The sequence below is a fragment of the Mesorhizobium sp. M0698 genome, assembly GCF_040320455.1.
Lineage (GTDB): Bacteria > Pseudomonadota > Alphaproteobacteria > Rhizobiales > Rhizobiaceae > Mesorhizobium.
In genome coordinates, this window is the sequence record NZ_JAMYPQ010000003.1 from 337,369 (window position 1) to 452,711 (window position 115,343).

Consider the following 115,343-nt stretch of genomic DNA (forward strand, 5'->3'; position numbering starts at 1 on the left):
AGGCCCGACGCCTTCATGCCGGAACGCTTCCATCCGGGAAACCGCGAGAAGATCGACCGTTTCCAGTATTTGCCGTTCGGCGCCGGGCCTCGCGTCTGCATCGGCGCCAGCTTTGCCATGCAGGAGGCAATCATCGCGTTGGCGATCATGCTGTCGCGCTATCGTTTCGATACCACCGCGCAAACCCGCCCCTGGCCGGTGCAGAAGCTGACGACGCAGCCGCAAGGCGGGCTGCCTATGCAGGTTACCAGGCGCGCGGCGTAGGCAACCCGACGTCCGTTCGTGTTATGCGGCGGACTTGCGTTGGAACTGGCCGGCGGCGCGGTAGCGCCAGAGATAGCTGGGCAGGATGGTTCCGATCGACCGCGGCTGGATACCGAGGCCGGCGAGCGTCCTGTTGTCCTTGACGGCGGCATCCGACACCACATTGTGCTGGCGCAACAGCAGGACCTGGTCCTTGGTCAACAACGGATTGGGCAGCAGCCCGAGAATTGATGCCTGGAAGTTCGCCAGCCACCATGGCACGGGCAGCAAAAACCGCTTGCGTTCGATGATGACAAGCAGCTCTTGCATGCATTCCTTGAAGCTAAGCACCTGCGGCCCGCCGAGTTCATAGATCCGGCCGCCCTGGACCTTGCCGTCGACCGAGTGTGCCACCGCTTCGGCGACGTCGCCGACATAGACCGGCTGGAATTTCGTCTGCCCGCCGCCGATCAGCGGCAGCACTGGGGAAAAGCGAGCCATGTTTGCAAAGCGGTTGAAGAAACCGTCCTCCGGCCCGAAATTGATCGATGGCCGAAAGATCACGGCGTCCTGGACCGTCTCAAGAACGGCCTTTTCGCCGAGCGCCTTGGTACGCGCGTAGTCCGATTGCGCGTGGAGATCCGCACCCAGAGCCGAGATATGGGTGAGGCCGGCGCCGACGGCGCGCGCCGCTTCAGCGACAGCCCGCGCGCCGAACTCGTGGACGGCAGTGAATTTCTGCCGGCCGGCCTCATGCGCGATCGCCACCAGATTGACGACATGGTCCGCGCCTTGCACGGCGCGGTCGACCGACCAGCGCACCCGGACATTGGCTTGCACCGGCTGGATCTGCCCGACATTGCCGAGCGGCTGCAGGTGGCCGGCGAGATCGGGCCGGCGGCAGGCGACCCGGATGCGGTAGCCGCGCTTGGCCAGCGCCCGCACGACATGACGACCGACAAAGCCGGAGCCGCCGAACACGACCACGAGCTTTGGGGTCTGCAGGATTTCGGTCATGGCTGGCTCCGGCGGCTATCCAGATGGCTTGGTTGAAGCCGTTTCATAGTCGGTTTCGCGCCAAAGGCAAAGGGCGACCATCGGTCGCCCGGCATTGTTGAAGCATGATTTCCAGTATCCGTTGGAAACGGCAGAAAACCCGCCGACGCCGGGCTTTAGGGTAACTCCATTCGGGACAGGAACCTTTGTTCCGGCCGGCGATTTTAGGATGTATGGTTTGATTCCGAATGGAGGATATTGCCGATGACGACAAAACGCGTTGCGATCTTCGCTCTGGCTTTCGCAACAGGCTGCAGCATTGGTGCCTCGGCATTCGCGGCAAACCGGCATCACCACCAAGCTCAACCCGAACGCTACGTTCCGGCCAACGGCAACATCATCGACATTCTGTTCGGTGGCCCGCGCTACTATGACAACCACCTGTTCACGACGGCCGCCGAACCCTGCTCCTACAACAGGGTAGGGCCGGACGCGAATGCGGCGAACGTCATCAACGATCATTATTGCGGGAAGTAGGCTCGCGCTGCCGGATCGGCAGGCGTTCTCAGCCGCTCATCGGACAAACGAATTTCTTCAGGACGAATAGCGGGCGGCGAATTCGGAAATGCGCTGCACCACGGCTTTCGGCGCGCTTATGCCGCGCGCCGCCGCCTTCTCCGCGGCCTCGGCCCGGGCACGCCCCGGCACATGCACGCCATAGCGCCGCCGCAGCCGGTTGAGTTGATCCTTCATCCGCTTTTCGAAGTCCGGATCGAGCAGCTTGGGCTCGACGGCAAGCACGAACAGGCCGGTCCCCGGACTGTCCGGCCCGCCGCTGAACCATGGCGCATCGAGCGACCAGTTGGCGCCCGACAGGCCCGCAGCCAGCACCTCGACCATCAGCGCGATGTTGGCGCCGCGCTGGCCGCCGAAGGCAAGCATGGCGCCCTTCATTGCAGCTGCCGGGTCCGTGGTCGGATTGCCGCTCGCATCCAGTGCCCAGCCTTCGGGTATCTTCTTGCCGTCCTCGGCCGCCTTGCGGATGTTGACGAAGGCGGTGGCGCTCGACGATTGGTCGATGACCAGCGCCGCCCCGTCCGCGGCGGGTGCCGCAAAGGACATCGGGTTGGTGCAGTAGACCGGCTTGACCGAGCCCGAGCCGGCAAGCACGGCCGGGCCGTTGGTGGCGGCGAACGACACCAATCCCTGCGCGGCCAGCCGTCCGGTGAAATAGCCGAGCGCGCCGCACGTATAAGCATTCTTCTGCGAAAAGATGGCGACGCCGAACAGCCGCGCCGCCTTGGCGAGGTCATCGATCGTGCGGTCGAAACCGGTATGCGCTAAGCCGCCGCGCGCATCGGAAAGATAGACCGCGAGCGCCGGCCTGGTGATCACCGGATCGGCGTTGCCGTCGATACGGCCGGCCTCCAGTGCTTCAAGATAATCGATAAAGTGCGAAAGCCCGACGATCGACAGTCCTTCCGCCTCGGCCGCGACGATCGAGGCAGCCAGCGACTGCGCCGCCTCTTCGTTGGCGCCAGCGCCAAGTGCGGCCATCCGGCACAGCCCTGTCGCCTGGTCGAGACTGAGTTGCATTGTGATTGCCATGGATATCTGAGGGAATGGGTGAATGGTAAATGGTGAGTGGGACTTAGCCGGTAACACTACGGGCTACTCACTACTGACTATTCACCATTCACCATTCACCTAACCAATCTTGTTCGGAATCCGCGCCTCGATCTTGCCCAGGGTGAAGACGAGGATGCCGGTGATCGCCATATAGATCAACGCCAGGAGCAGCAAGGGTTCATAGGTGAGGTAGGTATCCTGACGCACCTTTGAAGTGACGGCGAATATGTCGATCACGCTGATGGTCGCCACCAGCGGCGTCGATTTCAGCTGCAGCACGATTTCGCCCGTCAGTGTCGGAAGCGCGCGGTAGAAGGCCTGCGGCAGCCAGATTCGCCGGAAAATCCTCCAGCGGCTCATGCCGAAGGCGCGGGCGGCTTCCAATTGGCCTTTCGGTACGCCGGCAAAAGCGCCTCGCATCACCTCACCCTCATAGCCGGCGAAGGACAGCGTCAGCCCGAGCACGCCATAGGGCCATGCCTGCCTCAGATAGGGCCACATCCAGGACTCGCGAATCCATGGATATTGTGGAAACAGCGAGCCCAGCCCGTAATAGAGCAACCAGAGCTGCAGCAGCAGCGGCGTTCCCCTGATGACGGTGCAGAAGGCCTTGGCGGGCGCCGCGAACCAGAAAGAGCCTGCGGCTTGTGCCAGTCCGAGCGGCATGGCGAGCAGGAAGCCCAGCGTGCAGGTGACGGCAAGAATCCACAGCGCGCGCCAGATGCCGAGCAATCCCATCCCGTAATATTTCGGCAGCCAGTCCCAGCGCATGAAGACGGCCGCCGCCAAAACCAGCCCCAGCGCGATCAGGATCAGCGCGATACGATGCGGCTTCAGCCACAGCGAAGCGCGTGCGGCTATCTCGACGGCCGCTTCGCCAGTCATCACCGGGCCGGCCATCAACGGGCCTCCTTGAGCGACGGCATGCCGCGGCGGGCCCAGCTCTCGATGCGGCCGATGATCAGGTTGGAGACCAGCGTCAACAGAAGGTAGATCGCGCCGGCGGCGACAAAGAATGTCAGATAGGCTTTGGTGACGCCGGCCGCCTGCCGTGTCGCCAATGTCAGCTCGAAAAAGCCGACGACCGCCAGCAGGGCGGTGTCCTTGGTGGCGATCAGCCAAAGATTGGCAAGGCCGGGTATGGCGAACGGCAGCATCGCCGGCAGCGTGATGCGCCGCAGCAGCAGGCCGGGAGACATGCCATAGGCGCGCGCGGCTTCGATCTGGCCCTGCGGAATGGCGAGGATCGCCCCGCGGATCACCTCGGTCGAATAGGCGCCCTGGACGAAGCCGAGCACGGCAATGCCGGCCGCCAGCCCACTAATGTCCATGCGCTGATAGCCCATTGCCGTCAGCATCTGATTGATCAGATCGGTGCCGGCGTAATAGAGCAGAAGGATCAGCACCAGCTCCGGCACGGCGCGCACGACTGTCGTATAGACTGCCAGGAGATCTCGCACCACCGGACCACCATACAGCTTGCCGGAGGCGCCGCCGATGCCGATCAAAAGGCCGAGACAGGTGGCGCCGACCGCGATCTCGATCGTATGGAGCAGCCCGACGATGAGCGTTCCACCCCAGCCCGGCGGCGTGGGCGAGAGAAGCGCGATGGCGGAGGCGGCCCAAGCCGGAACAAATGCGTCGATCAGCGTCGCCCTCGAATTGCTGGCGCTAAAACCGCCGGCGATCTCCGCCCGCGGAAGCACGCGTCGATGGATTTCGACTAACCACGCGGCTCTATCGGGGCCGTGTGGTTAATCGCTCATGGATGAGGCCGTCAGTTCGACTGCGTGTCGGCACCGTAAATGTCGAAGTCGAAGTACTTCTTCGAAATCTCGTCATATTTGCCGTTGGCGCGGATGGCCTTGATGCCGGCGTTGATCTTTTCCTTCAACTCGGAGTCTTCCTTGCGGACGCCGGCGCCGACGCCGGGCCCGAGAATGGCCAGATCCGGCGCGACCATGCCCTTCAGATCGCAGCATTGCTTGCCCTGGTCCGATTTTAGGAAGGCGTCGAGGGCAATGGAATCGGCCTGCACCGCGTCGACCCGGCCGGCGGCAAGATCCTGGTTGGCCTCGTCCTGGGTCTGGTATTCCTTGATTTCCGCCGCGTCGGCGAAGTGCTTCTTGGCGTAGTCGGCGTGTACGGTCGAGACTTGGACGCCGATGATCTTGCCCTTGAGGTCCTCCGGTGTTGAGCCGAACTTCTGGTCCTTCGGCCCGATGATCGCAGTCGGGGTGTTGTAATATTTGTCCGAGAAGGCGATCGTCTTCTCGCGCTCGGCGGTGATCGACATCGAGGCGGCGATAAGATCGATCTTCTTGGTCGTCAGCGCCGGAATGATGCCGTCCCAGGCGACGGGGGTGATGACGCAGTCGAGCTTCTCCTCGGCGCAGACGGCATCGATGAATTCGATCTCCCAGCCGACCCATTTGCCGGAAGCGTCCGGCGAGGCGAAGGGCGGATAGGGTTCGGCGGCGACGCCGATCTTGACCGGATCGGCCTTGGCCACGCCCATCGCGGCAACGCCGAGCAGCAGCGCTGCGGCAAAGGTCTTGAGAATAATCTTCATCGTCATGACTCCCAGTTTTGTTGTTGTTCCCGGTTTTCGTCCGCCCACAGTTTAACTGATGTTGCGGATGAACTGCTTCAGCCTTTCGGATTTTGGTGCGCCGAAGATCTGTTCCGGCGGCCCTTCTTCCTCGACCAGCCCGTTGTGGAGGTAGACGACATGCGTCGCGACCTCGCGGGCAAACTTCATCTCATGGGTAACCAGCACCATAGTGCGGCCTTCGCGCGCCAGGTCGCCGATCACCTTCAGCACCTCGCCGACCAGCTCCGGGTCGAGCGCCGAAGTCGGCTCATCGAACAGCATGACGCGCGGGTTGATGGCCAGCGCCCTGGCGATCGCGGCACGCTGCTGTTGGCCGCCCGACAGATAAGCGGGATAGACGTCGCGTTTTTCGGCCAGGCCGACGCGGGCGAGCAATTTTTCCGCCTCGCCGATCGCCACATCGCGCTTGACGCCGAGCACATGCACGGGAACCTCGATGACGTTCTCGATCAACGTCATGTGGCTCCACAGATTGAAGTTCTGGAAGACCATGCCGAGCTTGGAGCGGATGCGTTCGATCTGCTTGCGGTCGGCGGGCACGGTGTGGCCGTAGCTGTCGGCCTTCAGCTTTATCTCTTCGCCATTGACCCGGATGATGCCGCTGGTCGGGTTCTCCAGGCAGTTGATGCAGCGCAGCAGCGTCGATTTGCCCGAGCCGCTGCCGCCGATGATGGCGATCACCTCGCCATCGCGCGCCGACAGCGAAACGCCCTTCAATACATGCAGCTTGCCGAAATTCTTGTGCAGGTTCTCGACGTGGATGGCTTCGGCAGCGCCGTTCTGCGCCGTATGCTTCAGGGCGGTGGCCGGCGCTGTCATCGTCGCGGCGCCCCGCGGAGCAGCCGAGGCAGTCCTTGCTGGAATTTTTTACCCATTACCCGTCACTGGACAGCGTTCCGATTCTCAAGATGGACCGTTCCGCTTGCCTCCGTCAACCGCAGTTTTTGGACCATTGATCACGGCCTGCCGAGTGGCTATTGGCAGGAGGGGCGCGTTTCAGGAGAACTTAGTGGGCAAAGCATACGGGTCGCAGTCGATGGCCGGGCCGCTGCAGCGCGTGCTGATGCGCTCCGCCGCCAGCGCCATGCGTCGGGCCGAAGCGCTGGAGTGGCACTATGGCCCCGGCTTCGATCCACAAAAAGCGGCAACCCAGCATGATGCACTGGCCAGGCTGATTTCTGTCTCAGGTGCCGAAATCGAATGGCTGAGCGACGCCGATGACGGGCTTGCCGATTCGGTCTTTACCCACGATCCGTCGCTGATGACCGACCATGGCGCGGTCATCCTTGCCATGGGCAAGGCGCTGCGCCGGCGAGAGCCCGGCCTGCACGAGGCAGCCTACGGGCGCATGGGCATCCCCACCCTCGGCCGTATCGAGGCTCCCGGCCAGGTCGAGGGCGGCGACTGCGTGTGGGTGGATGCAAACACGCTGGCCGTCGGCCGCGGCGTGCGCACCAATCAGCACGGCATCCAGCAGCTCTCCAACCTGCTTTCACCCAAGGGCATCCAGGTCTATGGCTTCGACCTCCCGCTCTGGCAGGGCGAGGAGGCCTGCCTGCATCTGATGTCGGTGATCAGCCCGCTCGCAGACGATCTGGCGCTGGTCTATGCGCCCCTCCTGCCGGTCGCCTTCCACCAGATGCTGCGCGAACGCGGCATTCGGCTGGTCGAGGGCGACGCCGACGAATTCTTCGCCTCGAATGGGCTCAGCCTGAACGTGCTGCCGACCGCGCCGCGCCAGGTTATCGCCGTTGCCGGTTTTCCGAAGACGGCGGCTGCCATGCAAGCCGCCGGCTGTACGGTCTCGACATTCGAGGCCGATGCGCTGTGCATTGCCTGCGAGGGCGGCCCTACCTGCCTCACGCGCCCGGTGCTAAGACAATGACGACCATCGGCGAAGCGCTCATCACCTTGCTGGAAGCGCACGGCGTCGACATCGTGTTCGGCATTCCCGGCGTGCACACGGTCGAGCTCTACCGCGGACTGGCGCGGTCGAATATCCGTCACGTCACGCCGCGCCACGAGCAGGGCGCCGGCTTCATGGCCGACGGCTATGCGCGCGCCAGCGGCAAGCCGGGCGTCGCCTTCGTCATCACCGGGCCAGGACTGACCAACACCATCACCGCCATGGGCCAGGCGCGCGCCGATTCGGTGCCGATGCTGGTAATCTCCGGCGTCAACGCAACACCGACGCTGGGCAAAGGCCTTGGCCATCTGCATGAATTGCCGGACCAGCGCGGCATGATGGAGAAGGTGGCGCTGTTTTCGCACCGTGTCACGGAGGCCGGCGAACTGCCCGGCGTGCTCGCCGGCGCCTTTGCGCTGTTCTCATCCTCGCGTCCGGGTCCGGTGCATATCGAGATCCCGACCGATGTCATGACCATGCCCGCCAACGGCATCGTGCCGCTGCTGCGGAATTCAGCGCCGCCCGAGCCGGATGTGGCGGCGATTGCAGAGGCGGCAAGGCTATGCGCGTCTGCCCGCCGGCCGCTTATCCTGGCCGGTGGCGGCGCCAAAGCTGCCGAAGCGCCGTTGCAGCGCCTGGCCGAGAGGTTGGGAGCGCCGGTCGTCCAGACCGCCAATGCGCGCGGCCTGCTCCATCGTCATCCGCTTGGCGTGCCGGCCAGTCCCAGCCTGAAGGCGGTGCGTGCGCTGATGGCCGACGCCGATCTGGTCATTGCGGCCGGCACCGAATTCGGTCCGACCGACTATGACGGCTATGGCGACGGCGGTTTTGTCCTTCCCGCCAATCTGATCCGCATCGACATCGGCGCCGACCAGCTTGCCCGCCGGCCTGCGCGGATTTCGATCCAGGCCGATTCTGGCGCAGCGCTCGAGGCGCTGCATGCCGAACTCGGCACGGGCCAGGCGCAATCGGGCGGCGGCGCAGCTCGCGCCGCCGCGACGCGGCAGGCGGCCTTTGCCGAGATTGGCCCGGCTATGCAGGCGCAACTGGGCGCCGTCGAGACGATCCGTGATACGCTGCCTGGCGCGATCATCGTCGGCGATTCGACCCAGCCGGTCTACGCCGCCAACCTCTACTACGATCACGACCGGCCGGGCGGCTGGTTCAACGCCGCCACCGGCTTCGGCGCGCTCGGCTATGGCCCGCCAGCGGCGATCGGTGCCGCCCTTGCCAGGCCTGAGGCGCCGGTCGTTTGCCTCACCGGCGACGGCGGCTTCCAGTTCACCCTGCCGGAACTGGGCGCCGCGCTCGACGCTGCGGCGCCGGTGATCTTCACAGTCTGGAACAATCGCGGCTACCGCGAGATCGAGACCTCGATGCTCGACGTCGGCGTCGAGCCGGTCGGCGTCTCCCCGGCACCGCCGGATTTCTGCAAATTGGCCGAAGCCTACGGCATTGCCGCCGAGCGGATTTCCGGCACCGGCGGCTTGGCGGACGCGCTTGGGCGCGCGCGGGCGACTGGACGACCTTACGTCATCGAGATTTCGGTTGAGTGATCGCGCGAAAGGCGCGACCTTCCGCATCGGCGGCGCGCAATGACGGAGCGGTCGAATATGACGGAAACACTGGACGGCAGACATATCGTGGTGACCGGCGGCACCGGTGCCCTTGGCGGCGCGGTCGTAGGAAAACTGCTGGAGCAGGGCGCGATCTGCCATGTGCCCAATGCCCACGCTGCCGCGCCTGCGCATTTTCCCTTTCCGGCGCATGACCGCGTCAGGCTGGCGCACAATGTCGACCTTGCCGACCCTGCCAAGGTCGACGCCTTCTATGCCAGCGTTCCAGATTTATGGGCATCGGTGCATCTTGCCGGCGGCTTCACCGCGGCGCCGGTCGAGAAGATCGAACCCGCCTCCTTCGCCGAGATGATGGACACCAATGCCCGCACCACCTTTCTGTGCTGCCGCGCGGCGATACGCTCGATGCTGGGATCTTCCGTGCCGGGCCGCATCGTCAATGTCACCGCGCGAGCCGGGCTCGATCCGCGGCGCGGCTCCGGCAAGGTGGCCTACGCCGCCGCCAAGGCGGCAGTCGCCGCGATGACTGTGGCGATGGCCGAAGAGCTGAAGGGCAACGGCATCCTGGTCAACGCCGTGGCGCCCTCGACGCTTGACACGCCGGCCAACCGGGCTGACATGCCGAACGCAGATTTCAGCAGATGGGTCAGCCTTGAAGCGGCCGCCGAGGCCATTGCCTATCTCGCCTCGCCGGCCAACATGGCGATCAGCGGCACGCTGGTGCCACTCTACGGCCGGGCCTGAGCCTGCGGCTCGTCACAAGCAAAAGGTCACAAGCAAAAGCCCCGCCGGATCGTTCCGGCGGGGCTTTTTTTGTTTCGTTTATAACCCGCGCGAGGCGCGGTGTTGGCTTAGCTGCCCTGCTTCTTCAGCGCGGCGCCAAGGATGTCGCCCAGCGAAGCGCCGGAGTCGGTCGAACCGTATTGGGCGACCGCTTCCTTCTCTTCGGCGATTTCCAGCGCCTTGATCGAGACCTGCAGCTTGCGGGTCTTCTTGTCGAAGGCGATGACGCGGGCGTCGACCTTCTGGCCGACGGTGAAGCGCTCGGGGCGCTGCTCGTCGCGGTCACGGCTGAGATCGGAGCGCTTGATGAAGGTCTCGATGCCGCTGTCGACCAGCCGCACTTCCAGACCGCCATCCTTCACGCCGATAACCTCGCAGGTGACGACTGCGTTCTTGCGCAGTTCGCCTGACGTCGCTGCTTCGCCGACCGTGTCCTTGGCCAGCTGCTTGATGCCGAGCGAGATGCGCTCCTTGTCTATGTCGACGTCGAGCACCTGCGCCTTGACCATGTCACCGCGATTGTACTCTTCGATCACCTGCTCGCCCGGACGGGTCCAGTCGAGGTCGGAAAGGTGGACCATGCCGTCGACGTCGCCTTCGAGGCCGATGAACAGGCCGAACTCGGTCTTGTTCTTGACCTCGCCCTCGACCTGGCTGCCGACCGGATGGCTGCGCGCGAAGGCCTCCCACGGGTTCTCCAGCGTCTGCTTGAGGCCGAGCGAGATACGGCGCTTGGCCGGATCGACTTCGAGCACCACCACGTCGACTTCCTGCGTCGTCGACAGGATCTTGCCGGGATGCACGTTCTTCTTGGTCCACGACATTTCCGAAACGTGGATGAGGCCTTCGATGCCCGGCTCCAGCTCGACGAACGCGCCGTAGTCGGTGATGTTGGTGACGGTACCCTTGATCTTCTTGCCGATCGGGAACTTGGTGCCGATCTCGGACCACGGGTCGCTCTCGAGCTGCTTCATGCCGAGCGAGATGCGGTGGGTTTCCTGGTTGATGCGGATGATCTGCACCTTGACCGTCTGGCCGATGTTGAGGATTTCGGTCGGATGGTTGACACGGCGCCAGGCCATGTCGGTGACGTGCAGCAGGCCGTCGATGCCGCCGAGGTCGACGAACGCACCATAGTCGGTGATGTTCTTGACGACGCCTTCGACCACCTGGCCTTCTTCGAGATTCTGCACGATTTCCGAACGCTGTTCGGCGCGGCTTTCCTCAAGCACGGTGCGGCGCGACACCACGATGTTGCCGCGGCGGCGATCCATCTTTAGGATCTCGAAGGGCTGCGGGTTGTGCATCAGCGGCGAGACGTCGCGGATCGGGCGGATATCGACCTGGCTCCGCGGCAGGAAAGCCACGGCGCCGTCGAGGTCGACGGTGAAGCCGCCCTTGACCTGGTTGAAGATGACGCCTTCGACGCGTTCGCCCTTGGTGAACTTCTCTTCGAGACGGACCCAGCTCTCTTCGCGGCGGGCCTTTTCGCGCGACAGCATGGCTTCGCCAAGCGCGTTCTCGATACGCTCGACATAGACCTCGACCGTGTCGCCGACCTTGAGCGTCGTGTCCTTGCCCTTGACGCCGAATTCCTTCAGCGGCACGCGGCCTTCGACCTTGAGGCCGACGTCGATGATGGCCATGTCCTTTTCAATGGCAGTGATGATGCCCTTGACGACCTGGCCTTCGCCGGAATGGCCGGCGGAAAATGATTCTTCGAGCAGGCTCGCGAAATCATCGCGAGTGGGATTTGCAACTGACATAGTTTCTCCTGGAATGCCCCGCAATCTGTCGCGGGGCGGGCGCCGTGGGTTAGCGTTGCGTTGGCCTGCCGGCGTTCCGGGCAAAAAGCCCTTGGCCGCCCTTGAGCGGCAATTCCGGCGCATGAAGAATGCTGGCAGGCTGGTTCATACCCGATATGGGAATTCTTGTTGTCGCCGGCAATCGGCGGCGGCAGGAAAACCCGGCTCAGGCTTCGTTTCTCTTGGCCAGGACGTTGTCGATGATCACCTGAGCTGCCAGAAACGCGGCCTCTATAGCCATTTCCGACGTGTCGAGCAAGTGCGCATCGGCCGCCGGCTTCAAGGGCGAGTCCATGCGGCCCATGTCGCGCTCGTCGCGGCGCACGATATCGGCAAGGATTTCATCGAAATTGGCAGTGCCGCCGATGCTCTCGATTTCGTCCAGCCGCCGCTTTGCCCGCACCTCGGCGCTGGCCGTGACATAGAGTTTTACGTCGGCATCGGGACAGACGACGGTGCCGATGTCGCGGCCGTCGAGCACCGCACCCGGCGGGGTTTTTGCAAAGTCGCGCTGCTTGTCGACCAGTATGCGCCGGACCGACGGGATGACAGCCACTTTCGAAGCCGCCTCGCCGACCGCGTGTGCCGAAAGCACGGCGCGGTCGAGCTTTGCCAGATCGACCTGACGAGCCGCGGTTTCAGCGGCCGAGACATTGTCGAGCGGCAGGCCGAGCCGGAGCAGCGCATGCGCCACCGCGCGATAGGTAAGGCCGGTGTCGAGCAGGTTCAGCCGATAGTGATCGGCCAGCCGCCGGGCAAGGGTGCCTTTGCCGGCACCGGCAGGTCCGTCGATGGCGATGGTGAAGGACGCCGTCATATGCCGTCGCGAGGCAAGCGCCTGCTGCCAACGCTTTTCAAACTCTGCCGCCGTGACTTCCACCGCCTCAAATACAGGATCAGCGTTGATCTCGTCGAGGTCCGGAAAAGGTTGGTCTGAGTTCGTTGTCCCGCCAACTTCGAGGTCCTCTGATCCATCTGGCGCGACGCCACGTGACGCAAAACCGACTGAACCGTCCCGATAGAACTCTATTGTTCTCGACTGATAGTTGTCGTCGGCAATCTCATACCAGAGATGAGATGGTTGCTCCGGCCGCTCGTGCTTCCAATGTACGCAGACATATTTCATTCAATCTCCGCACCGAGCCCCTTCATCAGGCCCATGAACTCCGGAAAACTCGTCGCGATCATCGCCTGGTCGTCGATGGTCACGGGCTTTTCCGTCGCCAGCCCCATCACCAGAAAACTCATGGCGATGCGGTGATCGAGATGGGTCTGGACGATGGTGCCCTGTCCGTTGGGATGCTGGCCGAGGCCCTTGCCGCCGGGTTTTCCGCGCACGACAAGCGAGGCCTCGCCTTCGCTGCAGTCCACGCCGTTGAGCTTCAGCCCTTCGGCCACTGCCGACAGCCGGTCGGATTCCTTCACGCGCAGCTCTTCCAGCCCGAGCATCAGCGTCTCGCCCTCGGCGAAGCTCGCCGCCACGGCAAGCACCGGATACTCGTCGATCATGGTCGGCGCCCGTTCGGGCGGCACGGTGACGCCTTTCAGCTCGGAGTAACGCACGCGCAGGTCGGCGACGTCTTCGCCGCCTTCATTGCGGCGCTCGAGAATGTCGATCCGGGCGCCCATTTCCTGCAGCGTCAGCAGAAGGCCTGTGCGGGTCGGGTTCATCAGCACGTTTTCGATGGTAATGTCCGAACCCGGCACGATCAGCGCCGCCACCAGCGGAAAGCCGGCCGAGGAGGGGTCGCCAGGCACCGCGATCGTCTGGCCGGTGAGCTTGCCCTGGCCTTCGATGAAAATGTGGCGCACGCCGCGCTCGTCGGTCTCGACCGACAGATTGGCGCCGAACCCCTTGAGCATCTTTTCGGTGTGGTCGCGCGTCATAACCGGCTCGATGACGGTGGTGATGCCCGGCGTGTTCAGCCCAGCCAGCAGCACCGCCGACTTGACTTGCGCCGATGCCATCGGCACGCGGTAGGTGATCGGCGCGGCGTGCTTGGGCCCGTGCATCGTGATCGGCATGCGGTCGCCGGGCGTCGCCTTCAGCACCTGCACGCCCATCTGGCGAAGCGGTTCGAGCACGCGGCCCATCGGCCGGCCCGACAGCGAGGCGTCGCCGATGAAGGTGGTTTCCATGTCATAGGTGCCGACCAGGCCCATGGTGAGGCGTGAGCCGGTGCCGGCATTGCCGAAGTCGAGCGCGCCTTCCGGCTGCAGCAGCGCGCCGTTGCCGGTACCGCGGATCACCCACTCAGCGCCATGCTTCTCGATATGAGCGCCCATCGCCTTCATGGCAGCGCCCGTACGCATCACGTCCTCGCCTTCCAGCAGCCCGGTGATGCGGGTTTCGCCGGAGGCCAGGCCACCGAACATGAACGAGCGGTGCGAGATCGACTTGTCGCCCGGCACCCGTGCCGCGCCTGAAAGGCCAGATGATTTGCGGGCGGTGGCCTGCTTCGGGGCGGCAGTGTGCGACATGGTTCTTTCCTGGAAACGCCGGCGGCCGGCCATTTTCTGCTGGTTTGCGGGGGTCTCCTATCATGGCGTACCGAAATGGTCATCCCCTTGGTATGAAGGCCTTCGAATTCAAGCTTTTTGGGACGCCGGCTTTTCGCTTTGACAGCGCCGTAAACTCTGGTTAAGGGGACCAAACTTTCATCGACGAGGCTTGCTGTGGCAAAACCCGAACTTGGCACCAAACGCATCGACCCGGAGACAGGTCGAAAATTCTATGACTTGAACAAGGACCCGATCGTCTCGCCTTACACGGGCAAGAGCTATCCGCGCTCCTATTTCGAGGAAGGCAAGATCGCCGCCCTCGAGGAGGAAGAGGAAGTTGCCGAGAAGGAAGTGGACGCCGAGGAGGAAGAGGGCGTCGAGGTCGTCTCGCTCGAAGAGGCGGACGAGGACGCGAAGGCCGACGAGCTTCCCGATCTCGGCGATGACGAAGACGACGTTGACCTTGGCGATGACGAGGATGACACGTTCCTCGCCGACGAGGAGGAAGAAGACGACGACGTTGCCGACATGATCGGCGTCGGCGAAGACGACGACGAAGTCTGAGCGAACCGCATTCGCCGGCTTTCGCGGCGCTGCCTAGAAAAAGCGGTTCTTGAAGGCTTGATATTGACTGAGGGCGGGGTTAGAAGCCGCCATCACTAACGGCGCGGTCTAGAACCCGCGCCGGATCTCTTCGCCGGAAACGGCGCCGGTGAACTGCCGGAGTGGGGCCATAGCTCAGTTGGGAGAGCGCTTGAATGGCATTCAAGAGGTCGTCGGTTCGATTCCGATTGGCTCCACCAGTTCTCTCCGCGAAAATCAGCAGAACGGCCGCCCGCCCGTCCGGGCTGGCCGTCGCAGAACCTAGCTGAGACTAGTGTAATCGGCCGCCCTACTTGGGCTCGCCGATCCATTCAGAAGTAGTGAGCCCGTGCCCGGTCTGTGCATTTTTCTGGCTGTGGTTTGAACCGCGAGCACCGGGACTCGACCAGGCAGCGGGCTGAAATGATCGCTGCGCAAAACTCCGTTACTTGTTGCAGTTCTGCATATCCGACGTCATAGCGCCGCTGGGGGTGTTGTTGTCGGTATCGATGCCCGCCGTATCCTTGCAGCGGTCCTCCATACCGTTTGTCTGCGGCGTGGTAGAGTTCGTTGCGTTCGGATCGATCGTGTTCGGGGTAGCTGCGCTGCCGGTCCCGGTGTTGCCGCCGGAAGTGCCTGTGTTGACGCCGGTATTGCCATCGGCGCTACCGGTCCCGGAGTCCATGGATTGTGCCATGGCAGATGTGGCCAGGCCGATAGCAAGTAGGGATGCAGAGAGAATTTTCATCATCTTAGTGTCTCCATCGAGTTGCATCGCTCTATCGCGATCTATACCAACGAGAGTTTTTTCGAGATGTTCCGTTGGGCAGAAATATTGATCGATACATCATTATGGATCTTTGTTGCTCGTCGTTTCGTGAATGCGGCTGCGAAATTCCTGCCGCATAGCGGCAATTTCGTCTGGAACCAAATCGAGCATGCCGCGTTCTTGCGCTTGCGGGGAGTTGTGTCGGCCGCAGGGGACAGTTTCACCAGGACATTCAAGAAATCCGTGAGCTGGGAGGGGCGCTGTGAGCGTGCTTGCATCCACAAGGCAATTGGACCACCGTCAAATACTGAACGCGCTGAAGGCTTTTCGGAGCGGTGATTTCTCCGTTCGTATCGACAATGTCTACGCCGGCCTTGATTCCGAGATCGCCGACACCTTCAACGAAATCGTAGAACTCAACGATCAGGTCACGCGCGAGTTCGAACGCCTCAGCAAGGTCGTCGGCAAGGATGGCCGGATCGGCGAACGCGGCCGTGTCCGCAACGCCACCGGCAGCTGGGAATCGAGCGTCCGTTCCGTCAACGATCTGATCGAGGACATGGTTCAGCCGACGGCCGAAGTGGCGCGCGTCATCGGCGCGGTGGCCAAGGGTGACCTGTCGCAGACGATGATGGTCGAAATCGACGGCCGGCAGCTGCGCGGCGAGTTTCTGCGAATCGGCAAGATCGTCAACACCATGGTCGGGCAACTGGCCTCCTTCGCCTCGGAAGTGACGCGCGTGGCGCGCGAGGTCGGCACCGAAGGCAAGCTCGGCGGCCAGGCCCGCGTGAAAGGTGTGGCCGGGACCTGGAAGGACCTGACCGACAACGTCAACGCGATGGCGACGAACCTGACCGGGCAGGTGCGCAACATCGCCGAGGTGACGACCGCCGTCGCTTCCGGCGACCTGTCGAAGAAGATTACCGTCGACGTGAAGGGCGAAATCCTCGAACTCAAGAACACCATCAACACGATGGTCGACCAGCTCAATTCCTTCGCCTCGGAAGTGACGCGCGTCGCGCGCGAAGTCGGTACAGAAGGCAAGCTCGGCGGCCAGGCGCGCGTCGAAGGTGTCGGCGGCACCTGGAAGGACCTGACCGACAACGTCAACCTGATGGCCGAGAACCTGACCGGCCAGGTGCGCAATATAGCCGAGGTGACGACGGCTGTGGCGCTGGGCGACCTGTCGAAGAAGATCACCGTCGACGTCAAGGGCGAGATCCTCGAGCTGAAATCGACTATCAACACCATGGTCGACCAGCTGAATTCATTTGCCGGCGAGGTGACGCGCGTCGCCCGCGAGGTCGGCACCGAGGGCAAGCTCGGCGGCCAGGCTCAGGTGCGCGGCGTTGCCGGCACCTGGAAGGACCTGACCGACAACGTCAATTCGATGGCCGAGAACCTGACCGGCCAGGTGCGCAACATCGCCGAGGTGACGACTGCGGTCGCTTCGGGCGACCTGTCGAAGAAGATCACTGTCGCCGTGCAAGGCGAAATCCTCGAGCTCAAGGACACCATCAACACGATGGTCGACCAGCTCAATTCCTTCGCTTCGGAAGTGACGCGTGTGGCGCGCGAGGTCGGAACCGAAGGCAAGCTCGGCGGCCAGGCCGAGGTGAAAGGGGTCGGCGGCACCTGGAAAGACCTGACCGATAACGTCAACCTGATGGCCGCCAATCTGACCGGCCAGGTCCGCAACATCGCCGAGGTGACGACCGCCGTTGCCCGCGGCGACCTGTCGAAGAAGATCACCGTCGACGTCAAGGGCGAAATCCTGGAGCTCAAGGATACCGTCAACACGATGGTCGACCAGCTTAATTCCTTCGCCTCGGAAGTGACGCGTGTGGCGCGCGAAGTGGGGTCGGAAGGCAAGCTCGGCGGCCAGGCGCATGTCGAGGGTGTCGGCGGCACCTGGAAGGATCTGACCGACAACGTCAACGCCATGGCCGGCAATCTGACCGTGCAGTTGCGCGACGTCTCCAAGGTGGCGACGGCAATTGCGACCGGCGATTTGACCCAGAAGATCACCGTCGATGCGCTGGGCGAGATCCTGCAGATCAAGGACGTCATCAACACGATGGTCGACCAGCTGAATTCCTTCGCCTCCGAGGTGACGCGCGTGGCGCGCGAGGTCGGTTCGGACGGCAAGCTCGGCGGCCAGGCGCAGGTGCGCGGCGTTGCCGGCACCTGGAAAGACTTGACCGACAATGTCAATGCGATGGCTGCCAACCTGACCGGCCAGGTGCGCAACATCGCCGAGGTGACGACGGCAGTGGCGCTGGGCGACCTGTCGAAGAAGATCACGGTCGATGTGCGCGGCGAGATCCTCGAGCTCAAGGACACCATCAATACGATGGTCGACCAGCTGAATTCCTTTGCCTCGGAGGTGACGCGCGTTGCGCGCGAGGTCGGCACCGAAGGCAAGCTCGGCGGCCAGGCGCAGGTGCGCGGCGTTGCCGGCACCTGGAAGGATCTGACCGACAATGTGAATTCGATGGCCGAGAACCTGACCGGCCAGGTCCGCAACATCGCCGAGGTGACCACCGCTGTGGCGCGCGGCGACCTGTCGAAGAAGATCACCGTCGACGTCAAGGGCGAGATCCTGGAGCTGAAATCGACGATCAACACCATGGTCGACCAGCTGAACTCCTTTGCCGGCGAAGTGACGCGTGTCGCCCGCGAGGTCGGCACCGAGGGCAAGCTCGGCGGCCAGGCGCGGGTCGAGGGCGTTGCCGGCACCTGGAAGGACCTGACCGACAACGTCAATCTAATGGCGACGAACCTGACCAACCAGGTGCGCGGCATCGCCGATGTCGTGACCGCGGTCGCGCAAGGCAATCTCAAGCGCAAGCTGACGGTCGACGCCAAGGGCGAGATCGCTTCGCTCGCCGACACCATCAACGGCATGATCGAGACGCTGGCGACCTTCGCCGACCAGGTGACCAACGTCGCCCGCGAGGTGGGCATCGAAGGCAAGCTCGGCGGCCAGGCCCGGGTGCCCGGCGCTGCCGGCCTTTGGCGTGACCTGACCGACAACGTCAATCAGCTGGCGGCCAACCTGACCACCCAGGTGCGCGCCATCGCCGAGGTGTCGACGGCGGTGACCAAGGGCGATCTGACCCGCTCGATCAGCGTCCAGGCCTCCGGCGAGGTGGCGGCGCTGAAAGACAACATCAACGAGATGATCCGCAATTTGAAGGACCAGACGCTGAAGAATGCCGAGCAGGACTGGCTGAAGACCAATCTCGCCCGCTTCTCGCGCATGCTGCAGGGCGAGCGCGACCTGGCCACGATCTCGCGCCTCATCATGTCCGAACTCGCCCCGCTGGTGAATGCGCAATATGGCGTGTTCTACGTGACCAACCGCGACGAGGATGAATTCTATCTGGAGCTCGCCGCCTCCTATGGCGCCGAAAGCAAGGCGGAGATCAAGCAACGCCTCGATCTGCGCGAAGGCCTTGTCGGGCAGAGTGCCGCCGACAAGCGCGCCATCATGCTGGACAATGTGCCGCCGAATTTCCTGCGCGTTACCTCCGGCCTTGGCAATGCCGCGCCGGCGAACGTGATCATTCTTCCGGCTCTGTTCGAAGACGAGGTGAAGGCCGTCATCGAACTCGCCTCGTTCAGCGAATTCCGCGACACGCACCAGTCGTTCCTCAACCAGCTGATGGAATCCGTCGGCATCGTTCTCAACACCATCGCCGCCACCATGCGCACCGAAGGCCTGCTCAAGCAGTCGCAGCTGCTGACCTCGGAATTGCAGGCGCGTCAGACCGAACTGACCAAGAAGCAGGAGGAGCTGCACGCCACCAATGAGGAGCTGCAGGAAAAGGCGCAGCTGCTCGAGAACGAAAAGAAGCAGGTGGAGAACAAGAACCTGGAAATCGAGATGGCGCGGCGGGCGCTGGAGGAGAAGGCCGAGCAGCTGGCGCTTACCTCGAAATACAAGTCGGAATTCCTCGCCAATATGAGCCACGAACTGCGCACGCCGCTGAACTCGCTGCTCATCCTTTCAAACCTGCTCGCAACCAACCAGCAGGGCAATCTCAACGACAAGCAGGTCGAGTTCGCGCGCACCATCAATTCGGCCGGCACCGACCTCTTGAGCCTCATCAACGACATCCTCGACCTGTCGAAGATCGAATCGGGCACCGTCTCGATCGATATCAACGATATGCCCGTGGTGCATCTTCGCCAGCATATGGAGCGAACCTTCCGGCAGCTGGCGACCGACAAGGGACTTGGCTTCACCATCAATGTCGACCCCGAGCTGCCGGAGACCGTCCGCACCGACGAGAAGCGGTTGCAGCAAATCGTGCTCAACCTTTTGTCGAACGCGTTCAAGTTCACCTCGCAAGGCGAGGTCCGCTTGAATTTCCGGGCCGAAACGACGGGCCGTCACAACGGCTCGGCGCAACCGATGGAGGCGCTCGCGATCGTGGTCAGCGATACCGGCATCGGTATTCCGCAAGACAAGCAGAAGCTGATTTTCGAGGCCTTCCAGCAGGCCGACGGCACCACCAGCCGCAAATATGGCGGCACCGGGCTTGGGCTCTCGATCAGCCGGGAGATTGCCCGGCTGCTCGGCGGCGAATTGCGGGTCGAGAGCACGCCGGGCAAGGGTTCGACGTTCACTCTGGTCATTCCATTCGACGGACCCCGGATGGCCTTGGCCCCGCAAGCGGCGTTGCTGCCGGCGATGGAGGTGGCCGCGACGACAGCGCAGCCGAGCCCGCCGTCCTCCGAATTGCTCGATGACCGCGACATGATCTCGTCTGAAGATCGGGTCGTGCTGATCGTCGAGGACGACCCGACCTTCGGCGGTTTGCTGCTCGGCCTTGCACGTTCGGCCGGGCTGAAAGGCGTCCTGTCGACCGCGGGCTCCGGCACGCTGGCTTTGGCACGCAAGCTGGTTCCCGACGCGATTACGCTCGATCTCGGACTATCGGATATCGACGGCTGGGTGTTGTTCGATCTGCTTCGCCATGACCCGAAAACCAAGGACATTCCCGTTCATGTCATCTCGGGCGCCGAAGACATCGAGGTGCTTGCCCGCAAGGGTGCATCCAGCATTTCAACCAAGCCCGTATCGTCGGACGAACTGATGAAGGTCTTCCAGGATATTCATTCCAGAAAGCTCCGCGTCCAGAGCCGCGTCCTGATTGCCGATCCCGATCCCGAGCGCCGCCTTTCGCTGATCGAGGCGATCCGCGACGGCGTCACCTCGGTTACGGCGATCGGCCGCGTCGCGGCGAATGCGGACGAAATCGGCATCGCCAACTATGATGCCGTTGTGCTCGGCTTTGGCCGCTCGGCCAAGGACAACGCCCAGATGCTGGATGAGATTGCCGTCCTGTTCGGGCAGTCGGTGTCGCGACTGCTGTTCTTTGCGCCTCATCCGGAAGCGCTGCAACAGTCGCTCGCCTTGCATCCGGCATTGGCGGATGTTCCGCGGGCGGAGAATTTCGCGCAGCTGGCTCTCCTGATGTCGGCAACACTCCCCGGGCGAGGCCACGAAAACGATGGTGCGGCAGCCGAACAGCCGGACAAATTCGACCTCGCCGGCGCAAAGGTCCTCATCGTCGACGACGACATCCGCAACATCTATTCGCTTACTAGCGTTCTCGAGACCTATGACATCCAGGTGCTGCATGCGGAGCGCGGCCGGGAAGGTATCGCGCTTCTGGAGCAGAGCCCGGACATCGATGCGGCACTGATCGATATCATGATGCCGGAAATGGATGGCTACGAGACGATGCGGCAGATCCGCAGCATGCCGGCGATCGCCCATATCCCATTGATCTCGGTCACAGCCAAGGCAATGAAGGGCGACCGGCAGAAGTGCCTCGACGCCGGCGCCTCCGACTACATCGCCAAGCCTGTCGACCTCGATCTGCTGTTGGCATTGCTGCGTGTCTGGATCGGCCGTTCGCGATCCCGTGTCCATGGTCCGGAAAAGACGCTCATGGCAGTGAACTGACGGCCGCTCGATGCAGAAGCTGTCGAGAAACGGAGCAAGGAAGCTGGAGGTCATGGCGCCGGCAGCGGGGCCGGCAAAGGCGCGCATCCTGGCCGTGGATGACGACGAGCGCAATCTGCTGGCGATCGGCGAGGTTCTGGCCCCTATCGGTGAAGTCGTCTGCGTGCAGTCGGGCGAAGAGGCGTTGCGCGCACTGCTGAAGGAGGATTTCGCAGTCATCCTGCTGGACGTGCTGATGCCCCGGCTGGATGGCTACGAGACCGCGGGATTGATCCGCCAGCGCGAGCAATCCAGGCGAACGCCGATAATTTTTCTCACCGCCATCAACAAGGAAGACGCGCACATGCTGCGCGGCTACGACGCCGGCGCGGTGGATTACGTGTTCAAGCCTTTCGACCCGGCCATGCTGCGTTCCAAGGTTGCCGTGTTCGTCGAACTTCATGAGAAGACGCTCGAAATCCAGCAAAAGGCGGCTGCCGAGCAACGGCTGCTGGCCCAGGCACTGCAGGCGCAGAAGGAAAAGCTCGAGGCCGAGCGGGCGCTGCGCAGCGCACAGGAGCGGCAGCATGCCATTTTGAGCTCTCTTCCGGTCTGCTTCCACGCAAGGGCGGCGGAGCCGCCGTTCGGCGCCAGCTTTGTCACCGAAGGGGTCGAACGCCTGACCGGCTTTCCTGCGGAACGGCTGACCGCCGATCCAGGCTTCGGCCTGAGCCGCGTTCATCCCGACGATCTGCCGAGAGTGAGGGAGGTCCTGCTCGCAGCCAAGGCCACCGGCTCCTACACCTGCGAATTCCGCTGGCAATGCGCCGACGGCAATTACCGGATTTTTCTCGACCAGGGCGTCCTGTCGAATGGCTCCGACGGCCGGAACCCCGAGATCCTCGGCACATTGCTGGACGTTACCGAGCGGCGCGAGCTTGAGGACCAGCTGCTGCAGTCGCAGCGCCTCGACGCGATCGGCAAGCTTACCGGCGGCCTGGCGCATGATTTCAACAATCTGCTTGCCGCAATTCTCAGCGGATTGGGATTGCTCGAGCGCCATGCCGAGTTCGACGGACAGACCAGGCAGGTTCTGGAACTGACACGCCGGTCGGCAAAACAAGGCGCCGAGCTCGTCAACCGCATGCTTGCCTTCTCGCGCCGCCAGACGCTGCGGCCGCAGGCCGTGCGCCTCGCCGCGCTCGGCGATACAATGAACGGGTTGGTGGCCCCGGTCCTGGGCGGCCTGATCCGTTTCGATTGGCTTGTCGACGACACTGTGTGGCCGGCGCATGTCGATGCCAGCCAGCTGGAGCTCGCGCTGATGAACCTGGTCTTCAACGCGCGCGATGCCATGCCGTCCGGCGGCACGATAATCGTGGAGGCGCAAAATCGAACGCTAGGCAGTGCAGCCGAGGATATTTCGGCGGGCGACTATGTCGTGGTCACGGTCAAGGACACGGGGTCGGGCATACCGGCTGACATTCTCGCCAAGGTCGTAGAACCGTTCTTCACCACAAAACCGGTCGGCAAAGGCACTGGCCTCGGTCTGAGCACGGTGCATGGTTTCGTCAAGCAATCGGGCGGCACGCTTCGCATTGAAAGCACCGTCGGCAGTGGAACATCCGTCCAGCTCTGGCTGCCGCGTTCAATCGAGCGCCCGGTGGAAATCGCCGAGAAGTCCGATGCCGACGACAGCGTCGGGAATGCCGGCGAGGACTATCCATCGGTCCTGCTGATCGACGACAGCAATGTACTACGGGAACTGACGGCGCAATCGCTTCGCCAACACGGCTTTGCGGTTACCTGTGCCGGGGGCGGTGCCGAAGCGCTGGCGATGATCGAGCGGGCGCCGTACGATTTCGATGTCATCGTCACCGATTTTGCCATGCCGCTCGTCTCGGGCCTGGAGGTCATTCGGTTCGCCCGGAATCTGCGGTCCGATTGGCCGGCGGTGATGATAACGGGATATGCCGATGCCGACGCGATCGCCGACCGGCCCCCCGACGTGCCGCTGCTCGGCAAACCGCTGCGCGAAAAGGACCTGATGGAGAGCATTCTTGCGGCGGCCGCGCGCGCCGGCTCGCAGAAAGCCAGGCAGGCCCAGCCGGTGAAAGGCGGGTACCGGTTTTCGACCTGAAGAGACAAGCCTTATCGAATCGAAACGGTACGTTCCGTATCCTCGATCGTCCGCGACATCCAGCCTGTGCGCAACACGGAGCGCCGGCCATGGCGCGCTCGACGGGCTGTGATGCGGTTGATAAGCCCTCTCCGCAAGGAGAGTCGAGACATGACCGTTGCGATCGAGATGGGCCAGACGAGCGCAGGCGCCCCGGCGGCGCTGGATCTTGAGGAACTGCTGGCGACGCGGCTTCTGGTGCAGGGCAATTCGGGCTCCGGCAAGTCCCACCTGCTGCGCCGGCTCTTGGAGCAGAGCGCGCCCTGGGTGCAGCAGACCATCATCGACCCCGAAGGCGACTTCGTGACGCTGGGCGACCGTTTTGGCCATCTGGTGATCGACGCCGAGGAGCATACCGAGCGCGGCCTGCAGAGCGCCGGCGAGCGGGCGCGCATCCACCGCGTCTCCACGGTGCTCAATCTCGAGGGGCTCGACGCCGAGAACCAGATGCGGCGCGCCGCCGCCTTCCTCGGCGGGCTTTTCGAGGTCGCCCGCGACCACTGGTACCCGATGCTGGTGGTGGTGGACGAGGCGCAGCTGTTCGCGCCGGCCGTCGCCGGCGAGGTTTCGGACGAGGCGCGCAAGCTCTCGCTCGGCGCCATGACCAATCTGATGTGCCGTGGCCGCAAACGCGGGCTGGCCGGGATCATCGCCACCCAGCGGCTGGCCAAGCTTGCCAAGAACGTCGCCGCCGAGGCTTCCAATTTCCTCATGGGCCGGACTTTTCTCGATATCGACATGGCGCGCGCCGCCGACCTTCTCGGCATGGAGCGGCGCCAGGCCGAGGCCTTTCGCGACCTCGAGCGCGGGCAATTCATGGCGCTCGGCCCGGCGCTGTCGCGCCGTCCGCTCGGCTTGCGCATCGGCCCGACAGATACAAGCCCGCGCAACGCGACCCCGCGCCTGATGCCGCTGCCGGAATCGGCGTTGGAGGATGCCCGTGCGATCATCCTGGCGGCCCCGCCGCCGGAAACCGTCCGGCCGCAGCGCCGCTCGTCGCCGGATCTACTCGATCAGCTGATGGCGGCGAAGTCGGCGGCGCTGGAAATCCGCCCGGAAGCAGCGGAGGCGCAAATCAGCGCCGAGGATTTGGCGGAGCGGCGCGAGCGCGTCGACCGGGTGCTGCGCGCCGTGCTGGCGCAACCCGATGCCGGCTTCCGGGTCATCGGCGTGCTTTATCAGGAGTTCGTGGTCCGCTGCCGCATCGAGGGCCTCGCCTCGGTCGTGCCGGACCTGCCCGAGTTCCGCCGCATGCTGACCCGCGCCCGCGCCGGCCTCGGCTCCGACATGGCGGGCGACGACGCCTGGCAGGACGTCTCGGCGCGCGCCTCGCTGCTGCCCGAGGACATGCAAGGCGTGTTCATGATGATCGCTCGCGCCGCCAAGGAGGGCTGGCCCTGCCCGAGCGACGCGGCAATCGCCCGCGCCTACGGCTCGCACTCGCTGCGCCGCGCCCGGCGCCTGCTGACCTATATCGAGGAGCAGGGGCTGATCGTATGCCAGCTCGACGGAGCCGGCCGGCGGACGGTGACGCTGGTGGAGCTCGCCTGGGCAACGGCACCGGGGGATCCCAATGCGGAGGAGGCGGAGCAGGGGAGTTTGGTGTGATGGGGGGACGAACTCACACTGAGAAAGCACCGCTCATCAGGCAGGGGCTAAGTCTGTTTTGCGCCATATCCGGACCTTGCCAGTGATGCCGTGAATGTTAAGTCTCGGCTCCGATGCGGACGTTCCGCCCGAGTTCGAAGACTGACCGCGACCGTTCTGCGGCCTTCGCATCGATAGCGCCAATGAGCGGCGTCCCACATCCCACTCCTTGTGTCCATTGGGAGGGGTCGTTGTGGACCAAGCCCTACTACCCAGGCTTGTGACGAAGCCGATCCAGCGCGTCTCGAAGTGCATTGGCGGCATCGCCACGCTCGTCAGGGGACATCAGCTCCGGTTCAAGTTCCAACCTGAAGTGCGGCAGCTCGGTTCGAACAGCACGACGAGCGGCCGCCAGATTGGCCTTCAGATCGATGACGCGGTAGGTGGCGACGGGATAGGCGATCCCCTTGACCTGGACTTGCCCCAGTTCCTCACAGTCGATTGCGTCCTTCACTTGCGCAAACGTCTCGTAGGAAATGAGGATGGCCCCCGGCGGCGCCTCCTGCTCCAGGCGCGAGGCGAGATTCACGGCGCCGCCGATTATCGTGTAGTCCATCCGGTCCTCGCTGCCGAAGTTACCGACGGTGCAGTAGTCGGTATGGATGCCGATGCGACAGCGCAGCGGTGTTTCGATCCCCATGTCCCGCCAGACTTCGGCAAGCTCGCTAATCCGCTTTTGCATTGCAAGTGCCATCTGCGCGCAAGCCAGCGCGTCCTCCTTGACGCCGCGAGTCTCGGGATCGCCGAAAAACATCAGGATCGCGTCGCCGACATATTTGTCGATCGTCGCGCCGTGATCCGAAGCAATTTTCGACATTTCCGTCAGATAGTGATTGAGGAGTTGGGTGAGATCCTCGGATTCCATTTTGTCAGTGGTCTCGGTAAAGCCGGCGATATCGGAGAAGCATATTGTCAGTTTCTTCCGCTGGCTGGCGATCCTGACCTCCTGGCGGCCGGTGAATATCGAGCGATACACCTGGGGCGCCAGATACTTCGCCAGCTTGCTGGAAAGCGCCTCCAGAACCACGGATTTCTCGGCGAGGTTCTCCTCCCTTTGCTTCAGCTCAGTGATGTCCGAATAGACGGCGACCGTGCCGCCGGCGCTGATCCGCCGCTCGCTGACCATGACCCATCGCCCGTCGCCTCGCCTCTGCACCCAAGGTTCGCCAGGGTTGCGGTGCCGCGAGAGGCGCTCGGCGACCCACTCCTCGACCCGCCCCTCGGCGTCCCTGATGTAGCCGCGCTCAGCGGATCGGCGAATGATTTGCTCGAATGTCGTGCCGGGCGTCAGTTCGGTCTCCAGACCGGTGTAGAGCAATTCGCGGTAGCGGCTGTTGCTGAGGACGAGCCGGTCCTCCCAGTCGTACAGAGCGAATCCTTCGGAGATGCTTTCGATGGCATCGATGAGCCGCTGACGAGCTTCCGCAACGTCGCGCAGGTTCTTTTCCTCGACCTCGACAGCAGTATCCCGGAAGAGTCTCAGCGCTTCGGCCATGCGCCCGATTTCGTCGCTGCCCGCGGCTGGCAGCGGCGCACGAAGATTGCCCCCCGCAATCGCGAGCATGCCTTGGCTCACGGCCCCCAGTCGGGCGAGGAGGCTGCGGTCGACATAGAGCCAGACAACCAGAACCGAACTCAGGAGGCTGAGAAAGGCGGAGCCGAGTACAACCGCGGTGCCGTAGCGCTGGACGAGCGCGGCTTCGCGACCGGACGCAGCGATCTCCTGATCTGCCGTGGCGACCAGGCGATCGACGCCAGCGGTGAGATTGCGCGACAGTCGATTGTTCTCGGCCAGAAGCCTTTCGCCCTGTGCCAGGACAGCAAACTCGTCCTCCCGCACCTTGGGGATGCTGTCCTCGCCGTCGGTCAAACCCCTGAACTCGTCAACACGCTGCCGGAAGCGGGTCCGCAGCTTTTCGTCGATCTCCGTGGAAACCTTTTCAAGAGCAGTGAGCGAACGGCGTAGCGGAAAAAGGATCAACGCCAGGTCGCCCGGCGTCGGCGCGTTCGCGACCTTCACCAGCGCGTCGTTGACCGCCGAGATCTCCAGCTGCGCCTTCTGCTGGGGAATGTAAGCCGCAATCGCCTGGACCAGGTCGGCCATCGCCGCTGCGCGTCGATCGGGCGACAGCGACGTGTCGGCCGCGACCGCCCGCCATTGCGGGAGCCTGGAATCCATTACTAGGATGCCGGTGGCCACAAGGCGCTGGCTTCCGGTCGTCGTCGCGGCGAGGCGGTTCAGGAGCTCCTCCTTGCGGGCGACCACGTCGAGCCGGGCGACAACAAGAGAGTCGAGCTCCTTCAGGTTGCGCCTCAGAACAATCGCGGCTTCCTCGATCTCGGCCAAAGGCACTGTGCCCAACGTGGCATCCCGGAGGTCCGTGCGCAGGGCCTCGAGGCGGGACATCTCGAGCGCGACGGCAGCCGAGACCTCGCTGTGCTGAGCCCTGCTTGTCGCTGCCAGCACCGATGGCGCGGCAGCAGCGACCCGTTCGGCCTGGCGCGACAGCTGGAGGGAGGCGAGCGCCGACGGCACTCGATCCGTGGTAATTCGGTCCACGACGTCGCCAACCTGGAGGAAGGCATAAAGCGCCGCAGCGGTTGCCAGCACCGCAAGGGCGCTGATCCCGAAAAAGGCGAGCAACAGCCGGCCGCGTATGCCGAGGCGTTCAAGCTCGGCGAGTCGGAACAGTCCGGCCACACTGGTCTGCATCAGACTAGACATCTCAGCCGGCACGCCGGCGATCAGCGAACCCTATTCAACCGGCACGTACTCTCCGCCGCGCCAGACGTACCAAACCCAACTCTGCTTCGTGAGGTCGCCCTTGTCGTCGAAATCGACCCGGCCGATGACGGTGTCGAATTCCTGTTCGTGCAGTGCCGCAATGATGGCCTTCTGCTCCAGCGAACCTGCCTTCGAGACTGCCTGGGCCCAAACCTGGACCGCGCAGTAGCTCAACAGCGTGTAGCCCGCGGGTTCGAAATTCTCCGCACGGAACTGCTCAACGACCGCGGCCGCTTCGGGGCTTCGCCTCGGGTCCGCCGGGAACGTGAAGAGGGTCCCCTCCGCCGCGGGGCCGGCGATCAGGGCAAATTCCTCGGTCGCCAAAGCATCTCCGGATATGAGCTGAACCGTGTAGCCACTGTCGTGTGCAGCGCGAGCAATCAGCGCAACCTCGGCATGATACCCACCCACATATAAGGCGGAGACGCCGGCGGTCTGCAACGTAGCGACCTCGGCCGAATAGTCGTCCTTCCCGGGAATGTATGCGTCGTAAACGGCCTCAGTCACGCCCCGCTTGTTCAGCTGCTTCCTGGTCTCGTCGGCGAGACCCTTCCCATAGGTCGAATTGTCGTGGAGGATCGCAATCTTCTTGTTGCCCCAGCGATCGGCAAGGTAGTTGCCGGCGATGAAACCTTGCGCGTCGTCGCGGCCAATGGTGCGAAAGACATTGGCACGGCCCTGTTCGGTCAGCTGCGGATTGGTCGAGCCTGGGGATATCTCAACGACGCCTGCCTCCTCGTACACTTTTGATGCGGGGATCGAGGCCCCGGAGCAATAATGCCCGACGACGAGCACGACCCCGTCAGCCACCAGCTTCTTGGCGGCCGCCACAGCTTGCTCGGGATCGCAGAAGTCGTCGACCGAGATGAGCCTCACCTTCTGGCCGAGCACGCCGCCCGCCGTGTTGACGTCGGCCACTGCCATCTCCGCGCCGCGCTGTCCCTGCTCGCCGATCCAGGCGAGCCGTCCCGTCATCGCAGCCGAGACGCCGATCAGCACCTCCGCCCGCGCGGAGCTGAACACGGCCGCGAGAACTAAGATCGCTATGGCGATGATGCGGTGCATGTGTGCACCCCCTTAACTGTAGCTTACGCCAATCCCGTCAAAGCCGACAGCCCCTTCGGCAAGCGCGACTGTCTCGGGCTGCTATTGCAGCGCACACCCAATTTGGCGAAGCAAGCATACACTGGAATGGCGTGTCATAACTTCGTTCGCTGAGGTCGGAATCGCGCGCCAAATCCGGACGTTACCACTGACCGGAGTGAGCGTCGTGATTGGGTCAAAGCAGCCCCCGCCTCAGCTTCCCCCTATCTCTCCTCCACAATCCGCAAATAGGCCGCCGTCACAAACAGCACGATTAACCCAAACAATATCCACCACGCCCCTTCCGGCATCTGCAAAATCGTCAGCAGCGTCGTCAGCGCGGTAGGGATCAGCGCCGTTGATTGTGCCGGTGCAGCCGCCGCGGCCGCCGAAGATCGAGGTGCCGCCGACGACGGCGGCGGCCACCCAAGGCAGCACCAGCGGGTCGGCGAGCGACGGCCTTGATCAGGCCGATGTAGTGCAGTGCCGACGAGCACGCTCGAGATAACGTAGAGCGCGGTGATCACCTGCCAGCAGCGTACGCCGGACAGGCGCGTTGCCCGTTCGTTGTCGCCGACCGCCCCAGCACCACCGCCGCGACGCTGGCCGTCGCGTCCAATTCCTCAGGCGGCGCCTGGACGCCGGCTTTGTTTCCGTGAATCTCGCGATGCCGCATTGCACAATCGTCTCGCCTGCGCAAAATGCGGCATGATCCGCAAATCCCTCACTGTCCTGGTGATCGATGAGAACCACATCCGCGCTTCGATAATCGAAGCGGGATTGCGGGAGGCCGGGCATCAGCAGGTCACGGTCATCCATGACGTCGCCGGCATAGCGCGGCGGATAGCCGAGATCGAACCCGACGTGATCGTCATCGATCTCGAAAATCCCAATCGCGACATGCTCGAAAACATGTTCCAGCTGTCGCGCTTGGTGAAGCGGCCGATCGCCATGTTCGTCGACCGCTCGGATCAGGCTTCGATCGAAGCAGCGGTGGAAGCCGGAGTGTCGGCCTATGTCGTCGACGGCCTGCGTCAGGAGCGGGTCAAGCCGATCCTCGACATGGCAATCAGCCGCTTCAATGCGTTTTCGCGCATGGCGCGCGAACTGGAAGAAGCCCGCAGCGAATTGGAAAGCCGCAAGGTGATCGATCGCGCAAAGGGCATCCTGATGAAGTCGCGCGGCCTGTCGGAGGACGCGGCGTATACGCTGCTGCGCAAGACCGCCATGAACCAGAACCGCAAGATCGCCGAGATCGCCCAGAGCCTGGTAACGGCGGCAGGCCTGCTGGATCCCGAGGAGAGTTGAGAATGGCGGCCGAGCACCGGATCAATGCTGGCTTCATGCCGCTCTTCGACAGCGCTGTCCTTGTCGCGGCGAAGGAAATCGGCTTCGCCCTGCGTGAAGGCATCGACCTGACGCTCAACCGGGAAACATCCTGGGCCAACATCCGCGACCGCATCGCCATCGGCCATTTCGATCTGGCGCACATGCTGGGGCCGATGCCGATCGCCTGCAATCTGGGGCTGACGCCGCTCGCCTCCGATACCGTCGTGCCGTTTTCGCTCGGCCTCGGCGGCAATTGCGTGACGGTTTCGAACGCGGTCTGGGCCGGCATGGCCGCGCACGGCGCCCAACCCGATCTCGATCCGGCGCGGGCCGGCAAGGCGTTGGGAGCGCTGATTCGTGAGCGGGCGAATGGCGGCGGCGATCCGCTTCGCTTCGCCGTCGTCCATCCGCACTCCGGGCACAATTACGAATTGCGCTACTGGCTCGCCGCCTGTGGCATCGACCCGTCGCGTGAAATCGAGATCGTCATCGTGCCGCCCCCCTTCATGGCCGACGCACTCGCCGCCGGCAGGATCGACGGCTACTGCGTCGGCGAACCCTGGAACAGCGCCTCGGTCGTCGCGGGCACCGGCCATATCGCCACGGTCAAGGCGGCCATCTGGAAGACCAGCCCCGAGAAAGTCGTCGGCGTGCGCAAGGCATGGGCGGAAAGAGAGCCGGACGCGCTTTCAGCCCTGCTGCGTGCGCTTCATCACGCGGCGCGCTGGTGCCAGGATCCGGCAAACCGTGACGAACTCGCGGCCCTTATGGCGCAGCCGGCCTTCCTCGGGCTTGCGCCGGCGCTGCAGATGCCGATCCTCAGCGGGCATCTGGCGCTCGGCGGCGGCGCCGAACTGAGTGTCGGCGACTTCTTTCTGCCCTTCAACAAGGCGGCGAACTTCCCGTGGAAGAGCCATGCGCTGTGGTTCTACACGCAGATGGTGCGCTGGGGGCATGTCGCGCACACGCCGGAAAACCTCGCTATTGCCCGCGACTGCTACCGCCCCGATCTCTACCGCTCGGCGTTGAAGCCGCTTGGCGTAGCGCTTCCCGGTGCCAATGCCAAGGTCGAGGGCGCGCTGAAGGCCGCGACTCCGGTCGGTTCGGCGGGGGCAAGCCTGGTGCTCGGTCCCGATGGTTTCTTCGATGGCCAGATCTTCGATCCCGACGAGATCGACGCCTACATTGCCGGCCAGAAATTGGCGCGCGCCGAAGTCTGATCATTTCGGCGGCATTCTTGTGCGCTGCACAAAAAATGTGCGTGCAACTGCGCTAATGAACAATCTTTGGCTTGCTCGCCCAGCGGGCCGGCGCGCCGACGATTTTGGCATGTCGTTGATCTCGTTGATGTTTGTCATCCATTCCGAAACTGGCACGGTTCCTGCGTTGCAATAGGCAGACTCTTCTCGGGTCACGGAATAGGCGTCCAATGGCGGGCGCTACAGGCAACGCTGCCGCTCAGGTCAACACGCGATCCCGGATGGACGGACGCGCGCGGCCTGGCCGGCGGCTTTTTTGTTTTGGTCGAACACGCAATCGACGGCGCCGATCCCAAGCCGCGCCCAACCGGAGATGACGATGACGAAAAGCACCAATAGCCATTCCGCCCAAACGGCGATCAGCCGCCGCGATTTCCTGAGGATCAGCGCGGCCACCGCGGCAACGCTGGCCGCGGCGCGTGCGCTGCTGCCCTCCGGCGCCTATGCGGCGCCCGCCGCGCCGGAAGTCACCGGCGCCAAGCTCGGCTTCATAGCGCTGACCGATGCGGCGCCGCTGATGATTGCCAAGGAGAAAGGCCTGTTCGAGAAATTCGGCATGCCCGACGTCGAGGTGCTCAAGCAGGCCTCCTGGGGGGCGACGCGCGATAATCTGGTGCTCGGCGGCGAAGCCAACGGCATTGACGGCGCCCATATCCTGACGCCGATGCCTTATCTGATGCACACCGGCAAGGTGACTCAAAACAAGCAGCCGCTGCCGATGGCGATCGTGGCCCGGCTCAACTACGACTGCCAGGGCATTTCTGTCGCCCAGGAATATGCCGGCACCGGTGTCGGCCTCGACGCCTCCAAGCTGAAGGACGCCTTCGCTGCGAAAAAGGCCGCAGGCAAGGAGGTGAAGGCCGCCATGACCTTCCCGGGCGGCACGCACGATCTTTGGCTGCGCTACTGGCTGGCTGCCGGCGGCATCGATCCCGACAAGGACGTCTCGACCATCGTCGTGCCGCCGCCGCAGATGGTCGCCAACATGAAGGTCGGCAACATGGACGTGTTCTGTGTCGGCGAGCCGTGGAACGAGCAGCTCGTCCACCAGGGCGTCGGCTTCACCGCCGCCACCACCGGCGAACTGTGGAAGGGCCATCCGGAAAAGGCGCTCGGCCTGCGCGCCGCCTTCATCGACAAGTACCCGAACTCCACCAAGGCGATCCTGATGGCCGTCATGGAAGCCCAGCAATGGTGCGAAGCCAAGGAAAACAAGGACGAGATGGCCGCCATCATCGGCAAGCGGCAATGGATGAACGTGCCGACTGCCGACATCATCGGCCGCCTCAAGGGCGACATCAATTACGGCAATGGCCGCGTCGCCAACGGCACCGATCTCTACATGAAGTTCTGGCAGGGCGGCGTGTCCTATCCCTTCAAGAGCCACGACAGCTGGTTCCTCGCCGAAAACATCCGCTGGGGCAAGTTCGCGCCGACCACCGACATCAAGGCGCTGGTCGCCCAGGTCAATCGCGAGGATCTGTGGCGAGAAGCGGCCAAGGATCTTGGTGTCGCCGCGGCCGATATCCCGGCGTCTTCATCGCGCGGCGTCGAGACCTTCTTCGACGGCAAGGTCTTCGATCCGGAGAACCCGTCCGCCTATCTCGACAGCCTGAAGATCAAGGCATCGGCCTGAACGGTGCAAACGGCGCTCGCGCCGTTTGTCGCCACAAGCGCAACGGCGCCGCTTGTCGCCAAATGCCAAAGGAACGTTCGAGAAATGTCTATCCAAGCCATCGAGGACCGCAAGGTGAAGCCGTTCCCCGCGCCTGCCAAGCCCGCCGAAATCATCGCCTTCACCGCCAGGGCGCGGCGCCGCTTCGACCCGGCCGCGATCGCAGGCAAGCTGGCCAGCACGCTGGTGCCGCCGGTCATCGTCATCACCATTATGCTCGTCGTCTGGCAGGTCGCCTGTTCGTCGCCCACAGCCAGCCTGCCACCGCCAAGCCAAGTTTGGAACGAGGCCTATGACCTGATCGCCCATCCGTTCTTCAACAATGGCCCGCAGGACATTGGACTCGCCTGGCGGGTGCTGATCTCGCTGCAGCGCGTCGCCATCGGCTTTGGCCTTGCGGCTGTCGTCGGCGTCGCGCTCGGCGCGCTGGTTGGCCAGTCGATCTGGGCGATGCGCGGTCTCGATCCGGTGTTCCAGATCCTGCGCACGGTACCGCCGCTCGCCTGGCTGCCGCTGTCGCTGGCGGCGTTCCGCGATTCCAGCCCGTCGGCGATCTTCGTCATCTTCATCACCTCGATCTGGCCGGTGATCATCAACACCGCCGTCGGCGTCCGTAACATTCCAGAGGACTATCGCAACGTCTCCCGCATCCTCAGGCTCAACCAGCTCGAATTCTTCGTGAAGATCATGGTGCCGGCCGCGGCACCTTACATCTTCACCGGCCTGCGCATCGGCATCGGCCTGTCGTGGCTGGCCATCGTCGCCGCCGAAATGCTGACCGGCGGCGTCGGCATCGGCTTCTTCATCTGGGATGCCTGGAACTCGTCGCGGCTGCCCGACATCATTGTCGCGCTCGCCTATATCGGCGTCACCGGTTTCTGCCTCGACCGCCTGGTCGCGGCGGTCGGCGCCTTCGTCACCCGCGGCACAACGGCAAAGTGAGGAGAGGGACGATGACGGCCTATCTGAAACTCGACCATATCGACAAATCCTTCGCCCGCGGCAGCCAGGTCAGCGACGTGCTGAAGGACATCCGGCTGACCATCGACAAAGGCGAATTCGTCTCGATCATCGGCCATTCCGGCTGCGGCAAGTCGACCTTGCTCAACCTGATCGCCGGCCTGACCAAGGTCTCGGCCGGCGCGGTTCTGTTGGATGACAAGGAGGTCGATAGTCCCGGCCCGGAACGCGCCGTGGTGTTCCAGAACCACAGCCTGCTGCCATGGCTCACCGTCTACGAAAACATCAATTTGGCAGTCACGAAGGTCTTTGGCCGGAGCAAGAGCCGGGCCGAGCGGCATGAATGGATCATCCGCAATCTCGATCTCGTTCAGATGGCGCATGCCAAGGACAAACGTCCGGCCGAGATTTCGGGCGGCATGAAGCAGCGCGTCGGCATCGCCCGGGCGCTGGCCATGGAGCCGAAGATCCTGCTGCTCGACGAGCCGTTCGGGGCGCTCGACGCGCTGACGCGCGCGCATCTGCAGGACGCGGTGATGGATATCCATTCGAGGCTCGGCTCGACGACGATCATGATCACCCATGATGTCGACGAGGCGGTGCTGTTGTCCGACCGCATCGTCATGATGACCAACGGCCCGGCGGCCACCATCGGCGAGGTTCTTGCCGTGCCGCTGGCCCGGCCGCGCCGGCGCATCGAGCTTTCCTCCGACCGCACCTTCCTGCGCTGCCGCGAGGCGGTGCTGAAATTCCTCTACGAACGCCACCGCTTCGTCGAAGCCGCGGAGTAAGGCCATAACGGGAAAACTCGTCATCATCATTGGCAATCTGCATCGGCAATGGGCAATCTACCGCATTGCACAAATATTATGCTGCTGTGCAAGGCATTTTGACTAATCTTTGATCCGCTGCCGAGCTTGGTCAAAAGTCGCGCGGCTGCGGTTCATATTGATTTCATTCGATAATTAAGAGCGCTGTCGAATTGGCACGCTTCCTGCTTTCCAAAATGTAGGGTCCGCAAGGGCCAAGTGAAACGGCGTCCAATGGCGGGCGCCACAGGCAAAGCTGCCGCTCAGGTCCACACGCGCTCCCGGAACCCCGGACGCGAAGACCTGGCCGGCGGCTTTTTTGTTTTGACGCAATCGACGGCGCTGGTCCCAAGCGGCGCCCAACCGGAGACGACGATGACGAAACGGATTGGAACTGGCGCTTCCCTCGCGGACTTCACGCGCCGCGATTTTCTGGCCGTCAGCGCGCTGACGGCGGCGCTGTTCACCGCCGCGCTCCTCCTCTTTCCCGCCGGCGCCAAGACTGACGGCAAGGGTCTCGAAGTGACCGCGCAAAGGTCGGTTTCAACCAGTTCGCCGATGCTGCGCCGCTGACAGTCGCGAACGAACAGACAAGGGCGGTGCCTCCCACGCCGCAAACCGGAGCCAGAAAATGACCGCAAATCTCCCAGCCGCGCCCAGCCAGGACAGCGCTCCCCGGCAGGCGCTTGCCATGTCCACCATCGCCTTCACCGTCTGCTTCGCGGTGTGGACGATCTTTTCAATCATCGGCGTGCGCATAAAGCAGGAGCTGGGGCTGAACGAGACGGAGTTCGGCCTGCTCGTCGGCACGCCGATCCTCACCGGCTCGCTCGTCCGTATGGTGCTCGGTGTCTGGACCGACCGTTTTGGCGGACGGCTGGTATACACCGCGACCATGCTTGCGGCGGCGGTCGCGACCTTTCTGCTCGCTTTTGCGCACACCTACGGGCAGATGCTGGTCGCCGCACTAGGCGTTGGGCTCGCCGGCGGTTCCTTCGCCGTCGGTGTCGCCTATGTCTCGCGCTTCTTCCCGGCCGGCAAGCAGGGTACGGCGCTTGGCATTTTCGGTGTCGGCAATGTCGGCGCCGCGGTCACCAAGTTCCTGGCACCGTTCGTGCTTCTCTCCTGGGGCTGGCAGTCGGTCGCGCTGATCTGGGCGGCAGCACTCGTCGTCATGGCCGCCGTCTTCTGGTTCACGACCGGCGACGATCCAGTCATCCGCGAGCGCCGCGCCGGCAAGGCAGCGCCCGCGAGAAGCTTCTTGCAGGAATTCGCGCCGCTCAAGAACCTGCAGGTCTGGCGCTTCGCCTTCTATTATTTCTTCGCCTTCGGTGCATTCGTGGCGCTCTCGCTGTGGCTGCCCCGCTACCTGATCGGCGTCTACGGCTTCGGGCTTGCGACCGCCGGCATGATCGGGGCGGCCTATTCAATTCCGGCAAGTATTTTCCGCGCCTATGGCGGCGTGCTTTCCGACCGGATCGGCGCCCGGACCGTGCTCTACTGCACCTTCGCTGTCAGTGCCGTCGCGACTCTCGTTCTGTCTCTCCCCTCGGCAGACTACGTCGTGCGCGGTATCAGCGGGCCGATCGCCTTCCATTTCGAGATCGGCCCGCTGGCCTTCATAGCCGTTGCCTGTGTGCTCGGCTTCTTCATGAGCCTCGGCAAGGCCGCCGTCTACAAGCACATCCCGGCTTACTATCCGCAGAGTGTCGGCGCGGTCGGCGGCGTTGTCGGCATGATTGGCGGGCTCGGCGGCTTTATCCTGCCAATCGCCTTCGGCGTGCTCAACGACCTCACCGGCGTCTGGTCGAGCTGCTTCATGCTGCTCTTCGTCATCGTCGCCACCTGCTTTGCCTGGATGCATTCTTCCATCCGGCGGATGGAGCGCACGGCGTCTGACGAAGCTTCAGGCCTTTCCTACGCGGCTGAGTGAGACCGGAGTGGATCAGGACATGACCGAGAAACTCGTTATCATTGGCAACGGCATGGCCCCCGGGCGCATGCTGGAGCACCTCCTGGAAAAGGCGCCTGGGCGCTACCAGGTCACCATCTTCAACGCCGAGCCGCGCGTGAACTACGACCGCATCATGCTCTCGCCGGTTCTGTCGGGCGAAAAGGCCTATGAGGAGATCATCATCCATGGCGACGGCTGGTACATCAAGCACGGCATCACCCTCTACAAGGGCCACAAGATCGTCGCCATCGACCGGCAGGCAAAGACCGTCACCTCCGATCATGGCGTGACCGAGCCCTACGACAAGCTTGTCATCGCCACCGGGTCGGTGCCGTTCATCATTCCGGTGCCGGGCCATGACTTACCGGGCGTGCTCACCTATCGCGATCTCGACGACGTCCGGGCCATGATGCTTGCCGCCCAGTCGCGGGCCAAGGCTGTGGTCATTGGCGGCGGCCTGCTCGGGCTGGAGGCCGCGGCCGGCCTCAACGCGCAAGGCATGGACGTCACCGTGCTGCATGTCATGCCGACGCTGATGGAGCGCCAGCTCGATCCAGCCGCCGGCTATCTGCTGCAGCGCGCGGTTGAAGAACGCGGCATCAAGGTCATCACCAAGGCCAACACCCAGGCGATCACCGGCAACGGCAAGGTCGAGCGGGTGGAGCTTGCCGACGGCACAGTCATCCCGGCGACGCTCGTCGTCATGGCGGTGGGCATCAGGCCGAATGCGGCGCTGGCGAAGGAAGCCGGCATTGCGGTCAATCGCGGCATCGTCGTCGACGCCGGCATGCGCAGCAACGATCCCGATATCTACGCAATCGGCGAATGCGCCGAGGTCAACGGCCAGGTCTACGGGCTGGTCGCGCCGCTCTACGAAATGGCGCGCGTCGCCGCCAGCCATCTGGCCGGCAATGAGGCGGCGGCTTTCGTCCACATGGACACGCCGACCAAGCTCAAGGTCACCGGCATCGAGCTGTTCTCGCTCGGCGACTTCGCCGAGGGCGATGACCGCCAGGAGATCGTGCTGCGCGATGCCGCGGCCGGCGTCTACAAGCGCCTGGTACTCAAGGACGACCGCATCATCGGCACCGTGCTCTATGGCGAGACGGCGGACGGCGCCTGGTTCAACGACCTCAAGAAGAAGCAGACCGACATATCCGAGATGCGCGATACGCTCATCTTCGGCCAGTCCTACCAGGGAGGCGCCCCCCTGGACCCTATGGCGGCCGTTGCAGCCTTGCCGGATGATGCGGAAATCTGCGGCTGCAACGGCGTATGCAAGGGAAAGATCACCGGCGCGATTACGGCCAGGGGCCTGACCTCGCTCGACGACGTGCGCGCCCACACCAAGGCGTCGGCCTCCTGCGGCTCCTGCACCGGGCTGGTCGAAAAGCTGATGGTGCTGACCATCGGCGACAAATACAATCCCGCGGCGGTCCAGCCGATGTGCAGCTGCACCGCGCTTGGCCATGACGAGGTCCGCCGGCTGATCAAGGCCAAGGGCTTGAAGACCATTCCCGCCGTCATGCAGGAACTGGAGTGGAAGACTTCCTGCGGCTGCGCCAAATGCCGGCCGGCGCTCAACTATTATCTCGTCTGCGACTGGCCCGACGAATACGCCGACGATTACCAGTCGCGCTTCATCAACGAGCGCGTCCACGCCAACATCCAAAAGGACGGCACCTATTCGGTGGTGCCGCGCATGTGGGGCGGCGTCACCAACGCCGCCGAATTGCGCGCCATCGCCGACGTCGTCGACAAGTTCGAGATCCCGATGGTCAAGGTCACCGGCGGCCAGCGCATCGACATGCTCGGCATCCGCAAGGAAGACCTGCCGGCGGTATGGGCCGATCTCGGCCAGGCTGGCTTCGTCTCTGGCCACGCCTATGCCAAAGGACTGCGCACCGTGAAGACCTGTGTCGGCTCGGACTGGTGCCGCTTCGGCACGCAGGATTCGACCGGCTTGGGCATCCGTATCGAAAAATTCATGTGGGGCTCGTGGACCCCGGCCAAGGTCAAGATGGCGGTGTCGGGCTGTCCGCGAAACTGTGCCGAGGCGACCTGCAAGGATGTCGGCGTGATCTGCGTCGATAGCGGCTACGAGATCCATTTCGCCGGCGCCGCCGGTCTCGACATCAAGGGCACCGAAGTGCTCGGCCTGGTCAAGACCGAGGACGAGGCGCTGGAGCATATCGTGGCGTTGACGCAGATGTATCGCGAGCAGGGCCGCTATCTCGAGCGTATCTACAAATGGGCCAAGCGCGTCGGCATAGCTGAGATCAAGCGTCAGATCATGGACGATGGCGAGAAGCGCAAAGCCTATTTCGACCGCTTCGTCTTTTCGCAGAAATTCGCCCAGGTCGACCCATGGTCGGAACGTGCTTCCGGCAAGGACAAGCATGAATTCCGGCCGATGGCTTCGGTCGGCTTTGCCCAGGCGGCGGAGTAGGCGCGTGTTCCCGAAAAGTGGAATGCGGTTTTCGGACAAGAACACGCGCAAAAGAGGAATGGCCACATGAATTGGGTATCGATCGGCACGCTCTCGGACATTCCGCGTCGCGGCGCGCGCTGCGTCGCCACGCCGGAAGGAAAGATCGCCGTCTTTCGCACGGCCGACGATCAGGTCTTTGCCATCGACGACCATTGCCCGCACAAAGGTGGGCCGCTCAGCCAGGGCATCGTCCATGGCACGGCGGTGACCTGTCCCTTGCACAATTGGGTGATCTCGCTGGAGACAGGCAAGGCGCTCGGCGCGGACGAGGGCGCGGTGCGCACCATTGCCGTGCGGATCGACGGCGAGCGGCTGTTCATTGCGCTGGAAGCGCTGGCCAGCCGCGCGGCGTGAACCATGCAGATTGATGAAGCGCGCGAGGTGAGGACCACCTGCCCCTATTGCGGGGTGGGTTGCGGCGTGCTGGCGAAGGTCGCCGCGGACGGTGAAATAACCGTTCGCGGCGACCCGGACCACCCGGCGAATTTCGGCCGGCTCTGCTCCAAAGGCTCGGCGCTAGCTGAGACCATCGACCTCGACGGCAGGTTGCTATACCCGGAGATCCACGGTCGCCGCACCGACTGGGACGAAGCGCTCGACCTTGTCGCTTCGACCTTCTCGCAAACCATTGCCGAACACGGCCCCGGCTCGGTCGCCTTTTATGTTTCCGGCCAGTTGCTGACCGAGGACTATTACGTCGCCAACAAGCTGATGAAAGGCTTTATCGGCTCGGCCAATATCGACACCAATTCGCGTCTGTGCATGGCCTCGTCGGTCGCCGGCCACCGCCGCGCCTTTGGCTCGGACACCGTTCCGGGAAATTACGAGGATCTGGAACTTGCCGACCTGATCGTGCTGGTCGGCTCCAATCTCGCCTGGTGCCATCCGGTACTCTACCAGCGCATTGCCGCCGCCCGGGAAAAGCGGCCCGAGATGAAGGTGGTGCTGATCGACCCTCGCCGCACCATGACCTCAGACATCGCCGACATGCATCTGGCGATCGCGCCCGATGGCGACGTCGCTTTGTTCACCGGGCTGCTCGCCTATCTCGGCCAGCACAACGCGCTGGACCGCACCTATATCACGGCGCACACGACCGGCTTCGGGCAAGCGCTTTTCGCCGCCTCGGCGCTCGATCTTGCCGGCATCGCGGCTGCCACGGGTCTCAGTGAGGACGAACTGGCCCGCTTCTACAGCCTGTTTGCCGCGACGGCGAAGACGGTGACCGTCTACAGCCAAGGCGTGAACCAGTCGTCTTCGGGCACCGACAAGGTCAACGCCATCATCAACTGCCATCTGGCCACCGGCCGCATAGGCAAGCCCGGCGCCGGGCCGTTCTCGGTGACCGGCCAGCCCAACGCCATGGGCGGCCGTGAGGTCGGCGGCATGGCCAACATGCTGGCCGCCCACATGGAGATCGAAAACCCCGAGCACCGCGAACGCGTGCAGCGCTTCTGGAATGCCCCAACCGTCGCCGAAAAACCCGGCCTGAAAGCGGTCGAGATGTTCCAAGCGGTGGCCGACGGACGCATCAAGGCGCTGTGGATCATGGCCACCAACCCGGTCGATTCGATGCCGGACGCCGATGCCGTCGAGGCGGCGATCAGGGCCTGCCCGTTTGTTGTGGTCTCGGACGTGCTGGGCGAGACCGACACGGTCCGCCACGCCCATGTCCGGCTGCCGGCCTCCGCATGGGGCGAAAAGGATGGCACCGTCACCAATTCGGAGCGCCGCATCTCGCGCCAGCGGGCTTTTTTGACCAGGCCCGGCGAGGCAAGGCCAGATTGGTGGATCATCGCTGAAGTCGCCAAGCGGATGGGCTTCGGCGAGGCTTTTTCGCATGTGTCGCCGGCCGACATCTTCGCCGAGCACGCGGCGCTGTCGACATTCGAGAATGATGGCGTTCGCGATTTTGATATAGGCGCGTATGGCGATATCGGTGCAGAGGCCTATGAGGATCTTCTGCCGTTCCAATGGCCAGCGCCGGCCTCACCCTCCCCCTTGAGGGGAGGGTCGGCACGCGCGTTGAGCAAAGCGAAACAAGCGGGACGGGGTGGGGTCGGTGGTGAAGTCTCGACCTCTCCGGGTCGCCCCACCGAGGTGGAGGCCGTCGCAGATGACCCCCTCTGGCCTGCCGGCCATCTCCCCCTCAAGGGGGGAGATCAGCCTGCTGCTCGGCTGTCGCCAGTCTCCCAGGTTGATGAGTGGGCGCAGCCGGCAAAACCGCCAATCTCCCCCCTTGAGGGGGAGATGGCCGGCAGGCCAGAGGGGGGTGTTCAGGCTGGACATAGCTCAGCCAGCATCCGCTTCTTCGCCAATGGCGGCTTCTACACGCCCGACGGCAAGGCGCGCTTCATTGCCATCCGCCCAGCCGCACAAACCCGCACCAACCCGGACTACCCGCTCGTCCTCAACACCGGGCGCGTCCGCGACCATTGGCACACCATGACGCGGACCGGCAAGAGCCCGCGCCTGTCGCAGCACATGGCCGAACCGTTCGTCGAAATCCACCCGGCGGATGCGCAGCACTATGGTATCGGCGATGCCGACATCGTGCGCGTCTCGACTGGCCATGGCGAGGTGCTGGTCCGCGCGCTGGTGACGGTGCGCCAACGCCAAGGCTCTGTATTCGTTCCGATGCACTGGACCGATCAGATCTCCGCCCGCGCGCGTGTCGATGCACTGGTCCCGCCGACGACCGATGCGATTTCAGGTCAGCCGGCCTCGAAGAACGTTGCCGCCCGCATCCAGCGGTTCGCCGCCACTGCCTTCGGCTTCGCCGTGCTTGCCGAACGACCCGCATCGATCGACGCCGATTACTGGAGCCTCGCCCGCTGCCCCGCCGGCTGGCGCCTTGAAATTGCGCTGCAGTCCGGCCGTGACTGGACCGGGTTTGCCGCCTCGCTGTTCGGCCTCGAAGGCGAGACGCTCGCCTATCACGACATCGCCGGCGGGCACCATCGCTTCGCCCGTTTCGCAGGCAATCGGCTGGTCGGCGCGTTCTATCTTGCGCCTACCCCGGTAGCGGTGTCGCGCGGCTGGGCGGTCGAACAACTTGGTGCTGACCATGCCGATCGGCAGGCGCGGCTGGCGATTGTCGCCGGGCGGCCGGGCGGCAACAGCGTCGACCGCGGTGCCATCGTCTGCGCCTGTTTCGGGGTCGGTGCCAACCAGATCGCGGAAGCGGTACGCGGCGGCTGTACCAGCGTCGCGGCAATCGGCGCCGCCCTTCACGCCGGCACCAATTGCGGCTCTTGCCGCGCCGAGATCAAGACCATTATCGACGGGCGGCGTCTGCAAGCTGCGGAGTGATGCGCCGAGGAACTCTGCCGCGCCGCTGCATGATGCTTACTAGCAATTTACAAACCATGGGCTACCAACGTTCTGACTTCGATTCGCTCGGAACGGGAGCCTCATGAGCAAAGCCCTGACCTCATTCGCGCTTGCCGCCGTGCTGACGGCCTTGCTGATGGCGCTCAGCCTGGCGGTGGCCAGGCATGGCTATCCCTATGGCGCGATCGGCGCCAAGCGCTTGAGCGACGTCGCCGATGCGGGGACGTTCATTCCGCTCGCGGCGATCTATTTTTTCAGCGCACTGCTGATGATGGTTCTGCCGATCAGGCTCGCTGGCATCGTCCTGACACATGCCGCCGATGCGATCTTCTGGACGGTCATCGTGTTGTTTGCGCTCATCGTTGGATGTCTCGCCGCGAGATTTGCTTTCGGTCAGCGCGATGTGCTCTCCGCACTCCTGAACTGGCGCTTCCTGTTTGTCGCAGGCGTCGTCGGATGCCATCTGTTCATCAACGAGCTGCGCCGCAACATCTTGTTGAGAAGCCTGTTCTTCGTCATCTTCGCCGCAGCGACACTGGCCTGCCTGTTTTGGTCCTTCACCGTCTGAGCATGTGCGACCGTCGGCAGGCGGCTTAATTCTTGTCGACCGGCTTCGAACGCATTCGCGAAACGGTCTCACGCTCGGCCCGCTTCGAACGCATCGGCGGCAGGCCGCGGTCGATCAGGTCCATGTCTTCCAGCACCATGTCGCCCATCCGCTTGAAGGCGATGTCAAGCGCGCCGGCCCGGTGGGCGGAGCGCAGGAACCCCGGCAACGTACGGACCGGGTGATCCTGGGCCAGAGGCTCCTCAGGAAAAACATCGCTGGCGGCGACGATATGGCCGCTGCGGACGACGTCCATCAGTGCCGGGAAATCGACCACGCCGGCTCGGCTGAGCAGGATGAAAGCGGCTCCCTTGCGCATCCTGGCAAACGCCTCGGCGCCGAGGAAGCCCTGGTTTTCGCTGGTCACCGAAGCGACGACGAAGACGAAATCGCTGTTCGACAGAACGTCGTCAAGAGAGGCCGGCTCGACGCCGTTTTCGATCAGGATCGACGGCGGCAGCCACGGGTCGAAGACTTTTGTCCGCGTGCGAAAGCCTGACAGCAGCCGGTTGAGCGCACGGCCAAGATCGCCGAAGCCGATAATGCCGACATCCGCGCCGGAAAGAAGCCGCGCCGTCCGGTTGCCGTCGCCGCCCCACAGCTCCTTGCCCTGACGAAATGCGAGATCGGCGTCGACGATTCCGCGGGCGAGGTTGAGCGCCATGGCAAGGCCGAGCTCGGCCACCGGCTCTGCAAACACCAGCCCGGTGGTGACGACATGGATGCCGCGCGAAAACAGCGCCTCGTACGGCATGTTGTCGATAAGGTTGCTCTCGACATTGAAGACGCAGCGCAGCGCCTTCATTTTCTCCAGCGTCTCCGGCGTGATCGGCGGCTGGCCGACAATGTAGCGCGCCTCGCCAAGGATATCGGCCGGCAGCGCCGCGACACCTTCAGGCGATGTTTCGACGATGCGGTATTTCGATCGAAATTTCGCCAGCGCAGCCGGCGTGAAGATCAGGTCGAGCGTGCGCGGTTCGGGTGCGCTGATCACCAGCGGCAAGGCGCTGTCGGACATGATACTTTACCTCCCGTGCGATCCGCGTCGCACCACACAAGAATCGTCTTTTCCCGCCCCCGACACCTATCACATGCCTGTCGAGAAGGAGAAGTTTGCCTTCTTCGGCCTTGCGGTGCGGCGGTCGGTGGTCCAGATAGACGGCGATCGAAGGACGACAAGGAAGACAGCAACATGATCCCGTTTCGAAAGAACCTCATCGATGGCGAGTGGGTAGGCGATGCCGGCTCCCGCAACATCAACCCGTCCAATCTCGACGACGTGGTCGGCGAATATGCATCGGGGGGCGCGGAGCATGCTCGGCAGGCCATCGCCGCGGCGAAAGCGGCATTTCCGGCATGGTCCCGATCGGGCCTGCTGGCACGCCATGCGGTGCTGAGGAAGACGTCGGACGAGATCACCGCGCGGAAAGATGAAATAGGCCGGGCGTTGGCGCGCGAAGAAGGCAAGACACTGGTCGAGGGCATCGGCGAGACTGTGCGGGCCGCCCAGATATTCGATTTTTTCGCCGGCGAGGCGTTGCGCCTGTCGGGCGAGCTGGTGCCAAGCGTGCGGCCCGGCGTCGGCGTCGAGATCACCCGCGAAGCGGTCGGCGTCGTCGGCATCATCACGCCGTGGAATTTCCCGATCGCCATTCCGGCTTGGAAAATCGCTCCGGCGCTGGCCTACGGCAACACCATCGTCTTCAAGCCGGCGGAACTCGTTCCGGAGAGCGCCTGGACCATTGTCGACATCCTGCACCGCGCCGGGCTGCCCAAGGGTGTGCTCAACCTGGTGATGGGCAAAGGTTCGGTGGTCGGCCAGGCCATGCTCGACAGTCCTGACCTCAACGCCATCACCTTCACCGGCTCGGTCGGCACCGGCAAGCGCGTCGCCGCCGCCAGCGTCGAGCACATGCGCAAGTTCCAGCTCGAAATGGGCGGCAAGAACCCGCTTGTGGTGCTCGACGATGCCGACCTTGCCGTCGCCGTCGACTGCGCCATCAACGGTGCCTACTTCTCGACCGGCCAGCGCTGCACGGCGTCGTCCCGGCTGGTGGTGACGGACGGCATCCACGACCGCTTCGTCGAGGTGCTCAAGGACCGCATGGCCAAGCTGATCGTCGGCGACGCTCTCGATGCCAAGACGCAGATCGGGCCGGTTGTCGACCAGAGCCAGCTCAAACAGGACGAGGACTATATCGCCATCGGACGTCAGGAAGGTGCCGATCTCGCCTTCGGCGGCGAGCGGCTCGATCGCGAAACCCGCGGCTTCTATTTGCAGCCTGCGCTGTTCACCGAAACCACCAACGCCATGCGCATCTCGCGCGAGGAGATTTTCGGCCCGGTCGCCAACGTCATCCGCGTCAAGGATTATGACGAGGCGCTGGCGGTGGCCAACGACACGCCGTTCGGGCTGACGTCCGGCATCTGCACCTCGAGCCTCAAGCATGCCACGCACTTCAAGCGCAATTCGGAAGCCGGCATGGTCATGGTCAATCTGCCGACGGCCGGCGTCGACTTCCACGTGCCTTTCGGCGGGCGCAAGGGATCGAGCTACGGCCCGCGCGAGCAGGGCCGCTATGCCGCAGAGTTCTACACCACGGTGAAGACCGCTTACACGTTTGCCGGCTAAGAAAAGGCGGCAGACCAGCCAGGCAGCGAGCAAGTCGATGGCATCTGAGAATACGGACCTGACCTGGCTCAATCCGCCGCCGCACCACGCCTTCGGCAACAATACGGTGCATGTACGGACCGGTGAGGAGACCGACTTCTGGCGCGAGACGTTCTACGGCTTCTGGCGCGACAATGGCCATTTCCTCTATCGTGAGGTCGAGGGCGATTTCAGCGCCGAAGTCACGGTCAAGGGGCACTATGAGGTGCTTTACGATCAGGCCGGGCTTATGGTCCGCCTGAGCGAGACGCACTGGATCAAGGCCGGCATCGAATACACCGACGGGCTGATGTATTTTTCCGTCGTCGTCACCAACGATGCCTCCGACTGGTCGCTGGCCAGCATTCCGGCCGATCCGGACGGGGTCAGGATCCGCATGACCCGCCATGCCGAGACGATCCGCGTCCAGTATCGCGACGCATCTGACAAGCACTGGAAACCGGTGCGGCTTGCCTATTTCCCGCCGTCGAAAACGGTCGATGTCGGCATGATGTGCTGTTCGCCGCAGCGCGAGGGCTTCGAAGTGACATTCAGCGATTTTTCGATCGGCCCGCCGATCTCGCGGGAGCTTCACGACTGAGGCGCCGCGATCCGGTCGGGCGGTTTGCGTCCGGCCCCGCCTCAGTAGGTCGCCCGGCCGCCGGAGACGTCGAAGACGGCCGCCGTCGTGAACGAGCATTCCTCGGACGCGATCCAGCAAATCAGCGCCGCCACCTCCTCGACCTCGCCGAACCGCGCCATCGGTATTTTGGACAGCATGAAGTCGATGTGTTGCTGGCTCATCTGCTGGAAGATCGCGGTGCGCACGGCCGCCGGCGTGACGCAGTTCACCGTTACTTTGGTCTTGGCCAGTTCCTTGCCGAGCGATTTGGTCATGCCGATCACCGCCGCCTTGGAGGTGCTGTAGGCCGAGGCGTTCGGGTTACCTTCCTTGCCGGCAATCGAGGCGATGTTGATGATCCTGCCGTAATTGCGTTCGAGCATATGCGGGACCAACGCCTTGTTGCAGAAGAAGACGCCGTTGATGTTGATGTCGGTGACCCGGCGCCAATCCTCCACCGAATACTCCCAGGTCGTCATGTTCGGCCCGGTGATGGCAGCACTGGTGACAAGGACATCGACCACGCCAAGCGCTTCGATCGTCTCTCCGGCGGCGGCTTCGACCGCTATGGGGTCGGCGACGTCTAAGGTGACGCTGTGCAGGCCTGGAACAATGGCCTTGGCCTGCTCGATCTGGGCGGCATCGCGATCCCAGACCGAAACACGCCCGCCTTCGTCAGTGATCCTTTGCGCGACGGCCAGGCCGATGCCTGAGGCGCCGCCGGTGATAACAGCAGATCGTCCGGCAAATCGTCCCGCGAAACTCATCGGCATGTGGTCTTCCTCCCAATGGGCGGCGAATGTGAAGTCAACGGCGGACAAGTTCAAGCGCGGACTTGCAACCTCAGAACAGCTTATGATGGGCCAGCACCGGTCAATTGTACGGCACTGCCTTCTGGCCAAATCGTCTCGCCCGGTATGGAGAGAACGGCTGGAACGACGCGCCCGGTTGGCATCCGGGTGACAGGCGGCGCCGGATGGGTTATATTGCACTGCACAATGCGAGCGCCTGCAGGCGAGGCTCCCATCGATCCGACGAATCGGCCCACGAGCGGCCCATGAAATCGGCATTGAGCTGCAAGGACGGAAAACCGCTATCGAGATGAAGATTCCAAAATCTCTGTTGATCGATCCGGACAAGAACACGGTCTATGGCAGCTTTGCCGTTGCCGTCTCGATCTGGGCGTTCTCCTACTCGACCATTTTCGGCCAGGCCATGATCCTGGCTTATTATGCGGTCTGGCTACCGCTCATCCTGGTCGACTACCGCAAGATATTAAGGCACGCTTCCAGCGCCTGGCTTCCGCTGGCCTTTGCAACCTATGTCTGCTTCTCGGTGTTCTGGTCGGCGGCTCCCGGCACCACGGCAAGAACGGCCGTCCAATATTGCTCCCATATCGCCTGCGCCTACATTGCCGCGCGCACCGTCAGCGTCCGGACCTTGACCATAGGCGCCCTGATCGGGATTTTCGTCGTTCTGCTCTACTCGCTCAAGGTCGCAAGTTATTCCTACGACGTTCTCGACGGGACATACAATTTCGTCGGCGCTTTCAGCTCCAAGAACCAGATCGGCTTTGTCGCATCGCTCGGCATTTATTTCTGCGTTGTCTACCTCGCCTTTCTCAGGCGCGGACGCATAAGCTTTTTGTTGATTGTACCGATCGTCCTTCTGTCGGGCTATCTGCTGGTCGTGTCGCATTCGGCCACTTCGATGGCGTCGACCCCGGCGGTTCTCGCTCTGGTCGCCCTGCTTTCCATCGGCAAGCTGCTTTCGCTCCGCCATCGCCGGGTGATTTTCATAATCGGTGCGGGCGGGCTGGTCGCCTGCACCGTGATTGCGCTGAATCTCGGGCTGATGGACTTTGTCCTTGGCCTTTTCGGCAAGGATTCGACGCTCACCGGACGAACCTACCTCTGGCAACAGGGCTGGAATGCCGCGCAGCAATCGCCCATCCTCGGCGTCGGCTACGCGGCTTATTGGGTGCAGGGCTTCTCCGAGGCCGAGCGGCTGTGGAACGAATTCTATATCGCCGCGCGAAGCGGCTTCCACTTCCACAACACCTACATCGAGACCTTGGTGGAACTCGGCTTCGTCGGCGCGTCACTGCTTTCGCTGATCATCCTGCGCACGCTCTGGGGTCACGTCTCGGCGCTGATATTCAGGACATGGCAAGCCGACTCCGTGATTCTTGCCGGCGTCATGGTGCTTCTGTTCATCCGATCCTTCGTCGAGGTCGAGACCCTCAATCCCTACATCATGGGATCGTTCCTGCTGTACTACAGCTACTTCAAGCTGGTGAGGGTGCCGGCCGTCGCTCCTTCCCGGTGGAGCGCCGTGAACCATCTCGAGGAACCGGACGCCGTGCGAGGCTAGAGCGGGCGGATCCAGGCGGTTCGTTGCCCGAAGGCCGCCTTGTTTTCTGACCCATAAGATCCCAAACGCAAAAACCCCCCGCAGACCGCTGCCTGCGGGGTTGGTGCTTTGCTCCGGTGGAAAGAAGCTACTGGATGGCCATGGGCGCCGGTTTGACCTTGATCACGTCCCCTGGCAGCACCGGCGTGTCTTCATCGGCGGTGATTTCGCTGGTCTTGCCGTCGACCACCCGCACCAGGGAAAATGACAAGGCCGCTGGTTCGTTGTTGCCGTAGAATTGCGGCATGGGGCTGCCCGACAAGGCTTCGGACATCAAGGCCTTTTCCATATTCAGCTTCAGCGTCACCTCGTTGAGATCGGCTTCCGTCTGTTGCCGGTCGGTCGCGAGGCTGGAGTTCTGGGTGTTCTCGAGATCGATGGCGTCCTGGGTGGCCTTGCTGATCGACTGCTTGGCCGTGAGAATCGCCGTTTCGTAATCCAGGATCTGGCCCTCGAGGTCGGCGATGGTTTGCTGCGAGTTCAAAACCCGCGTGTTGACGACCAGCCCCTTTTGCGCCAGCGAGCCGATGCCGTTGAGCTGCTCCTTCGCCAGATCAACCTGCTTCTGCTGGTTGACGATCTTTTTCTGCAGCGAATCGATCTCGCTTTGCAGCAGTGCCTTCAAATCGTCGAGCGCCTGCAAGCGCAGCTTGAGTTTCTTCTGGTCGGCCGCCAGGATCGCCGTCTCATCGGCAACGATGCTGGGCAGCTTCGGATCGTCGGCCACCTCTTTCGGCACCGCGAATGTCGGCTTGTCCGCTAGTTCCGCTTCGATGCGGGCGCGCTTGACGGTCAGCCTGACCAATTGGTCTTGTAGTACGTCGAAATTGCCCTTGGCATTGATCAGGTCGCGGTCGTAGCGCTGTCCGCTCTCCGGGTTCCGCCGGGCTCCGCCGGCAATGCTCATCGCTTTCAGCACGGACAACCCAGGCACACAAGGATACTGGCCGGGCGATTGCACCTCGCCAGAGATGTAGAATGGCCGGTACTGCGCCATTTCGACGGAAGCCTCCGGCTTGTCGGCCAGAGCGAGCTTGCGCTGCAGCGCCTCACCGAGCGATGCCGCGATCTCCGAAGTCGTCTTGCCGGATGCGGGCATCTCGCCGACGAAGGGAACCGACAAGGTTCCAGCGGGGCCGACCGTGTATTCTCCATTGATGGCCGACCAGTCACGGAACGTGCCTTCGACGGTCTGCCATTCCGCCACGCGGATGGTCAGCTTGTCCTGTGCTCCTAGGCGATAGTCGTCGGCGAAGGCAAACTGTGGCAGGGCTAGCGACAGCGTCAGGCCGGTCGCCATTGTAAGGCAAGTCGTCAAAAGCCGTACTCGCCGCATGCGTCTGGAGAGAATGCCGGTGCAAAAGATATCGATTATATCTGCTTTCAACTGAGCGTTTCCGATCTGGTTTGCCCCGCCCGATGAGCTGCCGATGCCTGAGTTAGGGGCCTGAGTTCTGGGCCCGAATTCTGGACAGTCGCTCCTCGATGCACGGCCAGCAAGCGGCCGTCAGTAGCAGCCTCGCGACATCCAGACCGCAGGTACGGTCTTGATGATGATGCGAATGTCTTCGAACATCGACCAGTTCTCGACATAGTGCCTGTCGAATGCGACGCGGCTGTCATACGAAACATCGTTGCGTCCGCTGACCTGCCAAAGCCCGGTGAGGCCGGGGCGCGATTTCAGGTAATAGACGGCCGAATTGCCATATATCTCCAGCTCATCGCGCACCACGGGACGAGGCCCGACCAGGCTCATATCCCCCTGCAGGATGTTGATGATCTGCGGCAACTCATCGAGGCTGAGCTTCCTCAGCACCGCTCCGACGCGCGTGATCCGCGGGTCGTTCTTCAACTTGCGGGTCGCTATCCATTCGGCGTTGGCCTCCGGATTCGCGGCGAGATAGGCAGCAAGCACCCGCTCGCCGTCTGGAACCATGGTGCGGAACTTGAGGCACGGAAAAATCCGTCCTCCGCGGCCGATTCGGCTGTGACCATAGAAAATCGGCCCGCCATCGGAAAACCTGACAAGCAGCGCTATCATTACGAACAGCGGGCTGAGAGCGACCAGGCCGATCAGCGAACCGACAATATCGAAGCTGCGTTTGAGCAGGCCGCCAATCGGTGGCGGAAAATCGACGCCGGCCTGCGAAAAATCCGCATCGGCCGGCTTGGCTACGTCCCTCATGCGTAAACTCCATACGTTGAACGGATGGTTTACCGCACGATACCAAAAAAATGTTGCAGCGCAACACACAATTTCTCAGACGGCTGTAATAGTCGCGTCATGAACTGACTAAATAATAAACTCGTCCTGCACAAAATTTCCCATTTATGTCGCAAAAGAGACAGATTATGGGCAATTTTGGAAAAGCTAGTCCAATTTTTGGGCTGATTTTAGGCGAATCGCTCTTTATACCCTCCTGTGGAGCTTTGCCGTCATTTAGAATTTCAAGATAATGACTGATGTTATGATAAAATACTATTCAATATTATGAATCATACTGGAGCGAGTCGATATCCGGCAATCAGTGGTGATGCCGACGTGTGCGTTGCACCATGGCAGAGTCGATCCCGAGGATTCGTTTAAAATTTATTCCGCAGCTGCCCTTGCCGCCTATTGCGCGGCTCAATAGAGTTGTAAATTGTTTCTGTCGGACTATGGACAGATTGGGCTAGGCCGGAAGCAACCGGCCAGACGCGGGCAACCTAAATAAGCTCGCAGAGTTTAAGGGAGGTGCTCGGGGTGGGCTTGTCGACATTTTTTCCCGAGCCGGTTGATGGGCTATCGGGTATGTCACTGCCAAAGTTCATTATCGGAATGTGTTTTGCGCTGGCGATCGTGATCGTCTGGTCCTATTTGGGCGGCGCCTCGCTCGGTACGACGCTGTTTCGCGTCATCGGCTGTGCCATAGTCATCCAACTGGGTTATTTTCTGCTGGTCTTTGCCATGGTCGCCAGAAATGCCCCGACCCCGGCCGACAAAATTCGCGACGCTGAACGAAAGCTGAGTTCGAACGAAGCGGCCGAAGGCGAGAAACTCAGCGCCAGGAGAGGCCTTCACTGATTTCGGGCCTGGCCGCGGTCTGCGATGTCCATATGACCTGTGGTTAAGCTCGCCGGTCCTCTGACGAATTGCTCGCCTCAACAACACCGGCAGTCGGCATTCCTGTTCTTTCAATTCCTTGACACTGCGGGCCTCGACGCGCTCGCTCCGCCCCGCCGCCGTCCGGTCGGCGAGGATCAGCAACTGGTTTCTGCCAGTCGAGCGCTCTATAGAGCGTGTAGGAACGGCTCTGCCAAAGCGGCGCATTTCTGGAGCCATCCCGATTGAGGCTCGCCGCCTGCCCAACCGGGCCATGACACCCAGCAAAATGAAAAACTGGACGGCGCCGATGATTTTGGCGATGCTTGCTTCGCACTTGCAGCATAGGCGTTTGGGCCGATGCATTTCAGAATGGGCGGTGGGGCATTGAGCGGACGGGGCGAGGAAATCCGCAACGACTTCTGCAATCGAGAGGCATGTCCATGACATCATTCCAGGTCTGCGTGATCATCGCCGCCCGCAATGCGGCGCGGACAATCCCGGCTGCCATTGCATCGGCATTACGCGAGCCTGAGGTTGCGGAAGTTGTCGTCGTCGACGACGCGTCCACCGACGATACCGCGAAAGTCGCCCACGCGGCCGGCGACGGCACGGGCCGCCTTTCCGTCATCCGCTTCGACGTCAATCGCGGCCCATCCTTTGCACGCAACGCCGCGATAGCCGGTTCCAGGTCGCCGTTCATCAGCATTCTGGACGCTGATGATTTCTTTTTCGAAGGCAGGTTTCACAGACTGTTCGCCAGCACCGATTGGGATTTCGCCGCAGACAATATCATGCTTGTCAGGGATGACGCGGCAACCGACGTTTCGAAAATCGTTGCTCCACCGTTCTCGCCCGAGCCGGAATTCCTCGATTTCGAGGGTTTCATCGACGCCAACATCTCCAGGCGCCGTGTGCAACGCGGGGAACTGGGCTTCCTCAAGCCAGTGATCAGCCGCGCCTTTCTCGATCGGCATGGGCTGCGCTACGACGAGAAGCTGCGCCTGGGTGAAGACTATGAACTCTATGCGCGCGCGGTTGCCCATGGCGCGCGCTTCAAGGTCATCAAATCCTGTGGCTACGGCGCGATCGTGCGCGCCGATTCGCTGAGCGGACGGCACAAGACCCAGGACCTGAAGCATCTGGCCGATGCCGACCTGGCACTGCTTGCGATCGACAGTTTGCCGGAGGCATCGAAGGCTGCGCTGAGAAGGCACGAGCGGCACATCCGCGACAAATACCGGTTGCGGAAGTTTTTAGACGTGAAGGCTGAGCGCGGGCTGGCGCCGGCCGCGGCCTACGCCTTGGCCGGCTCGTCCAACCTCACAGCCGTCGTCCGCGGCGTCGCCTCCGATAAGCTGGATGCGCTGTTTCGCCGCGCCGGCCTCGCCGCGAAGCGTCAGCATGTGCCGCCGCTGCGCTTCCTCATGGCCGGAACCAGCACGGCCAGCGAAAGCTAGGCCCGTCAACGTGCGACGGCGGTAGCTACTCCCTTACCCTTCGGTCGGCTCGGACGGTTTCAACGAGATTCATGAGTTTACGATCTAGGTGGTTGCCTATCCGCGCAGGGAATGGCAATCTATGTTGCGGTGCAGCAATTTTGGACGGCCAACCGAACTGGCCCAAGATATCCCCCTGTCAGAGGAGCTGGACGATGCAAGAAATGTCTTTTGAACGCGGACGGGCGCCAAGGCCGGTCACCAGCTCGACGATGATGGGGCGCTGACTGCATGGCCTCGATCTTTCGCTTCCGATCGAGAGATCCGGCGCGCGACACGCAGACCGACACCTCGCGCCTCGATCGCTTGGCAAAGCTGCTGGACCAGATCTCGGCCGAGGTCGAGGCAGAGAAGAACGGGCTTGAGAACCGCTACAGGACAACGGCTACCAATGCCGCCTTCCTGGTCGAGGCCATGGAGAACGGAGCGGTCTCCTCCCGCAAGTCCTCCGAAGTCGGCGAACTGACCAGGTCGATCCTGAATTGCGAGCGACGCATCGCGGCGCTCTCGCGCCAGAAGCAGATGATGAAGGATCTCCGTCATTCGCTGGATGAAATCTTCGATGAGAATCGGCAGAACGGCCCCGACATAAGGACCGATTTTGTGAAGCCCGCCGATTCCGGCACAGGCTGAGCGAACACCCCGAGTCGGCGCAATGGTTTTAGGCACAACACGGAGCTTGGGAGCGACAGAGGTCAAGATCAGGTTGTTTCGTCACGGTTCGAACGATCGCTTTGGGGGCGCACAGCACAAGGTGAGTTTGATATGAACGCAGATCCTAAAAGCACGCCCGCCCCGGCAACCCGAGGCACCCCGTTCACGCGCCCGATCCCAGGCAAGCTGCGGCGGCTCCGTTCAGACGGCGCGTTTCTGCTGGTCGTTCTCGGCAGCATGGTTGCGGGCCTGGTCCCCGTGCGCGCCCAGGATCTCCCAACCGCGCCGTCCTTTGTCGATGATTTCACCAGCCTCAGTCGCGCGCGCTGGTACATTTCCGACGGCTGGACGAACGGCAAGCATCAGAACTGCACCTGGTCCAAAAGCCTGATCGGGCTTTCCGACGGCATGCTGACGCTCGGTTTCGAGAAGCGCAAGCTGAAGGATCGCGAATTCGCCTGCGCCGAGATCCAGACCAAGCAGCGCTTCGGCTACGGCACTTACGAGGCGCGGATGAAGACCGACACGGGCTCCGGCGTCAACGCGGCATTCTTCAGCTTCGTCGGCGATGCCGACAAGCAGCCGCATGATGAAATCGACTTCGAGGTGCTGACCAAGGACACGTCCAAGGTTCAGGTCAACGCCTACATAGCCGGCAAAGGCAAGAACGAGAAACTGGTCGACGTCGCTGGCGGCACCGACAAGGCCTTCAACGACTACGCCTTCGTCTGGGAAAAGGACCGGCTGCGCTGGTACGTCAACGGCAAGCTTGTCCACGAGATCACCGATCCGGCGAAGCTGCCCACCCATTCGCAAAGGATCTATTTCAGCCTTTGGGGCAGCGATACAATGAAGGGCTGGATGGGGCCGTTCTCCGATCCCGGCCGCAAGCTCACCATGCAGGTGGATCGCGTTGCATTCACCGCACTTGGCCAGCCCTGCCAATTCCCCGAATCGCTGGCATGCAACACAAACTAGAAGCGCATCTGAACCGGCCGGGCCGAAGGTGGTCGGAAAACCGAAGCTCGAACAGGCCCGAAACCTTGAACAGGAATGAAACCGAATGAATTTGACTGTCTTTGGAATCGGCTATGTCGGTCTTGTACAGGCGGCGGTGCTTGCCGAAGTCGGCCATCAGGTGGTCTGCGTCGACATCGATGCAAAAAAGGTCGAGCGGCTCAACCAGGGTCATGTCCCGATCTTCGAGCCTGGGCTCGAAAGCATGGTCAAGGAGAACCATGCCGCCGGCCGCATCAAGTTCACCACCGACGCCGCCGCGGCGATCAAGCATGGCCAGATCCAGATGATCGCCGTCGGCACGCCGCCGGGCGAGGATGGTTCGGCCGACCTCAAATATGTGCTGGCCGTCGCCGAGGCCATCGGTCGTGAGATGGACGAGCCCAAGATCGTCGTCGGCAAGTCGACCGTGCCCGTCGGCACCTGCGAAAGGATAAAGGCCAGGATCGCCGCAACGCTGAAGGCGCGCGGGCGCGAGGATCTGGCTTTCGACGTCGCCTCCAATCCGGAATTCCTCAAGGAAGGGTCCGCTGTGAGCGACTGCATGAAGCCCGACCGGATCATCGTCGGCACCAGCAACGAGGACACCGAGGCGGTGATGCGCGAGCTCTACGCGCCGTTCAACCGCAACCACGAAAAGATGATCGTGATGGATGTGCGCAGTGCCGAGTTCACCAAATACGCGGCCAATTGCATGCTGGCGACCAAGATCAGCTTCATGAACGAAATGGCCAACCTAGCCGAGCAACTGGGTGCCGACATCGAGGAGGTCCGCAAGGGCATCGGCAGCGACCCGCGGATCGGCTACCACTTCATCTATCCGGGCCTCGGCTATGGCGGCTCATGCTTCCCGAAGGATGTGCGTGCCCTGATCAAGACCGCCGAGGCCGTCAAGTTCGACGCCAAGCTGCTGCGTGCCGTCGAGGAGCGCAACAACCAGCAGAAGTCGGTCCTGTTCGAGAAGGTGGACCGCTATTTCAAGGGCAATCTCAAAGGCAAGACATTTGCGCTGTGGGGCTTGGCCTTCAAACCCAATACCGACGACATGCGCGAGGCCCCGGCCCGCACGCTGATGGAAGCGCTCTGGGCCGCTGGTGCCAATGTGCAGGCCTATGATCCGGAGGCGATGCAGGAATGCCAGGCGATCTACGGGCTGCGCGACGACCTGCAACTGTGCGGCACCAAGGAGGCCGCGCTGCGAGGCGCCGATGCGCTCTTGATCGTGACCGAGTGGAAAAGCTTCAGCGCGCCGTCTTTCGATGCGCTGAAGAACGCGCTGACCACGCCCGTCATCTTCGACGGACGCAATCTCTACGACCCCAAGGTCATCGCCCGCCACGGCATCGAATACCACAGCATCGGCAGAATGGCGGCGTGACGCTAGGGCGGTCCAGCAAGGAGCCAGGTCCATGAAAGTTCTGTTTGCGGGCGGCAACGGCTACACGCCGCAGTTCAGCGGTGGCGTTCAGTCGAGCACGCATCATCTGGTCGAGCAGCTGCGCGAGCACGGTCATGACGCCTCGGTTCTGGCGGCGCTGTTCGGTGACGGCATGTTCGGCTTCAAGGCGCGCGCCAAGATGAAGCTGCTTCGCCAGCGAGCGGTCATCGACAGCTATCCCGGCTATCCGGTCGTGCGGGCATGGTTTCCCTGGGAGGCGGCGCGCTTCGCGGTCGAACGGCTCGATCCCGATGTCGCCGTCGTGCAGTGCCACAAATCGGTGCCGATCGGAAAGGCGCTGCAGGCGCTCGGCGTGCCGCTGGTGGTCTATCTGCGGAACGTCGAATTCCACGAACTGGCCGGCGACCTGCGCGAATTGCATTCGGCGCTTTATATCGCCAACTCCGAATTCACTGCGCGCACCTATAAGGAAAGGTTCGGCATCGATTCGACCGTGATCCCGCCGACCATCAATCCCGGGCTCTACAGCACGCCGACCACCGGTGAATTCGTCACGCTGATCAATCCTTACAATGAAAAAGGGTTCGAACTCGCCGTGCGCATCGCCGGCCAATGCCCAGAAATTCCGTTCCTGTTCGTCGAAAGCTGGAAGCTCGACGACGACCATCGGGCGCAGATCGAACAGATCATCGCCCCGCTGCGCAACGTCAGGCTGGAAAGCCGCACCAGCGACATGAAGACCGTCTATGGCCGCACCAAGATTCTGCTGGCGCCCAGCAAATGGGAAGAAGCCTGGGGGCGGGTGGCATCCGAGGCCCATTGCAGCGGCATTCCAGTCGTCGGGTCCCGTCGCGGCGGCCTGCCGGAAGCGATTGGCGCCGGCGGCGTGGTGCTCGACTATGATGCACCGCTCGACGACTGGGTCGCCGCGGTCAGGCGACTATGGAGCGACAAGGCCGAGTACGATCGGCTGTCGGCGGCGGCGCAGCTGTTTTCGGAGCGGCCCCAAATGAACCCCGACAGCCAGTTCGCGACTTTTCTCGGCGTTCTCGACCGCGCCAGGCAAGGCGCGCTGGAGCGTGCCGCCTGATGCATTTCGTCCAAAGCCATGCACGTTGCCCAAAAGCCGGCTCTCGCGCCTGACCGGGGTGGGAGCTGCCTTGGGACAAAGACACGCACAACACCAGACGCTTGAGGCGCCTCGCACGGTGGCGACGGGCGTCAGCCCTCATCCGCGCGAGCAGATCGCCGACCGGCCTCGAAAGATCGTCCATCCGATGAAGATTTGCTTCGTAGTTGATAAGTTCCCCTCTTTGTCGGAGACCTTCGTCCTCGACCAGATAGAAGGGTGCCTCGAGCGCGGCATGCAAGTCGGCGTCGTCTGCAACGAGACGTCCTTCGGCAAGGACAGCAACATCGACGATCGCCGCTGGCAGGCTCTCCCTGGCAAGGTCGTCTGCTGGTGGGGCGGGCTGGGGCGCTTTCGCCCGACGCTCAGGAGATGGTCGGGCAGGTTCTGGGATAAGCTCTCGACCGCTATCGACATCGCTTTTGCGCGCAAATTGCAGAACGCCGATGTGATCGTCGCGCATTTCGGCAATAACGGCATGCGCGTCGCCCGCGCCATGAAACGAGGCCGGATTTCCGCTCCGCTGGTGACCATATTCCACGGCCGCGATGTCGGCGAACCGCTGCATGACAACACGCTCACGCGCTACAAGGTTGTCTTCGACAAGGGCGTTCTCCAGCTCCCGGTGAACGCGTTTTTCCGCGACGCCCTGATCGGCGTCGGAGCACCCCCGGCGCAAGTCATGGTTCACCATATGGGCGTGCGGCTCGGTGAGATCGGCTACCATTGGCGTTCCTGGGACCGGGACACGCTGTCCTTCATCTCGGTCTGCCGGCTGACCGAAAAGAAGGGCATCGAATTCGCCCTTCGCGCCCTCGCCAGCCTGCCGCGGCGCGACTGGGTCTATTCGGTGATTGGCGGCGGCGAATTGCTGGAAGAGTTGAAGAAGCTCGCCGCAAATCTCGGCATTGCCGACCGGGTGACTTTCCTCGGGCCGCGTCCGCACGCCGAGGTCAAGCAGTGCCTGCGCGATGCCCACGTATTCCTGCTGCCCAGCGTTGCCGCGCGAGACGGCGATCTCGAGGGTATTCCGGTGGCGCTGATGGAGGCTATGGCCGCCGGGCTGATCGTCGTCAGCACCTATCACTCGGGCATTCCCGAACTGATCGAGGATCAGGAGACAGGCTTCCTCGCACCGGAGCGAGACGTTGCGGCGTTGGCCCGCAAGCTTGTCTGGGTGGCCGAGAACCCGGACAAATGCGAGCGCATCGCACGTGCGGCGCGCCGCAAGATCGAGCAGGATTTCAACGCGGACGTACTCAACGAACGTTTTGCGCAGATCGTTGCCCAGCTGGCCGAAGCCAGGCAGCCGGCATGAACGCCAACCCGCCCCCCCAGTTCGGTCGCGTCGCCCTGCGCGGCGGCGTGGTGACGATCGGCGCGCAAGGCTTCAAGATGGCGATCCAGTTTCTCTCCGTCATCGTGCTTGCGCGTCTGCTCGTGCCCGAGGATTTCGGCCTGGTGGCTTCCGTCGGGCCGATCGTGGCCTTTGTCGGGCTGCTTCAAAACCTTGGCCTGCAGCAGGCCGTGGTCCAGCGCAAGGATATCAGCACCGAGCAGCTCAACCAGGTATTCTGGATCAGTGCGCTGGTGGGGCTGGGCAGTGCCGTGGTGGTTGCATGCCTGGCGCCCGCCATCGCTGCCTTCTATGGCGATCAACGCATGGTCGGGATCACCATCGGCTCTGCCTTGCCGCTGCTGCTTGGCAGCCTCGCCGCGGTGCCGCTGGCGCTGATGAACCGTCACTTGCGCTTTGGCCAGCTCGCGCTGAACGACGTGATAACCGCTGCTGCCGGACTTGCGACTACCGCAATCGCCGCCTATGCGGGGCTGGGCTACTGGTCGCTGGTCATCGGCCCTGCGGTATCGGCTGTTGTCGCGCTGGCCGCGGCATGGCAGGTGGCGCGCTGGACGCCGTCGCGGCCGGACCTGAAGGTCGATACCGACATATTGTCCTTCGGCGCCAATCTGACCGGCTTCAATCTGGCCAACTTCTTCTCGCGCAATCTCGACAACATCCTGATCGGAAAATATTCGGGCGCGATCGAGCTCGGCTATTATGACCGCGCCTACAAGCTCCTGCTGTTTCCGCTGCAGAACATCAACCAGCCGCTGACACGCGTGATGGTGCCGCTGCTGAGCCGCATCCATGAGGACAAGGCGCGGTTTCGCGACATCTATGTGCGAACCAATTGGATGCTGGCGGCCATCACTATGCCCGGCATCGCGGCGCTGACGCTGACGTCGGACCAGGTCGTCGGGCTTCTCTTCGGCGAGCGCTGGACAGCGGTGGCGCCGATCTTCGCCTGGCTGGGCATCGCCAGCCTGATCCAGTCCGTCTCGAGCACCACCGGCTGGATCTTCATCTGCCAGGGCAAGACCAAGACCATGTTCCACTGGGGCATCTACTCGTCGCTGACGACGGTCGCCGCCTTCATCATCGGCCTGCACTGGGGCGCCGTCGGTGTCGCGGCGGCCTATGCGATCAGCGGCTATGTGCTGCGCGTCCCGGTGCTTGCCGTTCTTGTCCACCGGGTCGGCCCGGTGACCGCAGCCGACTTCCTGGTCATGCAGGGACTTTTCATCGCGTCGTCGCTGCTTGCCTGGTCCGTGTACCGCGAGTTGCCGGCATCGCTGACCGGCCAGTCAGACCTGCTCGCGGTGGTCCTGGCGGTTGCCCTCAATTATTCGATCGGCCTGGTCCTCATGCTTGCCCTTCGCCAGTCGCGCAGCGCCCTGTTCACCACGCTTTCCAGCGCCATGCGCAACGCCCGCTAGGCCGGCAATCACCGGCCTCAAAAGCTCACCTGCCGACATCGCCGACGCATGCTCCTCAAGCACTGCCTGAAGGCTCGTCCTGCGATAGAGGTCGAGATTGGCGGTAAGTCTGCCGAGCTTCTCGCTCGCTTCCTCGGGCGTCACCGTGTCGATGTCGAGCAGCAGGTCGGCGACGCCGATCCGCTTGGCGAGTTCCTTGGTCTTGAATTCATAGGCGATCGGCAGCACCGGCGTGCCGACGCAGAGCGACATGATCATCATGTGCATGCGCGTTGCGACAACGAAGTCGAAGCCTTTCACCAGTGCCATCAGTTGCTCCGGCGTGTGGAACGAAGCGTCCACGCTGACATGCTTGGCGATCTCCGGATCGAGTTCGGCAACGATAGCCCGCGCCGTCTTGGAATCATCATGGGCGTATTCCGGCACGCCCTGGCAGGTGGAGACGAAGGTGACCTCCTTGGCGTGGTCCCTGACCAGGATGGTCGCGATCGCGCGGATCGAGTCGATGTAGCGGCGCATGCCGCCCTCGCCGTCGCTGACATAGTTCCAGTGACGGACGGAAATGGCGACGCGGCCGGTGACGGTCGCCGACTGGCCGGAGGCCAGAATTTTTCCGATCCTGTCGGTGTCGGCCAGGGCAAAGACGGCGTCGGCCACGACGTGGCATTTGCCGGGGTCTTTCACCATGTCCACAATGTGGCCTCGCGAACGTTCGTCGCGCAGCAGGATGAGCGGGCTCCGATCGAAGATTGGGCTCAACTCCTGGCGATTGTAACTTTTGTTGAACGGGCCGAGCGATTGCGTGAAGAAGACGGGGTCCTTGCCCAGAATCGCGTCGATCCGGAATTGATTGAGTCGCCGTTCCAGATTGTAAGTCTCGACAAGATAGGTTCCGCCTGTCGTGACCACGAGGTCGGCGTCTTTGTAGATCTCGAGACCACGGCGATTGCTTGAGCTGAACAAACGCCCGAGAACGCCGCGGATGCCGAACCGCCGCAGGGCATTGAGGACGAGCCGATTGTAGATCGGCTTGAACAGGTTCTTCAGCCCGCTGCCGTATTTGTAGCGGAACAGCGATTCCGACAGCAGCTTGTGGAATTCGAGATCAGGATACTCTTTCTTCGTGTAGAGCCTCGCCGCCACCTCCGGCTGGCTGTCGAAGACGTAGAACTGGATATCGTCTTGCACGATCGTCTTGAAAACATGGCGGATCGCCAGGAGAATCGCTGCATCCCCGGTATTCAGGCAGACGGTGTTTTCAACCGCGATCTTCATGGAATGACCTCATTTCGTGAGTAGTCCCGTGCTTCCATCGACGGGTGCGAAGGGGCGGATTGCAGGCGGGTTGGCCGAAAATGCTGCACGCCAAGGATGGTCCTCGCGTCGTGATTATTGGCGCGCAGCCCGATGGCAGGCCAACGCGCGGTCCATGTGGCCCAAGCAGAGCGAGATTAACCCATCGATTTTGCAGTGCAACAAAAAACGGGGATCTTTGCTACGCTGCAACCAAAAATGTTGCGATGCAGCAAGAGCTGTACTAGCATTGTCGCGGGCGGGCCAACAGCGGTCGAGTTTTCATGCTGCATGTCTTGTACTTGGTACACGACGTCTCCGACCCGGCAGTGCGCCGGCGGATCATAATGCTCAAGGCAGGCGGCGCCCAGGTTACGCTGGCGGGCTTTCGTCGTACGGCAAGCGCAGTTGCTGATGTCGAGGGCTTGCAGCCGATCGATCTCGGCCCGACTCGTGATGGCCGATTCGCCCAACGTCTGGCCGCGATCATGAAGGCAGTCGTCTCGACCGGCTCGAAGCTGGGCTCAATGCCACGGCCCGACCTCATTATCGCGCGCAATCTGGAAATGCTGGCGCTTGCCCGCCGCGCCAGGTCGGCTTTCCAGGCAACGGTGCCGATCGTCTACGAGTGCCTGGATATCCATCGCCTGCTGCTTCGCGACGATCCGCTGGGCTGGGCGATGCGCGGCGCAGAACGCTTCCTGGCCAGGGATGTGAAGCTTCTGGTGACCAGCTCTCCGGCCTTCATCGCCAACTATTTCAAGCCGTTCGGACAGATTGCCGCCCCGGTCGAACTGCTCGAAAACAAGTATTTCGAGCCAGCCGCGGCCTCGCTGGATGACCGCGCGGCGCCGGAGAACCCCGTAGCGCCGCCTTGGCGGATCGGCTGGTTCGGGGCGCTTCGCTGCCGTCGCTCCCTGGAGCTTCTGGCCGAATTTTCGCGCCGCCTCGACGGCCGCTTTGAAATCGTCCTCAGGGGCCGGCCGGCGCTGTCCGAATTTCCCGATTTCCACGGTTTCGTCGAATCGGAACCCTGGCTCTCGTTTGGCGGGCCCTACCGCAATCCCGAGGATATGGCGGCGATCTATCGCGAGGTCCACTTTTCCTGGGCCATCGACTTTTTTGAGCAGGGCCTGAACTCCGAATGGCTGCTGCCCAATCGGCTCTATGAGGGCTGCCGCTTCGGAGCCGTGCCGATTTCGATGGGAGCCACCGAAACCGGCCGGTTCCTTGACCGGCAAGGCATAGGGGTTCTTTTGCCAGAAGCCACGCCCGAGGCGCTCGAAGCCGCCGTCGGCACGATGGAGCAGCATCGGTTCGAGACATTGAGGGCGCGTGTTCTCGCCCGCAATCCGCGCATATGGAGCTACGACCGCGCCGATTGCCGGGCGCTCGTCGAAAAGCTCCGCGGGCTGACTGCGGCTCCCGGTCCATATGCTGCCGAAGCATTGGCATAGAAGGACTGCCGATGACGCAAACCGAAATTCCATCCTGCATGATCGTGGTTCCGTGCCTGAACGAAGCAGCCCATATCGGCGCGTTGCTTCGAGAGCTCCGCCCTGCGGCCGAGAGGCTGGGCGCCGTGATCATCGTTGCCGATGGCGGCAGCACGGACGGCACCAGGACGATCGTCGCGGACATCGCCGCAAAAGATCAGCGGGTGATCCTGCTGCACAATGAAAAGCGCTTGCAGAGCGCGGCAATCAATCTCGCCGTCGCCAGGTTCGGGGAAGGCGTCGACTATCTCATTCGCATCGACGCGCATGGCGGCTATCCTACGGATTATTGCGACCGGCTGGTCGAAGAAGCGCAGGCCACCGGTGCGGATTCGGTCGTCGTCTCGATGCTGACCAGTGGCAGCGGCATGGTTCAGAAAGCAGCGGCAGCGGCGCAGAACTCCAGGCTCGGCACCGGCGGCTCCAAGCACCGGCATCTTTCGGCGGGGGAATGGGTCGATCATGGCCACCACGCACTGATACGGATATCGGCCTTCACCGCGGTCGGCGGCTATGACGAAACCTTCAGCCACAATGAGGATGCCGAACTCGACTATCGGCTCCGCCAGGCCGGCTACCGCATCTGGATGACCGGCAAGACGCAAATGGTCTACTACCCGCGCTCCTCGCTGAAGGGCCTCTATTTTCAATATCTCGGCTATGGCCGTGGCCGGGCGAAGAACGTTCTCAAGCACCGCATGATCCCGAAGATCCGGCAGATGGTGCCGCTTCTGGTGTTCCCCGTGGTTCTTCTCGCCGCCTTTTCCTTCGTCCACTGGCTGGCGGCCGTGCCGCTTTTGCTATGGGCGTCGGTCTGCCTCGGCTACGGCTTTTGGACCGCCGTCAGCCAGCGCAAAGCCGACATTGCGCTTGCCGGGGTCTCGGCAATGGTCATGCATTTCGGCTGGTCGGTCGGTTTCTGGCTGCAACTGCTCGCACCGCGACCGCAGCGCGGGGTGGCGTGATGGACCCCCTCAGGAAAAATCGAAGCATCGATATCTGCGTCTGCACATTCCGCCGGCCGGAGCTTGCCGACACGCTTCGCTCCATAGCGGTCATGGACATGCCCGCGGGGTTCGACGTCGGTATCGTCATCGCCGACAACGACGATACGCCGACGGCCGGAACGCTGGTCGCCAAGCTGGCGGGGGAGTTGAAGCTGCCGGTGACCTACCGGCACGCCCCGGCCCGCAACATCTCGATCGCGCGCAACGCTTGCCTCGATACCAGTGCGGCGGATTTCGTCGCCTTTATCGACGACGACGAGACGGCCACCGCTGGCTGGCTTGCCGAACTGGTGGCGACGGCGGAAGCAACAGGTGCTGCGACGGTGCTTGGGCCGGTGCAAGCCCGTTACCTGCCGGATGCGCCCGCCTGGATGCGCAAAGGCGATTTCCACTCGACCTTGCCGGTCTGGGTGAGCGGCGAAATCCGCACCGGCTACACCTGCAACGTCCTGCTCAGGATTGGCGCTGAGAGCCTGCGCGGCCGGCGCTTCAGCCTGGCACGTGGCCAGACCGGCGGCGAAGATACGGAATTTTTCGACCAGATGGTCAAGTCCGGCGGCCGCATCGCCTTTTCGCCGGAGGCTTGGGTCTACGAAGCGGTGCCACCTGCCAGGGCGGCATTCGACTGGCTCGGCCGCCGCCGGTTCCGCGTTGGGCAGACGCACGGTCATCTTCTGGGGCGCAACGCACACGGCCTTGCCCGGCTCAAGCAGGTCGGCATTGCCGCGGCAAAGGCCGCCTACAGTTTCCTGTCGGCAATTCCGGTCGCCATCGACCCCGTACGTCGGAACCGCAGCCTGCTTCGCGGCATTATGCATGTCGGCGTCGTCAGCGGCCTCGTCGGGGTTCGTGAAATCCGCCAATACGGCCTGTCTTCGCCGCAGCAAGGGGGCAAGCGTGCAGCCTGACGTGAGCTTCGTGATTGCCGCCTACAATGCCGAGGCGACCATCGATCGGGCGATTGCCAGCGCCGTCGCCCAGCGCAATATCAGCGTCGAGGTCATCGTCGTCGACGACAAGTCGCGCGACCGGACGCTCGACCTGGCGAGATCGTACCCCGAAGACATCGTACGCGTTGTCGCGCTTGAGCAAAACCGTGGCCCCGGCGGCGCCAGGAATGCCGGCCTTGAGCTTGCACGCGGCAGGTGGGTCGCGGTCCTCGATTCCGACGACGCGGTCTATCCCGGGCGACTCTGCACCATGATCGAACGCGCGGAGAAAGCGGGCGCCGAGATCGCGGTCGATAATCTGCAGGTCGTTCGCGAGGATGGCGTTGCCGAAGAGACGATGTTCCCGGCCGACTATCTGGAAGGCCTCGGTTCAATCTCGCTGGCGGATTTCATCGGCGGCAATGTCCTCTTCGAATCGAGGTTCAATCTCGGCTACCTCAAGCCGATCTTCCAGCGCCGGTTCCTGAACGAGAACGGGCTTCGTTACGATGAAAGCCTGATCATTGGCGAAGACTATATCCTCCTGGCCAGTGCTCTGGCTAAAGGCGGCAATTGCGTGGTCGAGCCGACGACGGGCTATATCTACCACATTCGCACCGGTTCCATCTCCCGGGTGCTCGAACTTCATCACGTCGAGGCGATGCGCAGGGCCGATGCCACCTTCGCCGCGACCCATTCCATGGATGCTGCGGCCGAGGCGGCGTTCGCCAGGCGCGCTCGCAGCCTGCGCCGGGCGGCATCATTCCTGTCGCTGGTCCAGCACATCAAGGCGCGGTCCCCGCTCAAGGCGATATGGACGGCGCTCAGCGATCCGGCGGCGGTTCGGCATATGAGCATGCCGATCGCCGTCCGGCTGCGAAGGGTAGCGGCACAGTTTGCCGTGGTGGCGGGGAGGTGAAGGGCTGCAGGTGAATGAAGACAGTTTCGCCGCCTGCGACAGGGTTGAAATCGATCTCCTCAGAAGGAACATGCAATGAAAAAAGTCAGGAAGGCAGTCATACCGGTGGCGGGGCTCGGAACGCGGTTCCTGCCGGCGACCAAGTCCATGCCGAAGGAAATGCTGCCGGTGGTCGACAGGCCTGTCGTGCAATATGCGGTTGACGAGGCGTTCGAGGCCGGCATCGAGCACATCGTCTTCGTCACCGGCCGCAACAAGGCGGTGATCGAGGACTATTTCGACCTACATCCTGAACTGACCGGAACCCTGGAGCAGAGCGGCAAGAAGGCGCAACTCGAATCGCTTGAAAGCCTGCTTCCCGTCGCCGGCGCGACGAGCTTCATCCGCCAGCAGTCGCCGCAAGGCCTCGGCCATGCCGTCTGGTGCGCGCGCGAAGTCATCGGTGACGAGCCCTTCGCATTGCTTTTGCCGGACATGGTGTCCTTCGGCGGGCGCGGGTGTCTCGCCGAGGTCGCCGATCTTTATGCGCAGACTGGCGCAAACGTTATCGCCGTCGAGCGTTGCGATCCGACCGAGACCAGCAAATACGGCATTGTCGGGCGCGGCGCTGATGTCGGCACGGGCTTCGAGGTGACGGCCATGGTCGAAAAGCCGGCTCCTGCCAACGCGCCGTCGAACTTCTACATCAACGGCCGCTACATCCTGCAGCCCGAGATATTCTCGTTGCTGGCCAGCCAGCAGCGCGGCGCCGGCAACGAAATACAACTGACCGACGCAATGGTGCGTCTCGCACAGACCCAGGCCTTCTTCGCCCAGCCTTTCGACGGCCGCATGTTCGACTGCGGTTCGAAGGAGGGCTTCATCCAGGCCAATGTCGCTTTCGCGCTGGCGCGGGAGGACATGAAGGGCCCGATCTTCGAGATGCTGCAGGAATTCGTACGGTCGCATCAGCGTCGGGAAGAAGCCGCATAATGTCCATTTTTTCGAGGCATTGTGGGTGCGGCTGATGACGCAGGACAGGCCGTTGCGCCGCGCGCGACGCGCACTGTCCGGCGCAAGGTTTGCACCCTATGTCCCGACCTTCGAGGCGGTAGCGCCTGCAAACTAGAATTGGACCGAAGATGAACTATGCCAATTTTCCTGTCGACAAGAGGACGCCATTGCCGGCTTCTAATGCGGCAAACGCCGAAGACTTCATCGACATCGAGCGCCTGCTTGGCATGGCCGCGCGGCAGGCGAAAGTGGTTGCCGCCTGCGCCGTCATCGGTCTCTTTCTCGGCGTGCTCTATTTGCAGACGACGCCTCCTACCTATGTGGCGACGAGCAGCGTGCTGATCGACGAAGGATTGAACAAGGTCGTCGACGACATTTCGGCGGCGTCGGTCAGCATGCAGACCGACTCCGCCGTTCTGAGCCAGATCGAAATACTACAGTCGGCCAGGCTGGCTGGGGTGGTCGTCGACAAGCTGAAGCTCGATCAGAACGACGCTTTCATGAACCCTCCGACATCGGCCCTGTCGAAGGTTGCTGGCTTTGTGCGCGGTATCATCCAGTCTGTCCGCCCCAAGCGCGCCGCTAGCACAACCGATGTCACTCAGCTTGATGCTGCGACGCGTGACGCGATCACCGCATCGTCGTCGCCCCGCGACTATGCAATCTTCAAACTGCAGAACCAACTCGACGCCGAGCGGATCGGCCGAAGCTTTGTCATCAGCATCTCCTTCCAGGCGACGGATCCGGCGCTTGCGACCGCCATCACCAAGGCCTATGCCGACGCCTATCTCGCCGATCAGCTCGATGCCAGCTTCGACGCGACCGAGCGGGCGGCGGTCTGGCTGCAAGGCCGGCTGACCGAGCTTCGTGAGAGCTCCCAGGCGGCCGCATTAGCGGTCGAAAAGTTCAGGGCCGAACACGGATTGGCCGTCAATGACGGCCAGCTGATCAGCGACAAGCAATTGTCCGATCTCAACACCCAGCTGATCGTCGCGCAGGCCGATACCGCACGTGCCGGCGCCCGCTATCAGCAGTACAAGTCGATCGTCGAAAGCGGCTCGGACAATGCATTCAAGGACGCCGCGATATCGAACGACCAGCCGAGCAGCTCCGTCATCACGACGCTGAAGAACCGCTATCTCACCGTCGCCAAGCGGCAGCAGGACGTCGAAGCCAATTTCGGCCCGCAACATCCGCAGGCCGTCGCGCTCGCCAAGGAGAAGGCCGACATATCGGCGCAGATTTTCGGCGAGCTGAAGCAACTGACCGAAAGCTACCGTAACGAATACGAGGTCGCTCTGGCGCGCGAAACCGCGCTCCGCGCAAATGTCGCCTTGGCGGCTGGCAAGAGCTCCATCGACAACCAGTCGCAGGTCAAGCTGCGTGAGCTGGACCAAAAGGCGACGGCGCTGTCGACGCTCTACCAGACGTTCCTGAACCGCTATGAGGAGGCCGCCCAGCAGCAATCCTTCCCGGTCGGCAAGATCCGGGTCATCTCGGACGCGACGATGCCGCAGTCGGCCGCAACCCCGCGCACGGCCATCGTGCTGGGGCTTTCGCTGGCGCTTGGCATAATGATGGGCGCAGGGGTTGGTGGCCTGAATGAATTCAGGGAACGCTTCTTCAGGACCGGCGAGGATGTGCGCGACCGTGTCGGCCTCAAATTCCTCGGCTACCTGCCGGTCATCGGCAAGGCTGGCAAGGATGACCAGCGCAATGGCGGTCAGCCTGACGTCAAAGTCGTTGAATCCAAGACCGCCAAGTCCTCCAAATCCCAGCCCTCCAAAACATTGTCGGCAGCCGAAAAACGTGCGCGGATGCGGGTAACCGTCGATGCACCGGCATCGATGTTCTCAGAGACGCTGCGCAACGCCAAGATCGCCTTCGACGTCGTCATGGAGGGCCAGGGCAGCCGGGTCATCGGCGTGGTCTCGGTGCTTCCCGGCGAAGGCAAGTCGACGGTGGCGGCCAATCTTGCCGGGTTGCTTGCCGTCAACGGATCGAAAACGCTGCTGATCGACGGCGACCTGCGCAATCCCGGCCTCAGCCGCAGCCTCGGTATGGAGGCCGAGCAGGGCCTGATGGAAGCTGTGGTGAGCGGGCAGACATGGCAGTCGGTCGGCAAGATCGACCGGCAGACCAAGCTGGCTATCATCCCGGCCGTCCTGCGTGGCCAGTTTTCGCATACCAGCGAGCTTCTGTCTTCAGCCGGCATGCGGCGTTTCATCGATAACGCCAAGGAAACCTTCGAATACATCATCGTCGATCTGCCGCCGCTCGGGCCTGTCGTCGACGCCAAGGCCTTCGCTCCGCTTGTCGACGGCTTCGTGCTGGTCACCGAGTGGGGACGCACGCCGCGTGCGATGGTGCAATCCATGCTCAGCTCGGAGCCCTACATCGCCAAGAAGATCATTGGCGCGGTGCTGAACAAGGTCGAACTGAAGAAGCTGGCCAAATATGGCGCGATCGGCGGCTCGGAAAAATTCTTCGACAAATATTCGAGCTACTATCTGGAAAAATCGGAAGCGCGCACCAAGGCAGCCGCCTGAGCGACGACATCGCGCTCAGGAAAATATCAACCTGGCGCGGTTGTCGATGATCCTGAGGGCGGTCAGCTGGCCGGTTTGGAAGGCGCCGGTGTCTATGCCAAGCCGGCGTCCCTCGAGCTTCGGAGTGTCGACCGGCGTATGTCCGTGCACGACATAGCGGTCGAGAAGATGCGTAGCGTCGAAGAAGTCCGAACGGATATTCAGCAGGTCGTCCTCGTCCTGCGCGGCGAGGTCGATGCCGGGCCTGATGCCGGCATGGACGAACACGAATTTCGCCGAACAGACCATGACCGGCAGCGCACGCATGAAACTGACGTGGTCGGCGGGGATGATCTCCCGAATGCGCCTGTCGACCTCCTCGCTTGAACCGTAGAGATCGGCCATGCGCTCCGGGTCGACGCCGTAGGAAAACAGCGTTTGCAGGCCGCCTATTGCCAGCCACGACTCTCTCGAAATGATCCCGTCGAGATAGTTCAGCATCACGACTTCGTGGTTGCCGGCAAGGCAGATGCGCTGGAAATCATGGAGCGGCGGCGCCAGCAGATGATCGAGCACACGCGCCGACTGGGGTCCACGATCGACGTAGTCGCCAAGCATGATGATGAGCTTGCGCCCTTCGAAGGGCGCCGAATCGAGCAGGATCTTCTGCTCCAGGGCGCGGAGTTCCTTGTAGCAGCCATGCACGTCGCCGATCGCATAGACGACTGCGCCCCGCATATCGATCTCCAGCCGCTGGCGTGCCGCGGCCTGGGGCTTTCTCGATCGCTGGAACAGGGTCACGTATGGCATCTCGCATGGCTGTGGGTGCGTCTCGATTCCGAAACAACATGACGACACCGCGCGTGGATACCACGTCCGGCGCCGGTCGTTCCATACCGGAGCTTCGGACGCAACTCGGCTTCGGCGCCCCTTACAGGCCGATGCCGCGGCGGTTCAGCGCGGCGGTGATCTCGTCGAGGATGGCCGGGTCGTCGATCGTTGCCGGCATGGCCCATTCCTCCTTGTCGGCGATCTTCTGCATGGTGCCGCGCAGGATCTTGCCGGAGCGCGTCTTCGGCAGGCGCTTGATCGTCACCACCGTCTTGAAGGCAGCGACCGGGCCGATCCGTTCGCGCACCAGGGTGACAACCTCGTTTTCGATGATGCCGGCGTCGCGGTCGACGCCGGCATTCAGCACGACGAAGCCGAGTGGAACCTGGCCTTTCATAGCATCGGCAATACCGACGACGGCGCATTCGGCGACGTCGGGATGCGCGGCCAGAACCTCCTCCATGGCGCCGGTCGATAGCCGGTGGCCGGCGACATTGATGATGTCGTCGGTGCGAGCCATGACATAGAGATAGCCGTCCTCGTCCATCATGCCGGCATCCGCGGTTTTGTAGAAGCCGGGGAACTCGTCGAGATAGGCTTGGCGAAACCGCTCGTCGGCATTCCACAGCGTCGGCAGGCAGCCGGGGGGCAACGGCAATTTGACCACGACGTTGCCAAGCGTGCCACGCTTGACCTCATGCCCGGCATCGTCGAGCACGCGGATGTCATAACCGGGCATCGGCACGCCGGGCGAGCCGTATTTGACCGGCAGCAGGCCCAGTCCGGCGGGGTTGATGGTCATCGGCGAGCCGGTCTCGGTCTGCCACCAATGGTCGATCACCGGCACGGTCAATTTCTGCTCCGCCCATTTGATGGTTTCCGGATCGGCGCGCTCGCCGGCGAGGAACAGCGTCCGGAATTTGGACAGGTCGTATTTCGGGACGAATTCGCCCCTCGGGTCCTGTCCCTTGATGGCGCGAAAGGCGGTTGGCGCGGTGAACAGCGCGACGACGCCATGCTCGGCGATCACACGCCAATAGGTGCCGGCATCGGGCGTGCCGACCGGCTTGCCCTCGAACAGGATCGTTGTGCAGCCATGCAGCAGCGGGCCGTAGACGATATAGGAATGGCCGACCACCCAGCCGACATCGGAAGCCGCCCAGAACACTTCGCCCGGCTTGACGCCGAACTCGTTTTCCATCGACCATTTCAGCGCGACCATATGGCCGCCATTGTCGCGCACGATTCCCTTCGGCTGGCCGGTCGTGCCCGACGTGTAGATGATGTAGAGCGGATCGGTGGCAAGCACCGGAACACAGTCGACATTGGCACCCGCGGCCCGCTCCCGCGCCACGGCGTCGGCATAGTCGATATCGTGGTTTTCCCTGAGTTCGCAGCGCAGTTGGTCGCGCTGCAGGATAAGGCAGCTTTCCGGCTTGTGCCGCGACATCTCGATCGCCTTGTCGAGCAGCGGCTTATAGGCAACGACGCGCCCTGGCTCCAGGCCGCAGGAAGCGGAGATGATCAGCTTCGGCTTGGCGTCGTCGATGCGGGTGGCGAGCTCATGCGAGGCAAAGCCGCCGAAGACCACCGAATGCACGGCGCCGATCCGCGCACAGGCAAGCATTGCGAAGGCTGCTTCCGGTACCATCGGCATGTAGATGATGACGCGATCGCCTTTTTGGATGCCACGATTCTTGAGCACCGAGGTCAGCGCGACCACCTCGCGCTTCAACTCGGCATACGTGAATTTCCTGATTGTGCCCGAAATCGCGCTGTCATGGATCAACGCGATCTGGTCGGCACGGCCGCCCGCCACATGACGATCGACGGCATTGAAGCAGGTGTTGCACGAGGCGCCAACGAACCACCTGCCATAGACGCCGGCATTGGCGTCGAACACCGTCTCGAAGGGCGAGAACCAGTCGATTGCGCCGGCGGCATCGGCCCAGAATTTTTCCGGGTCGCGTTTCCAGCCGTCATAGACCTCGTGGTAGCGTGACGCCATCCAGCTTCCTCCCCAGGAATGTTTGCTGTCCTTGAAATAGCGTATGCTGGTTTGTGTAACCATGTATTTGTGCGTTTCGTTTGCTGTCGTTCTAACTTGGCCGCAAGTGCGGGTCATGGTGGTCTGGGGGCCGGTATCGTTCGAATTTTCGGCATTAGGGGCAGGGCGCGATGAAATTGCGATATGAGCTTGGGTTTGCCGCGGTTGCGACGCTGGCGGTGGTGCTCGCTTCAGCTGCTCAGGCAGGCGACGCGGCGGCCCGGCGCGTCATCGGCTTTTCGCCAGACGGCAACTACTTCGCCTTCGAACAGTACGGCACGCTCGATGCCGGTGCTTCGGATTCGGGCTGGTCGGAGATCGAGATCATCGACACGCGGACCGATGAGTTCGTCGGCGGCAAGCCGATCGTCATCGCCGACGAGACGGAGGATTCGACATTGACGCTTGCGCAGGCGAGGGCACAGGCCGCCGAACTGGCGGCGCCCTTGCTGGCCAAATATGCCATCGCGCCGCGCGGCGAGCGGACTGCCTTGGACAGGTTCACCTTTCCCGACGACATGGTCGCCTACAATGACATTGCGCGCCTCGAGCAGGTTTCGCAAAAATGGCTTTCGCCGGCCTATGACGAGCTTGGCACCATCCAGCTCGAGCAGATCCGTGCCGACAGCACGGCGGATTGTTCAGCGAGTTTCGACGCGACGCAGCAAGGCGAAACGACCGGCAAGGCGCTCGGCTTTCGCCTGACGCTGCAGGGTCAGGACGGCAAGCCGATCAAGCTGCTGCATGAGGACAAGGCGGTGCCCGGTTCGAGGAATTGCCCGACTTCCTACAGCCTGTCGGAATCTTACGCATTCACCCCGGATGGAAAACCGGGCGTGCTTGCGGTGCTCGTGCAGCGCTTCAGCCAGGGATTTGAAGGGCGCGACCGCCGTTTCATCGCCGTGACTGGCCAGGCGCACTGAGGCAACGCGCTGAGACGTAGTCCGCTACCCGAGTTTGTTGTCCCTAAAGCGGGAGGGCAGCGAGCATAAGTCCGACCCCGCCGACGATCAGCAAGGCGGCTGCCAGCACCTTTCCATGGCGCTCGAAACCCGTCGGCGCCCGATCCCAATTGTAACGCATGCTCGAACTCCCCAAACCCGCAGATTCTTTATCTTACGCAGGGTGAGGAGGGCAACTGTCTGGCGATGCGCGGCGTTGCCGATACCGGTCTTGTCACCGACTATTTCTGGGGCATTCTCCGCCGCTACATGCCCCAGCGCAGCGCGGCCGTATGTACCGGTGCATCCCACCAAACAGCCGCCTCGTCGTCGAGCATGCTCAGCGTGATCGAACAGCCGGCCATGTCGAGCGAGGTCACATAGGACCCGACCAGCGACCGGGTCACCGTCACGCCGTGCTTCTCGAAGATTTTGCGGGCGCTGTTGTACATCAGATAAAGCTCCATCAACGGTGTGCCGCCAAAGCCGTTGACGAAGAGTAGCGCCTGGCCTCTGGCACCGTCGCCCAGGTCACCCAGGATTGCGGTACAGATCTCCTCGGCGATAGCATCGGCGCTTTTCAATGTGTCGCGCCGCCTCCCAGGCTCGCCGTGGATGCCGACCCCGAACTCCATCTCGCCATCGCCGATATTGAAGGTCGGCTTGCCCGCCGCCGGCACGGTGCAACTGGTCAGCGCCACGCCCATCGAGCGCGTCGCGCCGTTGACGCGCTCGCCGAGCGCCTTCAACGGCTCCAGTGCCATGCCTTGTTCGGCCGCCGCGCCGACGATTTTCTCGACCACCAGCGTGCCGGCGACGCCGCGCCGGCCGGTGGTGTAGGACGAGTTTTCGACCGCAACGTCGTCATTGGTCACGATTTGCATCACGCCTTCCGACATTTCAGCGGCCATGTCGAAATTCATCACGTCGCCCTCGTAGTTCTTGACGATGAACAGGCAGCCGGCGCCCGTATTGACGACTTCGGCCGCCGCCATCATCTGGTCAGGCGTTGGCGAGGTGAATACCTGGCCGGGGCAGGCCGCATCCAGCATGCCGTGCCCGACGAACCCGCCATGTAGCGGCTCGTGACCCGAGCCGCCGCCGGAGATCAGCGCCACCTTGCCCGGTGTGAGCAGCTTGCGGCGGACAAATTTGTGTTCCTCGCCAAGCGCCAGGATATCGGCATGCGCGGCAACGAAGCCGTCGAGGCTCTCGGTCAGCACCGTATCGACCGAATTCAAAAATTTCTTCATGGCCGTCCTCCCGAAATAGCCCAGCGTCAGCTGCCCTTGCCGGCGATGCTGGTGATCTTCTGGATGAAATCGTTGACCGCCCGGTCGAGCGCCGCGTTCTGCTTGTCGTCGCCGAAATCGGGAACGATCAGCGAGACATGGCGTGTCTTGCGCAAGCCTGCGGCCAGCGACATCTTTCCCGGATGCGCCCGATGGTAGGCCTCAAGGAAATGATCGCGTTCGGCCGGGCTGAAATGGCAGACGGAGAAGATAGCCGGCAAATGCTTCGACGGGATCGGCGTCGAATAGGCCGGGCTGGAAATCTGCGTGACGAAGCTGCGATGCTTGCCCAGCGCATCAGCGAGGCGCTGGCGCATGCCGGACGGGCGCTGGTCGATCACCTGCGACAGGATCGTCTTGTAGGCGCGGATCGCCTCTTCGGGGCCGGATTGCGACGCCTTGTCTGCCATACCGGGGCCTAGATCGAAACGTCCGCGATGGCCGCCTTGGCCATCGCGAGTTGGGCGGGAGCGACGGAGAGGTCACGCAGGCCGGTTTCGAGCAGCGCCGGGATCGAGGCGGGGTCGCCGCCGGCATCGCCACACAGGCTGACCGGGATATTATGCTCGCGGCCGAAGGCGGCAACCGAGGCGATCAGCCGGAGCACGGCTGGGTGCCTGACGGAATTCAGATGTGCGACCGACGCATTGTCGCGCGCGGCGGCCATCACGTATTGGGTCAAATCATTCGAGCCGATCGAGAAGAAGGCGGCCTTGGCGAATGCCTCCGGTGCGATGGCCACCGACGGCACCTCGACCATGATGCCAAGCGGCGGCATTTTGTGCGCGATGCCGCGCGCCAAAAGGTCAGCCTGCTCCTCAGCGAACAGCGCGGTGGCGTGTTCATACTCTTCCGGAACGGCGATCATCGGGAACATCACCTTCAGATTGCCGTGCATGGCAGCACGTAGCAAAGCGCGGATCTGCACACGAAAGACCGCCGGACGCATCAGTGACAGCCTGATCCCGCGCAGGCCAAGGAATGGATTACCTTCCTCGACGGTCAGGCCCGGCACAGGTTTATCGCCGCCCGCATCGACAGTACGGATCGTCACCGGCCTGTCGCCTGCCCATTCCAGCACTCTACGGTAGGCGCGATATTGCGTCTCCTCGTCCGGCAGCGTCTTGCCGAACAGGAATTCGGTCCGCATCAGCCCGACACCGTCGCACGCCGCAGCATCGATGCGGTCGACATCGGACGGATCGGCAATATTCACCTGCACGTGGACCGCTATGCCGGTCTTCGTTGCTGCCGGCCTTGTCAAATAGGCTACCGCATTGTCGCGATGCGCCGCGAAAGACGACGACGATCGCCGGAATGCCTCGATCTCCGCTTTCGAAGGCGCCAACACGATGCCGCCATGTTCGGCATCGAGCAGTGCGATTCCGACAAGCTGAGCCGGCGAAGCACCGGGCCCGGCTACCCCACGCGCTACGAGCCCCAACCCCACCACCATTGGCACGCCGCGTGAGCGTGCCAGCATTGCGACATGACTTGCGGCACTTCCGGCCGTAAGTGCTATGCCGCCGCCGGCACTCCAGTCGGTTTCGAGGAAGCGCGTCGGTGCGATATCCTCGCCGTAGAAGATCGCACCTGCCGGCGCGGCAATGTCGCCGCCCCCGGCAAGCGCGCGTAGCACCTGGTCGCGTATGTCGCGCATGTCGGCCGCGCGCGCCCGGAAATAGTCCTGCTCGGATGTTTCATAGCCGGCTATCTCGGCGTCGAGCGCTTTTCGCCAAGCCACATCAGCAGCCATGCCCTCGGCAATTCGCGCAAAGGCCGGGCCGGTCAGCGCGTCGTCCTCCAGCATGGCGAGCTGGAATTCGAGGATCCCGGCCGCCTCGCTGTCGCTGGTTTCGATCAATGTCGCGAGCCGGCCTGCGGCAATGGAGATGGCGGCCTCAAGCGCCGCCTTCTCGTCCGCGGCAGTCGCCTTGCGGACATAACGCACAGCAGCCTGGCCCAGATCGAACAGCGGCCCCTCGGCATAGCCGGCCGATGCCGAAATGCCCTGCAGCCTAAGCGGTTCGGGCATGGTCCTTGCCTTCGTCGAAATCGCGCCGCACCAGCTCGACCAGTGCGCCGACCGCCTCGCCGGCGCCGTCCCCTTTGGCTCTGATATGCAGGACAGTGCCTTTCGGCGCTTTCGCCGCCATCACCTTGACGATGCTCTTGGCGTCGAACCATGGCCCGTTGGCGGCGAGCGCAATCTCGACGTCGGCCGAAAACGTCTTGGCAAGCTTGGTGAACTTCACCGAAGGACGCGCATGCAGTCCCACCTCATGGGTGATCAGGACGCTGGCTTCGGCTGCTGCGGACATGCTTGTCAAAATTCCCGTTCGTTCACGACGGCGACAATTCGTGCGCCGTCGCCACCACTTCCCTGAGCGAGGCGCCGCCGGAAGCCTCGGTCGCCGCCATCACCGCGCCTTCGACGATCGGCGCATTGCAGACGATGATCTTCTGGGCGCGTGGTTCGCCGATCATCTCGACCGCCATCTCGCTATTGGTCTCGGCACCGCCGAGATCGACGAGGATCGCGACCCCCGCCTCCGACCAGGCCTTGTCGATGGCGCCCATGATCGCCTCGACATTGGTTCCCAGCCCGCCATGGCCGTTTCCGCCGCACCATGCAAGCGGCACTTCGTTGCCGACCATCTGCCGCACCATGTCGGCGGTGCCTTCGGCGACCAGCGGCGAATGCGATACGATGACGATGCCGACATTGCTCATGCGCGCCTCTCGATTGCCTCGGCTACGGCTCGCACCAGAAGCGCAGTCGAGCGTGCGCCGGCATCCATATGACCGATCGAACGGTCGCCAAGGAATGAGGCGCGCCCACGCAGCGCCTTCATCGGCACGGTCGCGTCGGCCGCGTTGTCGGCGATCTTGACGATGTCCGCTGCCGTCTTTCCCTGCAGCAGGGCCTCATGCACCGGCTGCAGCACGTCGAGCATGGTTTTTTGCCCGGCCTGCGACTTGCCTCTGGCGGCAACCGCTTCGATCGCCTTGCCGAAGGCCGCCGCCAGGTCGGCGCGACCCGGCGCGGCGGAAATCTCCTTGCCGAGCGCCATGAACAGCGTGCCGAACAAGGGACCGGAAGCTCCGCCGACGGTCATCACCAGTTTGGTGCCGATCGCCTTCAGCGCCTCGGGCAACGGCTTTGCCGCAAACGCGCCGGCCTCGGCCCGCACTGCCTCGAAGCCGCGTTTCATGTTGAGCCCATGGTCGCCGTCGCCGATGGCCTGGTCGAGACTGGTCAGCTCTTCGGCATGTGCGGCGATCGTGTTTGCCGCCGCCTCGATCAGCCTGGAAATATCCGCTGCCGCCATATCACCCATGCTCCTGGCCCCTGCGCTGCCGGCAGTACGAGAAAATTGCATATCCGGCAATTGAAGCATTCTTTTCCCCAGTCAAGCGGGTTCGAGCAACGCAGCGAGGGCAGTGAAGACCTCGGCGACGGCAAAGGCGCCGGGGTCGACCACGCCGTCGAGCTGGCTGCCAATATAGGCGGACCGCCCGGCCTTGGCCCTGCGCATGGCAGCGGTGGCCTCGGCTCCGCGTTGCGCCGCGACCGCCGCATCTTCCAGACTCCCCCTATCCAGCGCCCTCAAGGCGGGTTCCAGGGCATCGATCATCGTGCGATCGCCGACCCTCGCTCCACCATAGAAGGACATCCGATCGAGGCCGGCGAGAAGCGCCTTGGGAAGCGTTTCGCCAGACTCCAGCGCCAGCGCGGCGGCGGTGAAGAAGATCGACAACAGCACGCCGCTAGAGCCGCCCATGCTGGCGCTCAGGATATCGCCGACGGCGGCGAGCGTTGCGGCAGGGTCAGCGAGCGGCAGTGTCGCAATGCGGCCAAGCACGCTGCGCGCACCGGCCGCCACAGTCGATCCGGTGTCACCGTCTCCCGCCTTGGCATCCAGTCCGTTCAACGCGCCTTCAAGCGAGATCAGCCGGTCGCAGACCGCGACAACCAACCGGTCGGTGCGTGCGTCCTGGCTGGCTTTCGACGCGTTGTTCGGGCCGGCGGCTTTGGCCATCGGCACGACGCTGGCTTGGCGAACGGCTCTTGCCGGCAGCCAGGCGTGAGGGCCTACCGGCGCCCGCAACGCCGCTTCGCGCGATGCATCGAGCCGGATCAGCGACAGGGAAAAGCCGTTCATGTTGAGCGCGGTCATAAGCTGCCCGGGCCCGATTGTCAGCGTCACCTTTTGTGCCAGCGGTGAAGCCAGTACCGCATTGGCGACAAGCAACATTTCCAGCGGTGGCACCGAACCGAGATTATTGATCAGCAAGGCGTAGTCGCTGACCGGATCGAGCCGCGCGGCAAGGCGCTCCGACATGATCGCAACCAGCCTTTCGGCACTTTGCACCGCAATCCGCTCAACGCCCGGTTCGCCATGGATGCCGAGGCCGAGTTCGGCATCGTCCGCCCCGAATCTTTCTTCATGGCTCTGACCGGGGATCGAGCAGGATGACAGCGATATGCCGAGCGAAACGATATCCGCCGCCGCTGCCCGCGCCGCCGCGGCAACCGCCGCCAGGTCAATGCCGGCTTCCGACAGGTGGCCGGCGATCTTGTGCACGAACAAGGTGCCGGCCACGCCACGCGGCTGGGCAATATCAGGCAGGGCAATGTCGTCCGCGACGATCACCATCTCGACGCGGAAGCCTTCGGCGCGCGCCTTCTCGACGGCCAAGCCGAAGTTGAGGCGATCGCCGGTATAGTTCTTGACGATCAGCAGGCACCCGGCGGGACCGGTCACCGCACGGATGGCGGCCAATACCGCTTCCACGCTCGGCGAAGCAAAGATCTCGCCCGAAACCGCCGCCGTCAGCATGCCAATGCCGACAAAGCCGGCATGGGCAGGTTCGTGCCCGGCCCCGCCGCCGGAAATGACCGCGACCTTGGTCTTATCCCAGTTCGCGCGGAGAATGACCTTGATCTCGGGATAGCCGTCGAGGCGAGCGAGATCGCCGGCGCCGGTCGTACCGAGGAAGCCGTCCAGGGCCTCAGTTACGATCGTATCCCTGCGATTGAAAAAATGCTTCATCGAATTGGTCCAGTCCGGTGCCCGAAATTGCCGGTTGAAAGGTGCCAGGAAAACACTCGCGCAGCGCTCACATCAGCCGTCGCCCATCGGGGCCGAAATACAGCGGCGAGCGATAGCGGATCATGATCTTGTCGCCCTGCGCCAGGTCGGTGTCGGGGTCGGTTAGCGTCACCAGCTTCCTGGTCCCCACCGTCACATGCAGATGGTTCTGGTCGCCGAGATGCTCGACCCAATCGACGACGCCGTCGGCATGGCCGTTCGCCGCCTTCTCGATCGAAAGATGTTCGGTACGAGCACCGATCGTCTTTGTTCCCGCCGGCGCGCCGCCATCCGGCAGCAGTCCGACCGGCAACAAATTGATTGCCGGTTGGCCGAGCCTTGCGGCGACGTGAAGGTTTGCCGGCTCAGAATAGATCGTGCGCGGGGAACCGATCTGCACCAGCACGCCGTCGGCGAGAATGCCGATGCGGTCGGCCATGGTCATCGCTTCGATCTGGTCGTGCGTGACGTAGAGCATTGTGGCGCCGAGTTCCGCCTGGATGCGCTTCAGCTCGAGCCTGAGATCGGCGCGCAGCTTGGCGTCGAGCGACGACAGCGGCTCGTCCATCAGGTAGATCGACGGCTTGCGCACCAAAGCGCGGCCGATGGCGACGCGCTGCATCTCGCCGCCAGAGAGTTTGGTCGAGCGATTATTCAGCTTGTGGTGGATGCGCACCATCTTGGCCACGTCCTCGACGCGGCGGCGGATCTGATCCTCCGGCATTTTCCGTGCTGGCGAGCGCAGCGGAAAGGCGAGGTTGTCGTAAACCGACAGATGCGGATAGAGCGAATATTGCTGGAACACGAAAGCGGTGTCGCGCTCGGCCGGCGACAGCGTCGTCGTGTCGTGGCCGGCAATATGGATCGAGCCCGCTTCCGGACGCTCCAGCCCGGCGATCAGCCTGAGCGTCGTCGTCTTGCCGGCGCCGGTCGGCCCGAGCAGCACGACGAATTCCCCGTCGGCGATATGCAGGTCGAGATTGTCGACGGCGACATGCTCGCCAAAAGCCTTGGTCACGCTTTTGATGTGAACGTCAGCCATGATGTGCTCTCCCCTGGGAGGCCGAGTCATGGATTTCGGTGCGCACCGCACGGCCGGATCCTTTTGCGAACAGCGACAGCCGCGCGCTGCTCAGCGCCAGGCCCACATGATCGCCCGGATTGAGCCGGATTTCGGCCGGCACCCTGGCCTTGATGATGCCGTCTGCTGTCTCCACCGCCACGATCTGAGTGGTGCCGAGATATTCCGTGCCGTAAATAGCACCGCGCAGCTTCGAAGCGTCGTCGAAGCGGATGTGCTCCGGTCGGATGCCAAGCGCCATCTCGGCCGGCGCGACGTCCTCGCGGATCTCCGGCACGGCCACCTTCGCGCCTTGCACAACAATTTCCCTGGCGCCCTTTGAAAGCCCGCCGCCGAAGCCGAGGAAATTCATCGGCGGCGAGCCGATGAAGTCGGCGACGAACATCGTCGCCGGCCGGTCGTAGATCTCGCGCGGCGTGCCGAACTGCTCGATGACGCCGTGGTTCATCACCGCGATCTTGTCGGCCATCGACATCGCTTCCATCTGGTCATGCGTGACATAGACGGTGGTGGCGTGGATGCGGTTGTGCAGTTCTCGCAATTCATGGACCATCAGGTCGCGGAATTCGGTGTCGAGCGTGCCGAGCGGCTCATCCATCAGGAAACATTTTGGCCGCCGTACGATGGCGCGGCCGAGCGCCACGCGCTGGCGATCGCCGCCGGCAAGCCCGGAGACCGATTTGTTGAGCAGATGGTCGATCCGCAAAAGCTTCGCCGTCTCCTCCACTCGGCTCCGGATTTCAGCGCCTGGCATGCCTTGCGCCAGCAGTGGAAAGCCGATGTTCTTCCGCACATTCATGTGCGGATAGAGCGCGAACAGCTGGAAGACGAAGGCGATGTCGCGCTCGCGGGCACGCCGCATGGTGACGTCCTCGCCGCCAAGCAGGATCTTGCCGCCGGTCGGCAGTTCGAGCCCGGCGATCATGCGCAACGTCGTCGTCTTGCCGCAGCCGGACGGCCCCAGCATGACGAAGAATTCGCCGTCCTCGACGACGAAGTTGGAATCCTGCACGGCGACGAAATCGCCGAATGCCTTTCTCAGATGTTCGACCCTGATCTCGGCCATCGTCTACTCCGGAAATTTCGAGACGATGATGAACATCGCCGTGCCCGCAAGCATGGTGATGAAGGAATAGGTGTAGAGCACCAGTGCGAAGGGCTGGAACAGCATCAGGAAGCCGATAGCGATGATCGCGGTGGCGACGTTTTCCATCAGCCCGCGCCTGGCCCAGACGGGCCAGCGCGATTTGCGTTTTGCGGTCATGCTCATTTACGCACCGCGCCAAAGGTGATGCCGCGCAGCAATTGCTTGCGAAGCAGGATGGTGAAGACCAGGATCGGCACCAGGAAGATCGTCGTGCCGGCCGCGACCGCCGGCCAGTCCTGACCGCCTTCGCCGATGATGGTCGGGATGAAGGGCGGCGCGGTCTGCGCCGTGCCCGAGGTCAGTAGCGCAGCGAAGGCATATTCGTTCCAGGCAAAGATCAGGCAGAAGATGGCGGTTGCGGCAATACCGGTGGTCGCCTGCGGCAGTACCGTGCGCCAGAACGCCTGCAGCCTGGTGTAGCCGTCGATCATCGCCGCTTCTTCATATTCGCGCGGGATCTCGTCGATGAAGCCTTTCAGCAGCCACACCGCCAAGGACACGTTGACCGCCGTATAAAGCAGGATCATGCCGAGAGCCGTGTCCGACAGGCCAAGCTCCCGGTACATCAGGTAGATCGGGATGGCGACGGCGATCGGTGGCATCATCCGCGTCGACAGGATGAAGAACAGAAGGTCGTCGGCGAGCGGCACCTTGAAGCGCGAAAAACCATAGGCCGACAGCGTGCCGAGGAACACCGCGCAAAACGTCGAGCCGAACGCGATGATCAGCGAATTGACGAAGCGCGGCATGAAGTTGGACGGGCCGGCGATCACCATGTTGCGCTTGCGCACCGTCTCGTCGCACAGGCCCGTCGCCGGTCCCAGCGAGTTGATGTATTCCGGTGTTTGCCGAGTCCGGGTCGAGAACAGGTTGCAGTAGCCCTCGAGGCTGGGCTGGAACAGGATCTTCGGCGGATAGGCGATCGAATCCGGCGGCGTCTTGAAGCTGGTGGCGAAGATCCACAGCAGCGGCACGATCGAGATCAGCGCGTAGGCGACGATGATGGTGCCGGCGACGCGCTTCGACGTGGCCGACGGCGCGACAACGGAATGGGCTGACGTCAGGCTCATCTCTGCTTCACCTTGTTGAGCGCCTTGACGTAGATGTTTGCGAGGCCAAACACTGCGACGAACAGGATGATGGCGAAGGCCGAGGAATAGCCCGTCCGCCAGCTTTCGAAGGCCTGCCGCTTCAGTGTGATCGAGGCCACTTCGGTGGTCGATCCCGGCCCGCCGCCGGTGAGCAAATTGACCATGTCGAACATCTTGAAGTTCTCGATGCCGCGAAACAGCACCGCCAGCATGATGAAGGGCAGCGCCATCGGCAGCGTGATCGACCAGAACTGCCGCCAGTTGGAGGCGCGGTCGACCTCGGCCGCTTCGTAGATGTATTCGGGGATCGAGCGCAGGCCGGCGAGGCAGATCAGCATCACGTAAGGCGTCCACATCCAGGTGTCGACGATGATGATCGACCATGGCGCCAGTGACACGTTGGAGAGCATGCTGATTTCGGTTGCCGGAATGCCGGTGACGAACGAAACGGCGTAGGCGAACAGCCCGATCTGCGGCTCGTAGAGGAAGCGCCAGAAATTACCGACGACCGCCGGCGACAGCATCATCGGCACCAGGATGATTGTCGTCCAGAAGGCGTGGCCGCGAAACTTGCGGTCGATCAGCCAAGCCAGCGTGAAGCCGATCAGCGTCTGCAGCAGGATGGTCCAGAACACGAAATGCGCCGTCGTCTGCATGGCGATCCAGATGTCCTGGTCGGCGAGGATGCGCTTGTAGTTTGCCAGCCCAAGGTTCTTCACAACCTCGTTGGGCCGATTGGCGCGAAAATTGGTGAAGGACAGATAGATTGCCCAGAACAGCGGAAAGATGTTGATAGCTAAAAGCAACAGGATCGTCGGCGAGATGAACAGCCAGGCGAGGCCCTTGTCGCTGATGCCCCGGACCTTGCGGGCCAACGGCTCGGGCGTAGCCCGGGCAACGCTGTCCGCCGTCCGATTGAGCATGGTCAGTCCTGCTTCGGTCACTTGGCTCGTCTCGACAATGGAATTTATCTGAACTGTGTCCCGTGCCAAGTGGCACGGGACGGTTCGGTCACGGGCTCGGGAGGAGCCGGTTACATCTTGCCCCGGCTACATCTTTCCATCGTCCTGGAAGACCTCGGTCCAGTCCTTGACGAGGCCGTCGAGCGCATCCTTGGCCGAGCCTTGCCCGGCAACGACGTAGTCGTGGAAGCGCTTCTGCGATGCCTGCAACAGCGGGGCATAGCTCGGCTCGGCCCAGAAGTCCTTCACGATGGCCATCGAGTCGAGGAAGGTCTGCGCGTAGGGCTGGCTGGCCGGGAAGGCCGGGTCCTTGACGACCGCGTTGAGGCAGGAATAGCCGCCGAGCGACCACCATTTGGACTGAACGTCCTTGTTGGCGAACCATTTGATGTATTTGAGCGCGGCTTCCTGCTTGTCGGAATAGGAGACCACCGAGATGCCCTGGCCGCCGAGCTGGGCGAACTGGTCCCCGTCCGAACCTTTGGGATTGACGAAATAGCCGATCTTGTCGCCGCCGACATTCTCGTCCTTCTGCAGGCCTGGCCAGGTGAAGGCGAAGTTCATGTGCATCGCCACCTGGCCGGATTTGAAGGCATCGACGCCTTCGCCCATGTAGCTGTTCGAGGCGCCGGGAGGGGTGCAGCAATCGTAAAGGGCTTTGTAGAACTCCAGGCCCTTCACCGATTTATCGGAGTTGACGAAGCCTTCCATCTCGTAGGGCTTTTTCGGGTTTTCGTACTGGAAGCCGAAGCTGTAGAGGACGTCCATGGCGCCCATGGTGATGCCTTCCGAGCCGCGCTCGGTGTAGATCGACGCGCCATAGACGGTCTTGCCGTCGATGTCGCGCTTCTGGAAGAATTCGGCGATCTGCTTCAATTGGTCGAAGGTCGTCGGCGGGCCGAGATCCCAGCCGTACTTTTCCTTGAATTCCTTCTGCAGCTCCGGCTTGGAGAACCAGTCCTTGCGGTAAGTCCAACCGACGACGTCACCCATGGCCGGCAGCGCCCAGTAATTCGGCGAGTTCTTCGGCCATTCCGAATAGCCGACGACGGTCGCCGGCACGAAATCGTCCATGCTGATCTTCTCCTTGTCGAAGAAGTCGTTCAGCTTGACGTAATGGCCGTTCTCGGCGGCACCGCCGATCCACTGGCTGTCGCCGATGATGAGGTCGCACAGCTTGCCGTGCGAATTCAGCTCGTTGAGAAAGCGATCGGCATAGTTGGTCCACGGCACGAATTCGAATTTCATGCCGATGCCGGTTTCCTTGGTGAAGTCCTTGGACAATTCCACAAGCGCGTTGGCCGGGTCCCAGGCTGCCCAGCAAAGCGTCAGATCTTCTGCCTGCGCGACATTCGAAACGGCTGTCGACGCAAAGAGTGTCGATGCCAGTCCCAACGCCAATTTCAAGGTCGATTTCATGCCTTCCTCCCATTTGCGAAACGCGTCCGGATGACGGTTTCAAGAGCCCGCTAAACCCCTCCTCGGGGGCCCAAACACAACGACGCGGCGGCGCACCGGATGTTTAGTAATTTGTTTAGTGATGCAATTTTTACTAAACAAGGCAAGCGAATTCGTTGCTGCATCGCAGCATGCTGGATAGGAAAGCAACGTGAGAAGTTGCGGCGACCTGCCTAGGTCACCGTCTTGTTGCTGACGGCCACCGGACGGATCACTGGGGCCGGCGGCAGCAGCGCGCGGATATCGGCGAAGGGGAAGACTGGCTCGAAGCGGAAGGCCTCGGCGAACGATCCGGCTGGGCCGTTGCACTGGCCGGCGCGAAAGGCGTTCTGCGTGCGCGCCGCGTCGACGAAACGCTCGGGATCCTGCGACTGGTGCGCCCGGATCGCCTCCGCCTTGAGATCGAAATGCCTGGAGGTATCGACGTAGTGCGTTGGCGAAAACCCGGTGCCGCCGAACGTGTCGGCATGTAGCACCGGCACCGAGAATGACGCTGCGATGCGCACGCCATCCGACAGCGCGCGGTGGTCGCCATGATAGTCGTTCGGCGCATGCGTTATCACCAGATCCGGCCCTATCTCGCCGATCAGTGCTTTGAGCGCCCCGATCAGCGCGGCATCCGCGACCAGCCCGCCATCGGGAAAGTCGAGGAAGCGCGGCGTCACGCCAAGCAGGCCGGCCGCCGCCGTCGCCTCCTTGCGGCGCGTGCGGGCCAGCGCTGACGGATCGCCGTAGCCGCCCCTGGTGCCATCCGTGGCTATGGCAAAAAAGAGTTCTGCGCCTTGCGCGGCATAGGCCGCCATCGTACCGAACATGAAGATCTCGATGTCGTCCGAATGCGCGCCAAGCGCCAATATCTTCACTCTCATCTCTCCCGGAAATGGAAAAACGTGCCCAACGGAATTCTGCTCGCGCTCATCGCCTATGCAAGCTATTCGTGCAGCGACGCGGTTGTCAAAAGCCTGGGCGGGCAGTTCAACGTCTTCGAGATCGGCTTCTTCTCGACATTGTTTGCCGGCTGCTTTCTGCTCTTTGCCAGGCCGGCAGGCGAGCGCTGGCTCGATTTCTGGCGCACCAACCGGCCCTGGGCGGTACAGGCCCGGGCCTGGGCCGGCATCGCCTCGGGCGTGCTCAGCGTCTATGCCTTCACCACCATCCCGCTGGCGGAAGTCTATGCGCTCATCTTTCTGGCGCCGCTGTTCGTCACTATCCTGGCCACGCTGGTCCTCAAGGAAAAGGTCGGCCCATGGCGATGGCTGGCGGTCGTCGCCGGCTTTGCCGGGGTCATGCTGGTCGTCAGGCCTGGTTTTCGCGAGTTGCAGCTTGGCCATCTGGCGGCGTTCATCATCGCCTTCCTGGCCGCCACCAATGTCATCCTGATGCGTTCGCTCGCCGCGCAGGAAAAGCGCACAACGATGCTCGGCGTGCTGATCGGCTACGGCCTGCTCTTCAACGGCGTCGGTGCGGCGGCTACCTCGTTCTCGCTGCCGGATGGCAGGCAATGGGCCTGGCTGGTGCTGGCCGGCGCCTTTACCGCCGGCGGCCAGCTGCTGCATCTGCTGGCGGTCAAATACGCGCCGGCCAACCGCATCGCGCCGACGCATTACTCGCAGATCGTCTGGGCGGTGGTTCTAGGTGCGCTGTTCTTCAGGGAATATCCGGATTTTCTGTCGCTGGTCGGCTTGGCCGTGGTCGGCGGTTCCGGCCTGCTAACGATGGTGCGCGAGGAGGTGCGGCTCGGCACGGTGCGCTGGAACCCGTTTTTGCGGACCAGGCTTTGAGTCGGCGCCGAGGTTGCGCCGCGACCGCCACCGCTGATATGCGGTCGCTGCCAACTGGCTGCACAGCATAGCACAATGACGACAAAACCCTTGCCGGACCTGCCGGTCTCCGTTGTCTTGCCGGCGCTCAATGAAACGCTGAGCCATGGTAACAGCGCCGTGCTGGTGGCGCCGCCCGGTGCCGGCAAGACGACGCTGGTTCCACTGGCGCTGCTCGACGCTGAATGGCTCGGCGGCGGAAAGATCATCCTGCTCGAGCCTCGCCGCCTCGCCGCCCGCGCTGCCGCCCGCCGCATGGCCGAATTGCTCGGCCAAGAGCCCGGCGAAACCGTCGGCTATGCCATGCGCATGGAAAACCGCAGTTCCGCAAAGACCAGGATTCTCGTCGTCACCGAAGGCGTGCTGTCCCGCATGATCCTCGACGACCCGGAACTGCCTGGTGTCGCGGCGGTGCTATTCGACGAGTTCCACGAACGCTCGCTCGACGGCGATTTCGGGTTGGCGCTGGCGCTCGACGTGCAGGGTGCGCTGAGGCTCGAACTCAGATTGCTGGTGATGTCGGCAACGCTCGACGGCGCGCGTGTCGCAAAATTGCTGTCCGGCGCGCCGGTGATCGAGAGCGCAGGCCGCGCCTTCCCGGTCGACATCCGCTATGACGAGCGGCCGGCCGGCGTCACCATCGAGGACGCCATGGCCAAGGCGATCCGCTCGGCGCTTGCCGGGGAGGAGGGCAGCGTGCTCGCTTTCCTGCCCGGCCAGCGCGAGATCGAGCGCACCGCCGAGCGGCTGGCGGGCAAGGTCGGCGCCGATACCGACATCGTGCCGCTCTATGGTATGCTCGACAACAAGGCGCAGGACGCGGCGATCAAGCCGGCGCCGCTCGGCCGCCGCAAGGTCGTGCTGGCGACGTCGATCGCCGAAACCTCCATCACCATCGACGGCGTGCGCGTCGTCATCGATTCCGGCCTGTCGCGGCTGCCGCGCTATGAGCCAGCGAGCGGCCTGACGCGGCTGGAGACGGTACGTGCTTCCCGCGCTTCCGCCGACCAGCGCGCCGGCCGTGCCGGGCGCACGCAGCCGGGCGTCGCCATCCGGTTGTGGCGGGCCGAGCAGACGGCGGCCCTGCCGGCCTTCACGCCGCCGGAAATCCTCGAGGCCGATCTTTCCGGCCTGTTGCTCGATAGCGCGGCGTTCGGCGTCGCCGATCCGACCAGCCTGTCCTTCCTCGACCCCCCGCCGGCTTCGGCGCTCACCGAGGCGAGGGTACTGCTACGTGCGCTCGATGCTGTCGATGCGGCAGGACGCCTGACGGATGCCGGTGCCGCGATGCGCAGGCTGGCGCTACCGGTGCGGCTCGCCCACATGGTCGCCGAGGCGGCAAGGACCGGAGAGGCGCTCGAGGCGGCGATGCTCGCCGTATTATTGACCGAGCGTGGCCTTGGCGGCGATGGTGCCGATCTCGAACGGCGGCTGCTGCGCTTTCGCGCCGAAAGATCGCCGCGCGCCACCGCCGCCCGGCAGCTGGCTGAGAGGCTGGCAAAGCAGGCTTCACCCTCCCCCTTGAGGGGAGGGTCGGCGAGCGAGCCGAGCGCAGCGAGACGAGGGAGACGGGGCGGGGTCGTCGATGGCGTGCCCGAACCGACCCCACCCCGATCCGCCACGCGGATCGACGCGCCGGGGCGAGCCACGGGTCTCGCCCGTCCTTCCGACCCCCTCAAGGGGGAGGGCAGCACAGCCGGCGCTCTCCTCATCCATGCCTGGCCGGATCGGGTCGCCAAAGCGCGCGGCGAGCGTGGCCGCTTCGTGCTTGCCAACGGCTCGGGCGCCATGCTCGACCCCTCCGATCCGCTGGCCGGCGAGACCTGGCTCGTCGTCGCCGACCTGCAGGGCAAGGCGCAGAACGCCCGCATCACCGCAGCGGCAGCCATCGATGAGGCCGACATCCGCACTGCCCTGGCGGAAAAGATCGAGACCCGCCGCGAGGTGAGCTTCGACCGCGACAGGCGCGCGGTGCGGGTGCGCGAAACGGTTCGCCTCGGCGCCATCACGCTGTCCGAACGCATGCTGCCGGCGCCGACCGGTGCCGACGCGGATCGCGCCATCCTCGACGCCTTGCGCGAACACGGCCTAGCCCTGTTGCCGTGGAACAGGGAGGCGGAGACGTTGCGGCAGCGGCTCGGCTGGCTGCATCGCGGCCTCGGCGCGCCATGGCCCGATGTCTCCGACGCCGCGCTCGTCGAGCGCCTCGACGACTGGCTGCTGCCGTTCCTTTCCGGCGCGGCATCCTTTGCGGCAATCGATCCCAGCGTGCTTTCGCAAGGCCTGATGACGCTGGTGCCGCACGAATTGCAGCGCAAGATCGACACATTGGCGCCGACCCATTTCGACGCGCCGTCGGGCAGCCGGCTGCCGATCCGCTATGACGGCGAATGGCCGGTGCTGGCGATCCGCGTGCAGGAACTGTTCGGCTTCGACCGGCATCCGGCGATCGCCAACGGCACTGTGCCGCTGACGCTCGAATTGCTGTCGCCGGCTCACCGGCCGATCCAGACGACGCGCGACCTGCCCGGCTTCTGGCGCGGCTCCTGGGCCGATGTGCGGGCAGAGATGCGCGGCCGCTATCCCAGGCATGTCTGGCCGGAGAACCCGCTTCTCGCCGCCGCCACCAGCCGCGCCAAGCCGCGCGGTACCTGATGCTTCCAGACTGTCATTCCGAACCGAGGGCCGGCTTCGGCGGTTTTCGGAAAAGACCTCCGGCTGTTTCCCCTCTATAATCACTTGCCATGATAAACATCCTGCACGCACCCGACTTCCAGCAAAGCCAGCGGCTGCGCCTCAACACGCTGATCAGGTTGCGCTGGCTTGCCATCGTCGGCCAGAGCCTGACCGTGCTTGTCGTCGCTTACGGGCTGAAATTTCCGCTGCCGGTCAGCATGTGTTTTGCGCTGATCGCCTGTTCGGCCTGGATGAACCTTTTGCTGACCTTCCGCTATCCGGCGGCGCATCGGCTTACCCCGTTCTCGGCCTTCGCCATCCTGACCTTCGACAGCCTGCAGCTTGCCGGCCTGCTCTACATGACCGGCGGACTCACCAATCCGTTTTCGCTGCTGATGACCGTGCCCGTCGTCGTCTCGGCGACGTCGCTGCCGCTGCGGCTGACCGCCATGCTCGGCGCGCTGGTGATCGTGGCGGCGACGCTGCTGGTCTTTTACCACCTGCCGCTGCCATGGCATGAGGGCGCGCCATTGGCGATGCCGTTCATCTATGTCGCAGGCATGTGGATGGCGGTGTTCTGCTCCATCGCCTTTACCGCGATCTATGCCTTCCGGGTGGCCGAGGAGGCGCGGCTGCTTGCCAACGCGCTTGCCGCCACGGAATTGGTGTTGCAGCGAGAGCAGCATCTCTCTGCCCTCGACGGCCTCGCCGCGGCCGCCGCGCACGAGCTCGGCACACCGCTCGCCACCATCACACTGGTCGCCAAGGAAATGGAGAAGGCGCTTGGCGAAGATCCGAAATACGGCGAGGACGTGAAGCTGCTGCGTTCGCAGAGCGAGCGCTGCCGCGAAATCCTGAAGCGCCTGACCAGCCTGTCCTCCGAGAGCGAGGTGCACCTCTCGCGCCTGCCGCTGACCTCGCTGGTCGAGGAGGTGACGGCGCCGCACCGCGATTTCGGCATTTCGATCAAGCTTCGGCCGGGCGAGCGCATCGGCCCGGAACCGGTGGGCCGGCGCAATCCCGGCGTCATTTACGGCCTCGGCAATCTGGTCGAGAACGCGGTCGACTTCGCCCGCAACAGCGTGACAGTGCGCTGGAACTGGAATGAAGCCGCCGTCAGCTTCTCGATCATCGACGACGGGCCGGGCTTTCCACCGGAGATCATCGACCGTATCGGCGAACCCTATATGTCGACACGACAAGGCACCGAAGCCGGCGGCGGCCTCGGCCTCGGCCTATTCATCGCCAAGACCTTGCTCGAACGCTCCGGCGCGACGCTCGATTTCCGCAATTCAAGCGAGCCCGGCGAGGGCGCTATCGTGCAGATATCGTGGCCGCGCAGCGTCTTCCTCAATCCCGAGCAGGCTTCGGCCACCATGTTCGACACGGCCTAAATTGGACAATAGCGTTGCGAAACTATATTTGCGTAAAAATCAGGCAGCAGGATTTTCAGCACGATGAGTACTGACGAAACGATTGGCGCAATGGTCGAAGGCGAGGATACCTCGCTGCTGATCGTAGACGACGACAAGCCGTTCCTGACGCGGCTTGCCCGCGCCATGGAAACCAGGGGTTTCGTGGTCGAGACGGCGGAGAGCGTCGAGGAGGCGGTTGCCAAAGCGCGCGCCAATCCGCCGGCCTATGCGGTGGTCGACATGCGGCTGGCCGACGGCAACGGCCTCGACGTCGTCGCCGCGATTCGCGAGAAGCGCGACGATGCCCGCGCCATCATCCTCACCGGCTACGGCAACATCGCCACTGCGGTGACGGCGGTAAAGCTCGGCGCCATCGACTATCTGTCGAAGCCGGCCGATGCCGACGATATTTTTGCCGCCCTGACCCGCACCGCGGGCGAACGCGCAGCGCCGCCAGAAAATCCGATGTCGGCCGATCGCGTGCGCTGGGAACACATCCAGCGCGTCTACGAAATGTGCGACCGCAACGTCTCGGAAACCGCACGCCGCCTGAACATGCATCGCCGCACGCTGCAACGCATCCTCGCCAAGCGCGCGCCGCGCTAAAGGGCTCTCATTACAGGCTTGCCCGGCCAGCGCTGTTTGCGCATCATCGCTTGGCGGTGTCGGACCTTGCTACTGATACGACGGAGGCGACATGCAGGACGAAAAGCGGCTGGTCTCCATGCTGCGCGAATTCCTCGACAGCGAGGCGGCCGGCGGCCTCGTCCTGATGGCTGCGGCGGCCTTGGCCCTGATCGTCGCCAATTCGCCGCTGGGCGAGGCTTATTTCTCCGCCCTCCATGCCTATCTCGGACCGCTCAGCGTCTCGCACTGGATCAATGACGGCCTGATGGCGGTGTTCTTCCTGCTGGTCGGCCTCGAGATCAAGCGCGAAATGCTTGACGGCCAGCTGTCGACCTGGCCGCGCCGCGTGCTGCCCGGCATCGCCGCCGCCGGCGGCATGGCAGCGCCGGCACTGGTCTACGTCGCCATCAACCACAACAATCCAGCCGCTCTGTCTGGCTGGGCGATCCCAACCGCCACCGATATCGCCTTTGCGCTCGGCGTGCTGTCGCTGCTCGGCAGGCGCGTCCCGGGCTCGCTGAAGATATTCCTCACCGCGCTCGCCATCATCGACGATCTCGGCGCGGTGCTCATCATCGCGGTGTTCTATACCAGCGGCCTCTCGCTCGCCTATCTCGGCGCCGCCTTCGCCGTGATCGCGCTGCTGGTGGTGCTCAACCGCATGCGGGTGCTGACGCTGCTGCCGTACATCTTGCTCGGCATCGTTCTGTGGGTTTTGGTGCTCAAATCGGGCGTCCATGCGACGCTCGCCGGCGTCGCGCTGGCCCTCACCATACCGCTGAAGATATCGCCGGGCAGCGGCCATGATCTCGACCATTCGCCGCTGCACCGGCTCGAACACGGCCTGCACAAAGTCGTCGCCTTTTTCGTCATCCCGATTTTCGGCTTTGCCAACGCCGGCGTCTCGCTCGCCGGTCTCAGCGCTGCCGCCCTGGCCGAGCCGCTGACGCTCGGCGTCGCCGCCGGCCTCGTCTTGGGCAAGCTGGTCGGCGTGTTCGGGTCTTCCGCGCTTGCCATCCGGCTTGGCTTCGCCGATCTGCCGGCCAATGCCGGCTGGCTGCACATGGTCGGCATTTCGCTGCTCTGTGGCATCGGTTTTACCATGAGCCTGTTCATCGGCCTGCTCGCCTTCGCCAGCGACGCCGCCCTGCAGGACGCGGTCAAGGTCGGCATCCTCGCTGGCTCCTTTATCACCGCGCTCCTAGGCGCCGCTGTGCTGCTGGTGGCGCCGGCCGGAGGCGAGGCGGAGGAGGCGGAAGAATAGGCGTCTCCTCGCGGGCGCTACCCGTGAGCGACCATGACGTGGCGGACGGCCGTATAGTCCTCCAGCGCGTAGAGCGACATGTCCTTGCCGTAGCCGGATTGTTTCAACCCGCCATGCGGCATCTCGTTGGTCAGCATGAAATGGGTATTGATCCAGGTGCAGCCATATTGCAGCCGGGCCGCCGTCGCCATGGCGCGCGAAACATCCTTGGTCCACACCGACGACGCCAGGCCATAGTCAGAGTCATTGGCCCAGTCCACCGCTTCGTCGACTTCGGAAAAGCGGGTGACCGAGACCACCGGACCGAACACTTCGCGGCGCACGATCTCGTCCTCCTGCAGCGCGCCGGCGACGACGGTCGGCTGGTAGAAGAAGCCGGAGCCCTCGCCCGGCTTGCCGCCCGTGGTGATCTCGATGTGCTTGAGCTCAGAGGCGCGCTCGACGAAGCTCGAGACGCGGTCGCGCTGGCGACGCGAGATCAGCGGGCCGATCTCGTTTTCGGTATCGTCAGGACGATCATACTTGATGGTCGAGACGGCAGCGGAGAGGTCGGCGACGAGCTTGTCGTAGATCTTCTTGCCAGCGTAGATGCGGCAGGCGGCGGTGCAGTCCTGGCCGGCATTGTAATAGCCGAAGGCGCGCAGGCCGTTGACCACCGCGCCGAGATCGGCGTCGTCGAAGACGATGACCGGCGCCTTGCCGCCGAGCTCGAGATGCGTGCGCTTGACCGATTTGGCGGCAGCCTGCAGCACCTTCTTGCCGGTGGCGACGTCGCCGGTGATCGAGATCATGTTGACCTTCGGGTGGTTGATCAGCGTGTTGCCGACGCTGTCGCCGCGACCGAGCACGACGTTGACGACGCCTTCCGGCAGGATCTCGGCAAGGATTTTCGCCAGCTTCAGCGCGGTCAGCGGCGTCTGTTCCGACGGCTTGAAGACGACGGTGTTGCCGCCGGCAATCGCCGGCGCCAGCTTCCAGGCCATCATCATCAGCGGATAGTTCCACGGCGCGATCGACGCGACAACGCCGATGGCGTCGCGGCGGACCATCGAGGTGTGGCCGGGAATGTATTCGCCTGCGACCTGGCCGGGCATCGAGCGGACCGCGCCGGCAAAGAAGCGGTAGCAGTCGACGATCGCCGGGATCTCGTCATTGAGCACGGCATTGATCGGCTTGCCACAGTTCAGCGCCTCGAGCGCCGCGAAATCCTGTGCAGCAGCCTCGATGCGATCGGCGATCTTCAGGAGATAGCCGGCGCGCTGCGCCGGTGTTGTGCGGGACCAGGTGACGAAGGCTTTTTCGGCAGCAAGCACGGCCGCCTCGATCTGCGCTGGGCTGGCCTCAGGCAGATTGAGGATGGTCGCCCCGGTCTTCGGGTTGAGGATCGGCTCCTCGGTCTCGGTGCCTTTTTCGAATTTCGAGCCGATCAGCATCTGCGTGTCCATGGAAGTCTCTCCCTTATGAACGAGATCATTTGCCCGAACCGGCGATCTGGTCGCCGTCGCGGGTCAGGTAATAGGCAGCGAGGATGGGGAGCAGCGTCACCAGCACTACCACCATCGCCACGACATTGGTGACCGGACGCTGGCGCGGACGGATCAATTCTTCGAGCATCCAGATCGGCACCGTCTGCTGCTGGCCGGCGGTGAAGGTGGTGACGATGACCTCGTCGAAGGACAGCGCAAAGGCAAGCATGCCGCCGGCCAGCAGCGCGGTTGCGATGTTGGGCAGCACGACATGCCGAAAGGTCTGGAAACCATCGGCGCCGAGATCCATCGACGCCTCGATCATCGAGCCGGACGTGCGGCGGAAACGGGCGACCGCATTGTTGTAGACGACGACCACGCAGAAAGTGGCGTGGCCGAGCACGATCGTCCAGAACGAGAACGGGATTTCGGCCAGCGCGAAGGCCGAGCGCAGCGCGATGCCGGTGATGATGCCGGGCAGCGCGATCGGCAGGATGACCAGCAGCGAGATGGTTTCGCGGCCGAAGAATTTTGTGCGGGACACGGCGGCTGCGCATAGCGTGCCGAGGATCAGAGCGATGGCAGTCGAGATCGCCGCGACCCGCACAGACAATGACAGCGCCTGCCAGACGTCGGGGCGGTTCCAGGTGACGGCGAACCATTGCGTGGTCAAGCCCGGCGGCGGCCAGACGAAGCTCTTCTCCTCGGTGGTGAAGGCATAGACGAAGATCAGCAGGATCGGCAGGTGCAGAAAGAGCAGGCCGCCGGTGGCAGCGAGCTTCAGGCCGATCGGCGCGGATGGGCCACGGTCAGAGCGCATCGAAAGCCCCCATGCGCTTGGCGCCCCAGAGATAGAAGCCCATGATAACGATGGGCACCACGGTAAAGGCGGCGGCGAGCGGGATGTTGCCGGCGGTGCCTTGCTGCGAATAGACGGCCTGGCCGATGAACAGCCGCGAGGTGCCGATGATCTGAGGAATGATGTAGTCGCCGAGCGTCAGCGAGAAGGTGAAGATCGAGCCGGCAACGATGCCGGGCAGCGCCAGTGGGAACAGCACGTTGCCGAAGGTCTGGCCGGGCGAGGCGCCGAGATCGGACGAAGCCTCGACCAAATTGCCCGGCACGCGCTCGAGTGCGGCCTGCACCGGCAGGATCATGAATGGCAGCCAGACATAGACGAAGACGATGAAGGTGCCGGTTGAGGAGACCGACAATGAGTTGCCGCCGACGATCGGCAGCGATAGCCAGGCATCAAGCAGCCAGAGAAGATGCAATTTGGCCAGCAGCCATGTCAGGATGCCTTCCTTGGCCAGGATCAGCTTCCAGGCATAGATCTTGACCAGGTAGCTCGACCACAGCGGCAGCATGACGCCGAGATAAAACAGCGCCTTCCAACGGCCGCGCGCATAGCGCGCCGCGTAATAGGCGATGGGAAAGGCGATGATCGCCGCAGCCAGCGTCACCAGCGCCGCCATCGTCACCGTGCGCAGGATGATGTCGAGATTGGCGGCCTGCAGCAGGTCGCCATAAGTCTTCAGCGTGAACTCGCGGTTAATGAGGCCGGAGAACTCATCGATCGAAAAGAAGCTCTGCAAAAGCAGCGCAAACAGCGAGCCGATATAGACGATGCCGAGCCAAAGAACCGGGGGTAGCAGCATCAGGAGCAGCAAGAATTGCGGCCGGCGCCAGAAGAGATCGGAGAGCCCGCCGCGTACGCCGCCACGACCCGGCAGGATGGCGGGGGCCGTGGCCCGCGGCATGGCAGCGTCCAGGCTCATCCTAGCTCGTCCATCAGATGCAAATGCTCGCGGTTGAAGGTGAGCACCACCGCCTCGCCTTCCCGGGGCAAGGCAGCACCCGCCGGCACGATGGCATGCAGCCGCAAGCCCTCTGCATCGAGCGCCAGTCTTGTCGTGGCGCCGAGATAGTTGGTCGAGACCAGGCGGGCGGCAACCCCTTCGCCGTTGGCCCGGCCAATACGGATGGATTCGGGCCGCAGGCTGCCCCAGCGATGCTGGCCGGCATAGCGCTGGACGAAATCCGGCGGCAGCACGTTGGACGAGCCGACGAAATCGGCGACGAAGCGGGTCTTGGGACGCTGGTAGATGTCTTCCGGCGTGCCGATCTGCATAATCTTGCCGTCATTGAAGACGGCGACGCGGTCGGCCATCGACAGCGCTTCGCCCTGGTCGTGGGTGACGAACACGAAGGTGATGCCGAGCGCCTTCTGCAGCGATTTCAACTCCTCCTGCATGTTTTCGCGAAGCTTGAGGTCGAGGGCGCCGAGCGGCTCGTCGAGCAACAGCACCTTGGGCTGGTTGACCAGCGCACGGGCGAGCGCGACGCGCTGGCGCTGGCCGCCGGAAAGCTGGCCAGGGCGACGGGCGCCGTAGCCGGGAAGCCGCACCAGCGCCAGCGCTTCTTCCGCCGCCTTTTGCCGCTCCGGTCTGCCGACGCCCTTGACCATCAGCCCATAGGCGACGTTGTCGAGCACGTTGAGATGCGGGAACAGCGCATAATCCTGGAACACGGTGTTGACGTTGCGGCGATAGGGCGGCACGCCCTCGGCGCGTTCGCCGAAGATCGCGATCGAGCCCGCCGTCGGCTGCTCGAAACCGGCGATGAGGCGCAGGCACGTCGTCTTGCCCGAGCCGGAAGGCCCGAGCATAGCGAAGAACTCGCCCGGCACGATGTCGAGATCGACCGCGTCGACGGCACGCACGCTGCCGAAATGGCGAGAGACGTTTTGGAAGGAAACGGCGGAGGTCATGGGGCTGTCCTGATCTGTCAGGCTCATCAAATTTCAGGCGGTAGCGCTGCCTCTCATCCGCCTGCCGGCACCTTCTCCTCGTATAGTGGACGGGGAGAAGGGAGGCGCTCCAACGCTGGCGACCCCCGTTCTTCACGGGGAGAGGGTAAGGGTGAGGGGCAGCGCCGAGCTTCGTAGGTGAGGCGAACTCACCGCCCGCCGATGACGCCGATATAGTCCGACACCCAGCGGTAATAGGGCACGCACTGGTCGTTCTGGGTGGCGCATTTCGAGACCGGCGTCTTCCAGAACTTGATCTTGTCGAAATTGTCGTACCCGTTGGTCTTGCAGCCTTCTTCGCCGAGCAGTTCGTTGCCCTTGCAGGCGGCGGGCACCACCGGCAGCGAGCCGAACCAGGCGGAGACGTCGCCCTGCACTTTTGGCGACAGCGAATGCTCCATCCACATGTAGGCGCAGTTCGGGTGGGCAGCATCGGCCTCCATCATCGTGGTATCGGCCCAGCCGGTGACGCCCTCCTCGGGGATAGTCGAGGCGACCGGCTTCTTGGCCGCGATCAGCGTGTTGACCTGGTAGGGCCAAGAACCGGAGGCGACGACGCCTTCGTTCTGGAAATCGTCGACCTGGATGGCGGCGTCGTGCCAATAGCGTCCGACCAGCGTACGCTGGACCCGCAACAGGTCGAGCGCCGCCTTGTACTGATCCTCGGTCAGTTCGTACGGATCCTTGATGCCGAGCTCCGGCTTGTGAGCCATCAGGTAATTGGCGGCGTCGGCGATGTGGATCGGCCCGTCATAGGCCTGGACGCGGCCCTTGTTCGACTTGCCGTCGGGAAGCTTCAATTCCTCGAAGACCACGTTCCAGCTCTTCGGCGCCTCCTTGAACACTTCGGTGTTGTACATCAGCACGTTCGGCCCCCACTGATAGGGGACGCCGTAATGGACTCCGCCGACGGTGAACCAGGGCGCATCCTTCAGCCGGTCGTCGACCGTCTTCCAGCTCGGGATGAGGTCGGTGTTGATCGGCTGGACGCGCTTGCCGGCGACCAGACGCAGCGAGGCATCGCCCGAGGCGGTGACCAGGTCGAAACCGCCCTCGTTCATCAGCGAGACCATCTCGTCGGAGGTGTTGGCGGTCTTGACGTTGACCTTGCAGCCGGTTTCCTTCTCGAAGGACGTGACCCAATCATAGCCCTTGTCGGTTTCGCCGCGCTCGATATAGCCCGGCCAGGCGACGATAGTGACCTCGCCTTCGCCTTTGCCGAGCTCCTTGACCTGGGCGATGGCCTGGCCGGAGAAGCTCAGCGCGACCGTCAAGGCAGTGCATGATTTCAGCAATGAATTCATCGTCGATCTCCCATTTTTGCATGACCTCGAAACCGGTTTCGGGTTTCGGAAGAAGATCATGCGCCCGTTCCAAAACGTTGGATGCGCGGCTCTGAAGGGCCGTGCTCCTCGCATCGGCCCGAAAATCGGAATCGATTTTCGGAAAGTCCGATGCGAAAACTAAAAGTCTTAGAGCGTACTATGTGCGTCCAATTGGACGCACGTCGCTCTAACGGCAGCTTTGTTCCCTGACCGAAAAGTGCTGCGAAATTTCCGGTTTCGCAAATTCATTTATCAGAAAGCCGATATCGGTTTTTCCGATATATCAGCGGCCGATCTTCTCAGGCCGTTGGCGCACCATGCGCTGCGACTGGGCAAGTCCGATGAAGTCACGAGCCGCCTGCGGCAGGCCGGAGCCGCGCCGCCAGACCATGCCGACCTGGACGACTGGTAACGACCCCGAAATATCGCGAGATTCGATGCGGTCGCCTTCCAGCGACCATGGCCGGTAGACGAGGTCGGGCAGCAGCGCCACGCCGGCGCCGGTAGCGACGAGGCTGCGCACCGCTTCGACCGAGCGGGTGCGGAAGGCGACATGCGGCTTGGCGCCGATTGCCGTCAGCAGCTTTCCGGTATTCTCCTCGATCTCGTCGACGGTCAGCATGATCAGCGGTTCCGAGGCGATGTCGCCGATGCCGATGATGTCGGCACCGGCCAAGGGATGGCCGAGCGGCAGCCATAGCCGGTAGGCCGAGACTTCGAGGATTTCGGACTGCAGTGCCGTGCGGTCGCGCAGGTTCGAGGTGACCATGACGGCAATGTCGAGCTTGCCGCCAATTAACAGGTGCTCGAGATAGTCGCCATTGTCCTCGATCGCCGAGACCTCGACACCCGGATAGGCGCGGCGGTAGCGGGCAAGAAGATCGGAAAGCACATAGCCGGCGACCAGCGAGGTGACGCCAAGTTGCAGCCGCCCGCTTGCCGCGGCCTGTTCGCCGAAGAAGGCGCGGCGCGCATCGGAAACGTCGGCCAGGATCTTTCTCGCATGGCGCAGGAACTGGTGGCCTTTGTGGGTGATGTTCAAGCCGCGCGGGTGGCGCTCGAACAGCTCGACGCCGAGATCGTGCTCCAGCTCCTTGATCGCCTCGGTGACCGAGGATTGCGAGATCGACAGGTTCTGGGCGGCGCCCGACACTGTGCCCTGCTCGGCGACGGCGATGAAGAACTGCAATTGGCGGATGGTGAAAGCCATGGCCGGACTAAACACGGCAGAGGCGGCGCTGGGAAGTGGGTGCTGGCGCAGATCTCCCGATAGAGCTCACGATAGAGCTCAGCCCTCGCTTCCGCCATCGGCAATGCTGAGCCGTGCGCCGGCCTGGGCAAGGGCGGCGGCGATGTCGTGCGGCGGCGGACGGTCGGTCGCGAGTTCGGAAAAGCCGCCGAAGCCGCAGACCTGAACAAGGCCCTGGCGGCCGAATTTGCTATGGTCGGTGACGACAAGCGAACGCTGGCCGCGCGACAGCACCATGCGGGCGAATTCGGCCTCTTCCAGATCATAGTCCATGACGCCGGTGACGGCATCGACCGCACCGGTCGATATCACTGCATGGCTGACGGAAAAGCGGCTGACGAATTCGATGGCAGAGACGCCAAAGGCAGCACCGGAATCGCTGCGCAGCTCGCCGCCGGCCATGTAGACCTTATTGCCGTTGACGGTGGCCAATGTGCGGGCGATGTCGGAGGAGTTGGTGACGACCGTCAGCCGCCGGTGGCCGAGCAGTTCCCGGGCCAGGAAAGACGTGGTGGTGCCGGTGTCGAGCATGATCGATTCGCCGTCGCGGATGGTGGCGGCGACCATGCGCGCTATTGCCCGCTTGGCATCGGCGTTCTCGCGCATGCGCCGCTCGAACGGCGCTTCGCCGGCAATCGACGGCAGGCCGACGGCGCCGTGCATCTTGAGGATGGAACCGTCGCTGGTCAGTGGCTTGACGTCGCGGCGTACTGTCTCCAGCGAGACGCCCAGCCGGTCGGCCAGGCTCGCAATGGTCACGGTGCCTTCCTCCCTGAGGAGGCGCAGGATTTCGCCATGCCGCTTCGAGTGGACCATCGGTTCCATCCGGTCGGATTGTTGCACCGCTGACCGCTTCTACGGCATAAATGCCACTAACTCCAAGGAATTTAGCAAAATTCGGGCAAAAAACCAGAAAATACCACAATTTCGCGTTGACAACGCCTCCAGCGTGGCGCGACATTATCGCTGTGACAGGCTCGGAACGGAGGACGACGGCTGAGCCGCACGAAAAATCGCTTGCCCGAACGCCCGGGAGATCGTCGGGTGCAAGGGTACCGAAATTCAGGATCCGCGGGGGCGGATGCCGGCGTCGAAGAACCCGGCACAAAGGGGCTCGTCGGTGCGGTGCGGGATACCGATCCCGAGATCTGCACCGACGAGATCTTCGCGTTGCCTCCATTCCTCCGTCCGATTGTCATCGCTGGCCAGCCGTGACATGCGTGGAAGATTGACCCAATGTTGGACGAGATCGTGACTGTCGAAGACCGCATCCGTGCGCTGCCTTGCTGGACGGGCAGCATCGACATCGCGCCGCTGCCGGGCGGGCTGAGCAATGCCAATTATCTGGTCAAGGACGCGGCCGGGCGGCACGTCGTGCGGCTCGGCCAGGACTATCCGTTCCACCATGTCTTTCGCGAGCGCGAGATGATGACGGCGCGGGCAGCGCACGCGGCAGGCTTCGCTCCGGCCGTCCACTACACTGGACCCGGCGTCATGGTGACGGAGTATCTCGGCGCCAAGGCCTATGTCGCGCAGGACGTGCGCGCCGATCTCGGCCGCGTTGCCGCGTTGCTGCGCGGTTTCCACCGGGAGATGCCCGGTCATGTCTCCGGCGCCGGCTTCATGTTCTGGGTATTCCATGTCATTCGCGACTATGCGCGCACGCTGGAGGAAGGCCGCAGCCGCAAGCTGGGCGAACTGCCGCGCCTGCTGACGCTGGCGGACGAGCTCGAGCGCGCGCAAAAGCTGCTGCCGATCGTCTTCGGCCATAATGACCTCTTGCCGGCTAACATAATCGACGACGGTCACAGGCTGTGGCTCATCGATTTCGAATATGCAGGCTTCAACACCGCGATGTTCGACCTTGCCGGCGCGGCGTCGAATGCAGGCATGAGCGACGAGGAGTCCTTCGCCTTCCTCACCGCCTATTTCATGAAGGAGCCGGACCCGGCGATACGGCGCTCGCACGCCGCCATGCAATGCGCGTCGCTGCTGCGTGAGGCGATGTGGGGCATGGTTTCCGAGCTTTACCTCGACGCGCCCGGTGTCGACTACGCCGCCTACGCCGACGAAAACCTGGCGCGGCTCGAAGCCGCCCTGGAAAACTACAGGACAAAATACGGGACGCGGACATGACCTTGCCCGCCCAGGCCGGGATCGTCGTCATCGGCGGTGGCATCATCGGCTGTTCGACGGCCTATCATCTGGCGCGCGACCACAAGGCCGAAATCGTGCTGCTCGAACAGGGCAAACTGACCTCGGGTTCGACCTGGCATGCTGCCGGGCTGGTCGGCCAGCTACGCTCGTCGGCGTCGATCACGCGCGTGCTCAAATATTCGGTCGATCTCTACAAGGGGCTGGAAGCCGAAACCGGCCTCGCCACCGGCTGGAAGATGACTGGCTGCCTGCGCCTCGCCACCAATGCCGACCGCTGGACCGAGTATAAGCGGCTGGCAACGACGGCTAAGAGCTTCGGCATGGACATGCATCTGCTGTCGCCGGCCGAGGTCAAGGAAATGTGGCCGCTGCTGGAAGCCGGCGACCTCGTCGGCGCGTCCTGGCTGCCGACCGACGGTCAGGCAAGCCCTTCCGACATCACCCAGTCGCTGGCCAAGGGTGCGCGCATGCATGGCGCAAAATTGTTCGAGGAGGTGCGGGTCACCGGCTTTGAAATGACCAACGGCCGGATCGTCAAGGTTAGGACGAACAGGGGCGATATCGCCTGCGACAAGGTGGTGAACTGCGCCGGGCAATGGGCGCGGCAGGTGGGTGCGCTCGCCGGCATAAACGTGCCGCTGCAGCCGGTGAAGCACCAGTACATCATCACCGAGAGGATCGTCGGCTTGGCGACCGACGCGCCGACAATTCGCGACCCCGATCGCCGCACCTATTTCAAGGAGGAGGTCGGCGGGTTGGTGATGGGCGGCTACGAGCCGAACCCGCAGGCGTGGACGACCGGTCTGCCGGGCGGCGATGTGCCGGACGATTGGGAGTTTCGGCTGTTCGACGATGATTACGGTCATTTCGAGCAGCATATGAGCCAGGCGATCGAGCGTGTCCCGGCGCTCGCCAATGCCGGCGTCAAGCAGATGATCAACGGGCCGGAGAGCTTTACGCCGGATGGCAATTTCATCCTCGGTGTGGCGCCGGAATGCGCCAATATGTTCGTCGGCGCCGGCTTCAATGCCTTCGGCATCGCGTCCGGCGGCGGCGCCGGCTGGGTGCTGGCGCAATGGGTCGTCGACGGCGAGGCGCCGCTCGATCTGTGGGTGGTCGACATCCGCCGCTTCTCCGATCTCCACCGCGACCGGCAATGGGTCCGCGACCGCACGCTGGAAGCCTATGGCAAGCACTACACGATCGGCTTCCCGCATGAGGAATATGTCAGCGGCCGGCCGCGCATCGTCTCGCCTTTGTACGAGCGGCTGCAAAAACATCGCGCCGTGTTCGGCTCGAAACTTGGCTGGGAGCGGCCGAACTGGTTCGCGCCGGAAGGCATCGAGCCGAAGGACGTCTATTCGATGGGCCGGCAGAACTGGTTCCCGGCGGTTGGCGACGAGCACCGCCACGTGCGCGAAAAGATCGGTATTTTCGACCAGTCGTCTTTCGCCAAATACGAAATGACCGGAGCCGACGCGCTGAAGGCGCTGGACTGGATCTGCGCCAATGACGTCGCCAAACCGGTCGGCCGGCTGACCTACACGCAGCTCCTCAACACGCGCGGCGGCATCGCGGCCGATTTGACCGTGGCGCGGCTCGGTGAGGAGAAATTCTACATCGTCACCGGCACCGGGTTCCGCACGCATGATTTCTCCTGGATTGCCGATCATATCGGCAGGGAGTTCGACGTGACGCTGACCGACGTCACGGAGGATTTTGGCACGCTGTCGCTGATGGGGCCGCGCGCCCGCGACGTGCTGTCCGATGTGACCGACGCGGATGTGTCGAATACAGCTTTCCCGTTCGGCCATGTTCGCGAGATCGCCATTGCCGGCCACATCGTGCGGGCACTGCGCGTCACCTATGTCGGTGAGCTCGGCTGGGAATTGCATGCGCCGATCGCGGCGACGGGCGAGGTTTTCGATGCGCTGATGGCGGCGGGCGAGACCTACGACATCCGCCCGGTCGGCTACCGGGCGCTGGAATCACTGCGGCTGGAAAAAGGCTACCGCGCCTGGGGCTCCGACATCACGCCCAACGACACGCCGCAGGAGGCCGGCCTCGGCTGGGCGGTGAAGCTCAGAAAAAACACCGATTTCCTCGGCCGGCGGGCCTTGGAGAAGGTCGACGGTTCGCCGCCCAGGAAACGTTTTGCCGGCTTCACGGTCGACGATCCGGACATCGTCCTGCTCGGGCGCGAGACCATCCTGCGCAACGGCGAGGCGGTCGGTTATCTCACCAGCGGCGGCTATGGCTACACCATCGGCAAGAACATCGGCTACGGCTATGTGCGCAATGCCGATGGCGTCAACGATGATTTCCTCACTTCCGGCAACTACGAGCTGGTGGTGGCAATGGAACGGACGCCGGCTAAGATACACCTCGAGCCGCTTTACGATCCGGCAGGAGCAAAGGTGAAGGCGTAGAGCCTTCCGGTTTCAGCCTCAGTTCACGATGAGCACCAGCCCCCGGCTCGGCACGGTATCGGCCTCGCCTGGCATCGAAACATAGGGCAGCGTCTCTTCGGCGCGCGTGACGGTGGCTTGCGCCTCGAGCTCGGCGATCCGCGCGGCAAACCCGGCATCCCACAGCGTGTTCTTCACCGTCAGCACGATCACCCCACCCGGCCGGCAGATGCGGATCAGCTCGTCCAGCCCCTCGGCTCCGACATGGCCCGAAGTGAAGACGCCGGCGGAGATGATCCCGGCATAGGCATCGTCCACGAACGGCAGCGGTCCGCCAAGCGCCAGGCAGTGAAGCGCCGAATAGACGCCCTTGCGCGCCGCCTGGGCCAGCATGCCTTCCGAGATGTCGAGCGCCTCGACCTGCGGATAACCGATGATGGCAAGCCATTCGCCGATAAGCCCGGTGCCTGCCCCGGCATCGAGGAGAGGTGCGGCGCCGCGCGGCAGATGGCGGGCCAGCAAGGCAAGGCAGATGGTGGGATGGCGATAGCCAGCCGCCGACATGTCGGCGTCATAGGTGCCTGCCCAACTGTCGTAGAGCGCCGCGACGTCTTCCGGCCGCTTCGCCGCATAGGCTGCGGCGAGTGCGCTCTGCTGATTGCTGTCCGTCATCGCTTTCCGTCGCCTGGTATCGATCCGCAACGCGATCATAGCCAAACGGCGAAAACTGTGGAACCGTCGTCGTCCCAATAACACGGGGAAAGGAGCGAAATCCATGGCGGACGACCGGGCGCGCGCCGCACTTGCGGCTATTCCGGTGCTGGCCGGCTACGAGGGGCCGCTGGAACGGCTTGGCGGCCTCACCAATCTCGTCTTCAGAGCGGGAGATTTCTGCCTGCGTATCCCCGGCAAGGGTACCGAGGAATACATCAACCGCGCCAACGAGGCAGTGGCGGCGCGGGAAGCGGCGAAGGCCGGCGTCAGTCCCGATGTGCTGCATGTCGATGCCGAGACCGGCGTGTTGGTGACCCGCTTCGTTGCCGGTGCCGAGACGATGTCACCGGAAAAGTTCAAGACTCGGCCGGGCAGTCCGGCACGCGCCGGCAAGGCCTTTCGCAAACTGCACACATCCGGCGCGGTGTTCCCCTTCCGCTTCGAGCTGTTTGCGATGATCGACGATTATCTGAAAGTGCTGTCGACCAAGGACGTCGCCCTGCCTGCCGGCTACCACGATGTGGTCCGCGAGGCGGAGGCAGTGCGCTCAGCACTTGCGGCTCAACCTCTGCCGATCGTCGCCTGCCACTGCGACCCGCTATGCGAAAACTTTCTCGATACTGGGGACAGGATGTGGATCGTCGACTGGGAATATTCCGGCATGAACGATCCGCTCTGGGATATCGGCGACCTCAGCGTCGAAGGGCAATTCGACGCCGCGCAGGACGAGGAGATGACGCTGGCCTATTTCGGCGGCGAGCCGAGACCGGCGGAGCGCGCCCGCATCGTCATTTATAAGGCGATGTGCGACCTGCTGTGGACGCTGTGGGGACTGATCCAGCTTGCCAACAAAAATCCGGCCGACGACTTTCGCGCCTATGCCGACGGCCGGTTTGCGCGCTGCAAGGCGCTGATGGAGACGCCGGAATTTTCGCGGCATCTTGCGGCGATGCGCCGGGGTTAGTTCACGCCCTTTGGCACGTTTTCGGGCGGTACCGTGTCGACCACCTTCTGGCGGTGGAAGATGAACAGGCCGGCCAGCACGACGATGGCCGAGCCGACCAGGATGCGCGGCCCAGGCACATCGCCGAAGAAGGCCAGGCCGAAGACCACTGCCCACAACAGCAGGCTGTAATGCAGCGGCGCCAAGGTCGAGGCAGGGGCAAGCTTCAACGCCCGGGTGATCATCAGGTGCGCGCCGCAGGAGACGACGCCGAGAAGCAGCATGGCGCCGAAATCGAGCGATGACGGCGTCTTCCAACTGCCTATGGTCAACGCAGCGCCGACCAGCAGCGTGCCGATGCTCTGCCAGGTGACCAGCGAAGTGTCGCTGGTGCCGCGCAGCCGCCGGTTGAGGATGATAGCGAAGGCAAATGAAATGCTGCCGGCGAGCGCGAACATCGAGGACAGCGAGAACGCGGCCGAGGATGGCTTCAGCATGATCAGCACGCCGCAGAAGCCGACCAGGATCGCCGCCCAGCGGCGCCAGCCGACCCTTTCGCCGAGCAGGAAATGCGACAGCGCCGCCACATAGATCGGCCCGGCCATGTAAAAGCTCATCACATCGGCGAGCGGCAGATAGACGACCGCCGCGTAGAACAGCGCCGTGTCGAGCGTCGTCATCACCACGCGCAGCAGCTGCAGCTCCGGCCGCTCCATGCGAAACAGCTTGGCCGCACCCTGATGTGCAATCATCGGCCCGAGTATGAAAAACGCGCCGATCGAGCGGATCAGCACGACCTGGCCGACGGAAAAACTGGCGACCAGCCACTTGCCCATCGCGTCGTTCAGCGCAAACAGGAAGTCGCCGGCGAGCATCAGCAGGATGCCGGCCAGCAGCACGTTCATGATCGTTGAGTACTGGGCTGCGGGCTGCGCCATTCCGTTACCGGTTCCTCGCCGTGGGGTACGGTGACCCGCGTCGTAGTCGCAAGCTGCGGCCATGACGAGGCGAAAATCGAGAATTCGGTAAGACCAGCGCGGGAAATCGGCTGGACTAAGCGTGGCGCCGGTTCACCGTGCCCGGCCTTCCGGCGATCGAAAGCCGCGTGTCCTGCCGGCTGCGCTCGGCCACCACCTTGCCCCTGGCGATGACGCAGAGACGCTCTGGGCGCAGCCGCAGCGCCTCGACTGGGTTGCCGGCATCGAGAACGACCAGGCTGGCGCGCTTGCCGACCGCCACGCCAAGGTGGTCGAGGCCCATGATGGCGGCATTGACGTTGGTGACCATGTCGAAGCAGCGCGCCATCTCGGCCGGGCTCGACATCTGCGCGACATGCAGGCCCATGAAGGCGACGTCGAGCATGTCTGCGGTGCCCAGCGAATACCAGGGGTCGAGCACGCAATCCTGGCCCCAGCCGACGCGGATGCCTTGCGCCAGCATCTCCTTGACTCGCGTCAGTCCGCGGCGCTTGGGAAAGCTGTCGTGGCGGCCCTGCAGCATGATGTTGATCAGCGGATTGGGGATCGCCGAAACGCCGGCCTCGGCAATCAGCGGCAATAGCTTCGAAACGTAGTAATTATCCATCGAATGCATCGATGTCAGGTGCGAGCCGGCCACTCTGCCCTGCAACCCGAGCCGCTGCGTCTCATAGGCAAGCTGCTCGATGTGGCGCGACAGCGGATCGTCCGTCTCGTCGCAATGCAAGTCGACCATCAGGCCGCGCTTCGCCGCGATTTCGCAGAGCTCGGTGACGGAGCGCGTGCCGTCGGCCATTGTGCGCTCGAAATGCGGAATGCCGCCGACGACATCGACGCCTATGTCGAGCGCCCGGATGGTGTTGTCGCGCGCCGTCGGCGAGCGGTAAAACCCGTCCTGCGGGAAGGCGACCAGCTGCAGGTCGATATAGGGGCCAACCGTCTTCTTCACGTCGAGCAGCGCCTCGACCGCCAGCAGGCGGTCGTCGCAAACATCGACATGGGTGCGGATGGCGAGCAGGCCCATCGACACCGCCCAGTCGCAATAGGCGAGCGCACGGTCGCGCACCGCTTCGTGGGTCAGAAGCGGCTTCAACTCGCCCCAAAGCGAGATGCCTTCGAGCAGCGTGCCCGAGACATTGATGCGCGGAATGCCGAGCGAAAGCGTGGCGTCCATATGGAAATGCGGATCGACGAAGGGCGGCGAGACCAGATTGCCATGGGCATCGATCGCCGTGCCGGCGCTGACGTTCAGCTCGGGCTCTATCGCTGCGATCGTTTCGCCGACGATGCCGATATCCGCGATCCTGCCGTCGGGCAGCGTCCCGCCGCGCACCACAAGGTCAAAATCCATCTAGCGCCACCTCGTTCAAAAAAGCCGTTTCTTTCCATGCAGCGTGCTGCCGCAAGGCGGAACCTTCAGGCGCGCCCCTTCCCTTCTCCCTTGTGGGAGAAGGTAGCCGCGAAGCGGCCGGATGAGGGGTGTTCCAGCTTGGCGCCGACGACACTCCGTCCAGCACCCCTCAACCGTCTTGGCGCTGCGCGCCAATCCACCTTCTCCCACAAGGGGAGAAGGAAAAGCCTCTATTCCGGCACGTACCGCACCGCCCCCTTGGCGGCACTTGTCGCCATCGCCGCATAGGCGCGCAAGGCCGTCGTCACCTTGCGCTTGCGCTTTTCTTCGGGCTTCCAGGCAGCCGTTCCCCTGGCCTCCATCGCGGCGCGACGGGCGATGAGTTCGGCGTCGTCGACAGCAAGCCTGATGGTGCGGTTGGGGATATCGATCTCGATCGTGTCGCCTTCCCTGACCAGCCCGATCAGACCGCCTTCCGCGGCTTCCGGCGAGACATGGCCGATCGACAGGCCGGAGGTGCCGCCGGAAAAACGACCGTCGGTGATCAGTGCGCAGGCTTTGCCGAGGCCTTTCGATTTCAAATAGCTGGTCGGGTAGAGCATTTCCTGCATGCCGGGTCCGCCGCGTGGCCCTTCATAGCGGATGACGACGACATCGCCGGCCTTGATCTCGTTCGACAGGATCGCCTTGACGCTGGCGTCCTGGCTTTCGAACACTCTTGCCGGACCGGTGAATTTCAGGATCGATTCATCGACGCCCGCCGTCTTCACGATGCAGCCATCGAGTGCCAGATTGCCTTTCAGCACGGCAAGGCCGCCATCCCTGGAGAAAGGATGTTCGGCCGAGCGGATGACGCCATTCTCGCGGTCGAGATCGAGATCGTCCCAGCGGCGGTCCTGGCTGAACGCGACTTGCGTCGGCACGCCGCCGGGTGCCGCCAGGAAGAAATCGCGGACATTCTGGCTGGTGGTGCGCGAAATATCCCAATGATCGAGCGCTTCGCCAAGGCTTGCGGTGTGCACCGTCGGCAGGTCGCGGTTGATCAGCCCGGCGCTATCCAACTGGCCGAGGATGGCCATGATGCCGCCGGCGCGGTGGACATCCTCCATATGGACGTCTGCCTTGGCCGGGGCCACCTTGCACAGCACTGGCACCCGCCGCGACAGCCGGTCGATGTCCTCCATGGTGAAGTCGACCTCGCCCTCATGTGCCGCAGCAAGGATGTGCAGCACGGTGTTGGTCGAACCGCCCATGGCAATGTCGAGTGTCATGGAGTTCTCGAAGGCGCCCTTCGAGGCGATGCTGCGCGGCAGCGCGGTGTCGTCGTCCTGCTCGTAATAGCGCTGGGCAAGATCGACGATCAGGTGGCCGGCCTCGACGAACAGGCGCTTGCGGTCGGCATGCGTCGCTAGCGTCGAACCATTGCCGGGCAAGGACAGGCCGAGCGCCTCGGTCAGGCAGTTCATCGAATTGGCGGTGAACATGCCGGAGCAGGAACCGCAGGTCGGACAGGCCGAGCGTTCGATGGTCCTGACGTCCTCGTCGGACACCTTGTCGTCGGCGGCCGCGACCATGGCGTCGACCAGATCAAGCGCCTGGCTCTTGCCGGCGAGCACCACCTTGCCGGCCTCCATCGGCCCGCCGGAGACGAAGACGGTCGGGATGTTGAGGCGCAGCGACGCCATCAGCATGCCGGGCGTGATCTTGTCGCAATTCGAGATGCAGACCATCGCGTCGGCGCAGTGCGCGTTGACCATGTATTCGACCGAGTCGGCGATCAATTCGCGTGACGGCAGCGAATAGAGCATGCCGTCATGGCCCATGGCGATGCCGTCATCGACGGCAATGGTGTTGAACTCCTTGGCGACGCCGCCGGCTTTTTCGATCTCGCGGGCAACCAGCTGGCCGAGATCCTTCAAATGGACATGGCCCGGCACGAATTGGGTGAAGGAATTGACCACGGCAATGATCGGCTTGCCGAAATCCGAATCCTTCATGCCGGTAGCGCGCCACAGGCCGCGGGCGCCGGCCATGTTGCGGCCATGGGTGGTGGTGCGGGAACGGTAGGCGGGCATTGAACTGTCCTTGCTGTCTGCGTCGCGCCCAAAGGTGCGGAAAACCGGAATTGAGCCGCAGGCCTTATAGACGCCACACTCTGGTCTGGCCACAATTTTGCGCTGCGCCAGGGTGCGGAACGAGCGGCCAGCCAAAGACGCAGCCGGTCCAGGCCGTAAAAAAGTCAGAAGTGCTGTCGGATCGTGTTTTGCTCGAGCGTCCTTGAGCAGACGGCGGGACCGGGCATCAATTGCCAGCCGGCCGTTTTGCGAGTGAAACAAGCCAAAACCAGCCCGAGGAGCAAGAGAATGCAAAAGATCACCCCCTGCCTGTGGTTCGACGACCAGGCCGAGGAGGCCATGAACCATTACATCTCCATCTTCAAGAATTCGAAGGTGCTGAGCGTGATGCGCTGGCCCAAGGGCAGCGGCGATAATGAGGGCAAGGTGCTGATGGTCTCATTCGAGCTCGACGGCGTTCAGTTCCAGGCGCTCAACGGCGGCCCGCAATTCAAGTTCACCCAGGCAGTCTCGCTCTCCATCGACTGCAAGACGCAGGAAGAGGTCGACTATTTCTGGGACAGGCTCATCGCGGGCGGTGGCCAGCCCAGCCAGTGCAGCTGGCTGAAGGACAAATTCGGCCTCTCCTGGCAGGTCGTTCCCGAACAGCTGCCCAGGCTGCTGCTGGACCCCGACACGGAAAAGGCCGGCCGCGTGATGCAGGCGATGATGCAGATGAGCAAGATCGACATCGCCAAGATCGAAGAGGCAGCGAAAGGGTGAACGAACGCGATCTTTCCTTCTCCCCCTGTGGGAGAAGGTGGATCGGCGCGAAGCGCCGAGACGGTTGAGGGGTGCTGGACGGAATGAGACGTTGGTGTTTCCTGGAACACCCCTCATCCGTCGCCTTCGGCGACACCTTCTCCCACAAAGGGAGAAGGGAAGGGGCGCATCAAGCCGCTCTGTCGCGGACCTGATAATCCTTGACCGCGGTGAAGCGGATCGCCTTCCAGCGCTCGGCCTCGTAGTTGAGCGAGAAGGCGTGCTGGGCGAGGAACACCGGATCGTTGTCGAGATCGCGCGCGATGTCGCCGCGATGCGCCTCGATGAAGCGCTGGAGTTCGGCCCTGTCGTCGGCCGATATCCAGCGGCAGACGGAAAAGCGCGACATCTCGAAATCGACCGGCAGTGTGTATTCGAAGTTTAGCCGCTCCTTCAAGACGTCGAGCTGCAGGGCGCCGACGACGCCGACGATGGCTGGCGAGCCGTCCTCCGGCGAGAACAATTGCACGACGCCTTCCTCGGCCATCTGGTGCAGCGCTTCCTTGAGCTTCTTGGCTTTCATGGCATCGCCGAGGCGAACGCGGCGCAGGATTTCAGGCGCGAAATTCGGCACGCCGCGAAACAGGATCTCCTCGCCTTCGGTCAGCGTGTCGCCGATGCGCAGCGTGCCGTGGTTGGGGATGCCGACGACATCGCCGGCGAACGCCTCGTCGGCCGTGACGCGGGTGCGGGCGAAGAAGAATTGCGGTGCCGACAGGCTCATCGGTTTTCCCGTGCGCACCAGCTTGGCCTTCATGCCGCGCTCGAGCTTGCCGGAGCAGACGCGGACGAAAGCGATGCGGTCGCGATGGTTGGGGTCCATATTGGCCTGGATCTTGAAGACGAAGGAGGTCATCTTGTCCTCGGTCGCCTCGACCTTGCGGCTGTCGGCCTCCTGCGCGCGCGGCGGCGGCCCGTAGGCGCCGAGCGCCTCGATCAGGTCGCGCACGCCGTAATTGCGCAGCGCCGAACCGAAATAGACCGGCGTCAAATGGCCCTCGCGGAAGGCATCGAGGTCGAGCGGGCGACAGGCCGCGCGCGCCAGCTCCAGCTCCTCGATGAAGGCCTCCCGCTCGTTCTCCGGCAACAGGCCGGCAACGCGGTTGGAATCGGGACCGTTGACCGGCGTGCGCTCCTTTTCGGCGTCGCCCTTGCGCACCGCGTTCAGCGCCAGATGGTAGGTCCCGGAAAAGGTCTTGCCGCGGCCGATCGGCCAGGTGATCGGCGCTGTATCCAGTGCCAGCTTCTGCTCGATCTCATCGAGGATGTCGAATGGGTCTCGGCTTTCGCGGTCCATTTTGTTGACGAAGGTGATGATCGGGATATCGCGCAGCCGGCAGACCTCGAACAGTTTCAGCGTGCGCGGCTCGATGCCCTTGGCGGCGTCGATCACCATGACCGCGCTGTCGACCGCCGACAGCGTGCGATAGGTGTCGTCGGCGAAATCCTCGTGGCCGGGCGTGTCGAGCAGGTTGAAGACGGTGTCCTCGTATTCAAAGGTCATCACCGAGGTGACCACCGAAATGCCGCGCTCGCGTTCGATCTTCATCCAGTCCGAGCGGGTCTGGATGCGGTCCTTCTTGGCCTTGACCTCGCCGGCAAGCTGGATGGCGCCGCCGAACAAAAGCAGTTTTTCGGTGAGCGTCGTCTTGCCGGCGTCGGGGTGGGCAATGATCGCGAAAGTGCGGCGGCGCGATACCGCTTGTTCGATGTCTTCAGCCAATTTCATGGAATCCTGTCTGTGGCGCGGGCTTCTAGCAGCGCTTTTCCGGCCTGTCGAACGGAAACACCGCTGATACCCCGGCAGCAGGTTCAGTCTCTGACGATAGCCGCCTGCGTGACCGAGCCAGCGTCATCCAGGCGCATAACCAGCCATTCAGAGTCGATCGAAAAAAATCCTCTTTCCGAACCAAGAATATAAACCAGACTCCAGTCCTCGAAATAGTCCGTCTTCGGCGGCTCGCCGAGCATGGCAACAACTTCTGCCCGCGATTTCCCAACCAACGCCCCGGTCAGCACCAAACCGTCAGCAATGCGATGGCGCTTATGCAAAGGATCCAGCCAGTTGTCGTCCTGCCACCAAGATCGAACGATCGGCAGCGGGCCGAAGAAGACGGCATAGACAATGGCGGCTCCGGCTGCAGCAAAAACCAGCCCTTTTATCCAGCGGCGCAAATGACCCTCATGTGATTGAGCTGAACGTTTCCAGTGAGGCGATCGTCATCGACCCGCTTCGAGAGCGGTCCCGGCAACGCTCTTGGCAAGTCTGTAGCATGGTGGCAATGAGGGCAAGAAGTCCTGGGCGTTTGAAGGTACACGGCCGCGAGCAAGAACATCATCGTCATTGGATACGGCATCATTGGCGCCTCCATCGCCTGGAACCCGAGTGCAGTGCTGTCGACCTCTCCGGCTGCCGCAGCCGCCGGTTCACGTCCCGACGTCAGGCCGATTCGGTCGCTCGGCTCTCGAAGGCCACCTCCGGAATCCACTCGGCAATTGCGATGCCGATCCTGTCGGCATGGTCCTCCTGCAGATAATGCGCGCCGGGTCCGAGATCGATCAACCGGCTGTTCTTCAGGCCGGCCGCGAATTCCCGTGCCGCCTGCGGCGAGACGAGGGCCCCCGGATCGCCTGAGAAAAGCAGCTTCGGGTAGGAGGAGAGCCGGAGCGCCCGATGGTCGTGCTCGCTGATGGCAGCGACATCGGCGGGCTGGCCTTCAATCGGCAGGTCGCGCGGCAGCCGCAGGATCGGCTTGCGCGATTGCGGCGTCGGGAACGGTGCCCGGTAGGAGGCCATTTCCTCATCGCTCATCGTGCGCAGCACCGCAGCCGGCAGCACCTTTTCGACGAAGACGTTGTCTTCCAGGACAAGCTTCTCACCGACGCCAGGCGTGCGCATTGCCTTGAACAATTCGCGCGCCTGCGGACGCTGGTGAAAATCGTCCCAACTCTCGAAGGGGCGGATGAATTCCATGAAGGCGAGGCCGAGGATCCGCTGCGGCCGCCGGGCTGCGAGATGGAAGGCGAGCGCGGTGCCCCAGTCCTGCGCGACGACCACCACGTCGGTGATGCCAAGCGTCTCGATGAAGGCGTCGAGATAGCGGACGTGGTCGAAGAAGCGATAGTCGATGTCCGGCTTGCCGGATTGGCCATAGCCGATCAGGTCGGGCGCAATGCCGCGGCCGAACGGCGCCACATGCGGGATGATGTCGCGCCAGATGTAGGACGACGTCGGGTTGCCGTGCAGGAAGAGTACCGTCGGGCCAGCCGTGCCTGCCTCGACATAGGAGATGGTGGAATCGAGCACCGCGACTTGCGAGCGTGGCACCGTTGTGCGGGATTGCTGCTTTTCGAGTTTCGGGTTCATCGGATCAGCTCCTTTTTGCGAAGACTGTTTTGAAGACGATATTCTTGAAACGCTCGAGCGGTTCGGGACT

95 protein-coding genes, 1 tRNA gene and 3 pseudogenes (2 of these 99 only partly in view) are annotated in these 115,343 nt (G+C 63.3%); 48 read left to right on the plus strand and 51 right to left on the minus strand.

Annotation, left to right across the window (positions count from 1 at the left end; all coding sequences use genetic code 11):
• A protein-coding gene (locus NKI16_RS09315; RefSeq protein WP_352922577.1) for a cytochrome P450 crosses the window boundary here: on the plus strand, nt 1-264 show its 3' end. 1,110 nt of this gene lie to the left of the window's left edge; 264 of the gene's 1,374 nt are visible here — the last part of the coding sequence; the start codon falls outside the window, past its left edge; its stop codon occupies nt 262-264.
• Between the two features lie 21 nt (nt 265-285).
• Here the strand turns inward: NKI16_RS09315 and NKI16_RS09320 are convergent, their stop codons facing one another.
• Nucleotides 286-1,260 carry a complex I NDUFA9 subunit family protein gene (locus tag NKI16_RS09320; protein WP_352454721.1) on the minus strand — a complete coding sequence of 325 codons (975 nt, stop codon included), beginning with the start codon at nt 1,258-1,260 and terminating at the stop codon, nt 286-288.
• A 243-nt stretch (nt 1,261-1,503) separates the two neighbouring features.
• Between NKI16_RS09320 and NKI16_RS09325 the strand changes: the two genes are divergently transcribed.
• Nucleotides 1,504-1,776: a hypothetical protein gene (locus NKI16_RS09325; RefSeq protein ID WP_352454720.1), complete on the plus strand. Its 273-nt coding sequence runs from the start codon at nt 1,504-1,506 to the stop codon at nt 1,774-1,776.
• 57 nt (nt 1,777-1,833) lie between these two features.
• Here the strand turns inward: NKI16_RS09325 and NKI16_RS09330 are convergent, their stop codons facing one another.
• The 5 genes from NKI16_RS09330 to NKI16_RS09350 all read right to left on the minus strand — a co-directional run bounded on the left by NKI16_RS09330 (nt 1,834) and on the right by NKI16_RS09350 (nt 6,301).
• Entirely contained in the window at nt 1,834-2,835 is a 1,002-nt protein-coding gene (locus tag NKI16_RS09330; RefSeq protein WP_352620731.1) for an Ldh family oxidoreductase, read from the minus strand.
• Between the two features lie 111 nt (nt 2,836-2,946).
• Nucleotides 2,947-3,753, minus strand: a complete 807-nt coding sequence (locus NKI16_RS09335) for an ABC transporter permease (protein WP_352620750.1) — start codon at nt 3,751-3,753, stop codon at nt 2,947-2,949.
• Nucleotides 3,754-3,767: 14 nt separating this feature from the next.
• A complete protein-coding gene (locus tag NKI16_RS09340; RefSeq protein WP_352453687.1) occupies nt 3,768-4,433 on the minus strand; it encodes an ABC transporter permease in 666 nt (221 codons plus the stop codon).
• Between the two features lie 212 nt (nt 4,434-4,645).
• Nucleotides 4,646-5,440, minus strand: a complete 795-nt coding sequence (locus NKI16_RS09345) for a transporter substrate-binding domain-containing protein (RefSeq protein ID WP_352568373.1) — start codon at nt 5,438-5,440, stop codon at nt 4,646-4,648.
• 51 nt (nt 5,441-5,491) lie between these two features.
• A complete protein-coding gene (locus NKI16_RS09350) occupies nt 5,492-6,301 on the minus strand; it encodes an ABC transporter ATP-binding protein (RefSeq protein ID WP_023676274.1) in 810 nt (269 codons plus the stop codon).
• A gap of 217 nt (nt 6,302-6,518) precedes the next feature.
• On the opposite strand from NKI16_RS09350, the gene NKI16_RS09355 reads away from it, so the two are divergent.
• The 3 genes from NKI16_RS09355 to NKI16_RS09365 are packed head-to-tail and all read left to right on the plus strand — an operon-like array spanning nt 6,519 to nt 9,709.
• A complete protein-coding gene (locus NKI16_RS09355; protein ID WP_352568564.1) occupies nt 6,519-7,367 on the plus strand; it encodes a dimethylarginine dimethylaminohydrolase family protein in 849 nt (282 codons plus the stop codon).
• Nucleotides 7,364-8,944 carry a 5-guanidino-2-oxopentanoate decarboxylase gene (locus tag NKI16_RS09360; RefSeq protein WP_352827994.1) on the plus strand — a complete coding sequence of 527 codons (1,581 nt, stop codon included), beginning with the start codon at nt 7,364-7,366 and terminating at the stop codon, nt 8,942-8,944. The genes NKI16_RS09355 and NKI16_RS09360 overlap by 4 nt, the downstream gene beginning before the upstream one ends.
• Nucleotides 8,945-9,001: 57 nt before the next feature.
• Nucleotides 9,002-9,709 (plus strand): SDR family NAD(P)-dependent oxidoreductase, encoded by a 708-nt coding sequence (locus NKI16_RS09365; RefSeq protein WP_352625129.1) that lies wholly within the window; start codon nt 9,002-9,004, stop codon nt 9,707-9,709.
• A 107-nt stretch (nt 9,710-9,816) separates the two neighbouring features.
• On the opposite strand, the gene rpsA is transcribed toward NKI16_RS09365, so the two are convergent.
• The 4 genes and pseudogenes from rpsA to aroA all read right to left on the minus strand — a co-directional run bounded on the left by rpsA (nt 9,817) and on the right by aroA (nt 14,034).
• Complete coding sequence (rpsA, locus tag NKI16_RS09370) at nt 9,817-11,514, minus strand: 30S ribosomal protein S1 (RefSeq protein WP_023676278.1); 1,698 nt, start codon at nt 11,512-11,514, stop codon at nt 9,817-9,819.
• 205 nt (nt 11,515-11,719) lie between these two features.
• Nucleotides 11,720-12,370 carry a (d)CMP kinase gene (gene cmk, locus NKI16_RS09375; RefSeq protein WP_352625169.1) on the minus strand — a complete coding sequence of 217 codons (651 nt, stop codon included), beginning with the start codon at nt 12,368-12,370 and terminating at the stop codon, nt 11,720-11,722.
• Nucleotides 12,371-12,400: 30 nt separating this feature from the next.
• Nucleotides 12,401-12,679, minus strand: a pseudogene (locus tag NKI16_RS09380) (DUF6881 domain-containing protein); the annotation flags it as partial.
• A complete protein-coding gene (gene aroA, locus NKI16_RS09385) occupies nt 12,676-14,034 on the minus strand; it encodes a 3-phosphoshikimate 1-carboxyvinyltransferase (protein WP_352625131.1) in 1,359 nt (452 codons plus the stop codon). The gene aroA and the pseudogene NKI16_RS09380, both read right to left, overlap by 4 nt.
• 195 nt (nt 14,035-14,229) lie before the next feature.
• On the opposite strand from aroA, the gene NKI16_RS09390 reads away from it, so the two are divergent.
• The gene (locus tag NKI16_RS09390) at nt 14,230-14,619 is read left to right on the plus strand and encodes a TIGR02300 family protein (protein WP_023676282.1); all 390 of its coding nucleotides are present in this window, start codon (nt 14,230-14,232) and stop codon (nt 14,617-14,619) included.
• Between the two features lie 163 nt (nt 14,620-14,782).
• Nucleotides 14,783-14,858: transfer RNA gene (locus NKI16_RS09395), tRNA-Ala, on the plus strand.
• A 224-nt stretch (nt 14,859-15,082) separates the two neighbouring features.
• Here NKI16_RS09395 and NKI16_RS09400 read toward each other — a convergent pair.
• A complete protein-coding gene (locus NKI16_RS09400) occupies nt 15,083-15,388 on the minus strand; it encodes a hypothetical protein (protein WP_352623313.1) in 306 nt (101 codons plus the stop codon).
• Between the two features lie 286 nt (nt 15,389-15,674).
• Between NKI16_RS09400 and NKI16_RS09405 the strand changes: the two genes are divergently transcribed.
• The 3 genes from NKI16_RS09405 to NKI16_RS09415 all read left to right on the plus strand — a co-directional run bounded on the left by NKI16_RS09405 (nt 15,675) and on the right by NKI16_RS09415 (nt 25,152).
• Nucleotides 15,675-21,386 (plus strand): HAMP domain-containing protein, encoded by a 5,712-nt coding sequence (locus NKI16_RS09405; protein ID WP_352623319.1) that lies wholly within the window; start codon nt 15,675-15,677, stop codon nt 21,384-21,386.
• 10 nt (nt 21,387-21,396) lie between these two features.
• The gene (locus NKI16_RS09410; protein WP_502896637.1) at nt 21,397-23,505 is read left to right on the plus strand and encodes a PAS domain-containing hybrid sensor histidine kinase/response regulator; all 2,109 of its coding nucleotides are present in this window, start codon (nt 21,397-21,399) and stop codon (nt 23,503-23,505) included.
• Nucleotides 23,506-23,655: 150 nt separating this feature from the next.
• Nucleotides 23,656-25,152 (plus strand): helicase HerA domain-containing protein, encoded by a 1,497-nt coding sequence (locus NKI16_RS09415; RefSeq protein WP_352568365.1) that lies wholly within the window; start codon nt 23,656-23,658, stop codon nt 25,150-25,152.
• Nucleotides 25,153-25,399: 247 nt separating this feature from the next.
• Here NKI16_RS09415 and NKI16_RS09420 read toward each other — a convergent pair whose 3' ends face one another.
• The 3 genes and pseudogenes from NKI16_RS09420 to NKI16_RS09430 form a co-directional block, all read right to left on the minus strand.
• Nucleotides 25,400-27,904: an adenylate/guanylate cyclase domain-containing protein gene (locus NKI16_RS09420; protein ID WP_352454712.1), complete on the minus strand. Its 2,505-nt coding sequence runs from the start codon at nt 27,902-27,904 to the stop codon at nt 25,400-25,402.
• A 42-nt stretch (nt 27,905-27,946) separates the two neighbouring features.
• A complete protein-coding gene (locus NKI16_RS09425) occupies nt 27,947-29,041 on the minus strand; it encodes a branched-chain amino acid ABC transporter substrate-binding protein (RefSeq protein ID WP_352448431.1) in 1,095 nt (364 codons plus the stop codon).
• A gap of 242 nt (nt 29,042-29,283) precedes the next feature.
• Nucleotides 29,284-29,640 (minus strand): annotated as a pseudogene (locus NKI16_RS09430) (ABC transporter permease subunit); the annotation flags it as partial.
• 127 nt (nt 29,641-29,767) lie between these two features.
• Between NKI16_RS09430 and NKI16_RS09435 the strand changes: the two are divergent.
• Both NKI16_RS09435 and NKI16_RS09440 read left to right on the plus strand, forming a co-directional pair.
• Nucleotides 29,768-30,367 (plus strand): ANTAR domain-containing response regulator, encoded by a 600-nt coding sequence (locus NKI16_RS09435; protein WP_352568364.1) that lies wholly within the window; start codon nt 29,768-29,770, stop codon nt 30,365-30,367.
• Between the two features lie 2 nt (nt 30,368-30,369).
• A complete protein-coding gene (locus NKI16_RS09440; protein ID WP_352577826.1) occupies nt 30,370-31,608 on the plus strand; it encodes a CmpA/NrtA family ABC transporter substrate-binding protein in 1,239 nt (412 codons plus the stop codon).
• Between the two features lie 243 nt (nt 31,609-31,851).
• Here NKI16_RS09440 and NKI16_RS09445 read toward each other — a convergent pair whose 3' ends face one another.
• Complete coding sequence (locus NKI16_RS09445) at nt 31,852-31,980, minus strand: hypothetical protein (RefSeq protein ID WP_352448433.1); 129 nt, start codon at nt 31,978-31,980, stop codon at nt 31,852-31,854.
• Between NKI16_RS09445 and NKI16_RS09450 the strand changes: the two genes are divergently transcribed.
• The 9 genes from NKI16_RS09450 (at nt 31,967) to NKI16_RS09490 (ending at nt 43,437) form a co-directional block, all read left to right on the plus strand.
• The gene (locus NKI16_RS09450; protein ID WP_352623312.1) at nt 31,967-33,283 is read left to right on the plus strand and encodes a CmpA/NrtA family ABC transporter substrate-binding protein; all 1,317 of its coding nucleotides are present in this window, start codon (nt 31,967-31,969) and stop codon (nt 33,281-33,283) included. The two genes, NKI16_RS09445 and NKI16_RS09450, sit on opposite strands and share 14 nt — an antisense overlap.
• Before the next feature lie 84 nt (nt 33,284-33,367).
• The gene (gene ntrB / locus NKI16_RS09455; RefSeq protein WP_352577824.1) at nt 33,368-34,264 is read left to right on the plus strand and encodes a nitrate ABC transporter permease; all 897 of its coding nucleotides are present in this window, start codon (nt 33,368-33,370) and stop codon (nt 34,262-34,264) included.
• An 11-nt stretch (nt 34,265-34,275) separates the two neighbouring features.
• A complete protein-coding gene (locus NKI16_RS09460) occupies nt 34,276-35,073 on the plus strand; it encodes an ABC transporter ATP-binding protein (protein WP_352577823.1) in 798 nt (265 codons plus the stop codon).
• Nucleotides 35,074-35,325: 252 nt separating this feature from the next.
• On the plus strand, nt 35,326-35,664 hold the full coding sequence (locus tag NKI16_RS09465) for a hypothetical protein (protein WP_352568359.1): 339 nt from the start codon (nt 35,326-35,328) through the stop codon (nt 35,662-35,664).
• Between the two features lie 58 nt (nt 35,665-35,722).
• Entirely contained in the window at nt 35,723-37,024 is a 1,302-nt protein-coding gene (locus NKI16_RS09470) for an MFS transporter (RefSeq protein ID WP_352568357.1), read from the plus strand.
• A 19-nt stretch (nt 37,025-37,043) separates the two neighbouring features.
• The gene (gene nirB, locus NKI16_RS09475; RefSeq protein WP_352623311.1) at nt 37,044-39,494 is read left to right on the plus strand and encodes a nitrite reductase large subunit NirB; all 2,451 of its coding nucleotides are present in this window, start codon (nt 37,044-37,046) and stop codon (nt 39,492-39,494) included.
• A gap of 66 nt (nt 39,495-39,560) precedes the next feature.
• Nucleotides 39,561-39,890 carry a nitrite reductase small subunit NirD gene (gene nirD, locus NKI16_RS09480; RefSeq protein WP_023676297.1) on the plus strand — a complete coding sequence of 110 codons (330 nt, stop codon included), beginning with the start codon at nt 39,561-39,563 and terminating at the stop codon, nt 39,888-39,890.
• Nucleotides 39,891-39,893: 3 nt separating this feature from the next.
• Complete coding sequence (locus NKI16_RS09485) at nt 39,894-42,848, plus strand: nitrate reductase (protein WP_352623310.1); 2,955 nt, start codon at nt 39,894-39,896, stop codon at nt 42,846-42,848.
• Between the two features lie 103 nt (nt 42,849-42,951).
• On the plus strand, nt 42,952-43,437 hold the full coding sequence (locus tag NKI16_RS09490; protein WP_023676299.1) for a hypothetical protein: 486 nt from the start codon (nt 42,952-42,954) through the stop codon (nt 43,435-43,437).
• Between the two features lie 25 nt (nt 43,438-43,462).
• Here NKI16_RS09490 and NKI16_RS09495 read toward each other — a convergent pair whose 3' ends face one another.
• Nucleotides 43,463-44,494 (minus strand): hydroxyacid dehydrogenase, encoded by a 1,032-nt coding sequence (locus NKI16_RS09495; RefSeq protein ID WP_352623309.1) that lies wholly within the window; start codon nt 44,492-44,494, stop codon nt 43,463-43,465.
• Between the two features lie 177 nt (nt 44,495-44,671).
• On the opposite strand from NKI16_RS09495, the gene NKI16_RS09500 reads away from it, so the two are divergent.
• Both NKI16_RS09500 and NKI16_RS09505 read left to right on the plus strand, forming a co-directional pair.
• Nucleotides 44,672-46,108, plus strand: coding sequence for an aldehyde dehydrogenase family protein (locus NKI16_RS09500; RefSeq protein ID WP_031211677.1), 1,437 nt, complete (start codon nt 44,672-44,674; stop codon nt 46,106-46,108).
• Between the two features lie 37 nt (nt 46,109-46,145).
• Nucleotides 46,146-46,727: a DUF1349 domain-containing protein gene (locus NKI16_RS09505; RefSeq protein WP_023676303.1), complete on the plus strand. Its 582-nt coding sequence runs from the start codon at nt 46,146-46,148 to the stop codon at nt 46,725-46,727.
• A gap of 41 nt (nt 46,728-46,768) precedes the next feature.
• Here NKI16_RS09505 and NKI16_RS09510 read toward each other — a convergent pair whose 3' ends face one another.
• On the minus strand, nt 46,769-47,521 hold the full coding sequence (locus NKI16_RS09510; protein ID WP_352623308.1) for an SDR family NAD(P)-dependent oxidoreductase: 753 nt from the start codon (nt 47,519-47,521) through the stop codon (nt 46,769-46,771).
• A 328-nt stretch (nt 47,522-47,849) separates the two neighbouring features.
• Here NKI16_RS09510 and NKI16_RS09515 point away from each other — a divergent pair, with 328 nt between their 5' ends.
• Nucleotides 47,850-49,121 carry an O-antigen ligase family protein gene (locus NKI16_RS09515; protein ID WP_352922582.1) on the plus strand — a complete coding sequence of 424 codons (1,272 nt, stop codon included), beginning with the start codon at nt 47,850-47,852 and terminating at the stop codon, nt 49,119-49,121.
• Nucleotides 49,122-49,248: 127 nt separating this feature from the next.
• Here the strand turns inward: NKI16_RS09515 and NKI16_RS09520 are convergent, their stop codons facing one another.
• Nucleotides 49,249-50,460 (minus strand): polysaccharide biosynthesis/export family protein, encoded by a 1,212-nt coding sequence (locus tag NKI16_RS09520; protein ID WP_084641075.1) that lies wholly within the window; start codon nt 50,458-50,460, stop codon nt 49,249-49,251.
• 207 nt (nt 50,461-50,667) lie between these two features.
• Nucleotides 50,668-51,345, minus strand: coding sequence for a sugar transferase (locus NKI16_RS09525; protein WP_023676307.1), 678 nt, complete (start codon nt 51,343-51,345; stop codon nt 50,668-50,670).
• A 549-nt stretch (nt 51,346-51,894) separates the two neighbouring features.
• Here NKI16_RS09525 and NKI16_RS09530 point away from each other — a divergent pair.
• The 8 genes from NKI16_RS09530 to NKI16_RS09565 all read left to right on the plus strand — a co-directional run bounded on the left by NKI16_RS09530 (nt 51,895) and on the right by NKI16_RS09565 (nt 60,718).
• Nucleotides 51,895-52,224, plus strand: coding sequence for an exopolysaccharide production repressor protein (locus tag NKI16_RS09530; RefSeq protein WP_245274682.1), 330 nt, complete (start codon nt 51,895-51,897; stop codon nt 52,222-52,224).
• 455 nt (nt 52,225-52,679) lie between these two features.
• Nucleotides 52,680-53,702, plus strand: coding sequence for a glycosyltransferase family 2 protein (locus tag NKI16_RS09535; RefSeq protein ID WP_023676309.1), 1,023 nt, complete (start codon nt 52,680-52,682; stop codon nt 53,700-53,702).
• Between the two features lie 270 nt (nt 53,703-53,972).
• The gene (locus NKI16_RS09540; RefSeq protein WP_023676310.1) at nt 53,973-54,374 is read left to right on the plus strand and encodes a hypothetical protein; all 402 of its coding nucleotides are present in this window, start codon (nt 53,973-53,975) and stop codon (nt 54,372-54,374) included.
• A 132-nt stretch (nt 54,375-54,506) separates the two neighbouring features.
• A complete protein-coding gene (gene exoK, locus NKI16_RS09545) occupies nt 54,507-55,373 on the plus strand; it encodes an endo-1,3-1,4-beta-glycanase ExoK (RefSeq protein ID WP_023676311.1) in 867 nt (288 codons plus the stop codon).
• An 85-nt stretch (nt 55,374-55,458) separates the two neighbouring features.
• Nucleotides 55,459-56,790 carry a UDP-glucose dehydrogenase family protein gene (locus NKI16_RS09550; RefSeq protein WP_023676312.1) on the plus strand — a complete coding sequence of 444 codons (1,332 nt, stop codon included), beginning with the start codon at nt 55,459-55,461 and terminating at the stop codon, nt 56,788-56,790.
• Nucleotides 56,791-56,821: 31 nt separating this feature from the next.
• Nucleotides 56,822-57,901, plus strand: coding sequence for a glycosyltransferase (locus tag NKI16_RS09555; protein WP_352568351.1), 1,080 nt, complete (start codon nt 56,822-56,824; stop codon nt 57,899-57,901).
• Nucleotides 57,902-57,971: 70 nt separating this feature from the next.
• A complete protein-coding gene (locus tag NKI16_RS09560; protein WP_352568350.1) occupies nt 57,972-59,258 on the plus strand; it encodes a glycosyltransferase in 1,287 nt (428 codons plus the stop codon).
• Nucleotides 59,255-60,718 (plus strand): lipopolysaccharide biosynthesis protein, encoded by a 1,464-nt coding sequence (locus tag NKI16_RS09565; protein WP_352568349.1) that lies wholly within the window; start codon nt 59,255-59,257, stop codon nt 60,716-60,718. The genes NKI16_RS09560 and NKI16_RS09565 overlap by 4 nt, the downstream gene beginning before the upstream one ends.
• Nucleotides 60,719-60,940: 222 nt before the next feature.
• Here NKI16_RS09565 and NKI16_RS09570 read toward each other — a convergent pair.
• Nucleotides 60,941-61,993 (minus strand): annotated as a pseudogene (locus NKI16_RS09570) (polysaccharide pyruvyl transferase family protein); the annotation flags it as partial.
• A gap of 302 nt (nt 61,994-62,295) precedes the next feature.
• On the opposite strand from NKI16_RS09570, the gene NKI16_RS09575 reads away from it, so the two are divergent.
• The 6 genes from NKI16_RS09575 (at nt 62,296) to NKI16_RS09600 (ending at nt 69,904) form a co-directional block, all read left to right on the plus strand.
• A complete protein-coding gene (locus NKI16_RS09575) occupies nt 62,296-63,468 on the plus strand; it encodes a glycosyltransferase family protein (RefSeq protein ID WP_352568348.1) in 1,173 nt (390 codons plus the stop codon).
• 11 nt (nt 63,469-63,479) lie between these two features.
• Nucleotides 63,480-64,472: a glycosyltransferase family 2 protein gene (locus tag NKI16_RS09580; RefSeq protein WP_352568347.1), complete on the plus strand. Its 993-nt coding sequence runs from the start codon at nt 63,480-63,482 to the stop codon at nt 64,470-64,472.
• The gene (locus NKI16_RS09585) at nt 64,472-65,422 is read left to right on the plus strand and encodes a glycosyltransferase family 2 protein (protein ID WP_352623307.1); all 951 of its coding nucleotides are present in this window, start codon (nt 64,472-64,474) and stop codon (nt 65,420-65,422) included. The genes NKI16_RS09580 and NKI16_RS09585 overlap by 1 nt, the downstream gene beginning before the upstream one ends.
• Nucleotides 65,412-66,362, plus strand: a complete 951-nt coding sequence (locus NKI16_RS09590; RefSeq protein ID WP_352568345.1) for a glycosyltransferase family 2 protein — start codon at nt 65,412-65,414, stop codon at nt 66,360-66,362. Before NKI16_RS09585 ends, NKI16_RS09590 begins: the two co-directional genes overlap by 11 nt.
• A gap of 75 nt (nt 66,363-66,437) precedes the next feature.
• Complete coding sequence (galU, locus tag NKI16_RS09595; protein WP_352568344.1) at nt 66,438-67,334, plus strand: UTP--glucose-1-phosphate uridylyltransferase GalU; 897 nt, start codon at nt 66,438-66,440, stop codon at nt 67,332-67,334.
• A gap of 149 nt (nt 67,335-67,483) precedes the next feature.
• Complete coding sequence (locus NKI16_RS09600; protein WP_352568343.1) at nt 67,484-69,904, plus strand: polysaccharide biosynthesis tyrosine autokinase; 2,421 nt, start codon at nt 67,484-67,486, stop codon at nt 69,902-69,904.
• A gap of 15 nt (nt 69,905-69,919) precedes the next feature.
• On the opposite strand, the gene NKI16_RS09605 is transcribed toward NKI16_RS09600, so the two are convergent.
• Together NKI16_RS09605 and NKI16_RS09610 are read right to left on the minus strand one after the other, a co-directional pair.
• Nucleotides 69,920-70,621, minus strand: coding sequence for a metallophosphoesterase family protein (locus tag NKI16_RS09605; protein ID WP_352568342.1), 702 nt, complete (start codon nt 70,619-70,621; stop codon nt 69,920-69,922).
• 193 nt (nt 70,622-70,814) lie between these two features.
• Nucleotides 70,815-72,722, minus strand: coding sequence for a propionyl-CoA synthetase (locus tag NKI16_RS09610; protein ID WP_352568341.1), 1,908 nt, complete (start codon nt 72,720-72,722; stop codon nt 70,815-70,817).
• 170 nt (nt 72,723-72,892) lie between these two features.
• Here NKI16_RS09610 and NKI16_RS09615 point away from each other — a divergent pair, with 170 nt between their 5' ends.
• A complete protein-coding gene (locus NKI16_RS09615) occupies nt 72,893-73,684 on the plus strand; it encodes a DUF2259 domain-containing protein (RefSeq protein WP_023676324.1) in 792 nt (263 codons plus the stop codon).
• Between the two features lie 284 nt (nt 73,685-73,968).
• Here NKI16_RS09615 and dhaK read toward each other — a convergent pair whose 3' ends face one another.
• The 14 genes from dhaK to NKI16_RS09685 form a co-directional block, all read right to left on the minus strand.
• A complete protein-coding gene (gene dhaK, locus NKI16_RS09620) occupies nt 73,969-74,955 on the minus strand; it encodes a dihydroxyacetone kinase subunit DhaK (RefSeq protein WP_023676326.1) in 987 nt (328 codons plus the stop codon).
• 26 nt (nt 74,956-74,981) lie between these two features.
• Nucleotides 74,982-75,404: a hypothetical protein gene (locus NKI16_RS09625; RefSeq protein ID WP_023676327.1), complete on the minus strand. Its 423-nt coding sequence runs from the start codon at nt 75,402-75,404 to the stop codon at nt 74,982-74,984.
• An 8-nt stretch (nt 75,405-75,412) separates the two neighbouring features.
• Complete coding sequence (ptsP, locus tag NKI16_RS09630; RefSeq protein ID WP_023676328.1) at nt 75,413-77,029, minus strand: phosphoenolpyruvate--protein phosphotransferase; 1,617 nt, start codon at nt 77,027-77,029, stop codon at nt 75,413-75,415.
• Nucleotides 77,013-77,315, minus strand: coding sequence for an HPr family phosphocarrier protein (locus tag NKI16_RS09635; protein ID WP_023676329.1), 303 nt, complete (start codon nt 77,313-77,315; stop codon nt 77,013-77,015). The genes ptsP and NKI16_RS09635 overlap by 17 nt, the downstream gene beginning before the upstream one ends.
• A gap of 22 nt (nt 77,316-77,337) precedes the next feature.
• The gene (dhaM, locus tag NKI16_RS09640) at nt 77,338-77,727 is read right to left on the minus strand and encodes a dihydroxyacetone kinase phosphoryl donor subunit DhaM (RefSeq protein WP_352448466.1); all 390 of its coding nucleotides are present in this window, start codon (nt 77,725-77,727) and stop codon (nt 77,338-77,340) included.
• Nucleotides 77,724-78,326: a dihydroxyacetone kinase subunit DhaL gene (gene dhaL / locus NKI16_RS09645; protein ID WP_352623304.1), complete on the minus strand. Its 603-nt coding sequence runs from the start codon at nt 78,324-78,326 to the stop codon at nt 77,724-77,726. The genes dhaM and dhaL overlap by 4 nt, the downstream gene beginning before the upstream one ends.
• Nucleotides 78,327-78,407: 81 nt before the next feature.
• Nucleotides 78,408-80,051 carry a dihydroxyacetone kinase subunit DhaK gene (locus tag NKI16_RS09650; protein WP_023676331.1) on the minus strand — a complete coding sequence of 548 codons (1,644 nt, stop codon included), beginning with the start codon at nt 80,049-80,051 and terminating at the stop codon, nt 78,408-78,410.
• A 67-nt stretch (nt 80,052-80,118) separates the two neighbouring features.
• A complete protein-coding gene (locus tag NKI16_RS09655; RefSeq protein ID WP_023676332.1) occupies nt 80,119-81,132 on the minus strand; it encodes an ABC transporter ATP-binding protein in 1,014 nt (337 codons plus the stop codon).
• Complete coding sequence (locus NKI16_RS09660) at nt 81,125-82,237, minus strand: ABC transporter ATP-binding protein (protein WP_023676333.1); 1,113 nt, start codon at nt 82,235-82,237, stop codon at nt 81,125-81,127. The genes NKI16_RS09655 and NKI16_RS09660 overlap by 8 nt, the downstream gene beginning before the upstream one ends.
• A gap of 3 nt (nt 82,238-82,240) precedes the next feature.
• Nucleotides 82,241-82,441 carry a hypothetical protein gene (locus NKI16_RS09665; protein WP_023676334.1) on the minus strand — a complete coding sequence of 67 codons (201 nt, stop codon included), beginning with the start codon at nt 82,439-82,441 and terminating at the stop codon, nt 82,241-82,243.
• Nucleotides 82,438-83,388 carry a carbohydrate ABC transporter permease gene (locus NKI16_RS09670; RefSeq protein WP_023676335.1) on the minus strand — a complete coding sequence of 317 codons (951 nt, stop codon included), beginning with the start codon at nt 83,386-83,388 and terminating at the stop codon, nt 82,438-82,440. The genes NKI16_RS09665 and NKI16_RS09670 overlap by 4 nt, the downstream gene beginning before the upstream one ends.
• Entirely contained in the window at nt 83,385-84,332 is a 948-nt protein-coding gene (locus tag NKI16_RS09675) for a carbohydrate ABC transporter permease (RefSeq protein WP_031211681.1), read from the minus strand. The genes NKI16_RS09670 and NKI16_RS09675 overlap by 4 nt, the downstream gene beginning before the upstream one ends.
• Nucleotides 84,333-84,458: 126 nt before the next feature.
• Nucleotides 84,459-85,790, minus strand: a complete 1,332-nt coding sequence (locus tag NKI16_RS09680; RefSeq protein WP_023676337.1) for an ABC transporter substrate-binding protein — start codon at nt 85,788-85,790, stop codon at nt 84,459-84,461.
• A 212-nt stretch (nt 85,791-86,002) separates the two neighbouring features.
• On the minus strand, nt 86,003-86,692 hold the full coding sequence (locus tag NKI16_RS09685) for a PIG-L deacetylase family protein (protein ID WP_352623303.1): 690 nt from the start codon (nt 86,690-86,692) through the stop codon (nt 86,003-86,005).
• A gap of 27 nt (nt 86,693-86,719) precedes the next feature.
• Here NKI16_RS09685 and NKI16_RS09690 point away from each other — a divergent pair, with 27 nt between their 5' ends.
• The 5 genes from NKI16_RS09690 (at nt 86,720) to nhaA (ending at nt 93,631) form a co-directional block, all read left to right on the plus strand.
• The gene (locus NKI16_RS09690; RefSeq protein ID WP_352577799.1) at nt 86,720-87,610 is read left to right on the plus strand and encodes a DMT family transporter; all 891 of its coding nucleotides are present in this window, start codon (nt 86,720-86,722) and stop codon (nt 87,608-87,610) included.
• A 75-nt stretch (nt 87,611-87,685) separates the two neighbouring features.
• Nucleotides 87,686-90,304, plus strand: coding sequence for an ATP-dependent helicase HrpB (gene hrpB, locus NKI16_RS09695; RefSeq protein ID WP_352577798.1), 2,619 nt, complete (start codon nt 87,686-87,688; stop codon nt 90,302-90,304).
• An 89-nt stretch (nt 90,305-90,393) separates the two neighbouring features.
• Nucleotides 90,394-91,719, plus strand: a complete 1,326-nt coding sequence (locus tag NKI16_RS09700) for an ActS/PrrB/RegB family redox-sensitive histidine kinase (protein WP_352448476.1) — start codon at nt 90,394-90,396, stop codon at nt 91,717-91,719.
• A gap of 63 nt (nt 91,720-91,782) precedes the next feature.
• A complete protein-coding gene (locus NKI16_RS09705) occupies nt 91,783-92,346 on the plus strand; it encodes an ActR/PrrA/RegA family redox response regulator transcription factor (RefSeq protein WP_023676342.1) in 564 nt (187 codons plus the stop codon).
• Between the two features lie 91 nt (nt 92,347-92,437).
• The gene (nhaA, locus tag NKI16_RS09710) at nt 92,438-93,631 is read left to right on the plus strand and encodes a Na+/H+ antiporter NhaA (protein WP_352922592.1); all 1,194 of its coding nucleotides are present in this window, start codon (nt 92,438-92,440) and stop codon (nt 93,629-93,631) included.
• Between the two features lie 17 nt (nt 93,632-93,648).
• Here nhaA and NKI16_RS09715 read toward each other — a convergent pair whose 3' ends face one another.
• The 7 genes from NKI16_RS09715 to NKI16_RS09745 form a co-directional block, all read right to left on the minus strand.
• Nucleotides 93,649-95,076 carry a gamma-aminobutyraldehyde dehydrogenase gene (locus NKI16_RS09715; protein ID WP_352568331.1) on the minus strand — a complete coding sequence of 476 codons (1,428 nt, stop codon included), beginning with the start codon at nt 95,074-95,076 and terminating at the stop codon, nt 93,649-93,651.
• 25 nt (nt 95,077-95,101) lie between these two features.
• A complete protein-coding gene (locus NKI16_RS09720; RefSeq protein ID WP_023676345.1) occupies nt 95,102-95,917 on the minus strand; it encodes an ABC transporter permease in 816 nt (271 codons plus the stop codon).
• Nucleotides 95,907-96,857 (minus strand): ABC transporter permease, encoded by a 951-nt coding sequence (locus NKI16_RS09725; protein WP_352922595.1) that lies wholly within the window; start codon nt 96,855-96,857, stop codon nt 95,907-95,909. Before NKI16_RS09725 ends, NKI16_RS09720 begins: the two co-directional genes overlap by 11 nt.
• 14 nt (nt 96,858-96,871) lie before the next feature.
• On the minus strand, nt 96,872-97,867 hold the full coding sequence (locus NKI16_RS09730; protein ID WP_352568330.1) for an ABC transporter ATP-binding protein: 996 nt from the start codon (nt 97,865-97,867) through the stop codon (nt 96,872-96,874).
• A 188-nt stretch (nt 97,868-98,055) separates the two neighbouring features.
• Nucleotides 98,056-99,210 (minus strand): ABC transporter substrate-binding protein, encoded by a 1,155-nt coding sequence (locus NKI16_RS09735; protein WP_023676348.1) that lies wholly within the window; start codon nt 99,208-99,210, stop codon nt 98,056-98,058.
• Between the two features lie 304 nt (nt 99,211-99,514).
• Entirely contained in the window at nt 99,515-100,441 is a 927-nt protein-coding gene (locus tag NKI16_RS09740) for a LysR family transcriptional regulator (RefSeq protein WP_023676350.1), read from the minus strand.
• 78 nt (nt 100,442-100,519) lie between these two features.
• The gene (locus tag NKI16_RS09745; RefSeq protein ID WP_352568329.1) at nt 100,520-101,296 is read right to left on the minus strand and encodes a DeoR/GlpR family DNA-binding transcription regulator; all 777 of its coding nucleotides are present in this window, start codon (nt 101,294-101,296) and stop codon (nt 100,520-100,522) included.
• Between the two features lie 435 nt (nt 101,297-101,731).
• On the opposite strand from NKI16_RS09745, the gene NKI16_RS09750 reads away from it, so the two are divergent.
• Both NKI16_RS09750 and NKI16_RS09755 read left to right on the plus strand, forming a co-directional pair.
• Complete coding sequence (locus tag NKI16_RS09750; protein WP_023676353.1) at nt 101,732-102,616, plus strand: phosphotransferase family protein; 885 nt, start codon at nt 101,732-101,734, stop codon at nt 102,614-102,616.
• Entirely contained in the window at nt 102,613-105,066 is a 2,454-nt protein-coding gene (locus NKI16_RS09755; protein WP_352623198.1) for a GcvT family protein, read from the plus strand. The genes NKI16_RS09750 and NKI16_RS09755 overlap by 4 nt, the downstream gene beginning before the upstream one ends.
• A gap of 18 nt (nt 105,067-105,084) precedes the next feature.
• Here NKI16_RS09755 and NKI16_RS09760 read toward each other — a convergent pair whose 3' ends face one another.
• On the minus strand, nt 105,085-105,717 hold the full coding sequence (locus tag NKI16_RS09760) for a class I SAM-dependent DNA methyltransferase (protein ID WP_352623199.1): 633 nt from the start codon (nt 105,715-105,717) through the stop codon (nt 105,085-105,087).
• Between the two features lie 103 nt (nt 105,718-105,820).
• On the opposite strand from NKI16_RS09760, the gene NKI16_RS09765 reads away from it, so the two are divergent.
• Nucleotides 105,821-106,723 (plus strand): phosphotransferase, encoded by a 903-nt coding sequence (locus NKI16_RS09765; protein ID WP_352568326.1) that lies wholly within the window; start codon nt 105,821-105,823, stop codon nt 106,721-106,723.
• On the opposite strand, the gene NKI16_RS09770 is transcribed toward NKI16_RS09765, so the two are convergent.
• The 3 genes from NKI16_RS09770 to ilvD all read right to left on the minus strand — a co-directional run bounded on the left by NKI16_RS09770 (nt 106,720) and on the right by ilvD (nt 111,105).
• Nucleotides 106,720-107,640 carry a DMT family transporter gene (locus tag NKI16_RS09770; RefSeq protein WP_352568324.1) on the minus strand — a complete coding sequence of 307 codons (921 nt, stop codon included), beginning with the start codon at nt 107,638-107,640 and terminating at the stop codon, nt 106,720-106,722. The two genes, NKI16_RS09765 and NKI16_RS09770, sit on opposite strands and share 4 nt — an antisense overlap.
• A 115-nt stretch (nt 107,641-107,755) precedes the next feature.
• The gene (locus tag NKI16_RS09775) at nt 107,756-109,030 is read right to left on the minus strand and encodes an amidohydrolase family protein (RefSeq protein ID WP_352568322.1); all 1,275 of its coding nucleotides are present in this window, start codon (nt 109,028-109,030) and stop codon (nt 107,756-107,758) included.
• Nucleotides 109,031-109,260: 230 nt separating this feature from the next.
• Nucleotides 109,261-111,105 (minus strand): dihydroxy-acid dehydratase, encoded by a 1,845-nt coding sequence (gene ilvD, locus NKI16_RS09780; protein WP_352591161.1) that lies wholly within the window; start codon nt 111,103-111,105, stop codon nt 109,261-109,263.
• 288 nt (nt 111,106-111,393) lie between these two features.
• Between ilvD and NKI16_RS09785 the strand changes: the two genes are divergently transcribed.
• Nucleotides 111,394-111,867: a VOC family protein gene (locus NKI16_RS09785; protein ID WP_023676360.1), complete on the plus strand. Its 474-nt coding sequence runs from the start codon at nt 111,394-111,396 to the stop codon at nt 111,865-111,867.
• Between the two features lie 169 nt (nt 111,868-112,036).
• Here NKI16_RS09785 and NKI16_RS09790 read toward each other — a convergent pair whose 3' ends face one another.
• The 4 genes from NKI16_RS09790 to NKI16_RS09805 all read right to left on the minus strand — a co-directional run.
• A complete protein-coding gene (locus tag NKI16_RS09790; RefSeq protein ID WP_023676361.1) occupies nt 112,037-113,629 on the minus strand; it encodes a peptide chain release factor 3 in 1,593 nt (530 codons plus the stop codon).
• 89 nt (nt 113,630-113,718) lie between these two features.
• A complete protein-coding gene (locus tag NKI16_RS09795; protein ID WP_352458662.1) occupies nt 113,719-114,081 on the minus strand; it encodes a hypothetical protein in 363 nt (120 codons plus the stop codon).
• 265 nt (nt 114,082-114,346) lie between these two features.
• The gene (locus NKI16_RS09800; RefSeq protein ID WP_352623200.1) at nt 114,347-115,273 is read right to left on the minus strand and encodes a haloalkane dehalogenase; all 927 of its coding nucleotides are present in this window, start codon (nt 115,271-115,273) and stop codon (nt 114,347-114,349) included.
• A gap of 4 nt (nt 115,274-115,277) precedes the next feature.
• Nucleotides 115,278-115,343, minus strand: the 3' portion of a protein-coding gene (locus tag NKI16_RS09805; protein ID WP_352484939.1) for a TetR/AcrR family transcriptional regulator. The gene runs 525 nt beyond the window's last position; only the last 66 of its 591 coding nucleotides appear in the window; its start codon lies beyond the right edge, outside the window; its stop codon occupies nt 115,278-115,280.

What these genes read in the sequence shown, in the direction of transcription:
- NKI16_RS09745 (WP_352568329.1), bottom strand. Translation starts at nt 101,296, where the DNA reads ATGGTCCACTCGAAGCGGCATGGCGAAATCCTGCGCCTCCTCAGGGAG.
- NKI16_RS09800 (WP_352623200.1), bottom strand. Translation starts at nt 115,273, where the DNA reads ATGAACCCGAAACTCGAAAAGCAGCAATCCCGCACAACGGTGCCACGC.
- NKI16_RS09735 (WP_023676348.1), bottom strand. Translation starts at nt 99,210, where the DNA reads ATGAATTCATTGCTGAAATCATGCACTGCCTTGACGGTCGCGCTGAGC.
- nirB (WP_352623311.1), top strand. Translation starts at nt 37,044, where the DNA reads ATGACCGAGAAACTCGTTATCATTGGCAACGGCATGGCCCCCGGGCGC.
- NKI16_RS09615 (WP_023676324.1), top strand. Translation starts at nt 72,893, where the DNA reads ATGAAATTGCGATATGAGCTTGGGTTTGCCGCGGTTGCGACGCTGGCG.
- NKI16_RS09580 (WP_352568347.1), top strand. Translation starts at nt 63,480, where the DNA reads ATGACGCAAACCGAAATTCCATCCTGCATGATCGTGGTTCCGTGCCTG.
- NKI16_RS09450 (WP_352623312.1), top strand. Translation starts at nt 31,967, where the DNA reads ATGACGAAAAGCACCAATAGCCATTCCGCCCAAACGGCGATCAGCCGC.
- NKI16_RS09665 (WP_023676334.1), bottom strand. Translation starts at nt 82,441, where the DNA reads ATGAGCATGACCGCAAAACGCAAATCGCGCTGGCCCGTCTGGGCCAGG.
- NKI16_RS09465 (WP_352568359.1), top strand. Translation starts at nt 35,326, where the DNA reads ATGGCGGGCGCCACAGGCAAAGCTGCCGCTCAGGTCCACACGCGCTCC.
- dhaM (WP_352448466.1), bottom strand. Translation starts at nt 77,727, where the DNA reads ATGAGCAATGTCGGCATCGTCATCGTATCGCATTCGCCGCTGGTCGCC.
- NKI16_RS09540 (WP_023676310.1), top strand. Translation starts at nt 53,973, where the DNA reads ATGGCCTCGATCTTTCGCTTCCGATCGAGAGATCCGGCGCGCGACACG.
- NKI16_RS09365 (WP_352625129.1), top strand. Translation starts at nt 9,002, where the DNA reads ATGACGGAAACACTGGACGGCAGACATATCGTGGTGACCGGCGGCACC.
- NKI16_RS09420 (WP_352454712.1), bottom strand. Translation starts at nt 27,904, where the DNA reads ATGCAGACCAGTGTGGCCGGACTGTTCCGACTCGCCGAGCTTGAACGC.
- NKI16_RS09355 (WP_352568564.1), top strand. Translation starts at nt 6,519, where the DNA reads ATGGCCGGGCCGCTGCAGCGCGTGCTGATGCGCTCCGCCGCCAGCGCC.
- NKI16_RS09555 (WP_352568351.1), top strand. Translation starts at nt 56,822, where the DNA reads ATGAAAGTTCTGTTTGCGGGCGGCAACGGCTACACGCCGCAGTTCAGC.
- NKI16_RS09440 (WP_352577826.1), top strand. Translation starts at nt 30,370, where the DNA reads ATGGCGGCCGAGCACCGGATCAATGCTGGCTTCATGCCGCTCTTCGAC.
- NKI16_RS09495 (WP_352623309.1), bottom strand. Translation starts at nt 44,494, where the DNA reads ATGTCCGACAGCGCCTTGCCGCTGGTGATCAGCGCACCCGAACCGCGC.
- exoK (WP_023676311.1), top strand. Translation starts at nt 54,507, where the DNA reads ATGAACGCAGATCCTAAAAGCACGCCCGCCCCGGCAACCCGAGGCACC.
- ptsP (WP_023676328.1), bottom strand. Translation starts at nt 77,029, where the DNA reads ATGCCCGAACCGCTTAGGCTGCAGGGCATTTCGGCATCGGCCGGCTAT.
- NKI16_RS09400 (WP_352623313.1), bottom strand. Translation starts at nt 15,388, where the DNA reads ATGATGAAAATTCTCTCTGCATCCCTACTTGCTATCGGCCTGGCCACA.
- NKI16_RS09635 (WP_023676329.1), bottom strand. Translation starts at nt 77,315, where the DNA reads ATGTCCGCAGCAGCCGAAGCCAGCGTCCTGATCACCCATGAGGTGGGA.
- NKI16_RS09515 (WP_352922582.1), top strand. Translation starts at nt 47,850, where the DNA reads ATGAAGATTCCAAAATCTCTGTTGATCGATCCGGACAAGAACACGGTC.
- NKI16_RS09350 (WP_023676274.1), bottom strand. Translation starts at nt 6,301, where the DNA reads ATGACAGCGCCGGCCACCGCCCTGAAGCATACGGCGCAGAACGGCGCT.
- NKI16_RS09485 (WP_352623310.1), top strand. Translation starts at nt 39,894, where the DNA reads ATGCAGATTGATGAAGCGCGCGAGGTGAGGACCACCTGCCCCTATTGC.
- NKI16_RS09725 (WP_352922595.1), bottom strand. Translation starts at nt 96,857, where the DNA reads ATGCCGCGGGCCACGGCCCCCGCCATCCTGCCGGGTCGTGGCGGCGTA.
- dhaK (WP_023676326.1), bottom strand. Translation starts at nt 74,955, where the DNA reads ATGAAGAAATTTTTGAATTCGGTCGATACGGTGCTGACCGAGAGCCTC.
- hrpB (WP_352577798.1), top strand. Translation starts at nt 87,686, where the DNA reads ATGACGACAAAACCCTTGCCGGACCTGCCGGTCTCCGTTGTCTTGCCG.
- cmk (WP_352625169.1), bottom strand. Translation starts at nt 12,370, where the DNA reads ATGACGGCGTCCTTCACCATCGCCATCGACGGACCTGCCGGTGCCGGC.
- ntrB (WP_352577824.1), top strand. Translation starts at nt 33,368, where the DNA reads ATGTCTATCCAAGCCATCGAGGACCGCAAGGTGAAGCCGTTCCCCGCG.
- NKI16_RS09490 (WP_023676299.1), top strand. Translation starts at nt 42,952, where the DNA reads ATGAGCAAAGCCCTGACCTCATTCGCGCTTGCCGCCGTGCTGACGGCC.
- nirD (WP_023676297.1), top strand. Translation starts at nt 39,561, where the DNA reads ATGAATTGGGTATCGATCGGCACGCTCTCGGACATTCCGCGTCGCGGC.
- NKI16_RS09510 (WP_352623308.1), bottom strand. Translation starts at nt 47,521, where the DNA reads ATGCCGATGAGTTTCGCGGGACGATTTGCCGGACGATCTGCTGTTATC.
- NKI16_RS09505 (WP_023676303.1), top strand. Translation starts at nt 46,146, where the DNA reads ATGGCATCTGAGAATACGGACCTGACCTGGCTCAATCCGCCGCCGCAC.
- aroA (WP_352625131.1), bottom strand. Translation starts at nt 14,034, where the DNA reads ATGTCGCACACTGCCGCCCCGAAGCAGGCCACCGCCCGCAAATCATCT.
- NKI16_RS09335 (WP_352620750.1), bottom strand. Translation starts at nt 3,753, where the DNA reads ATGACTGGCGAAGCGGCCGTCGAGATAGCCGCACGCGCTTCGCTGTGG.
- NKI16_RS09770 (WP_352568324.1), bottom strand. Translation starts at nt 107,640, where the DNA reads ATGGCGCAGCCCGCAGCCCAGTACTCAACGATCATGAACGTGCTGCTG.
- NKI16_RS09600 (WP_352568343.1), top strand. Translation starts at nt 67,484, where the DNA reads ATGAACTATGCCAATTTTCCTGTCGACAAGAGGACGCCATTGCCGGCT.
- NKI16_RS09655 (WP_023676332.1), bottom strand. Translation starts at nt 81,132, where the DNA reads ATGGCTGACGTTCACATCAAAAGCGTGACCAAGGCTTTTGGCGAGCAT.
- NKI16_RS09700 (WP_352448476.1), top strand. Translation starts at nt 90,394, where the DNA reads ATGATAAACATCCTGCACGCACCCGACTTCCAGCAAAGCCAGCGGCTG.
- NKI16_RS09765 (WP_352568326.1), top strand. Translation starts at nt 105,821, where the DNA reads ATGGCGGACGACCGGGCGCGCGCCGCACTTGCGGCTATTCCGGTGCTG.
- NKI16_RS09680 (WP_023676337.1), bottom strand. Translation starts at nt 85,790, where the DNA reads ATGAAATCGACCTTGAAATTGGCGTTGGGACTGGCATCGACACTCTTT.
- NKI16_RS09675 (WP_031211681.1), bottom strand. Translation starts at nt 84,332, where the DNA reads ATGCTCAATCGGACGGCGGACAGCGTTGCCCGGGCTACGCCCGAGCCG.
- NKI16_RS09320 (WP_352454721.1), bottom strand. Translation starts at nt 1,260, where the DNA reads ATGACCGAAATCCTGCAGACCCCAAAGCTCGTGGTCGTGTTCGGCGGC.
- NKI16_RS09575 (WP_352568348.1), top strand. Translation starts at nt 62,296, where the DNA reads ATGCTGCATGTCTTGTACTTGGTACACGACGTCTCCGACCCGGCAGTG.
- NKI16_RS09660 (WP_023676333.1), bottom strand. Translation starts at nt 82,237, where the DNA reads ATGGCCGAGATCAGGGTCGAACATCTGAGAAAGGCATTCGGCGATTTC.
- NKI16_RS09535 (WP_023676309.1), top strand. Translation starts at nt 52,680, where the DNA reads ATGTCCATGACATCATTCCAGGTCTGCGTGATCATCGCCGCCCGCAAT.
- ilvD (WP_352591161.1), bottom strand. Translation starts at nt 111,105, where the DNA reads ATGCCCGCCTACCGTTCCCGCACCACCACCCATGGCCGCAACATGGCC.
- NKI16_RS09715 (WP_352568331.1), bottom strand. Translation starts at nt 95,076, where the DNA reads ATGGACACGCAGATGCTGATCGGCTCGAAATTCGAAAAAGGCACCGAG.
- NKI16_RS09565 (WP_352568349.1), top strand. Translation starts at nt 59,255, where the DNA reads ATGAACGCCAACCCGCCCCCCCAGTTCGGTCGCGTCGCCCTGCGCGGC.
- NKI16_RS09610 (WP_352568341.1), bottom strand. Translation starts at nt 72,722, where the DNA reads ATGGCGTCACGCTACCACGAGGTCTATGACGGCTGGAAACGCGACCCG.
- NKI16_RS09755 (WP_352623198.1), top strand. Translation starts at nt 102,613, where the DNA reads ATGACCTTGCCCGCCCAGGCCGGGATCGTCGTCATCGGCGGTGGCATC.
- NKI16_RS09435 (WP_352568364.1), top strand. Translation starts at nt 29,768, where the DNA reads ATGATCCGCAAATCCCTCACTGTCCTGGTGATCGATGAGAACCACATC.
- NKI16_RS09325 (WP_352454720.1), top strand. Translation starts at nt 1,504, where the DNA reads ATGACGACAAAACGCGTTGCGATCTTCGCTCTGGCTTTCGCAACAGGC.
- NKI16_RS09520 (WP_084641075.1), bottom strand. Translation starts at nt 50,460, where the DNA reads ATGGCGACCGGCCTGACGCTGTCGCTAGCCCTGCCACAGTTTGCCTTC.
- NKI16_RS09720 (WP_023676345.1), bottom strand. Translation starts at nt 95,917, where the DNA reads ATGCGCTCTGACCGTGGCCCATCCGCGCCGATCGGCCTGAAGCTCGCT.
- NKI16_RS09550 (WP_023676312.1), top strand. Translation starts at nt 55,459, where the DNA reads ATGAATTTGACTGTCTTTGGAATCGGCTATGTCGGTCTTGTACAGGCG.
- galU (WP_352568344.1), top strand. Translation starts at nt 66,438, where the DNA reads ATGAAAAAAGTCAGGAAGGCAGTCATACCGGTGGCGGGGCTCGGAACG.
- NKI16_RS09415 (WP_352568365.1), top strand. Translation starts at nt 23,656, where the DNA reads ATGACCGTTGCGATCGAGATGGGCCAGACGAGCGCAGGCGCCCCGGCG.
- NKI16_RS09360 (WP_352827994.1), top strand. Translation starts at nt 7,364, where the DNA reads ATGACGACCATCGGCGAAGCGCTCATCACCTTGCTGGAAGCGCACGGC.
- NKI16_RS09585 (WP_352623307.1), top strand. Translation starts at nt 64,472, where the DNA reads ATGGACCCCCTCAGGAAAAATCGAAGCATCGATATCTGCGTCTGCACA.
- nhaA (WP_352922592.1), top strand. Translation starts at nt 92,438, where the DNA reads ATGCAGGACGAAAAGCGGCTGGTCTCCATGCTGCGCGAATTCCTCGAC.
- NKI16_RS09670 (WP_023676335.1), bottom strand. Translation starts at nt 83,388, where the DNA reads ATGAGCCTGACGTCAGCCCATTCCGTTGTCGCGCCGTCGGCCACGTCG.
- dhaL (WP_352623304.1), bottom strand. Translation starts at nt 78,326, where the DNA reads ATGGCGGCAGCGGATATTTCCAGGCTGATCGAGGCGGCGGCAAACACG.
- rpsA (WP_023676278.1), bottom strand. Translation starts at nt 11,514, where the DNA reads ATGTCAGTTGCAAATCCCACTCGCGATGATTTCGCGAGCCTGCTCGAA.
- NKI16_RS09410 (WP_502896637.1), top strand. Translation starts at nt 21,397, where the DNA reads ATGCAGAAGCTGTCGAGAAACGGAGCAAGGAAGCTGGAGGTCATGGCG.
- NKI16_RS09525 (WP_023676307.1), bottom strand. Translation starts at nt 51,345, where the DNA reads ATGAGGGACGTAGCCAAGCCGGCCGATGCGGATTTTTCGCAGGCCGGC.
- NKI16_RS09650 (WP_023676331.1), bottom strand. Translation starts at nt 80,051, where the DNA reads ATGAAGCATTTTTTCAATCGCAGGGATACGATCGTAACTGAGGCCCTG.
- NKI16_RS09605 (WP_352568342.1), bottom strand. Translation starts at nt 70,621, where the DNA reads ATGCGGGGCGCAGTCGTCTATGCGATCGGCGACGTGCATGGCTGCTAC.
- NKI16_RS09470 (WP_352568357.1), top strand. Translation starts at nt 35,723, where the DNA reads ATGACCGCAAATCTCCCAGCCGCGCCCAGCCAGGACAGCGCTCCCCGG.
- NKI16_RS09705 (WP_023676342.1), top strand. Translation starts at nt 91,783, where the DNA reads ATGAGTACTGACGAAACGATTGGCGCAATGGTCGAAGGCGAGGATACC.
- NKI16_RS09425 (WP_352448431.1), bottom strand. Translation starts at nt 29,041, where the DNA reads ATGCACCGCATCATCGCCATAGCGATCTTAGTTCTCGCGGCCGTGTTC.
- NKI16_RS09460 (WP_352577823.1), top strand. Translation starts at nt 34,276, where the DNA reads ATGACGGCCTATCTGAAACTCGACCATATCGACAAATCCTTCGCCCGC.
- NKI16_RS09760 (WP_352623199.1), bottom strand. Translation starts at nt 105,717, where the DNA reads ATGACGGACAGCAATCAGCAGAGCGCACTCGCCGCAGCCTATGCGGCG.
- NKI16_RS09740 (WP_023676350.1), bottom strand. Translation starts at nt 100,441, where the DNA reads ATGGCTTTCACCATCCGCCAATTGCAGTTCTTCATCGCCGTCGCCGAG.
- NKI16_RS09345 (WP_352568373.1), bottom strand. Translation starts at nt 5,440, where the DNA reads ATGAAGATTATTCTCAAGACCTTTGCCGCAGCGCTGCTGCTCGGCGTT.
- NKI16_RS09330 (WP_352620731.1), bottom strand. Translation starts at nt 2,835, where the DNA reads ATGCAACTCAGTCTCGACCAGGCGACAGGGCTGTGCCGGATGGCCGCA.
- NKI16_RS09625 (WP_023676327.1), bottom strand. Translation starts at nt 75,404, where the DNA reads ATGGCAGACAAGGCGTCGCAATCCGGCCCCGAAGAGGCGATCCGCGCC.
- NKI16_RS09775 (WP_352568322.1), bottom strand. Translation starts at nt 109,030, where the DNA reads ATGGATTTTGACCTTGTGGTGCGCGGCGGGACGCTGCCCGACGGCAGG.
- NKI16_RS09730 (WP_352568330.1), bottom strand. Translation starts at nt 97,867, where the DNA reads ATGACCTCCGCCGTTTCCTTCCAAAACGTCTCTCGCCATTTCGGCAGC.
- NKI16_RS09785 (WP_023676360.1), top strand. Translation starts at nt 111,394, where the DNA reads ATGCAAAAGATCACCCCCTGCCTGTGGTTCGACGACCAGGCCGAGGAG.